111 protein-coding genes (2 of these 111 cut by a window edge) are annotated in these 113,631 nt (G+C 73.3%); 63 read left to right on the top strand and 48 right to left on the bottom strand.

The genetic code is table 11. The features are described from left to right. Positions 1-37, top strand: the 3' end of a protein-coding gene (locus tag PVK74_RS13230; RefSeq protein WP_420800525.1) for an RDD family protein. 365 nt of this gene lie to the left of the window's left edge; only the last 37 of its 402 coding nucleotides appear in the window; the start codon falls outside the window, past its left edge; it ends in the stop codon at positions 35-37. A gap of 60 nt (positions 38-97) precedes the next feature. Here PVK74_RS13230 and PVK74_RS13225 read toward each other — a convergent pair whose 3' ends face one another. Next, positions 98-787 (bottom strand): DUF4191 domain-containing protein, encoded by a 690-nt coding sequence (locus tag PVK74_RS13225; protein WP_043329318.1) that lies wholly within the window; start codon positions 785-787, stop codon positions 98-100. 215 nt (positions 788-1,002) lie between these two features. Between PVK74_RS13225 and PVK74_RS13220 the strand changes: the two genes are divergently transcribed. Both PVK74_RS13220 and PVK74_RS13215 read left to right on the top strand, forming a co-directional pair. Further along, on the top strand, positions 1,003-1,173 hold the full coding sequence (locus PVK74_RS13220) for a hypothetical protein (RefSeq protein WP_166456627.1): 171 nt from the start codon (positions 1,003-1,005) through the stop codon (positions 1,171-1,173). A gap of 113 nt (positions 1,174-1,286) precedes the next feature. Next, on the top strand, positions 1,287-4,208 hold the full coding sequence (locus PVK74_RS13215) for an ATP-binding protein (RefSeq protein WP_231915625.1): 2,922 nt from the start codon (positions 1,287-1,289) through the stop codon (positions 4,206-4,208). On the opposite strand, the gene PVK74_RS13210 is transcribed toward PVK74_RS13215, so the two are convergent. Then, on the bottom strand, positions 4,190-5,830 hold the full coding sequence (locus PVK74_RS13210) for a DUF423 domain-containing protein (protein WP_274479131.1): 1,641 nt from the start codon (positions 5,828-5,830) through the stop codon (positions 4,190-4,192). The genes PVK74_RS13215 and PVK74_RS13210 overlap by 19 nt on opposite strands. A gap of 60 nt (positions 5,831-5,890) precedes the next feature. Beyond that, positions 5,891-6,937, bottom strand: coding sequence for a lipoyl synthase (lipA, locus tag PVK74_RS13205; RefSeq protein ID WP_166456624.1), 1,047 nt, complete (start codon positions 6,935-6,937; stop codon positions 5,891-5,893). Between the two features lie 357 nt (positions 6,938-7,294). Between lipA and aspS the strand changes: the two genes are divergently transcribed. After that, a complete protein-coding gene (gene aspS / locus PVK74_RS13200; protein WP_274479130.1) occupies positions 7,295-8,581 on the top strand; it encodes an aspartate--tRNA(Asn) ligase in 1,287 nt (428 codons plus the stop codon). A gap of 537 nt (positions 8,582-9,118) precedes the next feature. On the opposite strand, the gene PVK74_RS13195 is transcribed toward aspS, so the two are convergent. The 3 genes from PVK74_RS13195 to PVK74_RS13185 all read right to left on the bottom strand — a co-directional run bounded on the left by PVK74_RS13195 (position 9,119) and on the right by PVK74_RS13185 (position 12,037). Further along, complete coding sequence (locus PVK74_RS13195; protein ID WP_113972562.1) at positions 9,119-9,511, bottom strand: VOC family protein; 393 nt, start codon at positions 9,509-9,511, stop codon at positions 9,119-9,121. A gap of 5 nt (positions 9,512-9,516) precedes the next feature. Further along, a complete protein-coding gene (lipB, locus tag PVK74_RS13190; protein ID WP_043329324.1) occupies positions 9,517-10,158 on the bottom strand; it encodes a lipoyl(octanoyl) transferase LipB in 642 nt (213 codons plus the stop codon). A 70-nt stretch (positions 10,159-10,228) separates the two neighbouring features. Further along, complete coding sequence (locus PVK74_RS13185) at positions 10,229-12,037, bottom strand: DUF6311 domain-containing protein (protein ID WP_274479129.1); 1,809 nt, start codon at positions 12,035-12,037, stop codon at positions 10,229-10,231. A gap of 174 nt (positions 12,038-12,211) precedes the next feature. Here PVK74_RS13185 and PVK74_RS13180 point away from each other — a divergent pair, with 174 nt between their 5' ends. Continuing rightward, positions 12,212-13,447, top strand: coding sequence for an extracellular catalytic domain type 1 short-chain-length polyhydroxyalkanoate depolymerase (locus tag PVK74_RS13180; protein WP_043329327.1), 1,236 nt, complete (start codon positions 12,212-12,214; stop codon positions 13,445-13,447). Positions 13,448-13,475: 28 nt separating this feature from the next. Here the strand turns inward: PVK74_RS13180 and PVK74_RS13175 are convergent, their stop codons facing one another. Continuing rightward, positions 13,476-14,375, bottom strand: a complete 900-nt coding sequence (locus PVK74_RS13175; protein WP_274479128.1) for a TIGR01777 family oxidoreductase — start codon at positions 14,373-14,375, stop codon at positions 13,476-13,478. Between the two features lie 124 nt (positions 14,376-14,499). On the opposite strand from PVK74_RS13175, the gene PVK74_RS13170 reads away from it, so the two are divergent. Together PVK74_RS13170 and PVK74_RS13165 are read left to right on the top strand one after the other, a co-directional pair. Further along, the gene (locus tag PVK74_RS13170; RefSeq protein WP_043331068.1) at positions 14,500-14,970 is read left to right on the top strand and encodes a helix-turn-helix domain-containing protein; all 471 of its coding nucleotides are present in this window, start codon (positions 14,500-14,502) and stop codon (positions 14,968-14,970) included. A gap of 11 nt (positions 14,971-14,981) precedes the next feature. Beyond that, positions 14,982-15,530 carry a PIN domain-containing protein gene (locus PVK74_RS13165; RefSeq protein WP_043329330.1) on the top strand — a complete coding sequence of 183 codons (549 nt, stop codon included), beginning with the start codon at positions 14,982-14,984 and terminating at the stop codon, positions 15,528-15,530. Positions 15,531-15,558: 28 nt separating this feature from the next. On the opposite strand, the gene PVK74_RS13160 is transcribed toward PVK74_RS13165, so the two are convergent. The 4 genes from PVK74_RS13160 to PVK74_RS13145 all read right to left on the bottom strand — a co-directional run bounded on the left by PVK74_RS13160 (position 15,559) and on the right by PVK74_RS13145 (position 19,618). Then, positions 15,559-16,569, bottom strand: a complete 1,011-nt coding sequence (locus tag PVK74_RS13160) for an aldo/keto reductase (RefSeq protein WP_274479127.1) — start codon at positions 16,567-16,569, stop codon at positions 15,559-15,561. Positions 16,570-16,721: 152 nt separating this feature from the next. Beyond that, the gene (locus PVK74_RS13155; protein ID WP_274479126.1) at positions 16,722-17,600 is read right to left on the bottom strand and encodes an oxidoreductase; all 879 of its coding nucleotides are present in this window, start codon (positions 17,598-17,600) and stop codon (positions 16,722-16,724) included. A 72-nt stretch (positions 17,601-17,672) separates the two neighbouring features. Further along, the gene (locus PVK74_RS13150; protein ID WP_043329334.1) at positions 17,673-19,007 is read right to left on the bottom strand and encodes a low temperature requirement protein A; all 1,335 of its coding nucleotides are present in this window, start codon (positions 19,005-19,007) and stop codon (positions 17,673-17,675) included. Between the two features lie 44 nt (positions 19,008-19,051). Next, complete coding sequence (locus PVK74_RS13145) at positions 19,052-19,618, bottom strand: TetR/AcrR family transcriptional regulator (RefSeq protein WP_064448297.1); 567 nt, start codon at positions 19,616-19,618, stop codon at positions 19,052-19,054. A 148-nt stretch (positions 19,619-19,766) separates the two neighbouring features. Here PVK74_RS13145 and PVK74_RS13140 point away from each other — a divergent pair, with 148 nt between their 5' ends. Then, complete coding sequence (locus PVK74_RS13140; protein WP_043329336.1) at positions 19,767-20,711, top strand: SDR family NAD(P)-dependent oxidoreductase; 945 nt, start codon at positions 19,767-19,769, stop codon at positions 20,709-20,711. Positions 20,712-20,772: 61 nt separating this feature from the next. Here PVK74_RS13140 and sucB read toward each other — a convergent pair whose 3' ends face one another. After that, complete coding sequence (gene sucB, locus PVK74_RS13135) at positions 20,773-22,623, bottom strand: 2-oxoglutarate dehydrogenase, E2 component, dihydrolipoamide succinyltransferase (RefSeq protein WP_069088985.1); 1,851 nt, start codon at positions 22,621-22,623, stop codon at positions 20,773-20,775. A gap of 65 nt (positions 22,624-22,688) precedes the next feature. Continuing rightward, a complete protein-coding gene (lpdA, locus tag PVK74_RS13130) occupies positions 22,689-24,080 on the bottom strand; it encodes a dihydrolipoyl dehydrogenase (protein WP_043329337.1) in 1,392 nt (463 codons plus the stop codon). 178 nt (positions 24,081-24,258) lie between these two features. Between lpdA and PVK74_RS13125 the strand changes: the two genes are divergently transcribed. Next, on the top strand, positions 24,259-24,588 hold the full coding sequence (locus tag PVK74_RS13125) for a hypothetical protein (RefSeq protein ID WP_113972556.1): 330 nt from the start codon (positions 24,259-24,261) through the stop codon (positions 24,586-24,588). 75 nt (positions 24,589-24,663) lie between these two features. Here the strand turns inward: PVK74_RS13125 and PVK74_RS13120 are convergent, their stop codons facing one another. Continuing rightward, a complete protein-coding gene (locus PVK74_RS13120; protein WP_064448300.1) occupies positions 24,664-26,232 on the bottom strand; it encodes a leucyl aminopeptidase in 1,569 nt (522 codons plus the stop codon). 166 nt (positions 26,233-26,398) lie between these two features. Here PVK74_RS13120 and gcvT point away from each other — a divergent pair, with 166 nt between their 5' ends. Next, a complete protein-coding gene (gcvT, locus tag PVK74_RS13115; RefSeq protein WP_043329340.1) occupies positions 26,399-27,523 on the top strand; it encodes a glycine cleavage system aminomethyltransferase GcvT in 1,125 nt (374 codons plus the stop codon). A gap of 42 nt (positions 27,524-27,565) precedes the next feature. Here the strand turns inward: gcvT and PVK74_RS13110 are convergent, their stop codons facing one another. The 4 genes from PVK74_RS13110 to PVK74_RS13095 all read right to left on the bottom strand — a co-directional run bounded on the left by PVK74_RS13110 (position 27,566) and on the right by PVK74_RS13095 (position 31,925). After that, positions 27,566-28,855: a DUF2314 domain-containing protein gene (locus PVK74_RS13110; RefSeq protein WP_064448302.1), complete on the bottom strand. Its 1,290-nt coding sequence runs from the start codon at positions 28,853-28,855 to the stop codon at positions 27,566-27,568. 63 nt (positions 28,856-28,918) lie between these two features. Continuing rightward, entirely contained in the window at positions 28,919-29,692 is a 774-nt protein-coding gene (cobS, locus tag PVK74_RS13105; RefSeq protein WP_187693324.1) for an adenosylcobinamide-GDP ribazoletransferase, read from the bottom strand. Then, positions 29,682-31,667, bottom strand: a complete 1,986-nt coding sequence (locus PVK74_RS13100) for a bifunctional adenosylcobinamide kinase/adenosylcobinamide-phosphate guanylyltransferase (protein ID WP_274479125.1) — start codon at positions 31,665-31,667, stop codon at positions 29,682-29,684. The genes cobS and PVK74_RS13100 overlap by 11 nt, the downstream gene beginning before the upstream one ends. Positions 31,668-31,715: 48 nt before the next feature. Further along, positions 31,716-31,925: a hypothetical protein gene (locus tag PVK74_RS13095; RefSeq protein WP_018785377.1), complete on the bottom strand. Its 210-nt coding sequence runs from the start codon at positions 31,923-31,925 to the stop codon at positions 31,716-31,718. A 175-nt stretch (positions 31,926-32,100) separates the two neighbouring features. Between PVK74_RS13095 and PVK74_RS13090 the strand changes: the two genes are divergently transcribed. Then, positions 32,101-32,301 carry a hypothetical protein gene (locus PVK74_RS13090; protein WP_043329344.1) on the top strand — a complete coding sequence of 67 codons (201 nt, stop codon included), beginning with the start codon at positions 32,101-32,103 and terminating at the stop codon, positions 32,299-32,301. Then, positions 32,298-33,092, top strand: a complete 795-nt coding sequence (locus PVK74_RS13085) for a site-2 protease family protein (protein WP_043329346.1) — start codon at positions 32,298-32,300, stop codon at positions 33,090-33,092. The genes PVK74_RS13090 and PVK74_RS13085 overlap by 4 nt, the downstream gene beginning before the upstream one ends. A gap of 51 nt (positions 33,093-33,143) precedes the next feature. On the opposite strand, the gene PVK74_RS13080 is transcribed toward PVK74_RS13085, so the two are convergent. Together PVK74_RS13080 and PVK74_RS13075 are read right to left on the bottom strand one after the other, a co-directional pair. Further along, positions 33,144-34,142, bottom strand: a complete 999-nt coding sequence (locus tag PVK74_RS13080; protein WP_030500117.1) for an aldo/keto reductase family protein — start codon at positions 34,140-34,142, stop codon at positions 33,144-33,146. Positions 34,143-34,203: 61 nt separating this feature from the next. Further along, positions 34,204-39,150 (bottom strand): WG repeat-containing protein, encoded by a 4,947-nt coding sequence (locus PVK74_RS13075; RefSeq protein ID WP_274479124.1) that lies wholly within the window; start codon positions 39,148-39,150, stop codon positions 34,204-34,206. A 162-nt stretch (positions 39,151-39,312) separates the two neighbouring features. Here PVK74_RS13075 and PVK74_RS13070 point away from each other — a divergent pair, with 162 nt between their 5' ends. From PVK74_RS13070 to PVK74_RS13060, 3 genes are read left to right on the top strand one after another with little or no spacing between them, the layout of a single operon-like run. Next, positions 39,313-40,164 carry an ABC transporter permease gene (locus tag PVK74_RS13070; protein ID WP_064448306.1) on the top strand — a complete coding sequence of 284 codons (852 nt, stop codon included), beginning with the start codon at positions 39,313-39,315 and terminating at the stop codon, positions 40,162-40,164. Positions 40,165-40,183: 19 nt separating this feature from the next. Further along, entirely contained in the window at positions 40,184-40,984 is an 801-nt protein-coding gene (locus tag PVK74_RS13065; protein ID WP_113972724.1) for an ABC transporter permease, read from the top strand. After that, on the top strand, positions 40,981-41,958 hold the full coding sequence (locus PVK74_RS13060) for an ABC transporter ATP-binding protein (RefSeq protein ID WP_274479123.1): 978 nt from the start codon (positions 40,981-40,983) through the stop codon (positions 41,956-41,958). Before PVK74_RS13065 ends, PVK74_RS13060 begins: the two co-directional genes overlap by 4 nt. Here the strand turns inward: PVK74_RS13060 and PVK74_RS13055 are convergent. Then, complete coding sequence (locus tag PVK74_RS13055) at positions 41,942-42,502, bottom strand: helix-turn-helix domain-containing protein (RefSeq protein WP_043329354.1); 561 nt, start codon at positions 42,500-42,502, stop codon at positions 41,942-41,944. The two genes, PVK74_RS13060 and PVK74_RS13055, sit on opposite strands and share 17 nt — an antisense overlap. A gap of 67 nt (positions 42,503-42,569) precedes the next feature. Between PVK74_RS13055 and PVK74_RS13050 the strand changes: the two genes are divergently transcribed. After that, the gene (locus PVK74_RS13050) at positions 42,570-43,316 is read left to right on the top strand and encodes an AzlC family ABC transporter permease (protein WP_069088990.1); all 747 of its coding nucleotides are present in this window, start codon (positions 42,570-42,572) and stop codon (positions 43,314-43,316) included. After that, on the top strand, positions 43,310-43,618 hold the full coding sequence (locus PVK74_RS13045; protein ID WP_069088991.1) for an AzlD domain-containing protein: 309 nt from the start codon (positions 43,310-43,312) through the stop codon (positions 43,616-43,618). Before PVK74_RS13050 ends, PVK74_RS13045 begins: the two co-directional genes overlap by 7 nt. Positions 43,619-43,688: 70 nt before the next feature. On the opposite strand, the gene PVK74_RS13040 is transcribed toward PVK74_RS13045, so the two are convergent. The 3 genes from PVK74_RS13040 to nadA form a co-directional block, all read right to left on the bottom strand. Then, positions 43,689-44,297, bottom strand: a complete 609-nt coding sequence (locus PVK74_RS13040) for a DUF3043 domain-containing protein (RefSeq protein WP_043329355.1) — start codon at positions 44,295-44,297, stop codon at positions 43,689-43,691. An 80-nt stretch (positions 44,298-44,377) separates the two neighbouring features. Continuing rightward, positions 44,378-45,733 (bottom strand): UDP-N-acetylglucosamine 1-carboxyvinyltransferase, encoded by a 1,356-nt coding sequence (gene murA, locus PVK74_RS13035; protein WP_030500128.1) that lies wholly within the window; start codon positions 45,731-45,733, stop codon positions 44,378-44,380. Positions 45,734-45,947: 214 nt separating this feature from the next. Then, complete coding sequence (gene nadA, locus PVK74_RS13030) at positions 45,948-47,123, bottom strand: quinolinate synthase NadA (protein ID WP_043331070.1); 1,176 nt, start codon at positions 47,121-47,123, stop codon at positions 45,948-45,950. A gap of 43 nt (positions 47,124-47,166) precedes the next feature. Here nadA and PVK74_RS13025 point away from each other — a divergent pair, with 43 nt between their 5' ends. From PVK74_RS13025 to PVK74_RS13010, 4 genes are all read left to right on the top strand, one after another. Next, positions 47,167-48,327, top strand: a complete 1,161-nt coding sequence (locus tag PVK74_RS13025) for a glycerate kinase family protein (protein WP_274479122.1) — start codon at positions 47,167-47,169, stop codon at positions 48,325-48,327. 137 nt (positions 48,328-48,464) lie between these two features. Next, complete coding sequence (gene erpA, locus PVK74_RS13020) at positions 48,465-48,833, top strand: iron-sulfur cluster insertion protein ErpA (RefSeq protein ID WP_043329360.1); 369 nt, start codon at positions 48,465-48,467, stop codon at positions 48,831-48,833. Between the two features lie 178 nt (positions 48,834-49,011). Next, positions 49,012-49,986 carry a carbohydrate kinase family protein gene (locus PVK74_RS13015; protein WP_064448311.1) on the top strand — a complete coding sequence of 325 codons (975 nt, stop codon included), beginning with the start codon at positions 49,012-49,014 and terminating at the stop codon, positions 49,984-49,986. Further along, complete coding sequence (locus tag PVK74_RS13010) at positions 49,983-50,534, top strand: P-loop nucleotide/nucleoside kinase family protein (RefSeq protein ID WP_043329365.1); 552 nt, start codon at positions 49,983-49,985, stop codon at positions 50,532-50,534. The genes PVK74_RS13015 and PVK74_RS13010 overlap by 4 nt, the downstream gene beginning before the upstream one ends. A 59-nt stretch (positions 50,535-50,593) precedes the next feature. Here PVK74_RS13010 and PVK74_RS13005 read toward each other — a convergent pair whose 3' ends face one another. Together PVK74_RS13005 and PVK74_RS13000 are read right to left on the bottom strand one after the other, a co-directional pair. Further along, positions 50,594-50,812 (bottom strand): sulfurtransferase TusA family protein, encoded by a 219-nt coding sequence (locus PVK74_RS13005; RefSeq protein ID WP_043329366.1) that lies wholly within the window; start codon positions 50,810-50,812, stop codon positions 50,594-50,596. Continuing rightward, entirely contained in the window at positions 50,809-51,960 is a 1,152-nt protein-coding gene (locus PVK74_RS13000; RefSeq protein ID WP_069088994.1) for a cysteine desulfurase family protein, read from the bottom strand. The genes PVK74_RS13005 and PVK74_RS13000 overlap by 4 nt, the downstream gene beginning before the upstream one ends. Before the next feature lie 171 nt (positions 51,961-52,131). On the opposite strand from PVK74_RS13000, the gene ctaC reads away from it, so the two are divergent. Both ctaC and PVK74_RS12990 read left to right on the top strand, forming a co-directional pair. Then, a complete protein-coding gene (gene ctaC, locus PVK74_RS12995) occupies positions 52,132-53,100 on the top strand; it encodes an aa3-type cytochrome oxidase subunit II (protein WP_043329368.1) in 969 nt (322 codons plus the stop codon). A gap of 10 nt (positions 53,101-53,110) precedes the next feature. Beyond that, positions 53,111-53,539: a cytochrome c oxidase subunit 4 gene (locus tag PVK74_RS12990; protein WP_064445180.1), complete on the top strand. Its 429-nt coding sequence runs from the start codon at positions 53,111-53,113 to the stop codon at positions 53,537-53,539. Positions 53,540-54,078: 539 nt separating this feature from the next. On the opposite strand, the gene PVK74_RS12985 is transcribed toward PVK74_RS12990, so the two are convergent. From PVK74_RS12985 to PVK74_RS12970, 4 genes are all read right to left on the bottom strand, one after another. Then, on the bottom strand, positions 54,079-54,285 hold the full coding sequence (locus PVK74_RS12985) for a hypothetical protein (protein WP_104112415.1): 207 nt from the start codon (positions 54,283-54,285) through the stop codon (positions 54,079-54,081). Between the two features lie 135 nt (positions 54,286-54,420). After that, on the bottom strand, positions 54,421-55,467 hold the full coding sequence (gene trpD, locus PVK74_RS12980; RefSeq protein WP_104112414.1) for an anthranilate phosphoribosyltransferase: 1,047 nt from the start codon (positions 55,465-55,467) through the stop codon (positions 54,421-54,423). 80 nt (positions 55,468-55,547) lie between these two features. After that, positions 55,548-55,946, bottom strand: coding sequence for a response regulator (locus PVK74_RS12975; RefSeq protein ID WP_030500140.1), 399 nt, complete (start codon positions 55,944-55,946; stop codon positions 55,548-55,550). A 102-nt stretch (positions 55,947-56,048) separates the two neighbouring features. After that, entirely contained in the window at positions 56,049-57,002 is a 954-nt protein-coding gene (locus PVK74_RS12970) for a cytochrome c oxidase assembly protein (protein ID WP_043329374.1), read from the bottom strand. Between the two features lie 108 nt (positions 57,003-57,110). Here PVK74_RS12970 and ctaE point away from each other — a divergent pair, with 108 nt between their 5' ends. From ctaE to PVK74_RS12945, 5 genes are all read left to right on the top strand, one after another. Beyond that, positions 57,111-57,710 (top strand): aa3-type cytochrome oxidase subunit III, encoded by a 600-nt coding sequence (gene ctaE / locus PVK74_RS12965; protein ID WP_043329376.1) that lies wholly within the window; start codon positions 57,111-57,113, stop codon positions 57,708-57,710. A 72-nt stretch (positions 57,711-57,782) separates the two neighbouring features. Next, positions 57,783-58,616, top strand: coding sequence for a cytochrome bc1 complex diheme cytochrome c subunit (gene qcrC / locus PVK74_RS12960; protein WP_030500143.1), 834 nt, complete (start codon positions 57,783-57,785; stop codon positions 58,614-58,616). Positions 58,617-58,683: 67 nt separating this feature from the next. Next, positions 58,684-59,772, top strand: coding sequence for a cytochrome bc1 complex Rieske iron-sulfur subunit (qcrA, locus tag PVK74_RS12955; protein WP_030500144.1), 1,089 nt, complete (start codon positions 58,684-58,686; stop codon positions 59,770-59,772). After that, positions 59,769-61,400, top strand: coding sequence for a cytochrome bc1 complex cytochrome b subunit (gene qcrB / locus PVK74_RS12950; RefSeq protein WP_030500145.1), 1,632 nt, complete (start codon positions 59,769-59,771; stop codon positions 61,398-61,400). Before qcrA ends, qcrB begins: the two co-directional genes overlap by 4 nt. A gap of 210 nt (positions 61,401-61,610) precedes the next feature. Next, entirely contained in the window at positions 61,611-62,279 is a 669-nt protein-coding gene (locus PVK74_RS12945; protein ID WP_030500146.1) for a DUF4142 domain-containing protein, read from the top strand. A 60-nt stretch (positions 62,280-62,339) separates the two neighbouring features. Here the strand turns inward: PVK74_RS12945 and PVK74_RS12940 are convergent, their stop codons facing one another. The 5 genes from PVK74_RS12940 to PVK74_RS12920 all read right to left on the bottom strand — a co-directional run bounded on the left by PVK74_RS12940 (position 62,340) and on the right by PVK74_RS12920 (position 67,793). Beyond that, positions 62,340-62,627 (bottom strand): Lrp/AsnC family transcriptional regulator, encoded by a 288-nt coding sequence (locus PVK74_RS12940; RefSeq protein WP_043329379.1) that lies wholly within the window; start codon positions 62,625-62,627, stop codon positions 62,340-62,342. Between the two features lie 52 nt (positions 62,628-62,679). Continuing rightward, entirely contained in the window at positions 62,680-63,555 is an 876-nt protein-coding gene (locus PVK74_RS12935; RefSeq protein ID WP_274479121.1) for a nucleotidyltransferase family protein, read from the bottom strand. Further along, complete coding sequence (locus PVK74_RS12930) at positions 63,552-64,079, bottom strand: NUDIX hydrolase (RefSeq protein WP_064445183.1); 528 nt, start codon at positions 64,077-64,079, stop codon at positions 63,552-63,554. The genes PVK74_RS12935 and PVK74_RS12930 overlap by 4 nt, the downstream gene beginning before the upstream one ends. Positions 64,080-64,118: 39 nt before the next feature. Further along, positions 64,119-65,906: a RelA/SpoT family protein gene (locus tag PVK74_RS12925; RefSeq protein ID WP_030500149.1), complete on the bottom strand. Its 1,788-nt coding sequence runs from the start codon at positions 65,904-65,906 to the stop codon at positions 64,119-64,121. A 129-nt stretch (positions 65,907-66,035) separates the two neighbouring features. Next, positions 66,036-67,793, bottom strand: a complete 1,758-nt coding sequence (locus PVK74_RS12920; protein WP_274479120.1) for a DEDD exonuclease domain-containing protein — start codon at positions 67,791-67,793, stop codon at positions 66,036-66,038. Positions 67,794-67,920: 127 nt separating this feature from the next. Between PVK74_RS12920 and PVK74_RS12915 the strand changes: the two genes are divergently transcribed. From PVK74_RS12915 to PVK74_RS12900, 4 genes are all read left to right on the top strand, one after another. Beyond that, the gene (locus PVK74_RS12915) at positions 67,921-69,321 is read left to right on the top strand and encodes an NYN domain-containing protein (protein WP_113972547.1); all 1,401 of its coding nucleotides are present in this window, start codon (positions 67,921-67,923) and stop codon (positions 69,319-69,321) included. A gap of 208 nt (positions 69,322-69,529) precedes the next feature. Beyond that, positions 69,530-69,757, top strand: coding sequence for a hypothetical protein (locus PVK74_RS12910; protein WP_043329386.1), 228 nt, complete (start codon positions 69,530-69,532; stop codon positions 69,755-69,757). Between the two features lie 477 nt (positions 69,758-70,234). Further along, positions 70,235-71,494 carry a M48 family metallopeptidase gene (locus PVK74_RS12905; RefSeq protein ID WP_069088999.1) on the top strand — a complete coding sequence of 420 codons (1,260 nt, stop codon included), beginning with the start codon at positions 70,235-70,237 and terminating at the stop codon, positions 71,492-71,494. Next, positions 71,491-72,615 carry a glycosyltransferase family 4 protein gene (locus PVK74_RS12900; protein ID WP_274479119.1) on the top strand — a complete coding sequence of 375 codons (1,125 nt, stop codon included), beginning with the start codon at positions 71,491-71,493 and terminating at the stop codon, positions 72,613-72,615. The genes PVK74_RS12905 and PVK74_RS12900 overlap by 4 nt, the downstream gene beginning before the upstream one ends. Positions 72,616-72,663: 48 nt before the next feature. Here PVK74_RS12900 and PVK74_RS12895 read toward each other — a convergent pair whose 3' ends face one another. From PVK74_RS12895 to PVK74_RS12875, 5 genes are all read right to left on the bottom strand, one after another. Next, the gene (locus PVK74_RS12895; RefSeq protein ID WP_205797365.1) at positions 72,664-74,331 is read right to left on the bottom strand and encodes a putative bifunctional diguanylate cyclase/phosphodiesterase; all 1,668 of its coding nucleotides are present in this window, start codon (positions 74,329-74,331) and stop codon (positions 72,664-72,666) included. A gap of 76 nt (positions 74,332-74,407) precedes the next feature. Next, positions 74,408-75,220 carry an SAM-dependent methyltransferase gene (locus tag PVK74_RS12890; protein WP_043329389.1) on the bottom strand — a complete coding sequence of 271 codons (813 nt, stop codon included), beginning with the start codon at positions 75,218-75,220 and terminating at the stop codon, positions 74,408-74,410. 196 nt (positions 75,221-75,416) lie between these two features. Next, on the bottom strand, positions 75,417-76,085 hold the full coding sequence (locus PVK74_RS12885) for a response regulator transcription factor (protein WP_013287678.1): 669 nt from the start codon (positions 76,083-76,085) through the stop codon (positions 75,417-75,419). 7 nt (positions 76,086-76,092) lie between these two features. Next, on the bottom strand, positions 76,093-77,787 hold the full coding sequence (locus PVK74_RS12880; protein ID WP_043329391.1) for a sensor histidine kinase: 1,695 nt from the start codon (positions 77,785-77,787) through the stop codon (positions 76,093-76,095). Between the two features lie 14 nt (positions 77,788-77,801). Next, the gene (locus PVK74_RS12875; RefSeq protein WP_064446408.1) at positions 77,802-79,601 is read right to left on the bottom strand and encodes an AMP-dependent synthetase/ligase; all 1,800 of its coding nucleotides are present in this window, start codon (positions 79,599-79,601) and stop codon (positions 77,802-77,804) included. 166 nt (positions 79,602-79,767) lie between these two features. On the opposite strand from PVK74_RS12875, the gene PVK74_RS12870 reads away from it, so the two are divergent. From PVK74_RS12870 to PVK74_RS12845, 6 genes are all read left to right on the top strand, one after another. After that, the gene (locus PVK74_RS12870; protein WP_043329393.1) at positions 79,768-80,223 is read left to right on the top strand and encodes an SRPBCC family protein; all 456 of its coding nucleotides are present in this window, start codon (positions 79,768-79,770) and stop codon (positions 80,221-80,223) included. A gap of 47 nt (positions 80,224-80,270) precedes the next feature. Continuing rightward, positions 80,271-80,906, top strand: coding sequence for a hypothetical protein (locus PVK74_RS12865; protein WP_274479118.1), 636 nt, complete (start codon positions 80,271-80,273; stop codon positions 80,904-80,906). Between the two features lie 73 nt (positions 80,907-80,979). Continuing rightward, positions 80,980-81,927, top strand: a complete 948-nt coding sequence (locus PVK74_RS12860) for an ROK family glucokinase (protein WP_030500161.1) — start codon at positions 80,980-80,982, stop codon at positions 81,925-81,927. A gap of 1 nt (position 81,928) precedes the next feature. Next, entirely contained in the window at positions 81,929-82,627 is a 699-nt protein-coding gene (locus PVK74_RS12855; RefSeq protein ID WP_166456603.1) for an endonuclease/exonuclease/phosphatase family protein, read from the top strand. Between the two features lie 339 nt (positions 82,628-82,966). After that, positions 82,967-84,373, top strand: coding sequence for a flavin-containing monooxygenase (locus tag PVK74_RS12850; protein ID WP_043329402.1), 1,407 nt, complete (start codon positions 82,967-82,969; stop codon positions 84,371-84,373). Further along, entirely contained in the window at positions 84,370-85,194 is an 825-nt protein-coding gene (locus PVK74_RS12845; protein ID WP_069089002.1) for an alpha/beta hydrolase, read from the top strand. Before PVK74_RS12850 ends, PVK74_RS12845 begins: the two co-directional genes overlap by 4 nt. Before the next feature lie 16 nt (positions 85,195-85,210). On the opposite strand, the gene PVK74_RS12840 is transcribed toward PVK74_RS12845, so the two are convergent. Beyond that, positions 85,211-86,629, bottom strand: coding sequence for an alpha,alpha-trehalose-phosphate synthase (UDP-forming) (locus PVK74_RS12840; RefSeq protein WP_043329406.1), 1,419 nt, complete (start codon positions 86,627-86,629; stop codon positions 85,211-85,213). A gap of 172 nt (positions 86,630-86,801) precedes the next feature. Further along, positions 86,802-87,641: a DUF308 domain-containing protein gene (locus PVK74_RS12835; protein WP_043329408.1), complete on the bottom strand. Its 840-nt coding sequence runs from the start codon at positions 87,639-87,641 to the stop codon at positions 86,802-86,804. 186 nt (positions 87,642-87,827) lie between these two features. Here PVK74_RS12835 and PVK74_RS12830 point away from each other — a divergent pair, with 186 nt between their 5' ends. Next, complete coding sequence (locus PVK74_RS12830) at positions 87,828-88,523, top strand: lysophospholipid acyltransferase family protein (protein ID WP_043329411.1); 696 nt, start codon at positions 87,828-87,830, stop codon at positions 88,521-88,523. A 3-nt stretch (positions 88,524-88,526) separates the two neighbouring features. Here PVK74_RS12830 and PVK74_RS12825 read toward each other — a convergent pair whose 3' ends face one another. Continuing rightward, complete coding sequence (locus tag PVK74_RS12825) at positions 88,527-92,075, bottom strand: ATP-binding protein (protein ID WP_274479117.1); 3,549 nt, start codon at positions 92,073-92,075, stop codon at positions 88,527-88,529. A gap of 59 nt (positions 92,076-92,134) precedes the next feature. On the opposite strand from PVK74_RS12825, the gene PVK74_RS12820 reads away from it, so the two are divergent. Then, complete coding sequence (locus PVK74_RS12820; protein ID WP_043329413.1) at positions 92,135-92,377, top strand: hypothetical protein; 243 nt, start codon at positions 92,135-92,137, stop codon at positions 92,375-92,377. A gap of 62 nt (positions 92,378-92,439) precedes the next feature. Here PVK74_RS12820 and PVK74_RS12815 read toward each other — a convergent pair whose 3' ends face one another. Continuing rightward, positions 92,440-93,132 (bottom strand): Crp/Fnr family transcriptional regulator, encoded by a 693-nt coding sequence (locus tag PVK74_RS12815; RefSeq protein WP_013287664.1) that lies wholly within the window; start codon positions 93,130-93,132, stop codon positions 92,440-92,442. Between the two features lie 248 nt (positions 93,133-93,380). Here PVK74_RS12815 and PVK74_RS12810 point away from each other — a divergent pair, with 248 nt between their 5' ends. From PVK74_RS12810 to proC, 4 genes are all read left to right on the top strand, one after another. After that, positions 93,381-93,884 (top strand): polyadenylate-specific 3'-exoribonuclease AS, encoded by a 504-nt coding sequence (locus tag PVK74_RS12810; protein ID WP_043329415.1) that lies wholly within the window; start codon positions 93,381-93,383, stop codon positions 93,882-93,884. 58 nt (positions 93,885-93,942) lie between these two features. Next, positions 93,943-94,446 (top strand): pyridoxamine 5'-phosphate oxidase family protein, encoded by a 504-nt coding sequence (locus tag PVK74_RS12805; protein WP_043329417.1) that lies wholly within the window; start codon positions 93,943-93,945, stop codon positions 94,444-94,446. 179 nt (positions 94,447-94,625) lie between these two features. Continuing rightward, positions 94,626-95,654 carry a 6-phosphofructokinase gene (locus PVK74_RS12800; RefSeq protein WP_043331080.1) on the top strand — a complete coding sequence of 343 codons (1,029 nt, stop codon included), beginning with the start codon at positions 94,626-94,628 and terminating at the stop codon, positions 95,652-95,654. 78 nt (positions 95,655-95,732) lie between these two features. Continuing rightward, complete coding sequence (proC, locus tag PVK74_RS12795) at positions 95,733-96,551, top strand: pyrroline-5-carboxylate reductase (RefSeq protein ID WP_043331082.1); 819 nt, start codon at positions 95,733-95,735, stop codon at positions 96,549-96,551. A 3-nt stretch (positions 96,552-96,554) separates the two neighbouring features. Here the strand turns inward: proC and PVK74_RS12790 are convergent, their stop codons facing one another. Continuing rightward, on the bottom strand, positions 96,555-97,277 hold the full coding sequence (locus tag PVK74_RS12790; protein ID WP_274479116.1) for a YoaK family protein: 723 nt from the start codon (positions 97,275-97,277) through the stop codon (positions 96,555-96,557). Positions 97,278-97,292: 15 nt separating this feature from the next. Here PVK74_RS12790 and PVK74_RS12785 point away from each other — a divergent pair, with 15 nt between their 5' ends. The 10 genes from PVK74_RS12785 to PVK74_RS12740 all read left to right on the top strand — a co-directional run bounded on the left by PVK74_RS12785 (position 97,293) and on the right by PVK74_RS12740 (position 105,818). Beyond that, positions 97,293-97,535: a hypothetical protein gene (locus tag PVK74_RS12785; protein ID WP_274479115.1), complete on the top strand. Its 243-nt coding sequence runs from the start codon at positions 97,293-97,295 to the stop codon at positions 97,533-97,535. 93 nt (positions 97,536-97,628) lie between these two features. Beyond that, complete coding sequence (locus PVK74_RS12780) at positions 97,629-97,931, top strand: urease subunit gamma (RefSeq protein WP_013287657.1); 303 nt, start codon at positions 97,629-97,631, stop codon at positions 97,929-97,931. 43 nt (positions 97,932-97,974) lie between these two features. After that, positions 97,975-98,454 (top strand): urease subunit beta, encoded by a 480-nt coding sequence (locus PVK74_RS12775; protein WP_043329420.1) that lies wholly within the window; start codon positions 97,975-97,977, stop codon positions 98,452-98,454. Positions 98,455-98,494: 40 nt separating this feature from the next. After that, complete coding sequence (locus PVK74_RS12770) at positions 98,495-100,213, top strand: urease subunit alpha (RefSeq protein WP_043329421.1); 1,719 nt, start codon at positions 98,495-98,497, stop codon at positions 100,211-100,213. Between the two features lie 59 nt (positions 100,214-100,272). Further along, complete coding sequence (locus PVK74_RS12765) at positions 100,273-100,836, top strand: urease accessory protein UreE (RefSeq protein ID WP_013475749.1); 564 nt, start codon at positions 100,273-100,275, stop codon at positions 100,834-100,836. A gap of 17 nt (positions 100,837-100,853) precedes the next feature. Further along, complete coding sequence (locus PVK74_RS12760) at positions 100,854-101,531, top strand: urease accessory protein UreF (protein ID WP_274479114.1); 678 nt, start codon at positions 100,854-100,856, stop codon at positions 101,529-101,531. Between the two features lie 30 nt (positions 101,532-101,561). Further along, positions 101,562-102,191 (top strand): urease accessory protein UreG, encoded by a 630-nt coding sequence (gene ureG, locus PVK74_RS12755; RefSeq protein ID WP_013287653.1) that lies wholly within the window; start codon positions 101,562-101,564, stop codon positions 102,189-102,191. Then, the gene (locus PVK74_RS12750) at positions 102,188-103,111 is read left to right on the top strand and encodes an urease accessory protein UreD (protein ID WP_274479113.1); all 924 of its coding nucleotides are present in this window, start codon (positions 102,188-102,190) and stop codon (positions 103,109-103,111) included. The genes ureG and PVK74_RS12750 overlap by 4 nt, the downstream gene beginning before the upstream one ends. Positions 103,112-103,129: 18 nt before the next feature. Then, a complete protein-coding gene (gene yut / locus PVK74_RS12745; protein ID WP_274479112.1) occupies positions 103,130-104,200 on the top strand; it encodes an urea transporter in 1,071 nt (356 codons plus the stop codon). Then, a complete protein-coding gene (locus PVK74_RS12740; protein ID WP_274479111.1) occupies positions 104,178-105,818 on the top strand; it encodes an ammonium transporter in 1,641 nt (546 codons plus the stop codon). Before yut ends, PVK74_RS12740 begins: the two co-directional genes overlap by 23 nt. Positions 105,819-106,250: 432 nt before the next feature. On the opposite strand, the gene PVK74_RS12735 is transcribed toward PVK74_RS12740, so the two are convergent. Next, entirely contained in the window at positions 106,251-107,042 is a 792-nt protein-coding gene (locus tag PVK74_RS12735; protein WP_274479110.1) for an inositol monophosphatase family protein, read from the bottom strand. Further along, the gene (locus PVK74_RS12730) at positions 107,039-107,872 is read right to left on the bottom strand and encodes a DUF5919 domain-containing protein (RefSeq protein ID WP_274479109.1); all 834 of its coding nucleotides are present in this window, start codon (positions 107,870-107,872) and stop codon (positions 107,039-107,041) included. The genes PVK74_RS12735 and PVK74_RS12730 overlap by 4 nt, the downstream gene beginning before the upstream one ends. A gap of 228 nt (positions 107,873-108,100) precedes the next feature. Between PVK74_RS12730 and PVK74_RS12725 the strand changes: the two genes are divergently transcribed. The 8 genes from PVK74_RS12725 (at position 108,101) to PVK74_RS12690 (ending at position 111,761) form a co-directional block, all read left to right on the top strand. Then, positions 108,101-108,355, top strand: a complete 255-nt coding sequence (locus tag PVK74_RS12725; RefSeq protein WP_043331086.1) for a hypothetical protein — start codon at positions 108,101-108,103, stop codon at positions 108,353-108,355. Next, positions 108,346-108,708, top strand: coding sequence for a globin family protein (locus PVK74_RS12720; RefSeq protein ID WP_244206187.1), 363 nt, complete (start codon positions 108,346-108,348; stop codon positions 108,706-108,708). The genes PVK74_RS12725 and PVK74_RS12720 overlap by 10 nt, the downstream gene beginning before the upstream one ends. Then, positions 108,705-109,778: an FAD-binding oxidoreductase gene (locus PVK74_RS12715; RefSeq protein ID WP_274479108.1), complete on the top strand. Its 1,074-nt coding sequence runs from the start codon at positions 108,705-108,707 to the stop codon at positions 109,776-109,778. Before PVK74_RS12720 ends, PVK74_RS12715 begins: the two co-directional genes overlap by 4 nt. Continuing rightward, a complete protein-coding gene (locus PVK74_RS12710; protein WP_043329425.1) occupies positions 109,778-110,104 on the top strand; it encodes a DivIVA domain-containing protein in 327 nt (108 codons plus the stop codon). Before PVK74_RS12715 ends, PVK74_RS12710 begins: the two co-directional genes overlap by 1 nt. Before the next feature lie 35 nt (positions 110,105-110,139). Then, positions 110,140-110,490: a DUF2203 domain-containing protein gene (locus PVK74_RS12705; RefSeq protein WP_041784221.1), complete on the top strand. Its 351-nt coding sequence runs from the start codon at positions 110,140-110,142 to the stop codon at positions 110,488-110,490. An 8-nt stretch (positions 110,491-110,498) separates the two neighbouring features. Further along, the gene (locus PVK74_RS12700; protein ID WP_198033323.1) at positions 110,499-110,660 is read left to right on the top strand and encodes a hypothetical protein; all 162 of its coding nucleotides are present in this window, start codon (positions 110,499-110,501) and stop codon (positions 110,658-110,660) included. After that, the gene (locus PVK74_RS12695) at positions 110,657-110,851 is read left to right on the top strand and encodes a GNAT family N-acetyltransferase (protein ID WP_043329426.1); all 195 of its coding nucleotides are present in this window, start codon (positions 110,657-110,659) and stop codon (positions 110,849-110,851) included. The genes PVK74_RS12700 and PVK74_RS12695 overlap by 4 nt, the downstream gene beginning before the upstream one ends. Before the next feature lie 106 nt (positions 110,852-110,957). Then, on the top strand, positions 110,958-111,761 hold the full coding sequence (locus tag PVK74_RS12690; protein ID WP_043329427.1) for an SGNH/GDSL hydrolase family protein: 804 nt from the start codon (positions 110,958-110,960) through the stop codon (positions 111,759-111,761). Positions 111,762-111,833: 72 nt separating this feature from the next. Here PVK74_RS12690 and PVK74_RS12685 read toward each other — a convergent pair whose 3' ends face one another. Next, positions 111,834-112,322, bottom strand: a complete 489-nt coding sequence (locus tag PVK74_RS12685; protein ID WP_274479107.1) for a glutathione peroxidase — start codon at positions 112,320-112,322, stop codon at positions 111,834-111,836. Between the two features lie 143 nt (positions 112,323-112,465). On the opposite strand from PVK74_RS12685, the gene PVK74_RS12680 reads away from it, so the two are divergent. Further along, on the top strand, positions 112,466-113,631 hold the 5' portion of the coding sequence (locus tag PVK74_RS12680) for a glycosyl hydrolase family 18 protein (RefSeq protein WP_187693125.1). Its footprint extends 469 nt past the window's final position; only the first 1,166 of its 1,635 coding nucleotides appear in the window; its start codon is at positions 112,466-112,468; the stop codon falls past the right edge of the window.

Here is a 113,631-nt window from a genome sequence, read left to right as displayed (position 1 = left end):
CGCCGGCGCCGTCGTCACCGACGCCCCGCGCCGCTGACCCGCACGAGAAAGGAGCCGGCCCCGCACGGGACCGGCTCCTTCTCGCGTACGCCGAAGGTCAGCGACCCCGGGTCTGCCGGAACGCGCCACGCGGCGGCCGCATGTTCTTCGGGACCGCGCCCTTGGGCATCTGCGGCCGCGCGGTCAGCGCCTTGAGCCGCTTGTCGAGGGCGTTGACGTCCTTCGGGGACAGGGCGCGGGGCAGCCGCATCAGCGTCATCCGCAGCTTGCGGACCGGCAGCTCACCCTCGCCCTGCCCGATCACGTAGTCGTGCAGCGGCGCCGTGCCGATCACCTTCGCCAGCCGGCGCTTCTCCTGGCCGAGCAGGCCACGCACACGCTGCGGGTTCCCCTCGGCCAGCAGGATCACGCCCTGGCGGCCCACCACCAGGTGCACCATGTCCATCTGCGTGGTGGAGCTGACCGCCGGGGTGACCCGCCAGTCGCCGCGCATGCTCTCCATGATCTGCGCCGCCGCGCCCGGCTGCCCCTCCGCGGCGTTCATCATCGCCTTGTTGGAGCGCAGGTTGAGCACGATCAGCACGGCCAGCAGGGCGAGCAGGATGCCGATCGGCAACCAGATCCAGCCCCAGGCGATCACCGCGACCACGGTGAGCGCGAGCGGGATCAGCACCGCCGCCGCCGTCAGCGGCGCGAACCACTTGTCCTGCTTGGCGGTGAACCGGAACACCATCCCGATCTGCTTCAGCCGCTGGCCGAACGAGACCTTCTCCTGGGGCTTTGCCATGCCGCAGAGTCTAGTGGTCGGCGCACGTCACGTTGATCCGTGGCCGCCTCTTCCGGAGCGGGCTGAGTACCTTACGGCCGCGCGGCCCCTCGTCGGCCCTCAGGTAAGGAGGCGGCGGGGGCAAAGATCAGGCGGCGTACCCATGTGCCGGGGGCACCTTCGCGCGAAAAGTGGATCTCGACAGCGACGACAGACCCACGACAGGGAGATCCGACATGTTCGGCAACGACGCGGAGTTCATCCTCAGCATCCACCGCAGCCACGCCTCCGAACTGCAGGCCGACGCGGCGCAGGACCGGCTGGCCCGGTCGCTGCCCCGACGGCACCCGCGCGGCTGGCTGAGCCGCCGACAGCACCACGCCCGCATCACCGACGCCCGCCGGTGACCGCGCCGGCGGTCGTCGCCGGTCCGGCCGTCACGGGGGCGGCCGGGCCGGCGGCCACCGACCGCCCGATCGGCCAGGCGAGGCCGTCGGGGGGCCGTGGCATGCTCGACGGCGTGACAGTACGCGCCGCCAGCACCGTCCTCGTCGGCCGCCGGCCCGAGCTGACAGTGCTCGGCGACGCGCTGGCCCGGGCACGCTCCGGCGACCCGACGACCGTGCTCGTCGGCGGCGAGGCCGGGGTCGGCAAGACCCGGCTGCTGGAGGAGTTCGGCACGCACGTCCACACGGCCGGGGCGCGGCTGCTGGTCGGCCAGTGCCTGGAACTGGGCGAGGCCGGCCTGCCGTTCGCCCCGTTCGCGGCCGCGCTGCGCGACGTGCTGCGCCACGACGGGCCGGCCGCGTTCGCCGGCTACGAGGCGGAGTTCGCGCGGCTGCTGCCCGAGCTGGCCCGGATGCCCGCAGGCGTCGCCGCGCCCGCCGGGCCGGCCCTCGCTGACACCCCGCGCGGCTACCTGTTCGACCTGGTCGCCGACCTGTTCCGGCGCATCGCCGAGGAACGCCCGCTGGTGCTGGTGATCGAGGACCTGCACTGGGCCGACCGCTCCACCCGCGACCTGATCGGCTTCCTGGTGCGGGCCGCCCGCGCCACCCGCCTGCTGGTGGTCTGCACGTACCGCACCGACGAGCTGCACCGCGGGCACCCGCTGCGGCCGTTCCTCGCCGAGCTGGACCGGGTCCGCGGCGTGGACCGGATCGAGCTGGGCCGCCTCGACCGCGACGGCACCGCCGCCGTGCTCGCCGACCTGCTCGGTGTCGAGCAGTTCGCCCGGACCGTGGACGACGTGCACGAACGCACCCAGGGCAACCCGTTCTTCATCGAGGAGCTGGCCGCCGCCGGTGGCCCGGTCGGCTGCGCCACCATCCCGGAGACGCTGCGCGACCTGCTGCTGGCCCGCGTCGACCGGCTGCCCGAGCCGGCCCAGCGGGTGCTGCGGATCGCCGCCGCCGGCGGCACCCGCTTCGCCCACCAGCTGCTCGCCGAGGTGGCCGGCCTGCCCGAGGCCGAACTGGAGGACGCGCTGCGCGCCGCCGTCGCCGGTCAGCTCGTGGTGGCCGACCCGGACGGCGACTACGAGTTCCGGCACGCGCTGGTCCGCGAGGCGGTGCACGACGACCTGCTGCCCGGCGAGCACGCCCGGCTGCACGCCCGGTACGCCGCCGCGATCGAGGCCCAACCCCACCTGGTCGCCGCCGGTCGCGCCCCGGCCGAGATCGCCCACCACTGGTACGCGGCGCACGACCACCCGCGCGCGCTCACCGCCGCCCGGGTCGCCGCCGAGGCAGCCGCCGAACGGTACGCGTACGCCGAGCAGAGCCGGCTGCTGGAGCGCGTCCTCGAACTGTGGGAGCAGGTGCCCGACGCCGCCGACCGGCTCGGCATGGACCACCTGCGGGTACTGGAGGACACGCTCACCGCCGCGGTCACCGCCGGTGACCTCAGCCGCGCGCTCACGCTCACCCGGGCCGCGCTGGCCGAGGTCGACTCCGACGCCGAACCGCTGCGTGCCGCCCGCCTGCTCGACCACCGGGGCCGGCTGTTCGCGCTGCTCGGCAAGAGCGACGGCGCGGCTGAGCTGCGCGAGGCGTACCGGCTGGCGGCCGGCGCCCCCGACGGCCCGGAACGGTTCGCCGTGCTGGCCGACATCGCGTCGCACCTGATGAAGGTCGACCCGCGCGAGGCCGCCACGGTGGCCGCCGAAGCCGCGGCCGGCGCGTCCGAGGTCGGCACCGACCTGGTGCTGCTGCCCACCCGGATCGCCCTGCTGCACCGCCTCGACGGCACGCCGGAGCGCGGGCTGGCCGAGCTGCGCCGGGTCGAGGCGCGGGCCCGTGCCGCCGGTGACTCGTGGGCCCTGGTCAGCGCGCTGGTCTTCCTCTCCGACGTGCTCTACGAGCTGGGCCGCTACGACGAGTCCGAGCAGGCGGCCGCGGCCGGGGTGACCGAGGCGCGCCGGGTCGGCATCAGCCGCTCGATCGGGGCGTACCTGCTGTCGAACCGGGCCGAGGCGCTGATCGCGCTGGGCCGCTGGGACGAGGCGGACGCCACCTGCGCCGAGGCGGCCCGCATCGACCCGCCGGGCGTCTCCGGTCTGCACTGGCTGCAACTGCGCGCCGGGCTGCACCTGGCCCGCGCCCACCCCGCCGCCGACGAGGTCGTCGGGCGGGCGCTGGCGTTCCTCAGCCGCCCCTACCTGTGGCCCAACCACCGGCTGCCGCTGCACGAGCTGCGCGTGGAGGCCGCGCTCGCCGCTGACGACAAGCTGGAAGCGGTACGCGCGGCGCGCGCCGCCCTGGCCGACCCGCACCTGGCCGACCTGCCGCGCGAGGGCTGGCCGGTGCTCGGCGCGGTGGCGCGTACCGCCGCGCTGACCGGTGACGCGACGCTCGCCGCCGACGTGTCCACCAGGGCCGCCGCGCTGCCCGCCCGGCATCCGGCCGAACAGGCGTACGCGGCGCACGTCACCGCAGTCCTGGCCGGGCTCGCGCCCACCGGTCCCGCCGGGGCGCTCGCGCAGTGGCGGGCGGCGGTGGCGGCGTGGCGGACGGCCGGGCAGCCGTACCCGCTGGGCCGGGCGCTGCTCGGGCTGGCCGAGGCGGCCGCCGCGGCGGGCGAGCGGGACGACGTGGCCGCCGCGGTACGGGAGACGGTCGAGGTGGCCGCCCGGCTGGGCGCCACCCCGCTGGGCGAGCAGGCGGCGACGCTGGCCCGCCGGGTCGGGCTGCGCGGCACCGGGCGACCCGGGCCGGACCTGCTGACCAGCCGGGAACGGGAGGTGCTGCGGCTGGTGGCCGAGGGGCACAGCAACAGCCGCATCGCCGAGCGGCTGTTCATCTCGCCGAAGACGGCGAGCGTGCACGTGTCCCGGATCATCGCCAAGCTGGACGTGACCAACCGGGTGGAGGCCGCCGCGCTGGCCCACCGCCTCGGTCTGCTCGACCCGCCACCGGGCCTGCGTCAGCGGCGTGGCAGGTAGATCCGCCAGCCGGCGACCGTGACGACGTCGAGCGCGCCCGGTTCGGGGCCGAGGCGCGCGTCCAGCCGGGCGGCCAGCGGCGAGCCGGCGAGCGCCACCCAGGCGGCGTCCGGGTCGGCGGCCACCTCCCGCCGGTACGCGGGCAGCCGGTCGAATCCGGGGCGCAGGTCGTCCTCGACCACGGCGCAGAGCACGTTCTCGCCGGTGGCGTAGGTGAGCCGGTTGCACGTCCAGTAGCCGCCGCGTACGTGCCGGACGCCGAGCGCGCCGAGCGTGTCCACGAGCGAGCGGTGCCGGTCGGCCTCGGCGTGCACGGCCGGGGCCGCCCGGATCACCTCCACTGTGGCCGCCGCGCCGGTTCCGAGCACACCTGCGAGCACCGCCACCGCCCCGACACCCGCCACGCGGGCCCTAGCCCCGGCCGCCCGCCCGCCGGTCGCCTTGATCGACTCCACCTCGGCGAGTGGGCGGACGGCCTGCCACAGTGGCCAGAGCAGGGCGGGCACCGCGACCGCCAGGCACGACAGGTACCGGCTGCTCTCGATCGGTGTCCGCCCGGCCGCGTTGCTGAGCGCGTACGCGGCGAGGACCCCGGCCGCGCCGCCGAGCAGCGCCAGCCGCACCCCGGCCGACACCCGCTCCACCGAGCGTGGACCGCCCCAGGTTCGTCGCAGGGTGTGCCACGCGGTGAACGCGGCCAGCAGCAACAGCACCGGGAACGCGAGCGCCCACCAGAGCTGCCAGGTGGCGCACCGGCCGGGCGAGCAGAAGCCCATCGCCAGCGGCGGCCCGAGCACCAGCCCGCCGTACAGCCGGTCGGCCCAGTCCGCCGACGCGCCCGTACCACCGGCCGCCAGCACCGCGCTCACCGGGTTGCGGCCGTGCCGGAGGCTGTCCACGAGCATCGGCGCCGTACCCAGCAGCAGCGCCCCGGCCAGCACCACGCCGGCCCGGCCGGCCAGTTCCCGCCACCGCCACGCCACCAGCAGCGCGCCGAGCGTCAGCACGTACGGCAGGATCAGCGGGTCCACCCAGAGCAGCACTCCGGCGATCAGCCCCCAGGCCGCCCAGCGGGGCAGCCGCGCGCCCGCCCCGGTCACGCAGAGCCCGACGGTGAGCAGCGCCAGCGCCGCGCCGGCCGGGTTCAGCTCCGGATAGCCGCCACCGGCGATGAGCTGGTTCTTCACCACGCGGTCCGCGCCGAGCGCCAGCACGGCGACGACCAGCAGGGCGTACCAGCGGTCACCGCCGAGCCGCCGGGTCAGCCGCCAGGACAGCAGCAGGAACAACGCGTACAGCGCCAGCGTGGGCAGCCGCAGCACGAGCACCGACGGTCCGGCCAGCGCGATCAGCGGCGCGGCCAGGTACGCCTCCAGCGTGCCCATGTACGCCTGGCCGTAGAACCACACCGGGAAGCCGTCGCCCCGGGCGATGTGCAGGGCGGCCAGCCCCATCGTCGCCTCGTCGCTGTTGGTGGGCGGCACGTCGGCGAACAGCAGCGCCAGCCGGTAGCCCACAGCGGCGAACCCGACGAGCACGGCGAGCAGCGTCGGCAACGGCAGCCGCCGGGGCGTACGGGAGCGCACGGTCTCGCGTGGCTCCTCGCGTACCCCGGCGGTCATGCCTGTGATCATGGCATCCGGCGGGCGGCCGGCGGCGGGTGACGCGGTCGACGGCCGGCCTCAGCCGGCGGCGACGACCTCCCGGCGGGCGTCGAGCGCCTGCTGGTAGAGGCGGCCCGCGCGGTACGACGAACGGACCAGCGGGCCGCTCATCACGCCCGCGAAGCCGATCTCCTCGGCCTCCTCGCGCAGCTCGACGAACTCCTCCGGCTTGACCCAGCGGGTGACCGGGTGGTGCCGGGGGGAGGGGCGCAGGTACTGCGTGATGGTGATCAGCTCGCAGCCCGCCTCGTGCAGGTCGCGCAGCGCCTGGGACACCTCGGCGCGCTCCTCGCCCATGCCCAGGATGAGGTTGCTCTTGGTGACCAGGCCGTCGGCGCGGGCCTGGCGGATCACGTCGAGCGAACGCTCGTAGCGGAACGCCGGGCGGATCCGCTTGAAGATGCGCGGCACCGTCTCCACGTTGTGCGCCAGCACCTCGGGCCGCGAGCCGAACACCTCGGCGAGCTGCTCGGGTACGGCGTTGAAGTCGGGGATCAGCAGCTCGACACCGCAGCCGGACTGCAGCGCGTGGATCTGCCGGACCGTCTCGGCGTAGAGCCAGGCGCCACCGTCGGGCAGGTCGTCGCGGGCGACACCGGTGATGGTCGCGTAACGCAGGCCCATCGCGGCGACCGACTCGGCGACGCGCCGCGGCTCGTCGGCGTCGAACTCGGCCGGCTTTCCGGTGTCGATCTGACAGAAGTCGCAGCGCCGGGTGCACTGGTCACCACCGATGAGGAAGGTGGCCTCCCGGTCCTCCCAGCACTCGTAGATGTTGGGGCAGCCGGCCTCCTGGCACACGGTGTGCAGCCCCTCGCGCGAGACGAGCCCGCGCAACTGGGTGTACTCCGGGCCCATCTTGGCCTTGACCTTGATCCACGGCGGCTTGCGCTCGATCGGCGTCTCGGCGTTGCGTGCCTCGATCCGCAGCATGCGCCGCCCCTCCGGGGCGACCGTCGCGGGGCGCGCGGGCTGCTCAGTCGTCGGCGCGGATTGCTCGATCGTCACAAAACCGAGCGTACGCCGGTCGGCGCCGGTCGATGAACGGCGGGCGACGGCCGTCACCCCGGAATCGCTGTGACACCGGACACGAAGGGCCAAAAATCCCGGTCACACCGCGAGGCGCCCGGTGCTAGCGTGCCGGGCAGAGCTGTGACGGAGCCGAGTAACGGACCGATCCGCCAGTCGAGAGAGCCGCCGGTTGCTGCGAGGCGGTCTGGCGCCGGGCCGTGAAGACCCTCCCGAGCTGCGGGAAGAACAGCGCCTGTGCGCCCAGTAGAGCCCGCCCGGCCGGCCCCGGTGAAAAGGCGACGAACGAGGCTCCCGCCCCGGCGGGGGCGAAGGTGTGGTGGCACCGCGAGGTTCCCGCTCGCCCACACCTCCCTGGGGATCGCGTTGCGATTGGTCAAGGAGGTAGTCGTCGTGCAACGCATCCTGTCCTCTCAACTCCCCGCCCATGTGGGCGCCACCGTGCGGCTCGCCGGCTGGGTCCACCGCCGCCGGCTGCTCAAGTCGGTGGCCTTCCTGGTCCTCCGCGACGGCGGCGGGCTCGCCCAGGTGGTGGTCACCGCGCCCGCCGTGCGCGCGCAGGTCGAGGCGCTCACCGAGGAGACGGTCGTCGAGGTGGTCGGCACGGTGGTCGCGAACCCCGCCGCGCCCGCCCGGGTCGAGGTCGTCGAGCCGACGGTACGTCCGCTCGGGCCGCCCGCCGTCCCGCCCCCGTTCGACCTGTACCGGCCGGTGCTGACGGCCGGCCTGTCCACCCAGCTCGACCACGCGCCGGTCGCGCTGCGGCACCCGAGCCGATCCGCCGCGCTGCGGATCTCGGCGGCGGCCGTGTCCGGCTTCCGGGCCACGCTCGACGGGCAGGGCTTCGTCGAGGTGCACACGCCGAAGGTGGTCGCCTCGTCCACCGAGAGCGGGGCGAACGTGTTCGCGCTGGACTGGTTCGGCCGTCCCGCCTACCTGGCCCAGTCGCCGCAGTTCTACAAGCAGCTCATGGTGGGCGTCTTCGAGCGGGTGTACGAGGTCGGGCCGGTGTTCCGCGCCGAGCCGCACGACACCGCACGGCACCTGGCCCAGTACACGTCGCTCGACGTCGAGCTGGGGTTCGTGGCCGACCACCGGGACGTGATGGCGGTGCTGCGGGACACCCTGGCCGGGATGGTGGCGACAGTCGCCGACCGGGCGGACGGCGCGCTGGCCACGCTCGGCGTGACGGCGCCGGAGGTACCGGCCGAGATCCCGGCGGTGCACTTCACCGAGGCGTTGACGATCGCCGGCGCGCCACCTTCCGAACCCGATCTGGCCCCGGCGCACGAGCGGGCGCTGGGGGAGTGGGCGCTCCGCGAGCACGGCAGCGACTTCCTCTTCGTCACCGGCTATCCGATGGCGAAGCGCCCCTTCTACACCCACCCGGACCCGGCGCGGCCCGCGTACTCGAACGGTTTCGACCTGCTGTTCCGCGGCGTGGAGCTGGTCACCGGCGGGCAGCGGCTGCACCGGCACGCCGACTACCTGGCCGCGCTGGCGGCGCGCGGCGAGCCGGTCGAGCCGTACGCCGGGTACGTGGACGCGTTCCGGCACGGCATGCCGCCGCACGGCGGGTTCGCGATCGGGCTGGAGCGGTTCGTCGCGCGGCTGACGGGCGCGGCGAACGTCCGGGAGGTGGTCGCCTTCCCGCGCGACCTGCACCGCCTCGCGCCCTGACGGCTGCGCCCTCGCGCGGCTTGCTCCGTGCCGGTCCGCGGCGGCGGGCTCGCTCCTAGCCGGTCCCGGTCCCGGTTCCGACCCCGATGGCGGGCGCGGGCTCGGCATCGGGCCGGCGGTCTCGCCGCCGACCTCCGGAATCGGTTCGGATCTGCCACTGAGCGTGACGAGGGGTCGCTCGGCCCAGTGGTCACTCTCGGTGAGGGTTGTTTCGGGGCGGTCGAGAGGCCCTCGGCGTCGACGGATTGCGCTGAGCTGGGGTTATGGCGGACTGCCGTCCGGAGGGAGGGAAGGGTGTCTGCGCCCTTTGCTCTGCAGCCACGAGCGCAACGGTCGACCGGGCGTGATCGTTGCGGATCTGGCTGCAGAGCAAAGTCGGCGAGAGGTCACATGCCGCGGACGCGGCGTTGTCACTCACCGTGACCGATGGCGGGGTGGGGGCTGGGCGAGCGGCGGTTCTGGGCGGACGGCGATCCGGACCGGTCGGCCACCGCGCCGCCGAGCGGTCGGGCCGGGCCGATCGGCCGGACCGGGCGGTCAGGCCGGGCCGAGCAGGTCCCAGGGGTTGCCGGCGATGTCGCGGAAGACCGCGACCCGGCCGTACGGCTCGGTGCGGGGCGGCCGGACGAACTCGACCCCCGCGTCGGCCATCCGGCGGTACACCGCCTCGAAGTCGTCGACCTGGAGGAAGAAACCCACCCGGCCGTGGGTCTGGTCGCCCACCGCACCGGCCTGGTGCTCACCGTCGGCGCGGGCCAGCAGCAGGCCGGTCCCACCGCCCGGCGGGCGTACGACCACCCAGCGCTTGGGCCGGCCGTCGTTCGTCAGCGAGGGCTTGTCCTCGGCCAGCTCGAACCCGAGCACCTCGGTGAAGAACGCGATCGCGGGGTCGTACTCGGCGACGACGAGCGTGACCAGGTCGAGCCGCACGGGGCTCAGACCTGCGTCAGCGTCGGCAGGTGTCGCTCGACCACCGGCAGCACGTCGGCGACGGTGATCGGCCGGCCCAGCTCGGCGGTCAGCGAGGTGACCCCGGCGTCGCGGATGCCGCAGGGCACGATCCGGTCGAAGAAGCCCAGGTCGCAGTCGCAGTTGACGGAGAAGCCGTGCAGCGTGACGCCGCGGGCCACCCGGATGCCGATGGCGGCCACCTTGCGGGCCGGGCCCCTGTCGTCCTCCGGCACCCACACGCCGGAGCGCCCCTCGACCCGGCCGGCGGCCAGCCCGAACTCGGCGCACACGTCGATCAGCAGCTGCTCGGTGCGGCGGACGTACGCGACCACGTCGACCGGGTCGGGCAGCCGGACGATCGGGTAGCCGACGAGCTGCCCCGGACCGTGCCAGGTGATCTTCCCGCCGCGGTCCACGTCCACCACCGGGGTGCCGTCCATCGGGCGGTCCCACGGCTCGGTGCGCTTGCCGGCGGTGTAGACGCTGGGGTGCTCCAGCAGCAGCACCGTGTCGCCCTGCTCGCCGGCCACCACCGCCTCGTGCAGCCGGCGCTGCTCGTCCCAGGCGGCCTGGTAGTCGAGCAGGCCGGCGCGGACGGCGGTCAGCCCGGAAGTCGTCACGCTCACCCGTCCAGCCTAGTCCCGCCCCCCGGGAACCGGACCCGTGAGCCTCGTCGCCATCGGGCCGAGGTGGCGGTCAGTCCGGCACCCGCCACAGCCAGACGTCCTCCACCCGCTCCGGCTCGCCGAGCAGCGCGGTGGCGGTACGCCGCAGCGCGTCCTCGTCGACGTCGTACTTCGCGCCGTGCACCCGGTCCGGCAGCACCACCGCCCGCACGCCCCAGTGGCGCAGGTCCGCCCGGGACTCGCGGATGCTGCCGTCGGTGATGATCGGCACCAGCCCGGTCCGGCCGGCCTGGTCCATCAGCGAGTCGAAGGTGCGCGGCACCGGCCCGATCCGGCCCCGGCCCTCCGGACCGCCCGGGCCGAGGAAGAACCCGGCCGGGATGCGGAACTCACCCTGCCGGTGGGCCAGCGCGTACGCCTGCCAGCGCTGCCCGTCCGGGTACACGTCGACGGTCAGCGGCAGCGGGGTCAGCACCCCGTCGGGCGGGACGTAGCGCTGCCAGGCGCCACTGGTGATGAACGCCGGGATCGGCTCGCGGACGCTGGTCAACAGCGGCGTCGGCACCAGCGGCAGCAGCGCGGCGACGAACCCGAGCGCCCAGGCCACGCCGATGGCGCGGCGCGGCGGCCGGGCGCGCAGCGAGTCGATCGCGTACGCCAGCAGCAGGCCGATCACCGGCGCGACGACAAGGGCCAGCCGCGACGGCAGCGCCGCGTTGATCACCGGCAGGTTGTCCAGCACCCCGAACGGCAGCGTCTGGTCGAAACGGCGGCCGTTCCACTTCACCGTCGGCCCCCACGACAGCACCGCGAAGACCACCGCGGTCACCCCGAGCGCCGCGAGGGTGGCCCGGAACGCCCGGTCCGCGCGCCACCACAGCAGCGCGAAGCAGGCCAGGCCGAGCACGAGCAGCGGTACGCCGAAGAACGAGTTCTCCTCCGTCGGGTTGGGCGCCAGCGAGGTGCCCCACCCGGCCCAGCCGGCCAGCGACCGGCGCGGGTACGACCCGTACGCGGCGATGTCCTCGGAGTGGATCAGCGGATCGAAGCCGGTGCCGTGGAACCGCTGCGGCCCGAGGAAGTGCAGCCAGAGCGGGTACGCCAGCAGCGCTCCGGCGACGAGCGCGGTGACTCCGAGTCCGGCCGCCATCCGGGGCAGCGCGGCGCGTGCCTCCGGCCACCGGGCCGGGTGCAGCGCCCAGACGGCGAGGAACACGCCGAGCGCCAGCGCGGTGAAGAACAGCCCTTCGGCGGCGATCGAGAACGCGGCCGCCACCAGCAGCCCGAGCACGATCCCGCCGGTGACCGCGCGGCCGGGGCGGCGCAGCCGGAACACGCCCCAGATCAGCAGCGGCACCAGCCAGCCGGCGGTCCAGTTCAGGTGCGCGTTGGCGTGCGACACCATCGCCGGGCAGAAGGCGATGAACAGCGCCCCCACACCGGCGGCCAGCCGGCTGCGCACCAGGTACCGGCTCAGCAGCCAGTACCAGGCCACCGCGGTGGCGGCGAGGTTGAGCGTGAGGATCACCAGGAACGTCGCGGGCGGCCCGATCAGGTACGTCAGCGGCGCGAAGACCGCCGCGTACACGGTGATCGAGGTGTTCACCGCGAGGTTCACCCCGTCCGGGACGTTGATCAGCGTGGTGTAGAGCGGGTTCTCCCCGTGGGTGAGCGCGTGCCCGCCGAACGCCAGCAGCCACTCGAACAGCGCCTGGTCGCTGGAGTTGACGGTGATGGCACGGCTGTTCGGATCACGCCACATGCCGCTGGTGACCCAGAAGGCCAGGGCCAGCGCGGCGAGCGTCACCAGCAGGTCGGCCCGCCGGTCACGGACGCGGGTCGTCGACGGCCCGGTGGCCAGGAACGGGGAGGACGGCACGCAGCGGACGTTACCAACCGGACCTGGGCAGACCGCCCGGACACGAAACTCACCCGCACACTTCGGCGGTCGTGAATGTGTGAGCGGCGGCCATTCCGGTGTGACGAAACACAGCCGTAACGTCGCGGCAACCCGGAGGTGACTCAGTTCACATTCCACGATCGGGAGGTTCCCGTGCCCCGCTCCTCATCCCTCATCGCCCGCGTCGCCGGGGCGGCGGCCGGGGTCGTGCTGGCCGCGGCCACCGCGCTGGTCGCCGCCCTTCCCGCCCAGGCCGCCTCGCTCACCCAGGTCACCGGCTTCGGCTCCAACCCCGGAAACCTGACCATGTACGCGTACCGCCCGGACGGCCTGCCGGCCGGCGCGCCCGCCGTGGTGCTGCTGCACGGGTGCGTGCAGAACGCCTCGACCTACGTCGCCAACTCCGGCTGGCAGAAGTACGCCGACCAGTGGAAGTTCACGCTCATCGCGCCGCAGCAGCCCAGCGGCAACAACGCCAACTCCTGCTTCAACTGGTTCGAGACCGGTGACACCGCGCGCGGCCAGGGCGAGGCGCTGTCGATCAAGCAGATGGTCGACTACGCCAGGACCACCTACGGCACCGACGGCGCCCGCGTGTACGTCAGTGGCCTCTCCGCCGGCGGCGCGATGAGCGCGGCCATGCTCGCCGCCTACCCCGACGTCTTCGCCGGCGGCTCGATCATCGCCGGCATCCCGTACCGCTGCGCCACCAGCACCGTCACCGCGTTCAGCTGCATGAACCCGGGTGTGGACAAGACCCCGGCCCAGTGGGGCGACCTGGTCCGCGGCGCGTACGCCGGCTACACCGGCAAGCGGCCCCGGGTGGCGATCTGGCACGGCACCAGCGACACCACTGTGGCGACCGCGAACGCCGCCGAGTCCCGGGACCAGTGGACGAACGTGCTGGGCCTGTCGACCACCCCGACCAGCACGTCCACGCTGCCGTCCGGCACGAGCCTGGAGGTCTACGGCAACGACCAGGTCCGCCTCTACCGGGTCTCCGGCATGGGCCACGGCACCCCCGTCGACCCGGGTACCGGCGCGGACCAGTGCGGCACCGCCGGGGCGTACTTCCTGGACACCATCTGTTCGACGTACCGGGACGCGCTCTTCTTCGGGCTCGGCGGTGGCGGCGCCTCGCCGAGCCCGACCCCGACGGCGACCGCGTCACCCACGCCCACCGCGTCACCCTCGCCCACGCCATCGCCGACCGGCGCGCCGGTCTGCGTCACCGCCAGCAACTACGCGCACGTGGTGGCCGGGCGGGCCTACCAGTCCGGCGGGTACGCCTACGCGCTGGGCAGCGGGCAGCGGATGGGCCTCTACAACACCTTCTACACGAGCACGCTCAAGCAGACCGGGCCCGCGTACTGGGTGATCGGCTGCTGAACGGCCACGCCGCGCCGCCCTCGCGGGCTCACTCCGTGAGGGCGGCGCGCAGCGCGCCCGGCAGGTCCGGATGCGTCCAGGGAAAGCCGGACTTGTCGAGTACGCCCGGCAGCACCCGGGTGCTGGTGAGCGCCTCCTGCGAGAAGCCGCCCAGCACCACCTTCAGCGCCACCGCCGGGATTGGCATGATCGCGGGGCGGTGCAGCTGACGGGCGAGTTCCCGGGTGAACTCGGCGTTGGTGACCGGCGCCGGGCCGACCACGTTGACCGGGCCCGCCACGTCGTCGCGGTCGAGCAGGAACTTCGCCGCGTTCAGCCAGTCCCGCATCGAGATCCACGGCAGCCACTGCCGCCCGTTGCCCAGCTTGCCGCCGACGCCGAGCCGGAACGGCAGCAGCTGCGGCTTGAGCAGGCCGCCGTCGCGGTGCAGCGGCAGTCCGGTACGCAGGCGCACCACCCGTACGCCCGCGTCCTCGGCCGGCCGGGTCGCGGCCTCCCACACCCGGCAGACGTCGGCGAGGAACCCCTCACCGGCCGGCGCCTCCTCGGTGACCGCGCGGTCACCGGTGTTGCCGTACCAGCCGACCGCCGAGGAGTTCAGCAGCACCACGGGCCGGTCCGCGGCGGGCAGACCGGCGATCGTGATGGCGAGCGTGGTGGTGCTGTCCACGCGGCTGGTCCGGATCAGCTTCCGGTACTCGTCGTTCCAGCGCTTGTCGCCCACCCCGGCCCCGGCCAGGTTCACCACCGCGTCCGCCTCGGCGACGCACTGCGGGTCCAGTTGCGCGGCGGACGGGTTCCACTGGCGCTCGGCGGGTGTGCGTGGTGGGCGGCGGACCAGGCGGGTGACCTGGTGGCCGTCCGCGGTGAGGCAGTCGACCAGTCGGGTGCCGAGGAAACCGGACGCGCCGGCCATGAGGATCCGCATGCTCACATCTTCGAGTACGCGGCGCTATTCGGATGCGTGGAGCGAAATCACTCACTCGTCACGCCCACCCGTCACGCGCGCTGAACGCGTTGCGTTTTTTTCGAATAGCGATACCCTTGTGGTCATGAGCAGCGCGCTGCGTGAACGTACCGTCCTTCCTCCGGACGACCCGGCTGAGCTGGCCCGGTTCGTGCACGAACTGCGGAGCGCCAGCGGTCGTGCGCGGGCCAGGCTGGTCGGGCCGGACGGGTCCGAGATCGAGATCCCCGACGAGTTGTACGGAGTGCTGCGGGACGTGGTGACGGCACTGTCCGAAGGGCTTGCGATCTCCATCGCACCGCACAACACGATGCTGACGACCCAGGAGGCGGCAGACCTGCTCAACATCTCCCGGCCCACGCTGGTCCGGTTGCTGTCCGAGGGCGAGATGCCGCACACGATGCGCGGCCGTCACCGGCGAGTCATGCTCCGGGACGTTCTCGACTACCAGGAGCGGACCCGGCAGGCACGCCGCCGGACGCTCGACCGGATGACCGCCGAAGCCGAGGAAGACGGCCTGTACGACGCGACGGCCACACCGCGCAGGACGAGATGAGCGTGACCTGAGTGGCGTTCCCGGCTTTTCTCGACACCTGCGTCCTCTACCCGGCGCATCTCTGCGACACCCTGCTGCGGCTGGCCGAGGTCGCCGCCTACCGGCCCCTCTGGTCCAGGGACGTCCTTGACGAGCTGCGACGCAACCTGATCGCACGAGGCATCGCGGAGGAGCGGGTCGACCGCCGGATCGGCCAGATGTCCGAGGCGTTCCCGGACGCCATGGTCAGCGGGTACGAGTCGCTCATCGACGGCATGTCCAACGATCCCAAGGACCGGCACGTGCTGGCTGCCGCCGTCCGGGCGAACGCGGAAGTGCTGGTCACGTTCAACGTCGGTGATTTTCCCGAGGCGTCGCTCAAGTCCTTCGACATCGTGGCGATGCACCCGGACGACTTCCTGCTCGACCAGCTGGACCTCTACCCGGGGCAGACACTGGACGTCCTGCACCGCCAGGCGGCCGCCTACCGCAGGGAGCCGACGACCGTACCGGGTCTGCTCGTACTGCTGGGACGCACCGGCCTGCCCCGGTTCGCCGCGGAGGTCCGCCGGCACCTCTGAGGCGGCCCCCTGCGGCGGGACAGAGCGGTCAGGCGTCGGCCGGGGCGGTGCGCAGGTCGGCGAGCAGGCGCTCCACCTCGGCGAACGCGGCCTGCGGCAGCGGCCCGTACGCCAGCGCTCCCAGGTTCTCCTCGGCCTGCGCCACGGTCCGGCAGCCGGGAATCGGCAGCGTGTGCGGGCTGCGGGCGAGCAGCCAGCCCAGCGCGCCCTGGGCGAGCGTGCGGCCGTCGGCGGTCAGCGCCGCACGGACCCGGGCCACCCGCTGCGCCCACTCGGCGCGCGGTACGCCGCCGGCGAACCAGTCCAGCCACTCCGGTGCCACACCGCGTACGTCGTGGCCGCCCCGGGCGGTCGGCGCGTCCTGGTACTTCGCGGTGAGCAGGCCCATCGCCAGCGGCCCTCGATTGAGGCTCGCCAGGTCGAACTCCGCGCACACCGCGAGCATGGCCGCGTTGTCCCGCAGCACCGACTGGTCGTGCTGGATCGCCGCGCAGTGCGGTCCGGCCTCGGCGAAGGCGCGTGCCGAGGCGGGGTCGTCGGTGCTCCAGCCGTACGCCCGGATCTTCCCCTCCGCGACCAGGTCCTCCAGCGTGCCGACGAGGTCCAGCGCCCGTGGCACCGGCAGACCGCCCAGGTGGAGCTGGTAGAGGTCGACGTGGTCGGTGCCGAGCCGGCGCAGCGAACCCTCCAGGCTGCGCCGCGCGTACTCGGGACTGGCGTCCTCGCCGAGCGCCTGGCGGGTCTCCTCGTCGGTGGGGTAGCCGAACTTGGTCGCGATGACCGCGCGGTCCCGGCGGCCCGCCAGCGCGCGCCCGAGTACCCGCTCGCTGTGCCCGGCGCCGTAGTTGCTGGAGGTGTCGAACAGCGTCGCGCCCAGGTCGAGAGCCCGGTGGACGGTACGCACCGACTCGTCGTCGTCCACCTCGCCCCAGCCGAGCGGTTGGGTGCCGTCCCAGAGCGGGCCGCCGATCGCCCAGCAACCCATGCCGATCGCGCTGACCTCGATGCCGCTGCGGCCCAGCCGTCGTGTCGTCGTCATGCGCCCAGTGTTCACTTTCGAGTGTGCTCGAAGTCCAGCGCTTTTCCGGCCAGCCGGGGCAGGAGCGCGTCGACGGCTCCTGCCGCCCAGACCGTAAGGAAGGGCCCCTTCTTAACGCCTGGCGAGGTGAAAGGGCCCCTTCTTAACACGTGTCACACGGCGTCGAGGCGGGCCAGGTCGGCGGGGGAGAGGCGCAGCGCGGCGGCGGCGACGTTCTGCTCCAGGTGCGCCGGGTCGCCGGTCCCGGGGATGGCCAGCACGTTCGGGCCGCGGGCCAGCGTCCACGCCAGCCGGACCTGGGCCGCCGTCACGCCGTGCTCCCGGGCCACCGCGAGCACGTCCGGGTGCTCCTCGCCGGTCGCGCCGGCCTCCCGACCGCTGGTGACGAGGGAGAAGAACGGCACGAACGCGGTGCCGTGCGCGGCGCAGTCGCGGATCAGCTCGTCGTGCTGACGGCGGTAGCCCAGGCCGTACGAGTTCTGCACACACACCACCGGTGCGATGGCGCGCGCCTCGGTGACCTGGTGGGGGCGTACGGCGGAGACGCCGAGGTGCCGGATCAGCCCGGCGTCGCGCAGCTCGGCGAGCGCGCCGAAGTGCTCGGACAGCGGCTCCGGGCCGTGCACCCGCAGGTTCACCACGTCCAGGTGGTCGCGGCCGAGCTGGCGCAGGTTCTCCTCCACCTGCCCGCGCAGCTGGTCCGGGCGGGCCGCCGGCAGCCACTGCCCGGACGGGTCCTTGCCCGGCCCGACCTTGGTGACGATGACCAGACCCTCCGGGTACGGCCACAGCGCCCGGTTGATCAGCTCGTTCGCCGAGCGCAGCGGCGAGAAGTAGAACGCGGCCGTGTCGATGTGGTTGACGCCAAGCTCGACGGCGCGGCGCAGCACGGCGACGGCCCGGTCGCGGTCGCTCGGGCTGCCGTCGGCGTTCGCGGTCAGCCGCATCGCGCCCAGGCCCATCCGGTTGACGGTCAGGTCGCCGAGCTGCCAGGTGCCGGCCGCGCCGGCGTGGACGGTGTCGATGGTCATGTGGCCCCGTATCCCTCAGGTGTGGCCCCGCGGCGGGGCCGACAGGTTTCACGGAGGCGGCGGGCCGCTGGTTCACTCGCCTTCGTCGCGGTCGTCGGGCCGTTCGTGCCAGCGGGCCCGCCAGGCCGCCTCGTGCGCCTCGTGGCTGGCGCGTTCCTCGAAGACCAGCTTCCGCAGGGCCCGCCGGCCCTCGTCGAAGACGATCACTTCGACGGCCACCATACCCACGGTGATGGCGGTGAGCATGCCCAGCGCGGCCAGCCCCGGCACCCGTTCCGCGACCGGGATGCTCAGGCCGAGCAGCAACGCCGTCGCGACCCGCGTCCAGCTCAGCGTGCGCAGGGTACGGAGTTGGAACAGCATGTTGCCGCAGAGATAGCAGATCACGCCGCCGAACAGCAGCGGCACGCTCGGCCCGTGCCCCGGCTCGCTGGGCGGCACGTTCGGGTCGGCGATGCCGTGCACTATCGTCTCGGCGCCGAGCGCGAACAGGATGATGCCCGCGATCATCGGCAGGAACAGGTAGGCGTACGCGTCCCGGGCCATCGCCACCCGGGGGCCGTCCTGCGCGACGTGCAACGCGATCCGGGCGGCCGGCCCGATCATGTCGTAGTGCGCCCACCAGAGCGCGGCGGTGAAGAAGATGCCGAGCACGGCCGCGGTCACGGCCGGCCAGGTGGGCGGCTGGCCGAGCAGGTTGCTGCCGACGCCGACCGAGATCACGGACTCGCCCAGCGCGATGATCAGGATCAGGTCGTACCGCTCGGTCCAGTGTTCGGCCGATGCGACGCCCCAGCCCCAGGTCCCGGCGAGGATGCCGGTGCCGTACTGGAGCAGGACGACCACCGCCCACAGCACGTCGCGGAGCACCGCCGCGGAGAACAGGTCGTCGATCCTCGGCGGCAGCAGCGCGGCGACCAGCAGCAGCGCGGTGCTGCCGATCAACTCCGGGGCGAACCGGAGGAGTTGCCGGCGCTCGTTCGGGCTGTCCCGGACCGCGTGCCGGTACAGCAGCAGGTGGATCAACCGCAGGACGGTGTAGCTGAGCGCCGCGACCATCGGCCCGGCCGCGTTGCCGGTCGGGTCCCGGAACGCCTGCGGCAGCGACAGCGCGAACGTGAACAGCGCGGCCATGCCGACTGTCATGAGCACCGGGACGAAGCCCTCGCCGAGGCGTACCCGGGTGGCGACCACGCTGTGCACCACCCACGACCACCAGAGCACGGCGAGGACCAGCAGCGCGTGCAGCAGCGCCCCGCCGGTCACCTGCAGGGCGGTGGCCCGGGTGATGATGAAGAACGAGAAGACGAAGACCAGGTCGAAGAAGATCTCGAACCGGTCGACGCGGGCGCCCGGGGCCACCGGCACCGCCGGCCCCAGGCGTCCCCGCCACCGGTTCGAGCCCACCGGCCGAGTCTGTCAGCGCAGGTCGGGCCGGGTGGCCGATTCGGTCAGCCCGTCCGGTGGCGCAGGCCGTCCATCAGCAGGTCGAGCAGGCGTCCGGCCTGGGCGCGCTGGTCCGGCTCGCCGGCCACCAGGGACACCCCGCTGAGGCTGGCGAGCACGTCGGCGGCGGCCACGTCGGCGCGTACGGCACCGGCCGCCGCGCCGGCGGCGAGGAGTTCGCCGAGCGCGGCCAGCAGCAGGTCGCGGCTCTGCGCGTACGGGTTGGCGCCGGAGGCGATGACCAGCCGCAGGGCGTCGGCCATGCCCCGCTTGGTGGCGAGGTAGTCGACGAACCGGTCCATCCACGTGCGCAGCGCCACGTCGGCGGGCCGGGTGGCGAGCAGCGTCGACGCGGCGTCGCAGAGCTTCTCCAGCTCGTTGCGGTACGCCGCCTCGATGAGCGCTTCCCGGCTGGGGAAGTGGCGGTAGAGCGTGCCGATCCCGACCCCGGCCTCCTTGGCGACGCGGTCGAGCGTTACCTCCGCGCCCGCCTGGGAAAACGCCTGCACCGCGGCGTCCAGCAGGCGCTGCCGGTTGCGCAGCGCGTCGGCGCGCAGCGGTCGGTCGGGCACGGTTCCTCCTCGGCTCGACCGGGTCGCGGGCCCGGGTCGGTGGTAACCGGAGTCTCCTCCGGTTATGCTGAGCAAGTAACGGAGGATCCTCCGCTTCTCATCGTAGCGGGCGGACATCGGTCCGCGTCGCCGTCGACAAGGATGGACCATGACAACCCCGACACCAGTCACGACCCCGTTCGACTCCGAGACCACCGCCCTGGAAGTGGTCCGCGACCTGGACCTGACCGGCCGGCGGGCCGTCGTCACCGGCGGCGCCTCCGGGATCGGCGTGGAGACCGCCCGCGCGCTCGCCTCCGCCGGAGCGGACGTCACCCTCGCCGTCCGCAACACCGAGGCCGGTCAGCGCGCCGCCGCCGAGCTCACCGGCGCCACCGGCAACGACCGGATCCTGGTCGCCCCGCTCGACCTGGACGATCTCGCGTCGGTGGCCGCGTTCGTCCGGAACTGGGACGGGCCGCTGCACATGCTCGTCAACAACGCCGGGATCATGGCCTCCCCGGAGATGCGTACCGAGCAGGGCTGGGAGATGCAGTTCGCCACGAACCACCTCGGGCACTTCGCGCTCGCCACCGGACTGCGCCCGGCGCTCGCCGCGGCCGGTGGCGCGCGGATCGTCTCGGTCAGCTCGGCCGCCCACCTGCGGTCGCCGGTGGAGTTCTCCGACATCCACTTCCGGCAGCGGCCGTACGACCCGTGGCTGGCGTACGGGCAGTCCAAGACCGCGAACGTGCTGTTCGCGGTGGAGGCGACCCGCCGCTGGGCCGACGACGGCATCTGGACCAACGCGCTGATGCCCGGCGCGATCCGGACCAACCTCCAGCGCTACATCACCGAGGAGGAGTTGGCCCGGATGCGCGCGCAGAGCGGTGGCGGTGCGGCCTCGTTCAAGACCCCGGAGCAGGGCGCGGCGACCTCGGTGCTGGTCGCCACCTCACCGCTGCTCGACGGCGTCGGCGGCCGGTACTTCGAGGACTGCCAGGAGGCCGGGCCGAACCAGCCGGGCACGCGGACCGGCTGGGCGCCGTACGCCCGGGACCCGGAGGCCGCCGAGCAGCTCTGGACGGTATCCGAGGAGCACCTGAAGGGCTGAGGCCGCTGACGACGAAGGGGGCGCACGGCATGTCGCCGCGCGCCCCCTCGCCGTCTCGGATCTACAGACCCAGCTCGGCCTCGAAGTTGCCGGCCTCCAGCCGCTCCTTCACCGCGGTGAGGAAACGGGCCGCGTCGGCGCCGTCGATCAGCCGGTGGTCGTACGACATGGCCAGGTAGACCATCGACCGGATCGCCACGACCTCGCCCAGCTCCGGGTCGTTCACCACGACCGGGCGCTTCACCACAGCGCCCGTGCCGAGCATCGCCGACTGCGGCGACGGCACGATCGGGGTGTCGAACAGGGCGCCCCGGCTGCCGGTGTTGGTGAGCGTGAACGTCGCCCCGGCCATCTCGTCCGGGGTGATCTTGTTGGCCCGGGTGCGCTCGGCCAGGTCGGCGATCCGCTTGGCGATGCCGCCCATGTTCAGGTCACCGGCGTTGTGGATGACCGGCACGAGCAGGCCGCGCTCGGTGTCCACGGCGATGCCCAGGTGCTCCGCGGCCGGGTAGGTGATCGTCCCGCCCTCCAGGTCCATGCTGGCCTGGACGATCGGGTACGTCTGGAGCGCCTCGACGGCGGCGAGCGCGAAGAACGGCAGGAACGACAGCTTCACGCCGTGCTTGGCCTGGAACGACTCCTTCGCCCGCGCCCGCAGCTTCGCGACCCGGGTGACGTCCACCTCGACCACGGTGGTCAGCTGGGCCGTCTCGTGCAGCGACTGCTGCATCCGCTTGGCGATGGTGGCCCGGATACGCGGCAGCTTCTCCGTCGTACCCCGCTTGGCGCTCGGCTGCGGCTTGGCGGCCGGCTGGGCCGGCGCCTCCGCCTTCGCGGCCGGAGCGGCGGCGGTCGGCGCGGGCTTGGCGGCCTTCGCCTTCTCCGCCGCCTCCAGCACGTCCTGCTTGCGGATGCGGCCACCCACGCCGGTGCCCTTGACCGAGCCCAGGTCCACGCCGTGCTCGGCGGCGAGCTTGCGCACCAGCGGCGTCACGTACCCGGCGGAGTCCTCGCCGTGCTCGGCCGGAACGCTCCGGCGCTGCGTGGCGGCCGGCGCGGCCGGCTGGGCCGCCGCCTCGGCCTTGGCCGGCTGCGCGGCCTGCTCCGCCTCGGCGGCCGGCTCGTTGTAGGCCGCGCCCGGCGTCGGCTCCTCGACCTTCGGCTCCGGCTTGGGCTCCGGCTTGGGCTCCGGCTTCGCCTCGGCCTTGGGCTCCGGCTTGGGCTCGGGCTTCGGCTCCGCCTTCGCGGGCGCGGCACCGGCCACCCCGACGATCGCCAGCACGGCGCCGACGTCGGCGGTCTCGTCCTCGGCGACCTTGATCTCCTGCAGCGTGCCGGCGACCGGCGACGGGATCTCGGTGTCGACCTTGTCGGTGGAGACCTCCAGCAGCGGCTCGTCCACCTCGACGGTCTCACCGACCTGCTTGAGCCAGCGGGTGACGGTGCCCTCGGTGACGCTCTCGCCCAGGGCCGGCATGGTCACCGGCGTGCCCTCGCCCGACGACGCCGCCGGCTGGGCCGGCTCCTCGACGGCCGGCTGCTCGGCCTCGGCGCCCGGCTCGGCGGCGGCCTCCTCGGCCTGCTGCTCCGGCTCGGGGCCGGTGCCCTCGGCGGCGGCGGTCGGCTCGGTGGCCGGCTCGGCCTCCTGCTTCGGGGCCGCGCCCGCGTCCTCGCCCTCACCGGCGATGACCGCCAGCTCGCTGCCGACCTCGGCGGTCTCGTCCTCGCCGACCACGATCCGGCTCAGCACGCCCGCCGCGGGGGACGGGATCTCGGTGTCGACCTTGTCGGTCGACACCTCGAGCAGGGGCTCGTCGACCTCGACGGTGTCACCCTCCTGCTTGAGCCAGCGCGTGACGGTGCCCTCGGTGACGCTCTCGCCGAGCCGGGGCATGGTGACCGATACCGGCATGTTCTCCAGACTCCTTCATTCCCTGGTGGGATTCTCGCCCGTCGCCGGACGCCGCGGTTGTCGTGTCAGGCGTGCGCGTGCAGCGGCTTGCCGGCCAGGGCCAGGTGCGCCTCGCCCAGAGCCTCGTTCTGCGTCGGGTGGGCGTGCACGAGCTGCGCCACCTCGGCCGGGTACGCCTCCCAGTTGTAGATGAGCTGCGCCTCGCCGATCAGCTCACCGACCCGGGCGCCGACCATGTGCACGCCGACCACCGGGCCGTCGTCCACCCGGACCAGCTTCACGTGGCCCGCGGTCTTGAGGATCTGGCTCTTGCCGTTGCCGCCCAGGTTGTAGTTGTACGTCTTGATCTTGTCGGCGCCGTACTGCTCCTTGGCCTTCGCCTCGGTCAGGCCGACCGACGCCAGCTCCGGGTCGCAGTACGTCACGCGCGGGATGCCGGCCTCGTCGATCACGGCCGGGCTCTTCCCGGCGATCTCCTCGGCGACGAAGATGCCCTGCTGGAAGCCGCGGTGGGCGAGCTGCAGGCCGGGCACGATGTCGCCGACCGCGTAGACGTTCGGCACGCTGGTGCGCAGCCGCTCGTCGGTCAGCACGTAACCGCGGTCCATCTTGACGCCCTGCTCCTCGTAGCCGAGGCCGGCGGTGTTCGGGCCGCGGCCCACGGCGACCAGCAGCAGCTCGGCCTCGACCGTGTCGCCGCCCTGAATCGTCAGCTTCACGCCCTTGTCGGTCTTCTCGACCTTCTCGAACGGCTTGCCGACCTTGAAGTTGATCTTACGCTTGCGGAACGCCCGCTCCAGCGCCTTCGACGACTCCTCGTCCTCGGCGGCGACCAGGCGGGGCAGCGCCTCGACGATGGTCACGTCCACGCCGAAGGACTTCCAGACGCTGGCGAACTCGACGCCGATCACGCCGCCGCCGAGCACGATCGCCGAGGACGGCACGCGGTCCAGGGTCAGGGCGTGGTCGCTGGTGATGATCCGCTCGCCGTCGACGTCCAGGCCGGGCAGGCTCTTCGCGTACGAGCCGGAGGCCAGCACGACGTTACGGCCGGTGTAGCGCTTGCCGTCCACCTCGACGACGTTCTTGCCGACCAGCTTGCCGGCGCCCGCCACGAAGGTGATCTTCTTGCTGCTGCCCACCAGGCCCTGCAGGCCCTTGTACAGGCGGGAGATCACGCCGTCCTTGTACGAGTTGACCGCCTTCATGTCGATGCCCACCAGCTCGGCCTTCACGCCGAACTGCTCGGACTCGCGGGTCTGGTCGGCGATCTCGGCGGCGTGCAGCAGCGCCTTGGTCGGGATGCACCCGTTGTGCAGGCACGTCCCGCCGAGCTTGCTCTTCTCGATGAGGGCGACGGAGAGGTCCAGCTGGGCGGCACGCAGCGCCGCCGCGTAGCCGCCGCTACCACCTCCGAGGATGACGATGTCGAAGGTCGTGTCGTTCGGCTCGCTCACATCCAACTCCCAGGTCGCGTCACTGCATCGGGGGTTACGGCGGAGTAACAGGCACACCCCACCTCGGTCATCTTGTCACCACCACGGACCGGGCGCGTACCGAGGTGCCCAACGACACGTCGGTGACACGTACCCTTGACACCGTCCTCGACGACGGCTTGGGGGAGGAGTGGATTCGGTGGGGTTGTTCCGACGACGAAAGCGGGCCGCCCCGGCGAGCCGCGACCGTGCCGCCGACCGCGCCGATCTGGACCACTTGGAGAACTTCGTCCGGACCCGTAAGGGCGTCGAGGCGTACATCGAGCCCCGTACGACGGTCACCGAGACCACGATCATGCTGATCGCCGACGACGGCGAGTGGACCCGGCGGCGCGTCGGCGGGCCGGACGAGGCCCGCCGCTGGGCGCACCGGATCGCCATCCCGATCTACGACGTGCGGCTGATGGGCTATCCGCAGCGCATGCGCGACTACAACGAACGCCGCAAGCGCCGCCCGGAGCCGTTCTGAGCGGGCGCGGGCGCGGGTGTTAAAAAGGGCCCCTTCTACAACGCGAGGCGTTAAGAAGGGGCCCTTCCTTACACGTCAGCCGTTGGTGGCGACGTCCTCGACCAGGTGCACGAGCGTACGCACCGGCACGCCGGTGCCGCCCTTGGTCCAGTAGCCGGTCGCCTCGCCCGAGTGGTAACCCGGACCGGCGATGTCGATGTGCGCCCACGCCACGTCGTCGGTGACGAACTCGCGCAGGAACACGCCGCCCTGCAGCATGTGCCCGGCCCGGTCCATCCCGGCGTTGACCTGCGAGATGTCCGCGACGTCCGACTCCATGCCCTTGCGCACGTCGTCCGGCAGCGGCATCGGCCAGGCCGGCTCACCGGTCGCGTCACCGGCCACCCGCACCCGCTCGCACAGCTCCGGGGTGCCCATCACACCGGCGATCCGCTTGCCCAGCGCGATCACCTGCCCGCCGGTCAGCGTGGAGGTCTCGAACAGGTAGTCCGCGCCGTCCGCGCAGGCCCGCGCCATCGCGTCGGCCAGCACCATCCGGCCCTCGGCGTCGGTGTTGAGCACCTCCACCTTCTTGCCGTTGAACATGCTGATCACGTCGCCCGGCCGGTAGCTGGCGCCCGACGGCATGTTCTCCGCCATCGGCAGGTAGCCGGTGACGGTGACCGACGGCTTGAGCGCCGCGATCGCCAGCATGGCCGCGCCGACCGCCGCCGCGCCGGCCATGTCCGACTTCATCTCCCACATGCCCTGCGCCGGCTTGATCGAGATGCCGCCGGTGTCGAACGTGATGCCCTTGCCGACCAGCGCGACCCGCTTGCCGTTGCCGCCGCCCTCCGGCGTCCAGGTGAGCTTCACCAGCCGCGGCGGGGCCTCGGAGCCCTGGCCGACGGCGAGGATGCCGCCGTAGCCACCGGCCTTGAGCGCCGCCTCGTCCAGCACCTCGACCTCCAGCCCCGCCTCGCGGGCGGCGGCGGAGACGGCGTCGGCGAACGCCGGGGGACGCAGCTCGTTCGGCGCGGTGTTCACCCAGTCCCGGCTGGTCCGCACCGCGCCGGCTACCGCCTGCGCCCGCGCGACCTCGGCCTGGGCGGTCGCGTCGGCCGCGTCCGGCACCGCCACCAGCACCTCGGCCACCGGCTCACGGCGGGCCGGCTGCGGCTTGGTCTTGTAGCCGGCGAACCGGTAGCCGCCCAGCAGCGCGCCCTCGGCGACCGCGCGCAGCGCGGCCGGGGCGTCGGCGTCGTCGGGCAGCGGCAGGGCCAGGGCGACGCGCGCCGCGCCGGCCAGCGCCCGTACGGCGGCGCCGGCGGCCCGGCGCAGCGACTCCGGGGCCGGAGCGGCGCCCGAGGGCTCCGGGCCGAGGCCGACGGCCACGACCAGCGGGGCGGTCACGGTGCCCAGCGTGGCCAACTTGATCACCTCGCCCGGGCCACCTGTCGCGCCGAGCAGGGCCAGCGTCTCGGTCAGCTTTCCGTCGAACGCGGCGGCGATGCTCTCCCCGCCGGTGGCCAGCAGCAGGGCGTGGGCGGGTGCGCCGCTGCCCGGCTCGGTGGTCTGGCTGTGCACGCCGATCACGATCGCGTCGACGGCGAGTTCGGCGGGGTCGGTGTCGACCAGGCTGAGGGTGGTGCGGGGCGATGTCACGAAAGCTACTCCGGGCGGGCCGGGCCGGCCGCGTCGTCGCGTACCGGCGGTGAAGGTGTCTCCGGCGGCAACCTACCCGCCGGAAGGCGTGGGTGTCCCGCCGATGCGCGCCGACGGGATCCCGCCGATGCTAACCACAGTCGTCGCGGCCGGTAAGTTGCCACCCATGACCGAGGTGACCTCCGACGCCGCCGAGACCCGGCTGCGCCGCTCCCCGCTGCACGAGCGGCACACCGCGCTCGGCGCGAAGTTCGCCCCCTTCGGGGGCTGGCAGATGCCGCTGGAGTACGCCGGTGGCGGCGTGCTCAAGGAGCACACCGCCGTCCGTGAGGGCGTCGGCGTGTTCGACGTCTCGCACCTGGGCAAGATCCGGGTCACCGGGCCGGGCGCGGCGGACTTCGTCAACGCCTGCCTCACCAACGACCTCGGCCGGATCGCCCCCGGTCAGGCGCAGTACACGCTCTGCTGCGACGACGCCACCGGCGGCGTGGTGGACGACATCATCGCCTACCTGCACGCCGACGACCACGTCTTCCTGATCCCCAACGCCGCGAACACCGCCGAGGTGGCCCGCCGGCTGCGCGCCGCCGCGCCCGCCGGGGTCACCGTCACCGACGAGCACGAGGCGTACGCGGTGCTCGCCGTCCAGGGCCCGCGCTCGGCGGACCTGCTGGGCGCGCTCGGCCTGCCCACCGGGCACGACTACATGAGTTTCTCCACCGCCACGCTCGACGGGGTGGAGCTGACCGTGTGCCGCACCGGCTACACCGGCGAGCTGGGCTACGAGCTGGTCGTGGCGTCCGAGCACGCGGTCGCCGTCTGGGACGCGCTCTTCGCCGCAGCCGGCGACGTCCGCGCCTGCGGCCTGGCCGCCCGGGACACGCTGCGCACCGAGATGGGCTACCCGCTGCACGGGCAGGACCTGTCCCCGGAGATCACCCCGGTGCAGGGCCGCTCCGGCTGGGCGGTGGGCTGGGACAAGCCAGCGTTCTGGGGCCGCGACGCGCTGCGCGCCGAGAAGGCCGCCGGACCCGCCCGTACGCTGCGCGGCCTGACCGCTGTCGACCGGGCCATCCCGCGCCCCGGCATGGCCGTGTACGCGGGCGACCGGCAGGTCGGCACCGTCACCAGCGGCACGTTCAGCCCGACGCTCAAGCACGGCGTCGCGCTGGCGCTCGTCGACACCGACCCGAAGCTGGCCGACGGCGAGGAGCTGGAGGTGGACATCCGGGGCCGCCGTGCCCGGATGCGCCTGACCCGGCCGCCGTTCGTCAAGCCCTCGGTGCGCTGAGGCCGGAGGCGGATCGGCCCTCGGCGCGCTGAGCCGCGCGGGTCAGTCCTCGCCGCGCTCCCCGGCGTCGAGGACTGCCTGCGTCCAGCCGCCCTCCAGCACGCCGGTGCCGTCCAGCACCGCCCAGTCGACCACGTCCGACGCCTCCACCACCACGGGGGAGCCGATCCGTACGTTCGGGTCGGTGTTGGCGTCGCTGGCGCTCGCGCCGACGATCCGTTCCGGGCTCTCCCACGAGGTCACCCCGGCCCAGACGTACTCGGGGCCGTCGTCGCCGGGCAGCCCGTACTTGACCACGAGCTGGCTCTCCTCGGGCAGCCGCCCGGCCAGGAACCGGGCCCGGATGTCGCCGAGCGCCTCCCGGGCGGTCTCCACCGCGCGGCTCATCGCGTCCCCCGTGCGGGTGTAGCGCACGTCCGGCTGGATGCCGTTGAACAGCGTCGCGCAGGCGGCGGCGAAGTAGCGGCCGGGCGGACCCGGATGCCCGGGCGGCGGGTTGAGGCTCAGGAACGAGTCGGCGTCCGGGTCGGTGGCCGGGTCCAGCTCCAGCCGCAGCAGCACCGGCGCGGTCGCGCCGTGCTGCTCCGGATTGCCGTACGCCACGGCGATGTCGTGCCCGGTCACCGTGGCCAGCACGGGAAGCTGCACGAACGCCGGCACCTCCTCACCGGCGAGCCCGTCGGTCCAGTCCCGCAGCAGCCGCCGGGCCGCGCCGGTCATCACCGCGCCCCACGCCCGGGTCAGGTGGTCCGGCACGCCCTGGGCCTGCAACTCCAGCAGCCCGAACCGGCGCAGCCCCTTCGTGGTGAACCACAGCCCGTCGGAGTCCGAGGAGTAGGGCACCAGCACCCAGTCGACGAGCCGGATCCGGCCCTGCTCGTCGGGCAGCGAGCGCAGCGCCGCCGCCGGGTCGAGGAACTGGAGCCCGAAGACGTCCACCACGTCCCCGCCGACCGTCTCGGCGACCGCCGCGGCCACCGCGCGGGCGGCCCACTCGTGCGCCGGCGGCCAGCCCGGCCGGTACTCGGCCTGCACCACCACCAGGTGGGTGGCGGCGGCCAGCCGGGCCAGTTGCTCCTCGGTGGCGCCGAACGCGGTGAGCAGGTCCGGCGGCAGCTCCGGGAACTCGTCGACGGTACGGGTGTCGACGGTCATCAGCGGGCTGTCGAGCATCTGCTTGGCCAGCCCGTGCACCGGCTCGGCGAGCCGCCCGGCCAGCCCTTCCACCGCGGTCTTCGGGCTCACCTTGGGCAGCCCGGTGATCGGCACCAGATAGGTCGCGTCGAGCGACTCGGGCACCGGTACCGGCAGGAAGTCGTCCGTGATGAGCATGCCGTCCCCCTCGACCGCGCCGGTGCACTCGCCCCGAACGCTACCCGCCCGGACCGGTGACGCTCAGCCGGTCAGCACCAGTCCCAGGTAGGACAGCGTGGTGACGATCTCCACGAGCGCCCCGAGCACGTCGCCGGTGATGCCGCCGAAGCGGCGTACCAGGTGCCGGAGCAGCCCGGCCGCGACGGCGAGCGCGCCGAGCACGGCGATCGGCCCCTGCCACGGACGGTCCGGCACCGCGGGCACGGCCGCCAGCGCGACGGCGACCGCGCCGAGCGCCAGCGCGCCCCACCCGACGGTGCCGGCCACGAGCGCGCCCAGGCCCTCCGGCCGCGCGGCCGGCACGCCGCGCCGGCAGGCCAGGCCGACAGCGAGCCGCCCGGCCGCGGTCGCGGCGACCACGGCGGCGAACGCGGCGAGCGCGTCCCGGCCGGCCAGCTCCGCGAGCACCGCGCTCTGGAGCAGGAGTACGACCACCAGCGCGACCACCCCGAACGGGCCGACGTCCGGCTGCTTCATGATCTTCAGCGCGGCCGGACCACGCCGGTACGAGCCGAGCGCGTCCACGGTGTCGGCCAGCCCGTCCAGGTGCAGCCCCCGGGTGAGCAGCGCGCCCAGCCCCACCGTGACCACGGCGGCGACGAGCGGTGGCGCGAGCGCGCCGGTGAGCAGCAGCGCCCCGCCGAGTACGGCGCCGAGCAGCGCGCCGACCAGCGGGGCGAGCGCCATCGCGGTGCCGGCGGCGGCCCGGTCGACCCGGCCGGCGCGTACCGGTGCGGTGGTGAACGTGGTGAGCGCCAGCCGGATGCCGTCGGCGAGCCGCGCCTCAGTCGGCACGTCGGCCGGGGAAGACCGGCTCGTCGGACCCGATCGTGGTCGGTCCCGGCCCGGCCGGCTCCGGCTCGGCGAAGTCCGGTTCGTCGCCGGTCCGGCCGTCGCCGGTGTCGCCGTCGTCGTCGGGGCCGCCCAGCGACGGATGCGCCGGCAGCGTGGCGGCGAGCGTCAGCGCGGAGCGCAGCAGCGGCAGCGCGGCCAGCGCGGTCGCCCCCTCGCCCAGGTCGAGCCGCAGGTCCACCAGCGGCGTCAGGCCGAGCACGTCGGCGGCCAGCCGCACACCCGGACGGCCGCCGTGGTCGGGCAGCAGGCACCAGTGCCGGGCCTGCCCGGCCAGGTCGCGGCTGACCATCGCGGCGGCGGTGCCGACCGGGCCGTCCAGCAGCACCGGCACCTTACGGGCGGTGGCGCCCAGCAGGACGCCGGTGGCCAGCGCGATGTCGCCGCCACCCAGCTCGGCCAGGATGTCCTTGGCCTCGCGGGACGAGCGGCGGGTGCGGTGCAGCGCGTCGCGTACCGCCGCGCAGCGGACCATCCAGGCGGTGTCGTCGATCTCGCCCTGCTCGCTGATCACCCGGCCGAGCACGGTGGGCGGCTCCGCGCCCGCGGTGGCCGCGAGCACCGCCGCGGCGGCGGCCTCGGCGCCCGCACCGCACGCGGCGAGCACCAGCAACTGCACTCCCGCGTCGGCGGCCTGCTCGGCGAGCCGCCAGCCGTAACGCAGCGCCGCCTCCACCTCGTCGCCGGGCAGGGCCGGGCGGTCCTCGATCGGCGCCGACGTGGGCGCCTCGACGATCTGCAGGTCGGCGCGGTTCTCGGCGGCCAGCCGGGCCAGCGCGCCCCGGCCGGCGCGGGCCTGCCGGGCCCGGCGGGCCGACTCACCGGCCGGCGCGCCGGCCGACACGCCGCCTTCGTGGTCGCCCTGGATCAGCAGTACGCGCACCGAGTCCCACGGCCGCGGCATCGAGGTGCCCTGGGTGGCGGCCGCGAAGCCGACCACCTGCTCCAGCACGCCCAGACCGGCGCCGGGAAGGTCGAGCGTGGCGAGCCGGTCGACCGCCTGCGGACCGGTGTAGTCGTCAGGCATCGGCAGTTCCATGCCCGGCTGGATCACCAGGCCGGTGGCGATCATCGGCAGCGCCATGGTGGGGGCGGCCCAGTCGCCCGTGCCGGGCTCGTCGGACGCGGCCGGGGCGGGCAGCGGGGCGGCGGCCGGGGTGAGCACCTCGGGCAGCGTCACGTCCCCGGCGCCGAGGTCGGCCGGTACGGCCTGAGCCGGTGCGGTCCGGCTCGCGGCGGCTCCGGTCGGCGCGGCCTGGTCCGGCGCGGGCCGGGGTGCCGTGGCCCAGGATGTCGCGACCTGGGGCGCCGCGTCGCGGCTCGGCCCGGCCTCGGGCGACGTGCCGGCGGGCGGCACGGCGTGGGCCGGAGCGGCCGGCTTGAGCCAGGTGGTCTGACCGGCGACCACCAGCGCGACCGCGTCGCAGGCGTCGGCGACCGCGCGGTTGGCGGCGCCGAGCGCGTCAGTGAACGCCCGGCCGAGCGGCGTGGTGGGCACCAGGGACAGGCCCACCTCGGGGCTGACCAGCACCAGCCGGGCGGTGCTGGAGCGCACCGCCGCGGCCAGCTCGGCGATCGTGGCGGTGTCGTCGGCCGGCTGGTGGGCCGGGTCGAGCAGCACCGTCACCCAGCCGCCCAGGTCGTCCACGAGCAGCGTCTCGTTCGGCCCGGCGGCGGCGATCACCTCGACCAGTCGGCCCGGGTTCGCGGCCGTCTCCTCGGTGGTCCAGCTCCCCGGCCGGCGGGCGCGGTGCGTCGCGAGGCGGGCCGCCCACTCGGTGTCCTCGGGATCCCCGGCCGGGGCGGTCGCCACGTACCGGACCGTGGGCGCGTCGGCGACCAGCGACTCGGCGATCTCGGACTTGCCGGAGCGGATACCGCCGAGCACCAGGAGGGTGTGCCACCCGTCAACGGACATGCCCCGTACCTTAGATGCCGCCGCCCCGGCGGGGCAGTGAGAGGTGGCTCATCGCGGTCGGCGCTCGGGGGCCTCGAAGCGATAGTCGTTGGGATTCACGTCAACCGGCTTCGGATCCTCCTGCCAGGCTCCCTCGCCGGGGCGGGCGAGAAGCGCGTCGAGCAGCTCCTCCCGGTCCATCTCGTGGGCCGCCTCGATGCCGCCGCGTACCGCCATCGCCCGTATCTCCTCGGTGTCCATCTCCCGCAACGGCCGCATGGTGTCCTCCCTCGCTGACGACGTCCGGCGTGGATACCCCGCTGGTGACGGCCGAACCTTGCGGGCACCCGCGCGTCGGCCCGCGCCGGTCGAGGGGTGAAGCGTCGTGGGCGGGCGACTAGGCTTGCGGAGGTTTGGCGTCCTGCGGGACGACGGCGGCGAGGGGAGACGCGGCATGGCGTGGAGCTGGCGGTACGAGGGCACGAACGGCGACGCGGTCGACGGGCCGGACGAGTCGTTCACGAGCCAGGCGGACGCCGAGTCGTGGATCGGCCAGACCTGGCGGGAGCTCGCGGCATCCGGCGTCACCACCGTCGTGCTGGTCGAGGACGACCGGGTGGACTACCGGATGAGCCTGCAACCCCCGGCCGAATGACCGGCTACGACCGTCCCGGCGAGCCGCTGGTCCTCGGCGTGCCCCGGGCGGCGTTCCGGCCGAGCCCGATCTTCCTGGCCCTGGTCGCGCTCTTCGTGGCCAGCGGGGTGATGGCCTGGAACCGGTACGGCAACGTCCGGTTCGACGTGTTCCTCTTCGTGGTCTCCGGCTGGCTGGTCTCACTGTGCCTGCACGAGTACGCCCACGCCGTGGTCGCGTACCGGGCCGGTGACCGGGACATCGCCCACCGGGGCTACCTGACGCTCAACCCGCTGAAGTACACCAGCCCGCTGCTGTCGATCGTGCTGCCGGTGGTCGTGGTGCTGCTCGGCGGCATCGGCCTGCCCGGCGGCGCGGTCTGGGTGGACCGGCACGCCATCCCCGGCCGGCTGCGGCACACGCTGGTCAGCCTCGCCGGGCCGGCCACAAACGTGCTGTTCACGCTGGTGCTGGTGGCCGCGGTGGCGTGGGGCCCCGAGCTGGGCGGCCCGCTGGAGTTCTGGGCCGGTGTCGGGCTGCTCGCGTTCCTCCAGCTCACCGCCAGCGTGCTCAACCTGCTGCCGGTGCCGGGCCTGGACGGCGGCAACATGCTCCAGCCCTGGCTCAGCCCCGCCTACCGGCGGATGTACGACCTGTTCGCCCCGTACGGCTTCATCCTGCTGTTCGCGCTGCTGTGGAGCCCGCAGATCAACCGGGCGTTCTTCGGCGCGGTGTTCGCCGTCGGCGACGCGCTCGGGCTGCCGCGGGAGCTGTACCAGATCGGCTACGCCCTGATCCGCTTCTGGCAGTAGCCGACCGGCCGTTCCCGGGCCGGAGCGAGCCGGCCCGGGAACGGCGCGACGTCACGGACGCTGCGCCGGGCTCTCGGTCTTCGCCGGGTCCCGCTCGGTGACCGGCTCGACGATCTCGTCGATCGCCTTCAGCAGGTCGGCGTCGAGCTTCACGCCCGCCGCCTTCACGTTGTCGTGCACCTGCTCGGGCCGGGACGCGCCGACGATCGCCGAGGCGACGTTCGGGTTCTGCAGCACCCACGCGACGGCGAGCTGCGCCATCGTCAGTCCGGCCTGCTCGGCCAGCGGCTTGAGCCGCTGCACCCGGGTGAGCACGTCGTCGTTGAGGAACCGCGCGATGAAGTTCGCGCCGGACTTCTCGTCGGTGGCGCGGGAGCCGGCGGGCGGCGGCTGGCCCGGCAGGTACTTGCCGGACAGCACGCCCTGCGCCATCGGCGACCAGACGATCTGACCGATGCCCAGCTCCTCGCTGGCCGGGATCACCTCGGTCTCGATGACCCGCCACAGCATCGAGTACTGCGGCTGGTTGGAGATCAGCGGGATGCGCAGCTCACGGGCGAGCGCGTGCGCCTCGCGCAGCTGCGACGCCTTCCACTCGGAGACGCCGATGTAGTGCGCCTTGCCGGAACGTACGACGTCGGCGAAGGCCTCCATCGTCTCCTCCAGCGGCGTGCTGTAGTCGTACCGGTGGGCCTGGTAGAGGTCGACGTGGTCGGTCTGCAGGCGGCGCAGCGAACCGTCGATCGACTCCATGATGTGCTTACGGGACAGGCCCCTGTCGTTGCGGCCCGGCCCGGTCGGCCAGTAGACCTTGGTGAAGATCTCCAGCCCTTCGCGGCGCTCACCCTTGAGCGCGCGGCCGAGCACCGACTCGGCCCGGGTGCCGGCGTACACGTCGGCGGTGTCGAACGTGGTGATGCCGCTGTCGAGAGCGGCGCGGACGCACGCGAGCGCGGCGTCCTCCTCGACCTGTGAGCCGTGGGTGATCCAGTTGCCGTACGAGATCTCGCTGACCATCAGGCCGGAGCGGCCCAGGTGACGGAATTCCATGCTCCCGACCCTAGTCCTGCCCGGTGGCGACCGCCGTCCGGCGCTCCCCGCCGGGCGCGGGTCAGAGCACCGGGCTGGCGTCGGCGAGCAGACGGTCGATCTCCGCTACCACCGCCGCGCGGCCGGGATGCACCGGGTCGATGAGCGGGTCGCCGCGCCGGTCCAGCGCGCCCCACCGGCCCGACTCCGTGGCGACCATGAACGCCACCGGATGCACCACCACAGTCGGGTACGCCGGCGTGACCACCACCCGCCCGGCGCGGTCCACCACGCCCCGGCGGCCGGCCAGCTCGACCACGGCCAGGCCGTCGGCGGTGAACCCGTCCACCTTCCGTCCGTCGGCCAGCGGCGTGCCGAGACCGTGGTACCGGGTCGGCACCACCACCTCGCCGGTGAGGTCCACCGCGCCCCAGCCGCCGTTCTGCCGTACCGCCGCCAGTCCGTTGCGGAACGACCTGACCTCCTCGTACCCGGGCGGGATCCGCACGATGTTCATCCGGTCCACGGCCATCCAGCGGCCCTTGCCGTCCATCGACACCCAGGACAGCCCCTCGGAGAAGGCGCCCACCGCCCGGTAGCCGTTGTTCGCCTCGATCAGCGCCGCGCCGGACGTGTCGATCAGCGCCCAGCGGGACGCCTCCGGACGGCGTACCCAGGCCAGCCCTTCGTGGAACGGCTGCACCTCGGCGTACCGGTGCGCGATCACCATCTCGCCGTCGGCGTTCGCGTACCCCCAGAGCTGCTGCTCCTCGTCGAACGTCGCCACCGGGAGACGCGGCGCGCCGAGCACCTCCTCGGGCCGGCGCGGGGCCGGACCGAAACCGTCGGCGGCGGCCCGCTCCGCGACCGCGTCCAGCGCCACCTCGACGCGCGCGTTCATCGCCGCGTCCTCGCCGTGGCGCAGGTCCAGCGCCCGCTCGAAGTGCAGGCACGCCTCGGTCAGCCGTCCCTGGTCGTAGCAGCTCCGCCCGGCGTGCTCGTGCAGCAACGCGCGCAGCGGGTCCGGCAGCTCCGGCGAGTTCGTCTCGGCGAAGAGCCGGTCGGCCTCCGCGTGGTCACCCCGCCACCGCAGCGCCTCCGCGAGACGGGCCCGGGCCAACGCGGTACGCCGCAGCTCACCCGTCGTCTCCGCGTACGTGACTGCCAGCCGCGCGTCCCCGAGCGCGTCGTCCAGGTCGCCGAGGATCCGCGACGCCACCGCGCGCAGGCTCAGCAGCCGGGCCCGGCCACGGTTGTCCAGTGTGGTGTCGAGCTTGCCGGTCAGGCCGTCCCGGATCAGCCGCAACTGCGCCGGATCGGGCGCCTCCTCGCGCAGCGTACGCGGATCCAGCCGCCAGCCGACCGCGGCGAGGGCCTGCTCCGGGTCCGCCGGGGGCGGCGGCGGTCCGGCCGGTTCGGCGTCCGCTTCGGTGTCCGGTTCTTCGGTACGGGGAGTCGGCGCGTCGTCGGTCTGAGCGGTCGGCTCGTCGGCGGGCTCGGGTGGTGCGGGCTCGCGGTCGTGCTCCGGGTCGACGGTTGTGGTGTCGGTGTGGGGTGCGGGCTGGCCGTCGGCCGCGGGCTCGGCGGGGGCGCGGTCCGGGTCACCGGTCGGTGCGGTCTCGCCGTCGGAGTCCTCGCCGGGCGCGGTGGCCGGGGTGTCGGCGGCCTGCGGCTGCGGGATCGTGATGCCGGTGGGCTCGATGCCGGCGGGTGCCGATTGCGGGGTCGCGATGCTCGTGAGGTCGGCTTCGGCTCGGCTGCCCGGAGACTCCAGTGGCGAGGCGGTGATGTCGGCGCGGTCGGCGTCGCCCCGGATGCTGCCGGTCGGCTCCGGTGTGGTGGCCGGTTCCTCGACGTGACCGGCCCCGCCCGGCTCGCCGGCTGTCTGGCTCCCGCCGCCAGCCTCTGAATCCGTGGCGTCCTGCCCGGCATCCACAGTGACCGGCGGCTCGGCGTCGGTGACCGGCCGGCCGCTTCCGGTGTCGGCGGACGTGCCGGTGGCGGGCATGCGGTTGCCCGCGTTCTCCCCGCCGGAAGCGGTCCCGTCCGGTGTGTCCAGGTGTCCGGCCGCCGGGTCCGCGGTGCTCGTGGATTCGTCGGTGTCGGTGTTTGCGTTGGTGCTGATGTCGGTGGCGGCAGGGGCGCTCGGTGTGGCGTCGCTGGTTGCGGCGTCGGATGGCGTGGTGACGCCGGTAGCGGGCGGCGTCGAGCCGGTACCGGACCCGGCCTCGGCCACCTCGGGGGTACGAATCGTCGCCGGCTCGGCTAGGTCTGCCGGAGATCTTGGTACGAAATGGCCCCCAGGGGGGCCGAAATCTTCCAAGATCTCCGGCGGTTCCGGTGTCTGGGCGGGGGCGGCGGGCTGGCTGGGACGGAACCATGCCTCGGCGCCGGAGTCCGTGGCCGGGGAGGGCGGAGCGGCTGTCGCCCCCGGGCGGGGGTGCTCGGCTCGCTCCGATGGCTCGCCGGTCCGGTCGACAGCCGGGCCGGGTTCCGTCCGTCCTGTGCCGGGCGCGGGACGGGCACTGACGTCGGCGTAGGGCCGGTCGGCGTCAGGGGCCGAGGTGGACGGAGCCTGCACCTCGGACTCGCGCCGACGACCGGCATCCACATCCGACGGCTTGGCCTCGGCGTCCGGTCCGGCCTCGGGCTCGCCGATGGCGCCGCTCTCCACGACTGGCCGGGGCGCGATCGGGGCCGGGTGCTCCACCGAGTCGGCGGGCCTGACGTCGGGTAGCTGCTCGGCCGGTGTGGGTACGGGCGGCCTGCCCGCGGTCTGCTGTGCGGGCACGGAACCGGAGTAGGCAGGCGGTGCCGGGCGAGCCCTCGCGGGTTGCGCCGTGTTCACCGGGTCGGAAGAAGGCGGGCCGTGACGCTCGGCGGTCCCGTCCTGCGACGGCGTGGGCCGGGCCGCGCCCTCGCTCCGGTCCGTCGGTGCCGCGCCACCCGGACGCTGCGCTCCAGAAGTGGGCGCTCCGGACGTGGGCGCACGGGAGACGTGCGCGTCGGAAGGAGGCGGAACGGGGGTGACCGCGCCGGAAGCGGGGCTGCCCGCGCCAGGCAAGTCGGCCTGCGGCGCGGCGGGGGCGGACGCTCCGGAAACGGGAGCGTCCGCGACGGGCACGCCGGCCTGCGGCGCAGGAGATGCCGGACGCGGGGTGTCGCCGGTCCGAGGCGCGGCCGAGCCCTCCCCGGAACGCCCGGGCGTGGCCGGCGGCGGCACCGGATCGGGCCGTACCGGGGCGACCCGGGGACGGTCATCGGGACGGGTGTGTGCGGCCGGCTCGACAGGTGCCGTCTCCCGGCCGTCGGCGACCCGGGGCGGCGGGTGACCGGCCGGCCGTACCGGCCACTGCACCGGCGGCGCCGACCTGCGCTCGTCCGGCGGTGCCGACCTGCGCTCGTCCGGCCGCACCGGCCACTGCGGGGCACGGGTCTCGGGGCGGGCGGCGGCATCCGGCTGTGGCCGACTGGGCTCGGGACGGGGCATCACGGTGGGCGGCCGGGTGGCGTCGGACGGCGGCATCGGGTACCGCTGCGGCGCCGGCCGCTCCACGGGTGGGCGCTGCTGTTCGTCCGGCCGGCGCGTGTCCGTCTCGGGACGGGGCCGCGGCTCGATGATGGGCCACTCGCCCTGGTGCGGGCGGGACCGGTCGACCGGCGGGCGCTGACCCTGCCACCGCTGGTCGGCGCCGGGACGCGGTGCGCCGTACCGGTCGGGCTCGGTCTGCGGAGGCCCGTTCTCGGGCGCCCGGCGCTGGGTCTCCGGGTACGCGGCGGCCTCCCGGCCCGGCGCACGTCCGTCTGCCAAGGGCCGGCCGTCCACCGGCTCACGCCGCTCCGCCGGGGGACGCCGGCTCGGGTCACGCCAGCCGTCACCGTCGGTGCCGCGCCAACCGTCCCGGCCCGGCTGGCCCCACCCGGCCGCGCCCCGCTCCAGCGGCGGCACGGCGTCGTCGCGCCGATCGGCCGGGCGCCCGGCGCCGTGGTCACGCCGCCCGTCGGACGGCGGCTCCCGGCGCTCGTCCGGGAAGCGGTCGCGGCGTCCGTCGGGCATGGACTCGCGGCGCCCGGCGGGGGAATGGTCCCGCCGCGCGTCGGACGCCGAGCCCCACCGCTGTTCCGACACGGCAGGCGGGCCCTCGACCGGGGCGCGGCGTCCGTCGGCCTGGTGCGGGCGGTCGGCCCGGCGCTCGCCATGGTGCGGGAACTCGTTCGGCTCCGGCATCCAGCCGGGCTGGGACGGCCGGCGCGGTGCGGCCTCGGGGCGTACCCAGCGTTGGTCGAGCCGCTGCTCGGGCGGCGTGGGCGGGCCGGTGCGGCGCCGATCCTCCGGCCAGGGCCGCCGCCCGTCCGCGGGGTGCCCGCGGCGGTCGTCCGGAGGGCTGCCGGCGGGGCGCTGGCCGCCGTGATCCGCGGGCCCGGCCGGGTACGCCCCGCGGGACGTGGCCGGACCGGCCGGGCCGCCACCGCGTGGACCGCCGGACCCCGGCTGCTCGGCCCCGCGCGGACCGGCGGGACCGGTCGGGTACGTGCCGCGTGGGCCGGCTGGACTGGTCGGGTACGTGCCGCGTGGGCCGGCTGGACTGGTCGGGTATGTGCCGCGTGGGCCGGCCGGACTGACGGGGTACGCGTCGCGCGGACCCGCGGGACCCACCGGGCCGGCGGGGTGCGGGCCGTGCGGACCTGCCGGGCTGACCGGGTGGAATCCGGCGGGACTGACCGGGTTCGCGCCGGCCGGGCTGACCGGATACGGATCGGTGTCGGGCGCGGGACTGACGGGGTGGAACCCGGCCGGGCTGACCGGGTGCGCGCCTGCTGGGCTGACCGGGTACGGGTCGGCGTCGGGCGCGGGGCTGACCGGGCGTACCTCGGCGCGGCCGACCACGGTACGGCGGCGCGGCGTCAGGTTCTCGATGCCGATGTCACCCGGGTAGCGCTGCCCCGGGAACTGCGGCTGCCACTCGTGGGTGGGCTCGGCGGCCCAGGCCGGTTCGGCCGGCTCGCGCCAGCTCCCCCAGCCACTCATCGGCAACCCCTCCGGCCGCTCGCGCGGGACGGCCCCGGGGCCGGCTCGCGTCGCTCGCTCACGGCGGTGTCACCTCATTGGAAATTCGCGCGCTGGGGCGCCGGACGTGCCGGTACAGTCGCCCGGTCCAGCACGTCGTGGCTGCGGAAGGAGGGTAACGGCGTGGGCTCGGTCACCGCCACTGTGGCACCACCCACCGGCGCACACGTTACCCCATGGTTTCGGACATTCGGCGCGATCGCGGCGGCCGGGTTCCGGCGGCACGCGACCTACCGTCAGGCCGCCGTGGCGGGGCTGTTCACCAACACCGTATTCGGCTTCCTGCGCTGCTACATCTTCCTCGCCGCGACCGGCGCGGCCGGCACCGTGGCCGGCTACGACAGGGCGCAGCTCGCCACGTTCGTCTGGGCCGGCCAGGGGCTGCTGGCGGTGATCGCCATCTGGGGCTGGACCGACCTGGCGGACCGGATCCGTACCGGTGAGGTGGCCGCCGACCTGCTGCGACCGGTGCACCCGGTGACCAGCTACCTCGCCACCGACCTGGGCCGGGCCGGGTTCGCGGCGCTGGCCCGGCTGGTGCCGCCGCTGGTGATCGGCCCGTTCTTCTTCGCGGTGTACGTGCCCCGGCACTGGGCAACGGTGCCGCTGTTCCTGCTCTCCGTGCTGCTCGCGGTGGTGGTCTGCTTCGGCTGCCGCTACCTGGTGAACGCCACCGCGTACTGGCTGCAGGACGTCCGAGGGCCGATGATCCTGTGGACGCTCGGCTCGGGCGTGCTGGCCGGGCTCTACTTCCCGCTCGGGTTCCTGCCCGGCCCGCTGGAGACGGTCCTGCGGTACGCGACCCCGTTCCCCAGCATCCTCCAGGTGCCGCTGGACGTGCTGGTGGAGCGGGAGCCGATGTCCACCGGTCTCGCCCTGGTCGGGGTGCAGGCCGCCTGGGTGGTGGCGCTGCTGGCGCTATGCCGGCTGGTGCAGCGCCGCGCCGAGCGCCGCCTGGTGGTCCAGGGTGGCTGAGCGCGACAGCGCGCCCGGGGTGGCTGAACTGCGGGCGTACCGGGCGCTGCTCGGCGCGCAGGCGCGTTCGCAGGCGGCGTACCGCACCTCGTTCGTGGTGGACCTGGTCGGCAACGTGGGCGCCACCGTGTTCGACGTGGTCACCGTCCTGGTGATCTTCGGTGTGACGCGGGAGCTGGGCGGCTTCACGCTGCGCGAGACGCTCGTCGTGGTCGGGCTGTCGGCGTGCGGCTTCGCCACCGCCGACCTGCTGGTCGGCAACATCGAACGGCTTCCCCGGTACGTGCGCACCGGCCTGTTCGACGCGGTGCTGGTCCGTCCGCTCGGCGCGCTGCCGCAGCTGCTGCTGATGGACCTGCCGCTGCGTAAGCTGTCCCGGGCCGTGTTCGGGCTCGCCGTGCTGCTGTTCGCGCTGGTCTCGGCGGGGATCGACTGGACACCGGGCCGGGTGGCGCTGGCGGTCGTCGCGCCGCTGGCCGCCGTGGTCTTCTTCGCCTCGGTCTTCGTGCTGACCGCGACGGTGTCGTTCTACTGGGTCGACTCGGGCGAGCTGGCCAACTCGGTCACCTACGGCGGGCGTGACTTCACCTCGTACCCGGTCACCGTCTACGGCGGCTGGTTCCGCGCGTTGTTCGCGTACGGGATGGGGTTCGCCTTTGTCAGTTACCACCCGGCGCTGGCGTTGCTGGGCCGCGCCGACCCGCTCGGCCTGCCGTCCTGGGCGGGCTGGGCCGCGCCGGGCGTCGCGGTGGTCGCGGCGGCGCTGGCCGCCCTGGCCTGGCGCGTCGGGGTCCGTCACTACCGGAGTACGGGGTCATGAGCGTCATCGAGATGGACGGGCTGCGCAAGGAGTTCACGGTCCGGGTCCGGGCCGGGCGGTTGCGGCGCGAGAAGCGGACGGTGACCGCCGTCGACGGGGTCGACCTGCGGGTGGAGCGCGGCGAGATGCTCGGCTACATCGGCCCGAACGGCGCCGGGAAGTCGACCACGCTGAAGATGCTCACCGGCGTGCTGACGCCGTCGGCGGGGCGGGCCCGGGTGTGCGGGCTGCGCCCGGTGGCCGACCGGACCCGGCTGGCGCTGCGCATCGGCGTGGTGTTCGGGCAGCGCTCGCAGCTGTGGTGGGACCTGCCGCTGCGGGACTCGTTCGACCTGCTGCGGCACGTCTACCGGGTGCCGGCCGGCGAGCACGCGGCCCGGCTGGCCCGCTGCCGGGAGCTGCTCGACCTGGACGGGTTCCTGGACACGCCGGTCCGGCAGCTCTCGCTGGGTCAGCGGATGCGCGGTGAGCTGACCGCGGCGCTGCTGCACGGCCCGGAGGTGCTGTTCCTGGACGAGCCGACGATCGGCCTGGACGTGGTCAGCAAGCAGGCGGTGCGTGGTTTCCTGGCCGAGCTGGGCCGGGCCGGGGACACCACGCTGGTGCTCACCACGCACGACCTGGCCGACATCGAGCGGCTGTGCCGGCGGCTCGTGGTGATCGACCACGGGCGGGTGGTGCACGACGGGTCGATCGCCGAGCTGCACCGCCGGTACGGCTCGCGCCGGATGGTGGTCGCCGAGCTGGACGCGGCGCTGCCCGAGCCGCCGGTGCTGCCCGGCGCGCCGGTGCAGCGGGTGGAGGCGGACGGGCGGCGGCTGGTCTTCGCGCTGGAACGGGCGAGCGTCGCCGAGGTGGTGGCCGGGCTGGCCGGCCTGGCCACGCTGCGGGACATCTCGATCGTGGAGCCGGACATCGAGGAGGTCGTGGCGCGGCTCTACCGGGCGCCGGCCGCGGTCACGGGTGCTCCATGACGAGTACGGCGAACGTGCCGGGGGCCAGCGCCTCGTACCGGTGCGGGGTGTCGCCGGGGAAGGTGACGTAGTCGCCGGGTCCCAGCTCGACCGGGTCGGTCTCCGGGCCGACGCGCATCCGTCCGGCGGCGACCACGACGTGCTCGACGCTGCGCGGGGTGTGCGCCTCGGCGATCCGTACCGCGCCGGGTTCCAGTTCCATCACGTAGACGTCCCGCCGGGCGTGCGGCGCTCCGGCGGCGAGCAGGGTGGCGGAGAAGTCGGCGTGCTCGGAGCGGATCCGGGGGCCCTCGCCGGCCCGGACCACCCGCACGGCGGCGGCGGGTGGTTCGACCAGGCGGCTGAACGGTACGTCCAGCGCCACGCCGAGCGCCCAGAGCGTCTCCACGCTGGGGTTGCCGGAACCGGACTCCAGCTGGGACAGGGTGGACTTGGCGATGCCGGCGCGGCGGGCCAGCTCGGTGAGCGACAGGCCGGCCCGTTCGCGTTCGCGGCGTAGCGCGGCGGCGATGGTCGCGAGTGGGGGAGCGGGGTCGATCGCCATGTGTTCGCTCCAACGGTCGGTTTGTTCGGTTTGACGAACAAGCGTTCTCGCGTTCAGGATAATGGACATGCGTACGGCATACCGAACGGGCGACGCCCGGGTGCTCCGCGACGTCGCCGCCATCGGCGCGGCGATGCTGGCCGTGGGCGCGTCGTTCGGCGCCGTGGCGGTAGCCGCCGGCCTGCCCGCCTGGGCCACGCTCGCCATGTCCGCGGTCGTCTACGCCGGTGGCGCCCAGTTCATGGCGGTGGGGCTCGTCGTGGCCGGCAGTCCGCTCGCGGCGGTCCTCGCCGGCCTGCTTCTCAACGCCCGCCACCTGCCGTTCGGCCTGGCCCTCGGCGGCGCGCTCGGCTCCCGGCGCTGGCAGCGGCTGCTGGGCAGCCACCTGATGACCGACGAGGCGACCGCGTTCGCGCTGGCCCGCCCGGCCGGTCCGGGGCGGCGCCGGGCGTTCTGGCTCGCCGGGGTGCTGCTCTTCCTGGCCTGGAACACCGGCACCGCGCTCGGCGTGCTCGCCGGCGGCGCGGCCGGCGACCCGGCCGCGCTGGGACTCGACGCCGCGTTCCCGGCCGGGCTGGCCGCGCTGCTGCTGCCCAGCCTGCGCGACCGGGAGACCCGCCGGGTGGCGCTGACCGGCGCCGGCCTGGCCGTGCTGGCCACGCCGCTGCTGCCGGCCGGGTTGCCGGTGCTGCTCGCGCTCGCCGCGCTGGCCCTGCCGCTGCTGGCCCGCCGCCGCCCGCCCGCCGCGCCACCCCGGACCGCTGACGAGGCGGCTGATGATCGGAGCGTGCGGGCCGGGGAGGTCTCGTGCTGATCGCCGTGATCCTCGCGCTGGCCGCCGGCACCTACGGCTTCCGCGTCGCCGGGGTGCTCCTGCGGGACCGGCTGGACCTGCCCGAATGGGCCCGCCACCTGCTGCCGGTCGGCGCCGCCACGCTGCTGGCCGCGCTCGCCGCCACCGCGGCGCTGACCGAGGCCGGTGGCTTCGCCGGGTACGCCCGCCCCGCCGGGGTGCTGATCGGCCTGGTGCTGGCCTGGCGCCGGGCGCCGTTCGTGCTGGTCGTGGTCGCGGCGGCGGCCACCACAGCGGTGCTGCGCCTGCTCGGCGTGGACTGACGCCGGCCCTCGCACGAGAACGGCCCCGCACCGCCGGAGCGGGAAGGGGCCGATTTCGGAGCGGGGCCGGTCAGACCTTGTCGCCGATGTTCACCCGGGGCGCGGGAGCGCGCATCCGGCGGAACGTGATCGACCGCATGATCGCGTAGAAGTAGAGCGAGCCGAGCTTCTCGGTGCTCTTCGGGAAGCGCTCGCGGACCAGCCGCTTGATCTTCCGGGAGATCAGCACCGAGTCGATCAGCACGCCGAGCGCCAGCGCGCCCCACAGCAGGTTGGACAGCAGCCGCACGATCGGCGGCATGGCCTGGTTGGAACCGACCAGCACGATCAGCGCGCCGCCGAAGAACCAGGTGCCGACCGTACGCCGGGAGTCGACCACGTTGCGGGCCAGCAGCCGCTCGGGCCCCCGGTCACGCGGGCCGCCCTCGCGCCGGAACTCGGCGGCGGCCTCGGCGCGGGCGGCGCGGCGCTGCGCGCGGGCCTCCTCCTTGGTCAGCGGCTTGGCCGGCGCGGTCGGCCGGCGGCCGGCGACCGGGCGCTTCGGCGTGACCTGCCCGAGTTCCTTCTTGCTGGGCGTGTAGCCCCGGGGACGGGCGGCGGCGGACTCCTCGTCGGTCGTCACAGTGGTGACGGACTCCTCGACGAGGTCGGCGGACTTGCGGCGAAACAGCGACGGCACGCGGCAAGGGTAGCCAACCGGCCGCGCCCGGTGCACATCACGGGTGCACCGGGCGCGGCCGGTCGAGTGAACGGGACGCCTCAGGGACGCTCGACGTGCGCGCCGAGGTCGGCCAGCTTGGCCTCGAAGTCCTCGTAGCCGCGGTTGATCAGGTCCACGCCGTACACCCGGGAGGTGCCCTCGGCGGCGAGCGCCGCGATGAGGTGGCTGAACCCGGCCCGCAGGTCCGGGATGACCAGGTCGGCGGCGTGCAGCTTGCTCGGCCCGGCGATCACCGCGGAGTGCTTGAAGTTGCGCCGGCCGAAGCGGCACGGGGTGCCGCCGAGGCAGTCCCGGTAGACCTGGATGTTGGCGCCCATCGTGTTCAGCGCCTCGGTGTAGCCGAGCCGCTGCTCGTAGACCGTCTCGTGGACGATCGACAGGCCGCGGGCCTGGGTGAGCGCGACCACCAGCGGCTGCTGCCAGTCGGTCATGAAACCCGGGTGTACGTCGGTCTCCAGCGCCACCGCGTTCAGCTCGCCGCCCGGGTGCCAGAAGCGGATGCCGCCCTCCTGGCCGGGGCTGCCGCCGCGCGGCGGGCGCAGGTCGGTGACCTCGTACTCGCCGCCGACCGAGCGGAAGATGTTCAGGAAGGTCATCATGTCGGCCTGCTGGGCGCCCAGCACCTCGACGTGACCGCGGGTCGCCAGCGCCGCCGCCGCCCAGCTGGCCGCCTCGATCCGGTCCGGGATCGGCCGGTGGGTGTAGCCGTGCAGCTTCTTGACGCCCTGGATCTCGATCACCCGGTCGGTGTGCACCTTGATGATCGCGCCCATCTTCTGCAGCACGCAGATGAGGTCGATGATCTCCGGCTCGACCGCCGCGTTGCGCAGCTCGGTGACGCCCTCGGCCATCACCGCGGTGAGCAGCACCTGCTCGGTGGCGCCCACGCTCGGGTACGGCAGCGCGAACTTCGTGCCGTGCAGCCCGTTGGGCGCGGACAGGTGCAGGCCCTCCGGCGTCTTGTCGACGGTGGCGCCGAACTCGCGCAGCGCCTGGAGGTGGAAGTCGATCGGGCGCGGGCCGATGTGGCAGCCGCCCAGGTCGGGGATGAAGGCGTGGCCGAGCCGGTGCAGCAGCGGGCCGCAGAACAGGATCGGGATCCGGCTGGAACCGGCGTGCACGTTGATCTGGTCGGTGCTGGCGCTCTCGACGTTCGAGGGGTCGAAGACCAGCTCGCCCTCCTCGTCGCCGTCGCTGACCTTGACGCCGTGCAGGCCGAGCAGACCGCGGACCACCTCGACGTCACGGATACGCGGCACGTCGAACAGCCGGCTGGGTGTGTCGCCGAGCAGGGCGGCGACCATCGCCTTGGACACCAGGTTCTTCGCGCCGCGGACGCGGATCCGCCCTTCCAGCGGAGTGCCTCCGTGTACGACCAGGACGTCGTCGGTCAACGCAACCTCCAGCGCGTTGGGTGCTGCCGTGTCTAGTGATGGGTGCACGAAGTTCATCGCTACCCGGAACGCGGTCATGGGAAAACGGGCCGCGTGTGTCGTCGCCCCGGCAGCATAGCCCTCCGTGACGAAAATGGAATCGGTCACATCACCAGCGAGGGCACGAACCGGGGTGTCCGGTGCGTTTACGTGCCAGTGGGGTGACCGAGGGTGATCACGCTCCCGGAAGCGCGAGCATCTGGTCCAGCGCCGACCGGGCGTGTCGGGCGGTCTCCGGATCGACGGTGATCTGGTTCACCACGCGGCCGGCGACCAGCTCCTCCAGCGCCCACACCAGGTGCGGCAGGTCGATCCGGTTCATCGTCGAGCAGTAGCAGACCGCCCGGTCGAGGAACATGATCTGCTTGTCCGGGTGGGCCAGCGCGAGCCGGCGTACCAGGTTCAGCTCGGTGCCCACCGCCCACGCCGAGCCGGCCGGGGCCGCCTCGATCGTCCTGATGATGAACTCGGTCGAGCCGACCAGGTCGGCGGCGTTCACCACCTCGTGCCGGCACTCCGGGTGCACCAGCACGTTCACGCCCGGCACCCGCTCGCGTACGTCGTTGACGCTGTCGAGCGTGAACCGGCCGTGCACCGAGCAGTGGCCGCGCCACAGGATCATCTTCGCGTCCCGCAGCTGCTCGGCGGTCAGCCCGCCGCCCGGCTTGTGCGGGTCGTAGAGCACGCAGTCGTCGAGCGAGAAGCCCATCTCCAGCACCGCGGTGTTGCGGCCCAGGTGCTGGTCGGGCAGGAACAGCACCTTGCGGCCCTGCTCGAACGCCCAGTCCAGGGCCCGCTTGGCGTTCGACGAGGTGCAGACCACACCGCCGTTGCGGCCGACGAAGCCCTTGATGTCGGCCGAGGAGTTCATGTACGTCACCGGGACGGTGTCCGCCGCGATGCCCAGGTCGGTGAGCGTGTCCCAGGCGGCCTCGACCTGCGACAGCACCGCCATGTCGGCCATCGAGCAGCCGGCCGCCAGGTCGGGCAGGATCACCTTCTGCGCGTCCGAGGTCAGGATGTCCGCGCTCTCGGCCATGAAGTGCACGCCGCAGAAGACGATGTACTCCGCATCAGGGCGCGCCGCCGCCTCCCGGGCCAGCTTGAACGAGTCGCCCGTCACGTCGGCGAACTGGATCACCTCGTCGCGCTGGTAGTGGTGGCCCAGCACGAACACCTTCGTGCCGAGCGCGGCCTTCGCGGCGGCGGCGCGGGCCACCAGGTCGGGGTCGCTCGGCGCGGGGAGATCACCCGGACACTCCACGCCACGTTCGGTGGCGGGGTCGCTGCCGCGGCCGAGGAGCAGCAGCGCCGTGGCGGTGTTGGACGGCTCAACCCAGGTCGAAGTCACGCCCCCATGGTCCCACAGCGCGACCACCGCGCAGCCGTCCCCGATGTGGCCTGCCACACTGCTGCGCATGCGCGTGCTGCTCTGCCCGGACAAGTTCGCCGGCACGTTGTCCGCCCCCGAGGTGGCCGCCGCGGTGGCCGACGGCTGGCGGGACGTCGCCCCCGGCGACGAACTGCTGGTCCGGCCGCTGGCCGACGGCGGACCGGGGTTTGTCGAGGTGCTCGCCGACGCGCTCGGCGGGCGCCGGCTGCCGGTGCCCACGGTCGACCCGCTGGGCCGTCCGGCCACCGGTGAGATCCTGCTCACCGACGACGGCACGGCGTACCTGGAGAGCGCCCAGGCGTGCGGCCTGCACCTGCTCTCCGACGCCGAACGCGACCCGAAGGCCACCACCTCGTACGGGCTGGGGCTGCTGGTCACCGCCGCGGTCGAGGCGGGCGCGCGCACCGTGGTGGTGGGGCTGGGCGGCTCGGCCACCAACGACGGCGGCGCCGGGATGCTCGTACCGCTGGGTGTCACGCCGCTCGACGACGCCGGCCGGGCGCTGCCGTACGGCGGCGCGGCGCTCACCGCGGTGGCCGCGCTCGACGGCGAGCCGCGGCTGCGCGGCGCGACGCTCGTCGCCGCCACCGACGTGGACAACCCGCTGCTCGGGCTGCACGGCGCGAGCAGCGTCTTCGGCCCGCAGAAGGGCGCCGACCGGGCCGACGTGCTGCTGCTCGACGCCGCGCTGACCCGCTGGGCGGACGTGCTGACGCAGCGCCTGCCGGGCTGCCCGCCCGGGCTGGGCGCGCTGCCCGGCGGCGGCGCCGCGGGCGGCCTCGGCGCGGCCGTGCTGGCGCTGGGCGGCCGGTGCGAATCGGGCATCGGGGTGGTCACCCGCGCGGTGAAGCTGGACGCCGCGCTCGACGCCGCCGACCTGGTGATCACCGGCGAGGGCTCGTTCGACCACCAGTCGCTGCGCGGCAAGGTGGTCGCCGGCGTGGCCGGCGCCGCCCGGGACCGGGGCGTGCCCTGCGTGGTGCTGGCGGGACGGGTGAGCACCGGGCGGCGGGAGGCCGCGGCGGCCGGCGTGACCGACGCGTACAGCCTGGTCGACCACTTCGGCGGCGAGGAGCGCGGGGGAGTGGACGCGGCGATGACCCGCCCGGCCGAGGGGCTGCGCGCGCTCGGCGCGCGGCTGGCCGGGCAGTGGAGCCGCTGACCGGTTCCGCTGGTCACGCCGCCGGGTGGTGACGCCGACGGCGGCGTACGATCGAAACGGACCACACCGGGAATCACTGGCGGACGTGCGGCGTTGGCCAGGACGTCCGGACCTATACCGCGCAGGGAGACTTCCACGTGACCACGCCAGCGCAGACCGAGTCGACCGAGGCCAAGGCCCCCAGCACCGTCGTCCTCACCGACGTCGCGGCGCAGAAGGTCAAGGCCCTGATCGAGCAGGAGGGCCGCGACGACCTGCGGCTCCGGGTCGCCGTGCAGCCGGGTGGCTGCTCCGGCCTGCGGTACCAGCTGTTCTTCGACGAGCGCTCGCTCGACGGTGACATCGTCACCGACTTCGACGGCGTCGAGGTCGTCGTCGACCGGATGAGCGCCCCCTACCTGACCGGCGCGACCATCGACTTCGCCGACCGGATCGACGCCCAGGGCTTCACCATCGACAACCCCAACGCGGGCAACTCCTGCGCCTGCGGCGACTCCTTCAGCTGAGTCGACGCACCGACCGCAAGCGGCGGGCCGTCCCGGTGGGGCGGCCCGCCGCTTCGTCGTACCCCCTGGGGGTGACGTCCGGATGTGCGCTGATCGACCGGTTGGTGACCGACCGCCGTCCGTCCGGTCCGGGGGCCGGTAGGCTGACCGCGCCGTGCTCCCGACCCCGAGGGTTGACATGAAGATCGCCGTGACCGGCTCGATCGCGACCGACCACCTGATGAGCTTCCCCGGCCGCTTCGCCGACCAGCTCATCGCCGACCAGCTCGACAAGGTCTCGCTCTCCTTCCTCGTCGACGAGCTGGTCCTGCGGCGCGGCGGCACCGCCGCCAACATCGCGTTCGGCATGGCCCAGCTCGGGCTGCGCCCGGTGCTGCTCGGCGCGGTCGGCGCCGACTTCGCCGACTACCGCTCCTGGCTGGAGCGCCACGGCGTCGACTGCGACTCGGTGCACGTCAGCGAGGTGGCGCACACCGCCCGCTTCGTCTGCACCACCGACACCGACATGTGCCAGATCGCCTCCTTCTACGCCGGGGCGATGAGCGAGGCCCGCAACATCGAGCTGCACCCGGTCGCGCAGCGCCTCGGCGGCCTCGACCTGGTGCTGGTCAGCGCCAACGACCCGGCCGCGATGATCCGCCACTCCGGCGAGTGCCGGGACCGGGGCTACGCCTTCGTCGCCGACCCGTCCCAGCAGCTCGCCCGGATGGACGGCGCGGACGTGCTCGGCCTGGTCGAGGGCGCCGACTACCTGATGACCAACGAGTACGAGAAGTCGCTGCTGCAGAGCAAGGCCGGACTGACCGACGAGCAGCTGCTCGACCGGGTCAAGGTGCGGGTCACCACGCTGGGCAAGCAGGGCGTGGAGATCGCCGGCCGGGAGGTCGGCACGATCCGGGTGCCGATCGCGCGGGAGATCCAGGCGGTCGACCCGACCGGCGTCGGCGACGGCTTCCGGGCCGGCTTCTTCGCCGCGCTCGACTGGGGCGTCGGCCTGGAGCGGGCGGCCCAGGTCGGCTGCCTGCTGGCCACGCTGGTGCTGGAGAACTTCGGCGGCCAGGAGTACGAGGTCCGCCGCGACCTGTTCGTGAAGCGACTCGCCGAGTCGTACGGTGACGCGGCCGCCGAGGACGTCCGGCCGCACCTGCTGTGACCGGCGCGGCCGTCCCGTCGGGCGGGGTGGACCCGGAGGCGGTCCGCCCCGGCTCCGGCGGCCCGGTTCTGGTCGCCTTCGCCGGGCTGCCCGGCGTGGGCAAGACCACCCTCGCCGCCCGGGTCGGCGTCGCGCTGCGCGCCCCGGTCCTGCCGGTCGACCCGGTCGAGCGGGCCCTGCACCGCTACGGCCTCACCGGCGACGTGCCGGGCATGGCCGCGTACGGCGCGGTCGCCGGGCTGGCCGAGGTGCAGCTCGGCCTGGGTCTCAGCGTGGTGGTCGACGCGGTGAACCCGGTCGCCAGCGCCCGGGGCCTCTGGCACGACGTGGCCGAACGGGCCGGCGTGCCGCTGCGGGTGATCGAGGTGCACTGCGGCGACGAGGAGGAGCACCGGCGCCGGGTCGAGGCCCGCCCGCCCGAGGACGGCACCTGGGAGCTGACGCTGCGCCGCCGCGCCGAGTACGAGCCGCTGATCGGCCCCCGCCTGGTGGTCGACACCGCCGTGGCGGCCGACCCGCTGCCCGGCATCCTCGCGTACCTGAGCTGAGCGTCGGGCGTTAAGAAGGGTCCCTTCCTCTACCCGAGGCGTTAACAAGGGGCCCTTCCTTACACCCGGACGTCGTAGGCGGGCCCGTCGTGCGCGGCGAGGAACTCGTGGCCGCGCATCCGGCACCACGCCGGGATGTCCACCGCCGCCGCCGGGTCGTCGGCCAGCACCCGCACCACCGCGCCGGCCGGCAGCCCGGGCACCAGCCGGGCGAGATTGATCACCGGCAGGGGGCAGCGCTGCCCCCGGCAGTCCAGCACCTGATCCGGCTCGCTCACAGGTCGGTCACCCCCGCCTGCGCCCGCAGGTCCGCCACGATCCCCGGCAGCTCGGCCAGGAACCGCTCCACGTCCGCCTCGGTGGTCTCCCGGTGCAGCGACACCCGCACGTTGCCGTGCGACAGCACCCCCATCGCCTCCAGCACGTGCGACGGGCGCACCGTTGACGACGTGCACGACGAGCCGGAGGACACCGCGAACCCGCGCCGGTCCAGCGCGTGCAGCAGCGCCTCGCCGTCCACGTACAGGCAGGAGAACGTCACCAGGTGCGGCAGCCGGTCGACCGGGTCGCCGACCACCTCCACGTCCGGCACCTCGGCCGCCACCCGCGCCCGGATCCGGTCCACCAGCGGTCCCAGCCGCGCCGCCTCGGCCGCCGCGTCGGCCGCCGCCGCGCGCAGGCTCGCCGCCGCCGCGACCACCGCCGGCAGGTTCACCACCCCCGGGGTACGCCCCGACTCCCGCTCGTCGGCCGGGTACGGCGACTCCCACCGGGCGCCCTTGCGCACCACGAGCAGCCCGACGCCGGGCGGCCCGCCCCACTTGTGCGCGCTGGCGCTCAGCACCGACCAGCCCGCCGGCAGTGGCGCCCGGCCGGCGAGCTGCGCCGCGTCCACGTACAGCGGCACGCCCGCCTCGGCGCACAGCTCCGCCGCGGCGGGCACCGGCTGCACCGTGCCCACCTCGTGACTGGCAGCGATCAACGCCGCGAGGGCCACGCCGGGCGCGGCCACCGCCGACGCCCAGGCGTCCAGGTCCACCCGGCCCAGCCGGTTCACCGGTACGGACACCGCCGCGCCGCCGGCGGCCGTGTGCCGCTGCGCGGCGTGCAGCACCGCCGAGTGCTCGACCGCCGAGTGCACAAGCGTCGCCCCGGCCCGCCGCCGCCCGGCCAGGCCACCGAGTACGGCGGCGTGCGCTGCCGCCGTACCGCTGGGGGTGAAGGACAGCTCGTCGGCGCGGACGCCGAGCGTCTGCGCGGCGGCCTCGCGCGCGGCGTCGAGGAGCTGGCGGGCCCGGCGGGCCGCCGAGTAGAGCCGGGCCGGGTCGGCCCAGCCGTCGTCCAGGGCGGCCAGCATCGCCTGCCGCGCGACCGGATGCAGCGGGGCCGCGGTGGCGGCGTCCAGGTAGACCGGGGAGGCGCTCATGACGTTCCACGCTATCGCCCGGTTACGCCCAAGATCCCCCCGATGGGGGTGGACAGCGACCCCAAGACGGCCTGGCCGGTCATGGTCGAGTAATCTGCGACCGTCGGTGACGCCTTTGCCGTCGGTGTCAAGGAGAACAACCGCCGCGGCGCGCTAGGGAGGCAGGACCAGGTGGTCGCAAGGAGTTCGGAGGTACGGCGCTCGGCCGTACGCAGCGCTTCCCCGGGGGCCGGTGGACGCCGGCGGCGTGGTGCTGGTCGAATCGCCGGGCTCGGTCTCGGCGCGGCGGCGCTGCTGGTCTCGCTCACCGGCTGTGACGTCGGCAAGGCGTTCGGCGGGTTCGGCTGGCCGCAGGGCGGCATCACGCCCGAGTCGCAGCGCATGTACGACCTGTGGATCGCGTCCTGCATCGCGGCGCTGGCCGTCGGTGTGTTCGTCTGGGGCCTGATCTTCTGGTGCGTGGTCCGCTACCGCAAGCGCGGCAACGAGCTGCCGGTGCAGACCCGCTACAACCTGCCGATGGAGTTCCTCTACACCATCGCGCCGATCCTCGTGGTCTCCGTGCTCTTCTACTACACCGCGGTCGTGCAGACCGACGTGATCAAGGAGTCGAAGAACCCGGACGTCACCGTCGAGGTCGTGGCGTTCAAGTGGAACTGGCAGTTCAACTACCGCGACGGCCAGGGCCGCGACGCCAACACCGTCGCCTCGGTGCTGGGCACCAGCGAGGTCATCCCGGTCCTGGTGCTGCCCAGCGGCCGCTCGATCCGGTTCGAGGAGACCAGCCGCGACGTCATCCACTCGTTCTGGGTGCCGGAGCTGCTGTTCAAGCGCGACGTCATGCCGGGCAACGTGCGCAACACGTTCGAGGTCTCCCGCATCGACCAGGAGGGCGCGTTCGTCGGCCGCTGCGCCGAGCTGTGCGGCAGCTACCACGCCTTCATGAACTTCGAACTGCGGGTCGTCTCGCCGGAGAAGTACGACCAGTTCCTCGCGGCCAAGAAGGCCGGCAAGTCGACCCAGGAGGCGCTCGGCGCGATCGGTGAGCCCGAGTACGCCACCGAGACGAAGCCGTTCGACACCCGGCGCGACGTGAACAACTTCAACCCGTCCGACGCCCAGGCCGGCGCGGGAAGCTGAGAGGTCCGGCATGAAGACCGAGTGGAAGATCTTCCTCACCATCGCCACGTTCCTCCTCGGCGCGACCATCCTCTACGGCGCCTGGACGTACGCGGACAGCGACGGCCGCATCGAGTGGATCGGCACCGTGGCGCTGCTGCTCTCCTTCCTGCTCTGCGCCATGTGCGGCGGCTTCTTCTGGTTCGTCTCCCGCCGGATCGACCTGCGCCCCGAGGACCGGCCGGACGGCGAGATCGCCGACGGCGCCGGTGAGGTCGGCTTCTTCAGCCCGGGCAGCTACTGGCCGTTCGCGTTGGCGCTGGCCGCCGCGATCGCCGGCCTGGGCCTGGTGTTCTGGCAGTTCTGGCTGCTGGGACTGGGCCTGGTGACGGTCGTCTTCGCCACCTGCGGGCTGCTCTTCGAGTACTACTCCGGCACCCGCCGCACCGCCGAGCACTGACCCAACGCGCCACGGCAGGCCCGCACCCCCTCCGGGGGAGCGGGCCTGCCGCGTTCCGCGCCCCCCTCCGCCGTCCCCGTTGATCATGAAGTTGACGGCACCGGCGGTCCTTTTTGTCCCCGCCAACCTCATGATCACCGCCCGTGCGGCGGCGCTCTGGCGCTCTGCCTCCGGTGCGCACCACCGGCTCACGCCGGACTGTTCCATCAGCCGAGAGCGCCGTTCCGGTTGGCAGGACCACGAGAGATCTTGGAAGGAAACGGTCTCCATGACAGCCGCTTCCTTCCAAGATCTCGCCGCGCGGCTCGGCCAGGTGGGGCGAACCGCAGTCCGCTCCCCATGACGCGGTGCCGCCACCGGGTCATCGTTGACACTCACGCCCGAGCCCACCGCGCTCCCGGCGCCGCCCCGCCCCGTTGATCAAGGAGTTTGTGTCCGCCTGGACAACCGTGGGGACACAAACTCCTTCATCACGCGAGGCAGGCGGTTGGGCTGTCGGGCGTGGCGGGGAGGGAAAGGGCGCCGAAAGGGAGTGGAGGTCAGGCGGCCTGGGGGTGAGAAGGGCGGCGGGTGCGGCGGCCGGACAGGCGGGCCGGGCGGAAGGTGAACGTGGCGATCACCACTGCCGCGCCGCAGCGGGTGCAGATCAGCTCCGGGCAGTCGGCGCCGTGCCCGTCGCCGCAGGGCGGCGCCTCGAACAGCACGACGTCCTCGCAGGTGTCGCAGTGCAGCTCGCGGTCAGACACGGGTGGCTCCTCTCGCTCCGGGCCCGGGGCGAGGCGGTGTGGCGCCGGCCGGTGGACCGAAGACCGAAAACGGATAGACCGAAAACGGAAAATAACTCCCGTGTAGTTTGGCACGCGGGTACGACACCCTCGCCGTCAGGCGGCGCGTGCCACCTCCAGCCAGCGCTCCAGCGCGGCCGCCGCGGCGCCCGAGTCGACGGCCTCGGCGGCCCGGTCCAGGTTGGCCCGCAGCGCCTCGTGCAGATCGCCGTCGAGCGGGCCCTGGGTGGACAGCGCCACAGCGGCGTTGACCAGCACCGCGTCCCGTACCGGGCCGGTCTCGCCGGCGAGCAGGCGGCGTACCACGTCGGCGTTGTAGGCCGCGTCTCCGCCGCGCAGGTCGGCCAGGGTGGCCCGGGGTACCCCGAGCTCCGCCGCGTCCAGCAGCGCCTCCGTGACGGTGCCCTGCTGCGCCACCCAGACCCGGGTGGGCGCGCCGGTGCTGAACTCGTCCAGGCCGTCCTCGCCGCGTACCACGATCGCGGAGTCGCCGCGGGCCGCGAAAACGGCCGCCATCACCGGGGCCATCCGCTTGTCGAAGCAGCCCACCGCGCCCGCGCGGGGCCGCGCCGGGTTGGTCAGCGGGCCGAGGAAGTTGAACGCGGTGGGTACGCCGATCTCGCGCCGGACCGGGCCGGTGTGCCGCATCCCAGGGTGGAAGCGGGCGGCGAAGCAGAAGCCGATGCCGGCCTCGGTGACGCAGCGGGCCACCTGCTCGGGCTCCAGGTCCAGCGGTACGCCGAGCTCCTCCAGCACGTCCGCGGTGCCGCACGAGGAGGAGGCGGCCCGGTTGCCGTGCTTGACCACGCGGACGCCGGCCCCGGCGACCACGAGCGCCGCCATGGTGGAGATGTTCACCGTGTGCGCGAGGTCACCGCCGGTGCCGACCACGTCCAGCGCGGTGTCGCGTACCTCGTCGGGCAGGAGCACCGGCACCGCGCGGGTCAGCATGGTCTCGACCAGGCCGCCCAGCTCGGCGGGGGTCTCGCCCTTGGTGCGCAGCGCCACGGCGAACCCGGCGATCTGCGCCGGTGTCGCCGAGCCGGCCATGATCTCGCCCATCGCCCACGCCGTGTCGGCGGTGGAGAGCTCCTCGCCGCGCAGCAGCGCGTTGAGCAGAAGCGGCCAGGTCCGTTCGCCCATGACGGGCCTCCCGAGCGGCGTGAGGAAAGCGGTTGGGGCTTGCCACGGCCGCGTCGCCGTGGCGCGCGAGGGTCGGGGGATCAGGCCGCGGCGTGGGTGCGGCGCAGCAGCTCCGCGACGGTGCTGCCGGCGACCACCGGGTCCAGCGGGTGGGTCAGCGTCGCGTCGACCTCGGCGTACGCGGCCAGCCAGCGGTCGGCGGCGCGGGCCAGCACCACGCAGGTCGGCGGCGCGTCGTCCCGGTCGTCCTTGATCTGGCGGGCGATGCCGATGCCGCCGCCCGGGCTCGCCTCGCCGTCGAGCAGCAGCAGGTCGATCTCGTAGTCGTCGACCAGCCGGACGCAGGCGGCGTACTCGTCGGCCTCGACGAACTCGATCTCGATGCCGGGCGCCGGGCGGGTGCCCACGGCCAGCCGCATCCGGTCGCGGACCTTCGGGTCGTCGCTGTAGAGCAGGACGGTGCAAAGACGATCGCTCATCGTGACGTGGCTCCCACCTCGTAGCTGCCCGCTGATCGTAGCGGGCGTCACGTTCGGCCTGTCCTCCGCCCGGGCGGGGGAGGGCGTACCCCGTCAGGGGCCTCAGGCGCTCGCTTCCGCGGCGCGCTCGCGGGCCTCCTGGCGGTCCAGTTCGCGGTCGAGCCGGCGGGCCTCGCGCTCGGACTGTTTGACCCACTGGACGACCAGGACGGCGAGCATGGTGACGCTGACGAACTCGCCGCCGGCCCAGAGGACGCCTCCGGCCACCACCTGGTCGTTCCAGGGGTCGGACCAGGACAGGTTGAGCGACGGGTACCAGTCGCCGCCGAACAGCGTGGTGCTCTGCATGATGGTGAGCCCGAGCACGGTGTGGAACGGCACCGAGAGCAGCATGAGCAGCGCGCGCGCCGGGTACGGCCAGCGTCCGGGCAGCGGGTCGAGGCCGAGCAGCGGCCAGAAGAAGACGCAGCCGGTGGCGATGAAGTGCGCGTGGACGAGTTCGTGCGCCCACTCGTGGCGCAGGGTGAACTCGTAGAGGTCGGTGAAGTAGAGCGCGAACGGGTTCACCACGAAGATGGTGAACGCCACGAGCGGGAAGCTGTAGATCCGCGCGATCCGGCTGTGCACGATCGCGAGCAGGCGCTTGCGCGGGCGTACCGGCAGCGTGCGCAGCGCCAGCGTGACCGGCGCGCCGAGCGCCAGGAAGATCGGCGCGATCATCGACAGCACCATGTGCTGGACCATGTGCACCGAGAGCAGGGCGGTGTCGTACGCGCCGAGCCCGGTGAGCGTGACCAGCGCGATGCCGCCGAGGCCGGGGCCGAGGAACGACACGGTACGGATGACCGGCCAGCGGTCGCCGCGCAGCCGCAGCCGGTGCACCCCGTAGAGGTACAGGCCGGCGGCGAGCACGATGCCCAGCGTGAGCCAGCTGTCCAGCCGGGTCTCGGTGAACACCCGGGCCACGGTGAACGGCGGCGGGGCGCTCTCGCCTCCCGCCGCCAGCGTCGCCGGAACGGCCGAGGTGACGGCGAGGATCTGATCGACGTGCAGCACGCTTTTCAGGGTAGGTCAGGCGAAGCGGACCACCACGATCGGGCCACGGAAGGGCCGGGTTTGGCACCCCGCTGATCGTCGGTCCCGGTCAGGGGCAATAATGACCGCGTGACTGCGGCCCCAGCCATTGACAAGAGCCGGATCCACTCCCTGACGCGACCCAACATGGTCAGCGTCGGGACGATCGTGTGGCTCTCCAGCGAACTCATGTTCTTCGCGGCGCTGTTCGCGATGTACTTCTCCATCCGCGCGGCTGCGCCGGAGCAGTGGGAGAAGCACACCGAGGTGCTGAACATCCCGTACGCGACCACGTTCACGGTGATCCTGGTGCTCTCCTCGATCACCTGTCAGATCGGCGTGTTCGCGGCCGAGCGCGGCGACGTCCACGCCCTGCGCCGGTGGTTCACGATCACGTTCATCATGGGTCTGATCTTCGTACTCGGTCAGCTGAACGAGTACCGGACCCTGGTGCACGAGGGCGTGAAGATCAACGAAGACGGCTACGGGTCGATGTTCTACCTCACCACCGGATTCCACGGTCTGCACGTGACCGGCGGTCTGGTCGCCTTCATCATCTTCATGATCCGCACCACCATGGGTCGGTTCACCCCAGCCCAGGCGACCTCGGCGATCGTCGTGTCCTACTACTGGCACTTCGTGGACGTCGTGTGGATCGCGCTCTACGCCATGATCTACTGGCTCCAGTGATCTTGGCGCGTCACGAACCGCGCCGCTGCTCCGTCCCCTGAGACAAGGTCCAACCGGTTAAGGACACAGGTCATGACTTCTGACAACGACCGCCGACGCGGTCTGCTCGCGCGGCTGCGCGGGCGGCCCGTAGCGCGCAGCAGGGGCCGCCGCCGGCTGGGCGCCGCGGTCCGGCTGTTCGCCGCGCTGATGCTGGCCGGCGGTGCCTACACCGTCTTCGCCCCCGGCGTGCAGGCGCAGGACAACCCGCCGTTGACCGCCGCAGGCAACGAGGGTAAGGCGCTGTTCGACGTGAGCTGTGTGACCTGTCACGGTCGCAATGCCCAGGGCGTCGAGGGCCGTGGTCCGAGCCTGATCGGCGTCGGGTCCGCCTCGGTGGAGTTCCAGGTGAGCAGCGGTCGCATGCCGATGGCCCGGCAGGAGGCCCAGGCCATGCGCAAGCCGCCGCAGTTCACCGACGAGCAGGTGCGCCAGCTCGGGCAGTACATCCAGGAGCTCGGTGGCGGTCCGGAGGTGCCCAACGGCGACCTGCGTGAGGGCGCCAACCTGGCCACCGGTGGCGAGCTGTTCCGGATCAACTGCTCGCAGTGCCACGCCTTCGGCGGTGGCGGCGGTGCGCTGTCCTCCGGCAAGTACGCGCCGAGCCTCGCGCCGGCCAGCGACCGGCAGATCTACGCCGCGATGCTGAGCGGTCCGCAGAACATGCCGGTGTTCGGTGACAACCAGATCACGCCGCAGGAGAAGGCGGACATCATCGCCTACATCCAGGACACGCTGAAGAACGACGGCGACCCGGGCGGGTTCAACCTGGGCCGGTACGGCCCGTCGACCGAGGGCATCGCGATCTTCCTGGTCGGCATCGTCGCGCTGGTCTTCGCGAGCCTGTGGATTGCGGGCAAGTCGTGACCGGACGGATCAATGGTTCCAGTGCTGTGGCGCCGACCCCCGGCGTCACCCGTAGCGAGGTGACGGCATGAGCACCCACACCGAGCACCAGGCCCAGCGGGGCCCGGAGCCGCTCGACGTGAACGACCCCCGGCTCTCCCGGTTCGAGGTCGTTCAGGAGGGCGCCCGGCGGGACGACATCGAGATCGTCCACTACGAGCCGCAGGTGGTCCCGGGCAGCAAGGCCGAGCGCCGGCTGACCCGTACCGTCGCCCTGATGTTCCTGCTGACCGGCGTCTTCGCGACCGCCTTCCTGGTGGTCTACATCTGGTGGCCGTGGCAGTGGGAGCCGGGTCGCGGCGGCGACAAGCTCTACACGCCGCTGCTCGGCGTGACGCTGGGCCTGGCGCTGCTGGGCATCGGTTTCGGCATCCTGACCTGGGGCAAGAAGCTGCTGCCCAAGGAGGTGTCGATCCAGGACCGGCACGACCAGGTCGACGACCCGGAGGGTCGCAAGATCACCGGTGAGACGATGCTCTACCTCGCCGACGAGATGGGCGTACGCCGCCGGCCGCTGCTGGGCATCTCGCTGCTCGCCGGCCTGGCGCCGGTGGGCGCGGTGGCCGCCGCGCCGCTGATCGGTGGCCTGATCGAGCAGCCGCACAAGAACAACCAGATGTTCACCACCGGCTTCCAGCCGGGCGAGGGCGGCAAGAAGATCCGGCTGATCCGTGAGGACGGCCGTCCGATCCGCCCGGCCGACGTCAGCGTCGGCGGCCAGCTCACCGTGTTCCCGGGCATCGACGGCGGCGTCAGCAACAAGCACGCCGACTCGCCCACCCTGCTCATCCACCTGCGGGAGGACGACGCGCAGAAGTCGCGCGCCGCGAACGAGCGCAAGGGCCACGGCGACTACATGTGGGGCAACTACGTCGCGTACTCCAAGATCTGTACGCACGCCGGCTGCCCGGCCAGCCTCTACGAGCAGCAGACCAACCGCCTGCTCTGCCCCTGCCACCAGTCCCAGTTCCTCATCACCGACAACGCCAAGCCGATCTTCGGCCCGGCGAACCGGCCGCTGCCGCAGCTGCCGATCGAGGTGGACGAGGAGGGCTTCTTCGTGGCGAAGTCCGACTACACCGAGACCATCGGTCCCGACTTCTGGGAGCGGCCATGAAGCGCCGAAAGTTTGATGCCGCCGCGCTGCCGGCCAAGAGCGCGCGGGCGGTGGACGACCGCTTCCAGGTGGCCACGCCCCTGCGCAAGCTGCTGAACAAGGTCTTCCCCGACCACTGGTCGTTCCTGCTGGGCGAGATCGCGCTGTTCTCGTTCATCGTCCTGCTGCTGACCGGCGTCTTCCTGACGTTCTTCTTCGAGCCGACGATGACCGAGGTCATCTACAACGGCAGCTACGCGCCGCTGCGGGGCACCCCGATGTCGGCCGCGTACGCCTCCAGCCTGGACATCTCGTTCGATGTCCGGGGTGGCCTGATCATGCGGCAGATGCACCACTGGGCGGCCCTGCTGTTCATGGCCGCGATCGTGGTGCACATGCTGCGGGTGTTCTTCACCGGCGCGTTCCGCAAGCCGCGTGAGACCAACTGGATCATCGGTTCGCTGCTGTTCTGGGTCGGCTTCCTGGCCGGCTTCACCGGCTACTCGCTGCCGGACGACGGCCTGTCCGGCACCGGTCTGCGCATCGCCTCCGCGATCATCCTGTCGATCCCGGTGATCGGGTCCTGGGTCAGCTCGTCGATCTTCGGCGGGGAGTTCCCCGGCACCATCATCATCAGCCGCTTCTTCATCGCCCACGTGCTGCTCGTCCCGGGTCTGCTGGTGGCGCTGATCAGCGTGCACCTCGGCCTGGTGTTCAAGCAGAAGCACACCCAGTGGCCCGGCCCCGGCCGGACCAACTCCAACGTGGTCGGCGAGCGGATGTTCCCGCGCTACGCGCTCAAGCAGGGCGGCTTCTTCATGGTCGTCTTCGGCGTGATCGCGCTGATGGGCGGCCTGTTCCAGATCAACCCGATCTGGCTGTTCGGCCCGTACGAGGCGTGGGTGGTCTCGGCCGCCAGCCAGCCCGACTGGTACGTCATGTTCCTCGACGGCTCGACCCGGCTCATGCCGGGCTGGGAGATCCACATCCCGATCGGCAACGGGTACGTCATCCCACCGCTGTTCTGGCCGACGGTGGTCCTACCCGGAATCCTGGTGGGCCTGTCGACGATGTACCCGTTCCTGGAGGCGCGCCGCCTCAAGGACTACAAGCACCACAACCTGCTCCAGCGGCCCCGGGACGTTCCGGCCCGGACCGCCGTGGGCGCCATGGCGCTGGCCTTCTACATCGTGCTGACGCTCTCCGGCGCCAACGACGTCATCGCCGACAAGTTCCACATCAGCCTGAACGCGATGACCTGGGCGGGCCGGATCGGCCTGCTGATCCTGCCGCCGATCGCGTACTACATCACGTACCGGATCTGCCTGGGTCTGCAGCAGCACGACCGGGAGGTGCTGGCCCACGGCGTGGAGACCGGCATCATCAAGCGGCTGCCCGACGGCCGGTTCGTCGAGGTCCACCAGCCGCTCACCTCGGCCGAGGGGCACGACGGTCACCCGCCGGCACTGGACTACGTCGGCTGGGTGGTGCCGAAGAAGATGAACCGGCTCGGCGCCCTCGGCCCGGCGATCCGGGGCTTCTTCTACCCGATCGAGAAGCCGGCCGAGGCGCCGGTCTCGCCGGGGCACCCGCCGGTCGAGGACCGGCCGGAGCGGGAGGAGATCGGCAGCGGCGAGAGCCGTCGCTGACCTTCCCGGTACGACTGACAGTGGCGCCCGCCGGATCATCCGGCGGGCGCCACTGCCGCTTTACGTACCTGTCGTCCGGTTGTGCCCGCCCGGCGCCCGACGTGCGGTGCACCGGTCCCCGCCGCCCCCCGACACGGACGGGTGGAATCGCAGGAATAACCCCGGTCAGCCGGGTATCCGTGCGGTCCGACGTCTCATGGGGGAGGAAAGATGCTGGGAATCAAACGCCTGGGCCTGATGGCCGCGCTGGTGGTCGTGGGGCTGGCGCCCGCCGCCGCGGCACAGGCCGCGGCGCAGCCGTCGACGCAGGACACGCAGTACCTGCAGGCGGTGCACCAGGTCAACCTGTTCGAGATCACCGCCGGTAACCTGGCCCAGCAGAAGGGTCAGAACCAGCAGGTCAAGGACCTGGGCAAGATGTTCGTCACGGACCACACCCAGCTGGACCAGACGGTGCAGTCGACCGCCCAGCAGCTCAACGTGCAGCTGCCGGCCGACCCGACCGCCGACCAGCAGAAGGTCCTCGACAAGCTGAACAACCTCAACGGGGCCGAGTTCGACAAGGCCTGGGTGACCGCGCAGCTCGCCGGCCACGTCCAGGCCATCCAGGCCACCCAGACCGAGATCTCGCAGGGCTCGGAGCAGTCGGTGGTGCAGATCGCGCAGGACGCGCTGCCGGTCCTGCAGGCGCACTACGACGCGCTGGTGGCCCTGGCCCAGACGCTGGGTGTCCCGGTTCCGCAGACCAGTGCCAGCGGCACGCCCAGCCCGGGCGGCACCACCTCGCCGGGTGGCACCGAGTCGCCGGCTCCGGGCGGCACCGAGACCGAGGAGCCCGCTCCGGGCACCACGGAGACCCCGGTGCCCAGCCAGAGCTGACGTACCGCACGGTCGACGGTGGCCGGTCCGCCCACGGGGCGGGCCGGCCACCGGCTCGTGTCAGTCGGCGCTCGCGAGCCCGATCGCGAACGCCTCCTCCAGGTCGTGCTGGGAGTACGCGCGGAACGCGATGTGCGACTCGGTGTTCAGCACGCCTGGCACCTTCGAGATGCTGCCGGCGATGACCTGCGCGATCTGCTCGAACTCCCGGACGCGGACCATGGCGATCAGGTCGACGTGCCCGGCCACCGAGTAGACCTCGCTGACGCCGGGCAGGTTGGCCAGGGTCTCGGCCACCTCGGGGATGGAGTCGGTGGCGCAGTCGATCAGCACGATCGCGGTGATCACGGGACGGTTCTCCGTTCGTCGGCGACGAGGCCCATGCTAGATCCCGCGGCCCTCACCGCGCCGCCGGGACGGTCAGGTCGTCCCCGGCCCGGATCACCCGGTGGAGGCTCTCCCCGGCCGCGACGGTCGCGCCCGGCCACACCACGGACCGGTCCACGTCGCCGTCCACCCGCGCGCCCGCGCCCACCACCGAGCCGGTGAGCCGGCCGGTCACCGTCGCCGCCGGGTCCACCAGCCCGTCCGGTCCGGCGGCGTGCAGGTTGGCGTCCAGGTAGTCGGCCGGGGTGCCGGTGTCGTAGAACGTGCCCCGGTAGGGCACCACGGTGAGCGCGCCGGCCGCCTCCGCGGGCCGCCACACCGCCCGGACCAGGTCGCCGAACGTGGCCGGCAGGTCGCGGACCAGCCGCCAGGGCAGCAGCGAGAAACCCACGAACTCGTGGCCCTCGAACGTCCCGGGGGCGTCCGGGTCGTCGGCGGGCCGGCCGAGCAGGCGTACGCCGTGCCCGTCCCAGCCGTCCAGCAGCGCGGCGATGTCCGGCCCGGGCGGGGCCGCCGGATCGGCCAGGTACGCGTCGGCGTTGCCCACCAGCACGCCCCGGCCGGCGATCCAGTCTCGCAGCCGGCCGACGCCTCCGGCGGTGCCCAGCGGGGCGTCCGGCTCGACCGACAGGTGGGCCCGGTCGCCGACCCGCGCGACCACCTGGTCACCCAGGTAGCAGGCGTTCACCGCGACCCGTTCCGGACCGGCCAGGCCGAGCCCGGCCAGCCGGGCCAGCGCCCGGTCCAGCAGCGGGACGTTGCCGACCGGGCAGAGCGCCTTCGGCACCCGCTCGGTGAGCGGGCGCAGCCGGGTGCCCTCACCGGCGGCCAGCACCACCGCGCACACCTCGCCCCCCGGCGCCGGAGCGCCCGCGTACGGGGTGCTCACGCGGCCGGTGGGCGCTCGCCGGCGCGCGGGCCGATGCCGTAGAAGCCCAGCAGGTTCGCGGTGGCGCGGCTGAGCCGGGGCAGGTCGTCCAGCGGATGGAAGGCGGCCTCGAAGACCTCGGCCCCGTCCACCTTCAGCTCGGTGGTCGACGCCGGCACCTCCGCCTCGAAGACCACGTCCACCCAGCCCTTGGCGTGCACCACCGCGTTCGGCACCGCCGGGCGCAGCGCGTCGGGGGACAGGCGGACACCTGATTCCTCGTACAGCTCCCGGGCGGCGCCGACCACCGGGGCCTCGCCGCGTTGCAGCAGCCCGGCGGGCAGCGTCCAGCTGTAGCCGGGCGGCTGGCGCAGCAGCAGGATCCGGCCCGCGCCGGTGGCCTCCGCGTCCTTGACCAGCGTGACCGCGCCGACGACGTACTTCGGCACGGCCAGCCGCACCAGCCGCCGCCGCAGCGGGACCGGAAGCCGGTAGAAGATCTGGTAGCCGAGGGCCCGTCCGGTGGCACGCGCGCGGGGGATCATGCCGTCCAGGCTAGTGGTCCCGGCGCGGACCGGCTTCGTCTACTGCCTGTGGTCGACCAGATCGATCAACTGCTGGACCACGGTGTCCGGCTCGACGGTGCGGTCGAAGACCGCCACCAGCATCGTCTCCAGGTCGGGGTAGCCCAGTTCCTCGGACAGCCGCAGCAGCGGCAGGTCGCTGGCCAGACCCCGGTTGTGCTTGCGCAGCGCCAGCCCGATGGAGGCCCGGCCGAGGCGTACCTTGTCGGCGATCGAGATGCCCGGCTCGGTGTGCTCGGCGAACCAGCGGTTGATCTGCATCTGGGCGTGCGGCGACTTGACGAAGCCCAGCCACTCCCGGCGCGGGCCGCGCGGGGCCACGTCGGCCTCGAAGCCGCTCTCCGCGTCGCGCTCGGTGTAGATCTCCACCACGTCGCCCTCCTCCAGTTCGGAGGAGAGCGGGGCGAGCCGGCCGTTGATCCGGGCCGCCAGGCAGTGGTCGCCGCGCTCGGTGCCCAGCTCGTACGCGAGGTCGACCGGCGTGGCCCCGGCCGGCAGCACCACCTGCCGCCCGTCGGCGACGACCTGGATCTGCGCCTCCGACAGGTCGCAGCGCAGCGACTCCATGAACTGGGTCGGGTCGACGGTCTCCTGCTCCCAGTCGAGCACCCGGCGCAGCCAGGCCAGCTCGTCCGCCCGGTCGACGGCCCGGCCCGCGGCGCGGGGGAAGCGGTAGTGGGCGGCTACGCCGTACTCCGCGGAGCGATGCATCTCGGTGGTGCGGATCAGCACCTCGACGGTGCGGTCCTGCGGGCCGCAGACGCTCGTGTGCAGGGAGCGGTAGAGGTTGTTCTTCGGGGAGGCGATGAAGTCCTTGAAGCGGCCCGGCACCGGCCGCCAGAGCCCGTGCACGGCGCCCAGCGCGGCGTAACAGTCGGTCGCCGGACCGTCCACCACGATCGCGATACGCGGCAGGTCGTACGGGGCCGTGTGACCGCCGGCGACGGTGTCCTTCCAGATCGAGTAGAGGTGGCGGGGGCGGGGGGAGACGTCGGCGTCGACCCGGTTGCGGCGCAGCGCCACCCGGGTGCGGGCCACCACGTCGGCGAGGTAGGCGTCCCAGCCGGGCCGGTCGTGCACGAAGCGGGCGAGCCGGGCGTGCTCCTCCGGCCGCAGGTGCAGCAGGACCACGTCGTCCAGCTCGCGTTTGAGCGTCTGGATGCCGAGCCGGTCGCAGAGCGGGACCAGCACCTCCTGGGTCTTGCGGGCGATCCGCTCCCGGGACGCGGCCGAGCGGACGCCGAGCGTACGCATGTTGTGCAGCCGGTCGGCCAGCTTGATCACCAGCACCCGGACGTCCTTGCCGGCCGCCACGATCATCTTGCGGACGGTCTCCGCCTCGGCGGCCTTGCCGTAGAACGCCTTGTCGAACTTCGTCACGCCGTCGACCAGGTGGGCGACCTCGCGGCCGAAGTCCTCCTGGAGCGCCTGGAGCGTGTAGCGGGTGTCCTCCACCGTGTCGTGCAGCAGCGCGGCGACCAGCGTGATGGTGTCCATGCCGAGGTCGGCGCAGATCTGCGCCACCGCCAGCGGATGGGTGATGTACGGCTCGCCGCTCTTGCGGAACTGGCCGCGGTGCATGTTCTCGGCGATCGTGTAGGCGCGGCGCAACACCGAGGCGTCGGCGCTCGCGTGGATGCCGCGATGGGCCCGGACCAGCGCGGTGACCGGGTCGCCGTCGGAGGTCGGCCAGGTGAGCAGGGAACGCAGGCGGCGGGTGAGTGGCAGTTCGCCCTGGGCTGGAAGCGCGCCACCCAGGGCGGCGCCGTGTCCGGCGTCGACGTCCACCTGGGACACCTCCTCACCCCGGCCCTCGGCCGCCGGGAACCGGCGACCGGGAGCAGAGCCCGCGAATCGGGCAGGTCTGCACTCCTTTAACAGACTAAGGGAGTCGAGGTAGTCCGATCGGTCAGTTGGTCATGAGCGTTCGGTCGAGACTTTGTGGGTTCCGCCGCTCTCCGCCTTCGTCAGGAGGTCGCGGAAACGCCCCGCGCCGGCCACCGGCGAGGCCCATCCGGCGCTCGCCTCGACCAGGCGGGTCTCCGGTCGCTCCAACCAGGACAGGATCCGTTCGGTCTCCTCGGCGGTCGCGGCCGGCACCGGCCCGTGCCCGGGCAGCACCGTCTCGGCGGTGGCCCGGATCGCGTCGATCGTCGGTCGCGGATGGACACCCGGCGGGGACACCCCGGCCCCCGCCAGCCGCCCGTGCCGCACCAGCGCCAGCTCCCAGCCGCCCCGGGCCGCCGGCCGGGCGGCGGCCAGCTCGGCGATGCCGGTCAGCGCGGCCAGCCGCTGCATCCGGACCGCCGCGCGCAGCACCGCGACCAGCCGCCCGCGCACCACAGCCGCCTCCTCGTAGCGCTGGGCGGCCGACAGCACTTCGATGCGGGCGAGCAGCGCGTCCACCACCACACCGGGATCGTCGCTGGTGGCGGTGCGGAACGGCGTCGCCGCCCGGTCGTCGTACTCCTCGGGGGTGATCCGGTGCTCGCAGGGCGCCGGGCAGCGACCCAGCTCGGCCAGCGCGCAGGCCGGCGTGGTGGTGCGCCGGGACAGCCGGTGCGTGCACTGCCGCAGCGGCACCGCGTCGTGGAAGCCGGCGGCGGCCAGCTCCGCCGCCTGCCGGGACCGGAACGGCCCCAGGTAGGCCGTGTCGGTCGGCGCGATGTCGCGCACGATCGACAACCGGGGGTACGCCTCGTCGGTGAGCTTCAGCCACACCTGGCGCTCCGGATACTTCGACCTGCGGTTGTACGGCGGCGCGTGCGCCGCGATCAGCCGCAGCTCGCGGACCTCCGCCTCCAGCGAGTGGGCGCACTCGACCGCCTCCACCCGCTCGGCGGCGGCGAGCATCTCGGAGATCCGGGCCCGCTTCTCCGCGGCGGTGAAGTAGCTGCGCACCCGGGTGGCGATGTCGCCGGACGTGCCGACGTAGAGCGGCCGGTCGTCGGCGGCCCGGAAGATGTAGACGCCCGGCACCTTCGGCAGCCCGTCGGCGAGGTGCCGCTTGCGGCGCTGGGTGGGTGTGACCGCGCGGGCGAACTCGATCGCCTCGCCGACCGTGTCGACGCGGTGCCCGCCGAGCCGGCCGATCAGCCCGTGCAGCACGTCGACGGTGGCCTTGGCGTCGTCCAGCGCCCGGTGGGTGGGCTGGGTCGCGGTGCGGAAGTAGGCGGCGAGCGTGCCCAGCTTGCGGTTGGGCACCTCGTCGCGGGTCAGCACCCGCCGGGCCAGCGCGGCCGTGTCCAGCACCCGCGGGTTGGGCCAGCGGTAGCCGTGCTTCGCGCAGGCCGCCTTGAGGAACCCCACGTCGTACGGCGCGTTGTGGGCGACCAGCACGGCGTCGCCGACGAACTCCAGGAAGCTCGGCAGCACCTGCTCGATCGGCGGGGCGGGCAGCAGCATGGCCTGCGTGATGCCGGTGAGCACGGTGATGAACGGCGGGATCGGCACGCCCGGGTTGACCAGCGTGGCGAGCACGCCCAGCTCCTCGCCGCCGCGCACCTTCACCGCGCCGATCTCGGTGATCCCGCCGCCGTCGGGCGCGCCGCCCGTGGTCTCCAGGTCGACCACCACGAAGGTGGTCGCGTAGAGCGGCAGCGCCGGGTCCACGCCGCTGCCCGCCGCAGTGTCCAGGCCGGCCAGCGACTCCTGGACGTACTCCGCTCGTGTCACCCGCGGGACGCTAGCGGCACGGTCCGACACTTGCGTCACTGCGGCCCCAGGAGATACCACGGGGGTACGATGAGAGATCGGCTCACTCACCGGGCGGTGGGCCCGTTCGGGGTGGGAGACTTGCCTCATGCCCCTCACCGAGCCGCACGACGACCACTCCTCCGCGGAGGAGCCGGTCCTCGGCGTGCCCGGCGCCGGTGAGGACGCGCCGACCCCGGTCGAGCCCGAGCCCACCCTGCCCGAACCGGTCCGGCAGCGGATCGTGACGCTCACCGCGGCCGTGCTGCCCGGCCTGCCCGCCGACGAGGTGCCGGTGCCGCTGCGGCGGGTCGCCAAGTTCGCCCCGAACCGCCGCGCCCGGCTCGGCGCGCCCGCGATCGCCGCCCAGCTCACCGCCGACCCGCTGTTCCGGCAGCGGGTCACCGCCCGGGTGCTCGCCGACGCCGGCGACCTCGGCGCGGCGGTGGTGGAGGGCACCGCCCCGGCCGCGGCCGACCCGGTCGAGGTGGCCGCGCTGGCCTACCTGGCCCGGCCCCGGGGCTGGCGGGAACTGATCGAGGCCAGCGGCGAGGCGGTACGCGCCGAGGCCGACAGCGCTGTGGTGGCCGAACTGGTCCGCGAGGCCGAGCAGCGGGCCGCCCGCGCCGAGCACGACCGGGCGGTGGCCCGGGTGGAGGCGGAGAAGCTGCGCGACGAGCTGGCCCGGGTCCGCGAGGAACTCGGTCAGCTCCGCGAGGAGGCGCGCCAGCTCGCCCGTACCCTGCGGGAGACCCAGGCCCGCGAGCGCAAGGCCACCGAACTGCTCGCCACCGAGCGGGGCCGGGCGGCCCGCGCGGCGGCCGACGCGGACGCCGAGCTGCGCCGCGCCCGGGCCCGGCTGGCCGAGGCGGAGGCCGCCGCCGGCGTGGCCCGGGCCAGCGCCAAGGAGGCCCGGTCGGTCGACGACGCCCGGCTGTGGCTGCTGCTGGAGACGATCGGCCAGGCCGCGGTCGGGCTGCGCCGCGAGCTGGCGCTCGACCCGGTGGACAAGCTTCCGGCCGACTTCGTCGCCGACGCGTTCGCCGAGCAGCCGGGCGCCGCGCAGGCCGGCCCGTCGACGCGGGCCCGCGACACCGACGACCCGGCCCGCCTCGACCAGTTGCTCGCGCTGCCCCGGGCACACCTGGTGGTGGACGGTTACAACGTGACGAAGCGGGGCTTCGGCGAGATGTCGCTGGAGCAGCAGCGCAAACGGCTGATCACCGGGCTGGGCGGGATCGCCGCGCAGACCGGGGACGAGGTCACAGTCGTCTTCGACGGCGCCGAGCGGATCCACGGCCTGCCCCCGGCGCCGCGTGGCGTGCGGGTGCTGTTCTCCCGTAAGGGCGAGACCGCGGACGAGCTGATCCGCCGGCTGGTCCGCGCCGAGCCGGCCGGGCGGCCGGTGGTCGTGGTCTCCTCCGACCGCGAGGTCGCCGACGGGGTACGCCGGCACGGCGCGTACCCGCTGGGCGCCGACTCGCTGCTGCGGCGCCTGGCCCGGTCCTGAGCCTTCTCTCTCCCCCTTGATCGACTCCAGATCGGGGGAGTGGTGGGGTCGGGCGCGTGCTGATCGCGCCACTTCGGCGTACTGGTTCTGGTTCGCGGCGGGTGCTGCCTCGTTGTCCGGTTCTGTCGTACCCCGGCGTTAGCGTTCTGGTGACCGACGGTGGTGGTCCCTTCCCCGAGCGCCACCGGCGACCCGTCAGGAGGCGTTGATGCTCATCGACTGCGACACCTGCGGCAACCGTGGCGCCGGCTGCTCCGGCTGCCTGGTGACCGCACTGCTCGACTCCGACCCGGCCGACCTCGGCCCGGCCGAGCACCGGGCGATCGAGGTGTTCGCGCGGGCCGGGTTCGAGGTCGAGGTGCTACCACCCCCCGCGCCCGCGGAGGCGCTGGCGCCGATGCCCCGCCGCCCCGGCCGTCGCCGCCGGGTCGCCTGACGCTGCCCGCCGCTCGCCGCCCGCCGCCCGCCGCCCGCCGCCCGCCGGCTTCCGCCTGCCGCTGAAGGAACGCTGCCCCGGGGTGCTCAGGCCGGCCGCGGGATCACCCCGTCCACCGCATGTCGATCGGGCCCGGGCCGCCGTCTGCCGCGTCGGCCCACCCTGGCATGCGCTGCTCCTCGATCCCCCGAGTCTGGATCCAGCCACATCTGACCCTCCTTCTCGTCCCCGCCCCGGCAAGGGCCGTCGATCTTGGAGTTGTGGTGCCCAGGATGTCCGAGTAGCCACGTTTGTTAGCCGCCACAACTCCAAGATCGGCGCGCGGGGCGGGCTGGGGCCGCGCGGGGGCGGGGCGGGGCCGCGGGGCGGGGCCGCGGGGCGGGCACGGTCTCGCTTGCGTGGCCGGGCAATAGGATGAGCGGTCACGGCGGGAGGGGGCGGGATGACGCGGACCGGGCACGACGGCGGGGTGGAGCGGTGACCCCGCGCGCGTGGGCCCTGCTGACCCTGGCCGGCCTGGCGGTGGCGCTGCTCGTGGCGGTGGCGCTTCTGGTGCCGTGGAGCCGGCCGCCCGCGCCCCGAGCCGACCAGCTCGCGGCGCTGCGTGACCTTCCGGCCGAACAGGTGACCCGGGGCCGCGCGTTCCACGGCGCGCTGCGCCCGGCGGCCTGGTCGGCGCTGGCGGTCGGGCTGGTGGTGGCGTTGCTGCTCGGCCTGACCCCGCTGGGCGGACGCCTGGTCGAACTGGCCGGCCGGCCCTTCGGCGGGCACTGGATCGCGCAGGCGGTGCTCGGCGGGCTGGCCGTCATGTTCCTCGCCGACCTGCTCACCCTGCCGTTCGCGGCCTGGCGGCGCACCGTGCTGGTCCGCTACGGGCTGAGCACCCAGAGCTGGGGCGGCTGGGCGGTCGACCTGCTCAAGTCGTACGCGGTCAGCGCCGTGATCGGCGCGCTGGTGCTGCTCGGCTTCTACACCGTGGTCCGGCTGGCCCCGCGCTGGTGGTGGGCGTTCGGCGCGGCCGGCGCGGCGGCGCTGGTGGTGGTGCTGTCGTTCGTGCTGCCGGTGCTCGTCGAGCCGGTGTTCAACAGGTTCACGCCGATGGAGCCGGGCCCGCTGCGCAGCGAGCTGACCGCGATGGCGGCCCGGGACGGCGTACCGGTGCGCGACGTGCTCGTCGCCGACGCGTCGCGGCGCACCCGGGCGGTGAACGCGTACGTCTCCGGGCTCGGCCCGACGCGGCGGGTGGTGGTCTACGACACGCTGCTGCGCGAGGCGGAGCCGGCCGAGGTGACGAGCGTGGTCGCCCACGAGCTGGGCCACGCCAAGGACCGGGACGTGTGGACCGGCACGCTGCTCGGCGCGCTCGGCGCCGCCGCCGCGGTGGTGGCGCTCTACCTGATCGGCTCCTGGACGCCGCTGCTGCGGCTCGCCGGCGTCGACTCGATCGCCCAGCCGCGGGCGTTCCCGCTGCTGATCGCGCTGGTCACGGTCGCCGGCCTGCTCACCACGCCGGTGCAGGCGCTGGTCTCCCGCCGGATCGAGGCCCGCGCCGACGCCCACGCGCTGGCGCTCACCGGCGACCCGGCGACGTTCGAGGCGATGCAGCGCCGGCTGGCCGGGGTGAACCTGGCCGACCCCGACCCGCCGCGCTGGGAGCACCTCTGGTCGGCGACCCACCCGTCCACCGTGGAGCGGATGGCCGCCGCCCGCGCCTATGCCAGGGAGTCCGGCCGATGAGCCGCACCTTGCTGATCACCAACGACTTCCCGCCGCGCCCCGGTGGCATCCAGTCCTTCGTGCACAACCTCGCGGTGCGACAGCAGCCCGGCTCGGTGGTGGTCTACGCGTCGAGCTGGCGCGGGGCGGAGAAGTTCGACGCCGACCAGCCGTTCGAGGTGGTGCGGGAACGTACCCGGGTGCTGCTGCCCACGCCGCTGATCGCGCGGCGGGCGGCGCGGCTGGCCCGCGCGTACGACTGCGACACGGTCTGGTTCGGCGCGGCGGCCCCGCTGGGGCTGCTCGCGGCGGGCCTGCGGCGGCGGTCCGGGATCCGCCGGGCCGTGGCGCTGACCCACGGACACGAGGTCGGATGGGCAGCGCTGCCCGGCGCCCGCTCGGCCCTGCGCCGGATCGGCCGGGGCGTGGACGTGACCACCTACCTCGGCGAGTACACCCGGACGCGGCTGGCGCGCGTGCTGGACGGGCTGACCGAGCTGCGGCGGCTCGCGCCCGGCGTGGACGTGGACACCTACCACCCGGACGTCGACGGCACGAAGGTCCGCGAACGGCTCGGGCTGGCCGACCGGCCGGTGGTGGTGTGCGTGTCGCGGCTGGTGCCCCGCAAGGGCCAGGACATGCTGATCCGCGCGCTGCCGGAGATCCGCCGCCGGGTGCCCGGCGCCGCGCTGCTGGTGGTCGGCGGCGGGCCGTACCGCTCGACGCTGGAGAAGCTGGCCCGGCAGAGCGGACTGGAACAGGACGTGGTGTTCACCGGTTCGGTGCCGTCGGCCGACCTGCCCGCCCACTACGCGGCCGGTGACGTGTACGCGATGCCCTGCCGCACCCGTAACCGGGGCTTGGACGTGGAGGGCCTCGGGATCGTCTACCTGGAGGCGGGCGCCACCGGGCTGCCGGTGGTGGCCGGCGACTCCGGGGGCGCGCCGGACGCGGTCCGCGACGGCGAGACCGGGTACGTGGTCGGCGGCCGGGACGTGGCCCAGCTCGCCGACCGGGTGGCCACGCTGCTCGCCGACCGGGACCTGGCCCGGCAGTTCGGCGCCGCCGGCCGGGCGTGGGTGGAACGGGAGTGGCGCTGGGAGACGCAGGCGCAGCGGATGGCCGCGGTGCTGGCCGGCTGACCGCCGCCCCCGACCCGCAAGCGGCTCCGGCACGACGGCCGAGCCGCCTCAGGAGACGGCTTCGACGTGCACGGGCACCCGGCCCAGGTGCGGCGCCGCCGGGCCGGGGCGGCCGAAGTGCCAGCCCTGCCCGGCGTCGCAGCCGATCGCGCGCAGCCGGTCCGCCTGGTCGGCCGTCTCCACGCCCTCGGCGGTGACGGTCAGGTCCAGCGCGTGCGCCAGCGACACGAGCGAGGCGAGGATCCGCTCGTCGGTGCCGCTGTCCGGCGCGCGCAGGCCGGTGACGAACTCACCGGCCACCTTCAGCTCGTCGACCGGCAGGTCCCGCAGGTACGCGAGGTTGCAGTAGCCGGTGCCGAAGTCGTCGATGGCGACCCGGACCCCCAGGTCACCGAGCACCCGCAGCGCCCGCACCGGCTCGACCACGGTGCTCATCATGGTGCTCTCGGTGATCTCCAGTTGCAGCCGGCGCGGCGGCAGGCCGGTGCGGCCGAGCACGCCGCGTACCTCGGGCACCAGGTCGGCCCGGTGCAACTGGCGTACGGCGAGGTTGACGCTGACGAACGGCGCGTCGCCGTCGACCGCCGACCAGGTGCCCGCCTCGCGGCACGCCTCGGCCAGCACCCAGCTGCCGAGCGGGACGATCAGCCCGGTCTCCTCGGCCAGCGGGATGAAGCTGTCCGGCCGCAGCACGCCCAGTTCGGGGTGGCGCCAGCGGACCAGCGCCTCCATGCCGAGGACCCGCCCGTCGCGCAGGGACGTCAGCGGCTGGTAGTCGAGGTAGAACTCGCCCCGGTCCAGGGCGGCGGGGATGGCCGCGGACAGCGCGTACCGGGCCAGGTCGCGGCGGTTGCGGTCGGCGTCGAACAGCGACCAGCGGGCCCCGCCCGCGGCCTTGGCCCAGTGCAGCGTGCTGTCGGCCGCGCGCATCAGCTCCATCGGGGAGGTGCCCGCGACCGGGCGCTCCACGATGCCGATGCTCGCCGAGACGGTCAGCTCGTGGCCGTCGACCAGCGCCGGCTCGCGTACCGCGGCCAGCGCCGCCTCGGCGACCTGCACCGCGTCGTCGGTGCCGGTCGTGCGCTCGATCAGGATCACGAACTCGTCGCCGCCGAGCCGGGCCACCAGATGCTCGCCGAGCGCCTCGTGCAGCCGCTGCGCCACCGCGACCAGCAACGAGTCGCCGACCTGGTGGCCGAGGGAGTCGTTGACGACCTTGAACCGGTCCAGGTCCAGGAAGCAGACGCCGACCCGGTCGGCGCCCCGGTTGATCGCGGCGGCCAGCCGCTCGGTGAACAGCGTGCGGTTGGGCAGGCCGGTGAGCGGGTCGTGGGTGGCCTGGTGCCGGAACCGGGCCTCGCTGTCGCGCAGCGCCCGTTCCGCCTGCGCACGGGCCATCATGGCGGCCCGGCGGATGGACTCCTGCTCGTCGAGCGTGCGGTCGCGCAGCGCGCGGGCGTACCCGGTGGCGACGGTGGCGAGCAGCCGGGCCATCCGGTCCTCGACGTCGTCCACGACCAGGTCGAGGTCGCGGACCAGGCGCAGCTGGATCACCTCGACGGTGCGGCCCAGCCCTTCGGCGGAGGCGATGTGCGCCTGCACCAGCTCCGCGCCGACCTGCTGGCCGATCCGCAGGTCGAACGGCTCGGCACGCAGCGCCTGGGCCAGCCGTTCGGTGAGCCGTTGCAGCATCTCCTCCAGCTGCGACTGGGTCATCGGCAGGTAGCTGGTGCCGGACACCGCCTTGGCCCAGGCCCGGGCGAACACGCCGGGCCTGCTGCGGGCCGCGTCGTCACCCACCGAGCCGCCCGACCCCGCCCATGAACACGGCCCGCTCGGCGTTCTCGGCCTGGTCGGGGGAGTCCGGCCGCCACTGCGGCACCCACACCACACCCGGGTCGACCAGTTCGAAGCCGTCGAACAGCGCGGTCAGCTCGGCCCGGCTGCGGATCCAGAGCTGGCTGTCGGTGCGCCGGTAGACCCGCTCCGCCTCGGCCCGCTCGCCGGTGCCGTCGCGGCCCTCCTCGCTGGCCTGGGAGAGCACCAGGTGGCTGCCGGGCGCCAGTGCTCCGCGCAGCGTCCGTAGGATCTCCTCGGGGCGGTCGCTGTCCGGGATGAAGTGCAGCACCGCCACGATCATCACCGCGACCGGACGGCTGAAGTCCAGCAGCCGGGTGACCTCCGGATGGGTCAGGATCGCCTCCGGGCGGCGCAGGTCCTCCTGGAGCACGGTGGCGTGCTCGTTGCCGGCCAGGATCTCCTGGCTGTGCGCCACCGCCACCGGGTCCACGTCGACGTAGACGACGCGCGACTGCCCGTCGATCCGCTGGGCGATCTCGTGCACGTTGCCGACGGTGGGGATGCCGGAGCCGATGTCGAGGAACTGGCGGACGCCGGCCTGGGCGAGGTACTGCACGGCCCGGCGCAGGAACGCGCGGTTGGCCTGGGCCATCAGTGGCGCCTCCGGCACCGCCTCCACCATCGCGCGGGCGGCCGCCCGGTCGGCGGCGAAGTTGTGCGAGCCGCCGAGGTAGTAGTCGTACATGCGGGCGACGCTGGGGCGTTCGATGTCGATCGTCTCGGGTGCCCAGTCCGGCCGCTGCATGTCCTGCCCCTCGGGTGTCGACGGCGCGCGGTGGTCACCGCCGCGCGGATCACCCGGGTATTCTGCCCCTCCGCCGTCGTGGTGCAAAGACCGTCGTCGCTATGCGTCCGGCCGTTCACCGTACGCGGTCAGCCGCACCCACGACGCCGGAGAGGCCCGCGTCCGCGGTGGACGGGGCCTCTTCCGGCGGTGTGCCTCAGAACTTGGGCGCGTCCGGTGCCTCGAGCAGGCCCAGCCGCAGCGCGGTCATCAGCGCCTGGGCCCGGTTGGCGGCGCCCAGCTTCTCGTAGAGCTTGGAGATGTGGGTCTTGGCGGTCGACTCGCTGACGAACAGCTGCTTGGCGATGCCCGCCACGCTCATGCCGTCGGCGAGCAGCCGCAGCACCTGGCCCTCACGGGGGGACAGCTGCGGGCCGGACGGGGCCAGCCGGCGCTTCATCGCCTCGGCCAGGTCGGCGGCGGTGAACGCGCTGGGGGAGGAGGCGGCGTGCCGGGCGGCGGCGACCACCTCGTCGGCCGGCGCGGTCTTCGGCACGAACGCGCTCGCGCCGGCTTCCAGGGCGCCGAAGAGCTGGTCGTCGCCGGCGTACATGGTCAGCACGACGATGCCCATCGACGCGCTGGACTTGCGCAGGGCGCGGGTGGCCTCCAGGCCGCTGCCGTCGGGCAGGCGAAGGTCCATGATCACCACGTCGGGCTGGAGCGCGCCGGCCTGGCGCACGCCCTCCGCGGCGGTGGCGGCCTCGCCCACGACCTCGAACTGACGGTCACGCTCGAACGCGTGACGAAGACCCTTACGGATGAGGTCGTGGTCGTCGACTAGGAGAACCTTGGTACGGGTGGCCGGTGTCGGACTGCTGGTCATCCTCGGGTTACTCCCCTTCTGCTGCTGCGGCGCTGCCGCGCACCTTATCGCGCCGGGGCGACGAGCCGAGCACCACGGCCACTGTCGTCCCACTGGGTCGACGTGGCCTGATCTCCAACCGGCCTCGGATACGTTCCGCCCTCTCGGCCATGATCGCAAGGCCATAGTGCCCGTCCGGGCGCTGGTCACCGATGCCGTGACCGTCATCCGACACTTCGATTCGGGTGTACGGGGGATCCACCTCGCACGTGACCCACAGATTCGACGCGCCGGCGTGCTTACGGGCGTTCGTCACCGCCTCCTGCGCGATGCGCAGCAACTCGGCCTCGGTCGCGGCCGGCAGCCGGGCGGTGGACTCGTCGAGTGACAGGTGCACCCGCAGGCCGCCGGAGGCGCCGACGGTGCGGGCGTACTCGGCGATGGCGGCGGCCAGGCCACCGTGCCGGTCCACCTCGCTGCGCAGCTCGAACAGGCTCAGCCGCAGCTCGGTGATCACCCGGGTCACCTCCTGGCGCAGCGTGCGCAGCGAGTCGGCGGTCTCGTCGGCGTCCTCGTGCACGGTGGCCAGGGCGTTGTCGATGCCGTACCCGACCATGACCAGTTCCTGGGCGACCCCGTCGTGGATCTCCCGGGCCAGCCGCTGCCGCTCCTCGTTGGTCGCCAGCGAGCGCACCTCGTCGAAGAGCAGCGCCGCCTCCAGCCGCAGCGCCGCCGGGCCGGTCAGCGCCGTCACCCGGGACACCACCGGCGGCGGGTACGCGGCGGCGGTGTCCGCCTCGATCACCACCAGGCCGACCGTGCGTACGCCGGCCACCAGCGGCACGATCAGCGCGGAGACCTCGCCGGAGTGCCGGGACCGGGCCTGCGACCGGGACGAGACGGTCGGCTGCTGGCTGGCCCAGGCGTCGGCGATGGCCGAGTCGGCGTCGAGCGTGGTCTCCCAGTCGACCCGGTCCGCGCCGATCTGGGCCAGCACCACCAGCCGGCCGCCGCCGCTGGCGGAGAGCACCGCGCCCCGGTCGGTCTTCGCCACCACCCGCAGCTCCTCCAGCAGGTGCTCGGAGATGCCGCCCGGGTCGAGCGTGGCGCCGGGCAGCTGGCGGGCGACGGTACGCAGCTGGGTGAGCAGCCGGGTCGCCTCGGCGTACGGCTGGGGTTTGCCCTCGCCGCGGACCCGCATCACGCGCTGGAGCGTGCCGGCGGTGTAGAGGCCGAGACCGGCCAGGATCAGCCACTGGGCGCAGACCGCCAGGTAGCCGACCTGACCGAGCTGCGCGCCGCCGTCGACCCGGGTGAACGCGGCGCTCGCCACGAGCGTCGCCGCCGCCACCGCGAGCAGCGCGGCGCCCTCGCGGAACCGGCGGCTCAGCGCGGTCACGGTGACCGGCACCGCGAGGTACGGCAGCACCGCCGAGGCGCCAACGCCCCCGGTGACACCGGTGAGGTGGGTGTCGGCGGCGACCTGGCTGGCGGCCAGCCCGAGCACCACCACCTCGGCGAACCTGCTGATCGGGGTGAGCAGCCGGTGCTGTGGGGCGAGCACGGCGGGCAGCCCCGCGACGCCCAGCAGGGCGATCCACCAGAGCTGGGCGGCGTCGCGGGTGGCGAACAGGGTCAGGGCGGCGACCAGCGCGAGGAGGACCGCGCGGGCCGCGACCGCGAGGGGCTGCGTCTGCGGCTGGCCGGATGTGGAGGCGGGCACGTGACGGATCGTAGTCAGCGTTGGTAGATCTCCGCGATCTCCGAGGCGTACGTCTTGTGCACGACCTGCCGCTTGACCTTCAGCGACGGGGTCAGCTCACCGGTGGTCTCGGTGAAGTCCTGCGGCAGGATCCGGAACACCTTGATCGCCTCGGCCTTGGAGACCGCCTGGTTGGCCTGGTCGATCGCGCCCTGCACCTCGGCGCGCAGCGTCGCGTCCTCGCGCAGCTCGGCGATGCTCGTGGTCTCCGGGCGGCCCTGCGCGGCGAGCCACTTCGGCAGCGCCTCCTCGTCGATGGTGACGAGCGCGGCGATGAACGGCTGCCGGTCGCCGACCACCACGCACTGGCTGATCAGCGGGTGCGCCCGGACCTGGTCCTCCAGCACCGCCGGGGCGACGTTCTTGCCGCCGGCGGTCACGATGATCTCCTTCTTGCGGCCGGTGATGCTCAGGTAGCCGTCCTCGTCGAGGTGCCCGAGGTCGCCGGTGCGGAACCAGCCGTCGGCGCTGATCGCCTCGGCGGTGGCCGCCTCGTTGTGCCAGTAGCCCTGGAAGACGATGTCGCCGGCGATGAGGACCTCGCCGTCGTCCTCGATCCGGATGGTGACGCCGGGCAGCGGGCGGCCGACGGTGCCGATCCGGGTGCCGGTGGGCAGGTTCGCGGCGGCGGCCGGGGAGGTCTCGGTCAGGCCGTACCCCTCGCAGATGGTCACCCCGATGCCGCGGAAGAAGTGCCCGAGGCGCGCGCCCAGCGGCGCGCCGCCGGAGATGGCGTCGCGGCACCGGCCGCCCATCGCCGCCCGCAGCTTGCGGTAGACCAGCTTGTCGAAGAGGGCGTGCTGCGCGCGCAGGCCCAGGCCGGGACCGCCGGGCAGCTCCTGCGCCTCGCTCCAGGCGATGGCGACCTTCTCCGCCCGGTCGAAGATCTTGCCCTTCCCCTCGGACTCGGCCTTCTGCCGCGCGCCGTTGTAGACCTTCTCGAAGACCCGGGGTACGGAGAGCACGAACGTCGGCTTGACGTCCTGCAGCTCGGCGACCAGGTTCTTGGTGTCCGCGCAGTGCGCCATGGTGGCCCGGGCGTGCACCACGCCGACCTGGATGAGCCGGGCGAAGGCGTGCGCGAGCGGCAGGAACAGCAGCGTCGAGGCGCCCGGGCGGAACAGGTTCGGCAGCACCGGCACCGCGTTGGCGATGTCGGTGTAGATGTTGCGGTGGGTCAGCACGCAGCCCTTCGGCCGGCCGGTGGTGCCGCTGGTGTAGATGATCGTGGCGACGTCGCCGGCCTTGAGCATGGAACGGCGCGTCTCGACCTCGGCCGGGTCCACCGCCTCGCCGGCGGTGACCAGGTCGTCCACCGCGCCCAGCTCGATCTGCCAGACCTCGCGCAGCTCGGGCAGCCGGTCCCGGACGCCGGCGACCAGGGTGGCGTGCGCGGTGCTCTCCACCACCACGGCGACGGCGCCGGAGTCGCCGAGGATCCAGGCGGCCTGCTCGGCGCTGGAGGTCTCGTAGATCGGCACGGTGACCGCGCCGGCGGCCCAGATCGCGTAGTCGAACAGGGTCCACTCGTAGCGGGTGCGGCTCATCAGGCCGACCCGGTCGCCGGGGGAGACGCCCGCCGCGATCAGGCCCCGGGCCACCGCGACCACCTCGTCGCGGAACTGCCGGCAGGTCACCTCCTCGCGCGCCGTCCCCGCGCCGGGACGGACGAACTGCACGGTGTCCGGGGCGACCTCGGCGTTTTCCCAGACCGGGTCGGTCAGGTTGGCCGCGTCGCCGACGGTGACGATCGGCGGGACGGAGAACTCGCGCACCTGCACTCCCTCGTGCTCTACCGGCGGGGGCCGGCCTGGTCGGCTCTGTCGAAACCTACCCGCACACCCCGGGGGGTCGGCCAGGGAGGTTGGCCGACCGGCTGGTGGGAGGCCCGTCGGCGGGTGGAGCGGCGCCGGGCGGGACGCGGCCGGGTAGCCTCCCCCCATGGCGGACTCCTCCACCCAGTCGATCATCATCGGCGCGTCACCGGATCGGGTGGCGGCCGTCATCTGCGACTTCCCCAGTTACCCCGAGTGGACCGAGGCGGTACGCGAGGCCGAGGTGATCGAGGAGTACGAGGACGGCTATGCCAGCCAGGTCCGGTTCACCCTCGACGCGGGCGTGCTGGCCGACGAGTACGTGCTGGCCTACGAGTACGCCGAGGACATCTCCCGGATCGAGTGGCGCCTGGTCGCCCCGTCGAAGATGCAGCGGTCCCAGCGCGGGTCGTACGACCTGGTGGGCAACCCGGACGGGACGACCACGGTGACCTACACCCTGGAGGTGGAGCTGTCCGTGGCGATGCTCGGCATGTTCCGCCGCAAGGCCGAGAAAATGATCATGGATACGGCGTTGAAGCAGCTCAAGCGCCGGGTAGAAGCACCCGGTGCGGCGCACTGACCCGACCGTCCCGACCGTCCCGGTAGTCACGCTGGAGGAGCCGAACCATGGGCACCACTGATCCGGGTTCGGCCCGGGAAGAGGCCGAGCGCCTCGTCGCCACCCTGCTCGCCGGCGCGAAGATGGCCGCCGCGGCGCCCGGCTCCGGCGCCTGGGGTCCGCTCGGTGGGATCCTCTCCGGTGTCCTCGGTCACACCCCGCCCGGCGCCGGGCCCGCTCCGGAGGCGCCCGCGCCCGCCGGTTTCGCCACCGGCTCGCCGGAATGCTGTGTCTGCCCCGTCTGTCGCGGTATCGCCGCGTTGCGCGACCCGAGTCCGGAATTCGCCGAGCGGCTCGCCACCGGCGCCGGGGACCTGGCGGCCGGCGTGGCGAGCCTGCTGCGCGCGTTCACCCCCGCCGAGCCGGAGCGAACCGCCGACGACGGCACCGCCGCGGCGGACGGATCCGGGGACCACGTGTGGCGCGAGGCGACCCGTACCGGGCATGATTCTCAGCCGGCACCCGAGCAGGACGTGTGGTCCGCCGCCACCCGGGGGGAGGGCGCGGCCGATTCGGGTGCCGCCGCCGACGCCGCCGGGCCGCCGGAGCCGGCGACGAGCCGGCCACCGGCCGGCCGTCCCGTGGTGCCCGCCTCGCGGGCGTCCGGAGAGGTGGGCGCGGACGCACCAGGCGACGGGGCCTGACCACCGGACATCCCGGGACCGTACGGCTGGTTCGGCCGGTCCCCGGGCAGCACAGCAGAGGGGAGTGGCAGCGGTGACGCTGACCATCGGAGTCGACGTCGGTGGCACGAAGGTGGCCGGCGGTGTCGTGGACGACGCCGGCACGGTACTCGTGCAGACGCGACGGGACACCCCCGCCGACGACGTGGCCAAGACCCGCGACGTCATCATCGAGGTGGTCACCGAACTGGCCGCCGGGCACGCCGTCGAGGCGGTCGGCATCGGCGCCGCCGGCTGGATCGACGCCTCCCGCTCCACCGTGCTGTTCGCCCCGAACCTGGCCTGGCGGGACGAGCCGCTGCGCACGTACGTCGGGGACGCCACCGGCCTGCCGGTGATCGTGGAGAACGACGGGAACGTGGCCGCGTGGGCGGAGTTCCGCTACGGCGCGGCCCGCGACGCCGACGACTCGATGGTCATGTTCACCATCGGCACCGGCGTCGGCGGCGGCATCGTGCTCGGCGGCGGCCTGGTCCGCGGCGCCAACGGCATCGCCGCCGAGCTGGGGCACATGCTCACCGTGCCGGACGGCCACCAGTGCGGCTGCGGCCGGCTGGGCTGCATCGAGCAGTACGCCAGCGGCAGCGCCCTGGTCCGCTTCGCCCGCGCCGCCGCCCGGCAGGAGCCGCACCGGGCCACCGCGCTGCTGGAGCTGGCCGACGGCGAGGCCGAGTCGATCACCGGCCCGATGGTGACCGCCGCGGCCAAGGGCGGCGACCCGGTCTCCACCGAGGCGTTCGCCCAGGTCGGCCGCTGGCTCGGCACCAGCCTCGCGGACATGGCGCAGATCCTCGACCCGCAGGTGCTGGTGGTGGGCGGCGGCGTGATCGACGCCGGTGACCTGCTGCTCGGCCCGACCCGCCGGTCGTTCGCCGAGGCGCTGGCCCAGCGCAGCCGCCTGCCCGTCGCCGAGGTACGCCCGGCCGAGCTGGGCAACACCGCAGGTGTGATCGGCGCCGCCGACCTGGCCCGGCGGATCTGACATGACGGACTCGGGTGTGCCGCTGCGGGTGCTGTCGTACAACGTCCACGGCCAGCGGGACGACACTGCCGCGCTGGCCGAGGTGGTCCGGGGCGCGGAGCCGGACGTGGTGATCGTCCAGGAGGGACCGCGCCGGTTCCGGTGGCGGCAGAAGTGCGCCGCGCTCGCCGAGTCGTTCGGCATGGTGGTGGCGGCCGGTGGCCTGCCGTCGCTGGGCAACGTGCTGCTGACCAGCCTGCGGGTGCGGGTCACCGACACCAGCTGCCAGCGCTATCCGCTGACGCCGGGGCGGCACATGCGCGGCGCCGCGTACGCGCGCTGCCGGGTCGGCGGCGTCGACGTGCTGCTGGCCGGCTCGCACCTGTCCACCGACCCGGCCGAGCGGCCCGCGCAGGCGGCCGCGTTCAAGCGGGAGCTGGCCGCGTCGACGCTGCCCGTGGTGGCCGGCGCGGACCTCAACGAGGGCCCGGACGGGCCGGCCTGGCGGACGGTCGCCGAGGGGCTCACCGACGCGGCGCTGGCCGCCGACCGGGCCGACCGGCACACGTTCTCCTGCGCCGACCCGCGCCGCCGCATCGACGCGCTGTTCGTCGACCCCCGGATCACAGTGGTCGACTACGACGTGGTGGACACGCCGCTGACCCGCCGCGCCAGCGACCACTTCCCGGTCCTGGTGGACCTGCTGCTGCCCACCGCCTGACGGCCGCGGACCGCCGGCCGTGACGCACGGTCACGGACCCGGCGGCCGGCAGGACAACCGCTTCGCCGCCTTTGCTCTGCCGTCACATGCGCATCAGTTACCCGTCGTGATCGGCGGCCGCCTCCCGGCCGGCCGGCCGAGAGGCGTCAGGCCAGTTCCCGCCGGTGCCGCGTCCGTGGCGGCAGAGCAAAGGGCGCACGAGGTACGCCTCCGGCGCGGCCGGTCCATTCACGCTCGGTGACCGGGCCCGTGGTGACGCTGTGTCAAGCGAGTCGAGCGGGTGGGCGGCGGCGAAATCGGTGGCTGGACAACCGCTGGCATTCTCGGCAGGATTTCGCGGTGTCCTCCTCCACCGACCCCGGCCACCCCGATCCGGACTCCACGGTCGCATCGAGCCGTGCCGAACGCCCGGTCTCCGACCGGGGTGACACGGTCTGCGTCATCGGCGCCGGCGCCAGCGGCCTGACCGCCGTCAAGAACCTCCGCGAGGCCGGCTTCGGCGTGGACTGCTACGAGCGGGAGACAGGCGTCGGCGGCGCCTGGAACTGGCGGCACGACCGCAGCCCGGTGTACGCCAGCACGCACCTGATCTCGTCCCGGCCGTTCACCCAGTTCCCCGACTTCCCGATGCCGGACGACTGGCCGGACTACCCGCACCACAGCCAGCTGCTGTCCTACTTCGAGCGGTACGCCGACCACTTCGACCTGCGCCAGCACGTCTGGTTCGGCACCGAGGTGGTCCGGGTCGAGCCGGTCGAGGGGGACCGGTGGGACGTGACCACGCGCAGCACCGGCGGCTACGGCCCCGAACGCACCTCCCGGTACGCCGCCGTGGTGCTCGCCAACGGGCACAACTGGTCGCCGAAGCTGCCCCGCTACGAAGGGCTGGAGCAGTTCCGGGGCGAGGTCATGCACGCCTCGTCCTACAAGGACCCGGCGCAGCTGCGCGGCAAGCGGGTGCTGGTGGTGGGCGCCGGCAACACCGGCTGCGACATCGCGGTCGAGGCGGCCCAGCAGGCGTCGCACTGCTGGCACTCCACCCGGCGCGGCTACTGGTACGCCCCGAAGTACGTCCTCGGCCGCCCCGCCGACCAGGTCAACGACACGCTGCTGGCGCTGCGGGTGCCACTGCGGGTACGGCAGTGGCTCTACCACTGGACGCTGCGGCTGACCGTCGGCGACCTGACCCGGTTCGGCATGCCCGAGCCCGACCACCGCGTCTACGAGACGCACCCGATCGCCAACAGCCAGCTCGTCTACTACGTCGGGCACGGCGAGGTCACGCCGGTGCCGGACGTGGCCCGGTTCGACGACCGCGCGGTCGAGCTGACCGACGGCCGGCGCATCGACCCGGAGCTGGTCGTCTTCGCCACCGGCTACCTGCCGCGCTTCGAGTTCCTCAAGGGACAGGTGCTCGGCGACGAGGACGGGTCCGGGCGGCCCCGGCTGTGGCTCAACGCGTTCACCGCCGGGTATCCCACGCTCGCCGTGGTCGGCCTGGTGCAGCCGGACTCCGGCATCTTCCCCATCTCGCACTGGCAGAGCGTGCTGTTCGCCCGGCTGCTCACGCTGCGCGCCACCCGGCCGGAGCGGGCCGCCGCGTTCGAACGCAAGGTCCGCGCGGGCCTCGGCGAGCGGTACTCGGCCAAGGTCAAGGACAGCACCCGGCACTGGTTCGAGGTCGGGCACGCCGACTACCTGCGTGCGCTCCAGCGGGCGCTGCACGAGCTGGAGGGTGTCAAATGACGGTTGAGCGTGTGCGGGTGGTCCGGTCCTGGGAGTGGGCCCGGCCGGAGCGGCCCGCCCGCCGGGAGGTTCTCGCCGCCGTACCCGAGCGGGAGGAGGCGAAGCCGCCGCTGCTGTTCGTGCCCGGCTTCGGCCACGGCGCGTGGGCGTTCGCCGAGCACTGGCTGGGGCACGCCGCCGGTCGCGGCTTCCCGGCGTACGCGCTGAGCCTGCGCGGGCACGGCGGCAGCGAGCCGGCGCCGGAGGCGACGCTGCGCTCGTACACCCATGACGTGACGCAGGTGGCGGCGAGCCTGCCGCGGCAGGCGGTGCTGGTGGGGCACGGCGCCGGCGCCCGGGTCGTGGCGCACGCGCTGGCCCGCTACCCGGCGCGGGCCGCGGTGCTGGTGGCGCCGGTGCTCGGCGGCTGGGCGACGTTCGGCACGGCGTTGCGGCGCAATCCGGCCGGGACCCTGCCGGCGGTCTTCGGCGCCGGGCTGCGGCTGCACCGGCGGCAGCTGTTCAGCCGGGAGCTGCCCGACGCCGACGCCCGGCGGCACCTGGCCCGGCTGGGCCGGGCCGGGCGGCGGGCGCAGTGGCAGCTGCTGACCGGCCGGGGGCCGGAGCCGGCGGTGGGCCGGCCACCGGTGCTGGTGCTGGGCAGCCCGGACGACCGGGTCGTGCCGGCGTCCGCGCTGATCCGGGCCGCCCAGCGGTACGCCTCCGCGCCGCTGCTCTTCCCCGGCATGGGGCACGACCTGATGCTCGACGCCCGCTGGCGGGAGCCGATCGACGCGATCCTGGACTGGCTGGACAAGGACCCGGCGTCCGCGGCGGGGTGAGCGCCGGGGCGCCGGCTCAGCGGGTTGCGGCGCGGCGGCCGGCGAGCGACCCGCTCTCCTCCAGCGCGCTCAGGTAGGACGCCGCCCAGGCGTGGATGTCGTTGCGCGCCAGATGGTCGCGCATCGCGCGCATCCGCGCCGACACGTCCTCCGGGCCGGCCCGCAGCGCGGCCAGCAGCCCCTGCTTGAGGCCGTCGAGGTCGTGCGGGTTGACCAGGTACGCCTGCTCCAGCTCGGAGGCGGCGCCGGCGAACTCGCTGAGCAGCAGCGCGCCGGTGCCGTCGACCCGGGCCGCCACGTACTCCTTCGCGACCAGGTTCATCCCGTCGCGCAGCGGCGTCACCGCCATCACGTCCGCGACGCGGTAGAGCGCGACCAGCTCGGCCCGGTCGAACGGCTGGGAGAGGTAGTGGATCGCCGGCTCGCCGACCCGGCCGAACTCGCCGTTGATCCGCCCGACCTGGTGCTCGACCCGGTCCCGCAGGATCTGGTACTGCGCCACCCGGTCGCGGCTGGGCACCGCCACCTGCACCAGCACGGTGTCGCGGACCTTGATGTCGCCGCTGGCGAGCAGCTCGCGGTACGCCTTGAGCCGCTGCTCGATGCCCTTCGTGTAGTCCATCCGGTCGACGCTGAGGATCACCTGCTCCGGCTGGCCCAGGTCCTGCCGCAGCCGGCGGGCCCGCTCGGCGACCTCCGGGCGGGCCGCGAGCGCGGACATCTCGGCGGTGTCGATGGCGACCGGGAAGGCGCCGATGCGCACCACCCGGCCGTCGACGCCGATCCGCCGGTCGGTGGCGGGCAGGCCGAGCACCTTGGTGGCGAGCTGGGCGAAGTTGTGCGCGGCCTGGGCCCGCTGGAAGCCGATCAGGTCGGCGCCGAGCATGCCGCGCAGCAGCTCGGCGCGGCGCGGCAACTGCATGAACAGCTCCGGCGGCGGGAACGGCACGTGCAGGAAGAAGCCGATCCGCAGGTCCGGTCGCAGGTCGCGGAGCAGGCCGGGCACCAGCTGGAGGTGGTAGTCCTGCACCCAGACCAGGCCGCCGGGCTCGGCCGTCTCGGCCGCGGCCTCGGCGAAGCGCTGGTTGACCCGCTGGTACGCCTCCCACCACCGGCGGTGGTACTCCGGCTGTTCGACGGCGTCGTGGTAGAGCGGCCAGAGGGTGGCGTTGGCGAAGCCCTCGTAGTGGTCGCGGAAGTCCTCGGCGCTCAACGGGACGGTGTGCATCCGGACGCCGTCCACGTCCGGCAGCGCGGGGGCGGGACCGGTGCCGCCGGCCCAGCCGACCCAGGTGGCGGGCGTCTGCCGCAGCAGCGGGTGCAGGGCGCTCACCAGGCCGCCGGGGCTGCGGCGCCACTCGAAGGCGCCGTCGGGCGCCACACTGTCGTCGATGGGGAGGCGGTTGGCCACCACCACCAGGGGGCTCTGTCGCATCGGGCATTCCGCTCAGCAGGGGACCGGCGACCCGGAAGAGACGCAAGCCGGACAGCCGGTGCGGGACGTGACGTTCAGCCTATTCCTACTGACTGTAAGTTACACGCTTGTTACGTCCCGGCCCAGGGGCGAGCGGCGTCCCGCCATCCGGGCAGAGCCGGGCGGCGCGACCTCAGACGACCGCGCCGTCGTCCGGGTCGTGGTCGTCCCGGTCGCCGGGGCGCAGCCGCCAGATCAGCATCACGAAACCGGCCAGGATGCCGGAGAAGCCGAGCAGCGTCACCACCGACGGGTCGACCAGCGACACCACGGTGGGGGACAGGAACAGCAGGAAGCCGAGCACGATGCAGGCCACGCCGAGCACCGCGTACTTGGAGAAGCGGGGCAGCGGCGGCGGCGGGGGCGGGGTGTAGTGCTCCTCGTCCGACGCCTCGTCGGGCAGGTTGGCGCCGAACGTGTCCAGGCCGTCCAGCAGCGAGGGCTCGTCGTGCCGGTCCCGGCTCAGCGAGACGCCGGAGATGTCGGCCGCGTACGGCAGCCGGCGCACGTCGGTGGCGGTCGGCCCGGCCGGCTCCTCGGGGCGGCTGCCGGCGGCGGCGCCCGGCGGGGGTGGGTCGTCCACGTCCTCTGCCGCGGGCCAGGGGTGGCTGCCGGCGCTCGGCGCGGTGTGGAACCCGGCGACGATCTTCGCCCACTCGGCCTCGATGTCCGGCTCGTCGGCGCGCGGCTGCTCGCCGCCGCCCTCGTCGGCGAGCTGGGTGAGGTAGTCCCGGGCGGTGGTCAGGTGCGACCTGTCGACGTAGAGCCGGTCGACCGGGCGGGCCGGGACGGTGGTGGTGCGGGTCACCGGGTTCAGGTCGGCCGAGGGCTGGAGGTAGGCCGCGATGCCACCGGCGGCGAGCACGTCGAGCAGGTGCTCGCCGACGCGTGGATCGACGTCGCCCGCGACCGCGTACTCGGCCGCGTCGAGCCCGTTGTCCCGCCGTCCCCGACGGGGCCCGCCCCCTGACACCGGACACCCCCTTCGCCGATCCCTGCCCGTGCCCTGAATCGTGACACGTCGGCACCCGGTTCCGGGAGTGCGTTGTGGCGTGCCGCTCGTCGTTCGTACCCTCTTCCCGGACTCCTCCGGGCGCCGACGGCGCCTCCGGGGCCACGCGGCGACCCGCCCGCCGCCACCGACACGGGAAGGACGCCGGTGCTGTACTGGCTGCTGAAGTACATCATCCTCGGCCCGCTGCTGAGGCTGATCTTCCGCCCGCAGGTCGAGGGACTGGAGCACGTGCCGGACACCGGGCCGGTGATCCTCGCCAGCAACCACCTCTCCTTCTCGGATTCGATCTTCACTCCGTTGATCGTCAAGCGAAAAGTCACATTCATCGCCAAAGCCGAATACTTCACGGGTAGGGGCCTCAAGGGCTGGCTCACCAAGATGTTCTTCGTCGGCTCCGGCACCATCCCGGTCGACCGCTCCGGCGGCCGGGCCGCCCGTGCCGCCCTCGACACCCAGCTGTCGGTGCTGCGGGCCGGCGGCATCGCCGGCATCTACCCGGAGGGCACCCGGTCGCCGGACGGCCGGCTCTACCGGGGCAAGACCGGGGTGGCGCGGCTGGCGCTGGAGAGCGGCGCCCCGGTGGTCCCGATGGCCATGCTCAACTCCGACGCCATCCAGCCGACCGGGCAGATCATCCCCAACCTGGGCCGGGTGCGGATCCGGTTCGGGCCGCCGCTGGACTTCTCCCGCTACGCCGGGATGGCCGGTGACCGGTTCGTCGAACGGGCCGTCACCGACGAGATCATGTACGAGCTGATGGAGCTGTCCGGCCGCGAGTACGTCGACACGTACGCGCAGAAGGCCAAGGGCGCCGGGGCGCGCCAGCCGGTACCGGCCTGACCCTCAGCCCGCCCCGGCGATCCGCAGCAGCCCACCGGCGGCGTGCCGGCCGGCGAACGCGCGTACCCGGGCCAGCGTCGCCGCCGCGGCCGGCGGGTCCGCCTCGGTCAACGGCCCGACCGCCAGCGCGGACGCGATCATCTGGTCGGTCACGTCGGTCATCTCCGCGTACCCCTCGGCGGCGGTGGTGAGCAGCCGGCCCGCCCGCGCGGCGTCCCCGGCCCGCCGGGCCAGCGCCGCCTCGGCCGACCCCCCGGCCGCCCGCGCCCAGCGGGTCACCCGTGGCGCGTGGGCCAGCAGGTCGCGCACCAGCTCCGCGGCGTCGCCGCCGAGCAGCGCGGCGACGTGACCGACCGCCGGCACCCACTCGGCGAACGGGATCATCTTGGTCTGCCGCCAGTCCTCGTCCAGCTCGGTGAGCAGCGCCATCGCCTCGTCCCGGCGGCCCTGCACGGCGCGGCAGAGCGCGGCGTGCGCCAGCGTGGAGCGCAGCACGCGCTGGAAGCCGCTGCGCCGGGCCGCGACGAGCGCCTGGTCCACCAGGTCCTCGCCGGCGCCCGGGCCGGCCGGGTCGTCGCCGAGCGCCCGGATCCAGCCGGACACGGCCACGATGTGCAGGTCCCACTCGTCGGTCGGGCGTCGCGTCGACCCCTCGGCCATCCGCAGCGCCGCCGTCCAGTCCCCGCTGTAGTACGAGTGGGCCCACTGGTCGCTGAAGCTCACCGTCAGCGCGTGCTCGCCGGCCAGGTCCAGGGACCGCTGCTCGTCGACCAGCCGGGCCGAGCCGGTCAGGTCGCCCTCCTCCTGCAGCACCCAGGCCAGGTTGTGCACCGCGCGGCGGCGGCTGGTCAGCCGCTCCACCCGGCACTCCTCGGTCACCTCGGCCAGTTCCGCGTACGCCTCCTCGGCGCCGGCCTGGTAGCGGACCACGGCGAGCGTGATGCGCGCGTTCGCCCGCGCCTCACGCAGCCCCAGCCGCTCGGCCAGCTCGGCGGCGGTGCGCGCGGCCACGCACGCCGGCTCGGTCTCCGCGTCGAGCATGTGCGCCCGGGCCAGCTCCAGCAGCACGCCCACCTTGTCCTCGCTGTCCGGCAGCGTGGCGTGCAGCCCGATCGCCTGATCCAGGCAGCGCATCAGCTCCGAGCGGTCGGCCCGGGCGAAGGCCGCCGTGGCCAGCAGCCGCCACGCCTTCGCCGCGCCGGGCCGGTCACCGGCGTCGGCCAGCCGGCCGGCCAGCGTGGTGAGCAGCGCGGTCCCGCCGCCGTCGAGGAACCCGTCGCGGTCCCGGTAGAACGCCAGCTCGGCCTGGAACAGCTCCAGCGCCGGGTCCGGTCCGCACTCCACGCTCAGCGCGCGCTCCACGAGCGTGGCAGCGGTCTCCAGCGCGTGCAGCTCGTACGCCCGGCGGGCGGCCCGGTGCAGCGCGGACCGGGTCGCGGCGGCGTGCGGGGCCTGGTCCAGCCCGACGGTACGGGCGATCTCGTGCGCCGCCCACCTGTGGTTGGCCAGCACCTCGGCCCGGTCGTGCTGCCGGCCGTCGGCGAGCTGCTCCAGCCAGTCGGCGGTGCGCTGGTGCCGGGCGACCCGCTCGGCCCGGGGCAGCCGCTGGTAGCAGACGTCCCGGACCAGCACGTGCCGGAACCGGTACTCGGCCTGGCCGGGCATGGTCGAGACGGGCAGCTCGTAGACCAGGTCCCGGCGCTGGAGGTGGTGCAGCGCGCGCTCGACCCACTCCGTCGGGCGGCCGAGCGCCAGCGCCACCGGCGCCGCCCAGAACTGCACGCCCACCACCGAGGCGGCCTGGAGCACCGCGCGGTCGGCCGGGTCGAGCAGGTCCAGCCGGTTGGCGATGACCGCCTGCACGGTACGCGGCATCCCGGCGACCCCGGCCGGGTCGACGAGCGCGAGCCCGGCGGTCCGCTCGGCGAGCCCGCCGTCGAGCAGCATCCGCGCGTACTCCTGTGCGTAGAGCGGGTTGCCGTCGGCGAACTCGATCAGCGGCGCCCGCGCGTCCTGCGGCAGCGTGGCCTGGCCGAGCAGCAGCGAGTAGAGCGTGTCGATGTCCCCGTCGTGCATCGGCGGCACCGAGATGGACATCGCCCCGCTGATCGTGCCGGTCCAGGCCGGGTGCCGCTCGCGCAGCTCCGGCCGGGCGGTCGCGACGACGAGCAGCGGCACGTTGCGCGCCGCCGCGCCGAGCTGCTCGACGAAGGACAGCATCGCCTCGTCGGCCCAGTGCATGTCCTCGAAGACGAGCACCGTGGGGCCGGTCGCGGCCAGGGCGAGCAGGAAGCGCCGCCACGCCGCCTCGGTCTCGGCCGAGGTGAGCCGTTCGCCGGAGACGCCGACGAGCGGGCCCAGCGCCTCGGCCAGCCGTACCGCGTGCGGCTCGGCGAGGCGGCCCAGCCGCTCGCGCAGCCGGTCCCGGACGGTGGCCGGGTCGTCGGCGCCGGTCAGCCCGGCCCAGCTGCGGACGATGTCGGCGAGCGCGGCGTAGGTGACGTTCTCGCCGAACGGCGGGCACTGGCCGGTCAGCCAGGTGACCCGGGCGCCGGGCAGGCTGGCGGCGTGCCGGGCCAGCTCGCGCAGCAGCCGGCTCTTGCCCACCCCGGCCGGGCCGAAGACGGTGAGCAACTGCGAGGTGCGCTCGGTCAGCGTGCGGTGCAACGCGCTGACCAGCAGGCCCCGCTCGTGGTCCCGGTCGACCATCGGGGTCAGCTCGGCGGTCTGCCCGTCGCGCCGGGGCCGTGCCCGCACGGCCAGCCAGATCCGGCTCACCGTGGACCGGCCGCGCAACGTCACCGGCGGCTGGTCCGCGTACTCCATCTCGCGCCGGGTGGCCGCCCACGTGCTCTCGTCGACCACCACGCCGCCGACCGGGGCGAGCGCCTGCAACCGGCTGGCGGTGTTCACCACGTCGCCGGTGACGAACGCCTGGCCGCCGTCGCGCGCCGCGGCCAGGTCGACGAGGGCCTCGCCGGTGGCGATGCCGACCCGGAAACCCAGCGGCGGGTGCGGCCCGGCCGGCTGGCGGGCCAGGCTGCGCTGCAGCTCCAGCCCGGCGCGTACGCAGCGCAGCGCGTCGTTGTCGGTGGCCACCGGCGCGCCGAACAGCGCCATGACGGCGTCGCCGATGTACTTCTCCACCACGCCGCCGTACTGGTGCACCAGCCGGCGCACCGTGGCGAAGTAGACCTGTTGCAGGCTGCGTGCCTGCTCCGGATCGGCCCGCTCGGCGTACGTGGTGAAGTCGACGATGTCGATGAAGAGCACGCTGACCTGCCGGCGGTCCTCCTGTACCGCCACCGCGTGGTCGCGCAGCGGCTGACCGCAGTTGGTGCAGAAGTTCGCGCCGGTGTCGTTGGCGTGCCCGCAGCCCGGGCAGGACGCCGCCAGCGGACGGCCGCACCCGCCGCAGAAACGGTCGTCCGGCCCGGCGGTCCGGGCGCAGTGTCCACAGGTGAGGTCGATGTCCGGCTCCGTACGCGTGAGGTCCCCAGTGTCCCGCGCGGCCGCCGCAGTCGGGTACCCGACGGGTCGGCGGGACGTCACGGCTGTTCGGCCGGGTCTAGTCTCCCCTAGCAGGAAGTCCCGTCGACAGGGAGATTGCCGTGCACGTCCGGCTGTCCGCCTCATGGACCGATCCACGGGGGACGGTGTGGGCCGTCGGCGACACGGTCGACGTGGACGCCGTAACCCTCGCCGAACTGGAGGAAAAAGGAATGGTGGAGCAGCCCGCGGGTAGCGGATCGACCGAGACCACGACCACCACGACGACCCCGCCGAAGAAGACCGACCCCTCGAAGATCGGCCCGGGCCCGAGCGCGCCCCCGGCCGACAGCGACAAGGACTGACGGTCCGACCACGACGACGCGGGGGCCGGCGGGACGACCGCCGGCCCCCGCGTCGTCGTCGCTCAGCGGTCGTTCATGCCGGCCCGGCGGCGCAGCGCGGCCACGTCGGTGACCACGATGCGGCGCCCTTCGGTACGCAGCCAGCCCCGGCTGGCGAACGAGCCGATGGCCTGGTTGACGCTCTGCCGCGAGCCGCCGGCCATCTCGGCGAGCTGGCTCTGGTTCAGCTCGATGGTGATCATCGGGGCCTGGCTCTCGCCGGCCAGCCGGACCAGCGTCTTGGCCACCCGGCCGGGCAGGTCGAGGAAGACGTGGTCGGCGTTCTGCTCGGTGAGCCGGCGGATCAGCTGGCCGAGCGAGCGCATCACCGCGTCCAGGATGCGCGGGTTGGAGTGCACCAGCTCCATGAAGGCGGGCCGGGACAGCGCCAGCGCGGCGCAGTCCTCGATCGCCTCGGCCGAGGCGGACCGGGTGGAGGCGTCCAACAGGGACACCTCGCCGAGCACGTCCGGGGGTCGGATCACCGACAGCACCGCGCGCTCGCCGGTCGGCGCGGTACGGAACACCGCGACCGCGCCGCGGCGCAGGACGATCAGCGACTCGCCGGGGTCGTTCTCGACGAAGAGCAGCTGCCCCTTGCGGTAGGTGCGCGGTACGGCCGCGGCGATGACCCGCTGCCGCACCTCCGGCTCGAGCCCGGCGAACATCTCCACGCCCGTGAGCGCGTCACCCGGCTCCGGCAGGCGAGACTCCACGGCTCAACCCCTCCCCGGTCAGAAGTCACGACTCGCACACCGGGTGAAGCTGTCAGTCCCGGTACGAAGGCAGCTCAACCGGTTCGGCGCCCGACGGCGGTACACATCAGATCATGACGGTCCCGTCGCGTGCTGTACACCCCCGGAGACACTTCCGTGACCATGGCCCGGCCGTGTCCGGCACGCCGCCGACCTCGGCGGACGCCCCGGCGGGCGGTCCCCGGCGGTGATGGGCGAGGATGAGGGCGATGGTCTACCGCTATTTCTACGACTGCGAATTCATCGAGGACGGCCGGATCGTCGACCTGGTGTCGATCGGCGTCGTCGACGAGTACGGCCGCGAGTTCTACGCGGTCTCCACCGAGTTCGACGACTCCCGGGCGGTGCCCTGGGTGCGGCGCAACGTGCTGGACAAGCTCCCCTCGCCGGCCGACCGGGCCTGGCGCTCGCGCGCGCGCATCCGTGACGACCTGCACGACTTCCTGCTGGAGCCGGTGCGGGACCGGCCGGGCGAGCAGCTGGAGCTGTGGGCCTGGTACGCCGCGTACGACCACGTCGTGCTGGCCCAGCTCTGGGGCGCGATGCCGGCGCTGCCCCGGGAGATCCCCCGGTTCACCAAGGAGCTGCGCCAGCTCTGGGACGACCGGGGGCGTCCCAGGCTGCCGGACGCCGAGGCGGACCGGCACGACGCACTCGTCGACGCCCGGCACAACCTGGCACGGTGGCGGGCGATGACGGCGCGGGAGGTTTGACCGGTTCCGCCCAGGGCACGGGAGCGGCATCTACGCCGATCCGAGACAGGAGTGCCCCATGAGCCATGAGCCGACAAGCGCCGCGGACGCCCGCCGCCGGGTCACCGAGCTGATCCGGGACGCCCGGATCTGCCTGCTCACCACCACCGGCGTGGACGGTCGTCTGGTCAGCCGCCCGATGGGGCTGCAGGAGGCGGAGTTCGACGGGGACCTGTGGTTCTTCGCGTACGCCGACTCGGCGAAGGTGCGGCAGATCCGGGTCAACCCCCAGGTGAACGTCGGTTTCTCCGACCAGCGGCACCACGCCTGGGTGTCGGTGGCCGGCACCGCCACCGAGGAGTGGGACCCCGAGCGGGCGAAGGAGCTGTGGAACCCGCTGCTCAAGGTGTGGTTCCCGGACGGTCTGGACACGCCGGGGATCACGTTGATCAAGGTGCACGCCGGCTCGGCGGAGTACTGGGACTCGCCCGGCAGCACAGTGGTGAACCTGCTCGGGTTCGCCAGGGCGGCGGTGACCGGCAAGCCGCCGAAGGCGGGGGAGAACCACGAGGTCAGCTACTGACGGGTAGGGCCGTCCGTCGTCCGGAACGGCCCGGGGTGCGGTGTCGGCGTACACCTGTGGCGACTACAGTGCGCACTGACGGCCCGCCCCGGGCCGGCAACGGCGCCGATGGTCTGATCTGACACATATCCTGGGGCTTATCCGGGCTTCACCTGATGCTCCAGGAGGATGAGCAGATCATGCGTATCGGCGTGCTCACCGGCGGCGGCGACTGCCCAGGTCTCAACGCGGTGATTCGGGCGGTGGTCCGCAAGGGCGTCGCCACCTACGGTCACGAGTTCGTGGGCTTCCGGGACGGCTGGAAGGGCCCGCTCGAGGGCCTGACCAAGCCGCTGGGCATCCCCGAGGTGCGCGGCATCCTGCCCCGCGGCGGCACCATCCTCGGCTCGTCCCGCACCAACCCGTTCAAGATCGAGAACGGCGTGGAGCGGATCAAGGAGAACCTGGCCGCCCAGGGCGTGGACGCGCTGATCGCGATCGGCGGCGAGGACACGCTCGGCGTCGCCACCAAGCTGCACGAGCTGGGCGTCCACGTCATCGGCGTGCCGAAGACGATCGACAACGACCTGGGCGCCACCGATTACACGTTCGGCTTCGACACCGCGGTGAACATCGCGATGGAGGCGATCGACCGGCTGCACACCACCGCGGAGAGCCACCACCGCACGCTCGTGGTCGAGGTCATGGGCCGGCACGCCGGCTGGATCGCGCTGCACGCCGGCCTCGCCGGTGGCGCCAACGTGATCCTGCTGCCGGAGCGGCAGTTCGACGTCGAGCAGGTCGCCGGCTACGTCGAGAAGCGCTTCCAGCACCAGTACGCCCCGATCGTCGTGGTCGCCGAGGGCGCCCAGCCGCTGGACGGCCAGATGGTGCTGCACAACCAGGAGCTGGACGCGTTCGGCCACGTCCGCCTGGGCGGCATCGGCCAGTGGCTCGCCGAGCAGCTGGAGGCCAAGACCGGCAAGGAGGCCCGCACCGTGGTGCTCGGCCACATCCAGCGCGGTGGCACGCCGACCGCGTTCGACCGGGTGCTCGCCACCCGGCTCGGCCTCCACGCGATCGACGCCGCGAACGAGGGCGACTGGGGCAAGATGGTCGCGATGCAGAGCACTGACATCGTCCGGGTCCCGCTGGCCGACGCCACCCGCGAGCTGAAGACCGTGCCGCTGGAGCGGTACGCCGAGGCCGAGGTCTTCTTCGGCAGCTGATCGACGGCGCACGGCGTGGCGGGCCGGTGATCCGGCCCGCCACGCCACGCCCACGTGACCCGGGAAGGGGTACGGCTGATGGCACGCGAGGTGCACACGGTCGCGGTGATCGGCGCCGGCAAGATCGGTGAGCTGATGCTGTCCGGGCTGCTGCGCTCCGGCTGGCCGGTGGAGCGGCTGCTCGCCACCGCGCGCCGCCCGGCCCGGGCGAAGGAGCTGGCCGACCGCTACGGCGTACGGGTGGTGGACAACCTCACCGCGGTGACCGAGGCCGAGGTGCTCGCGGTGTCGGTCAAGCCGCAGGACGCCGCCGCGCTGCTGGACGAGATCGGCCCGAAGGTGCCGGCGGACAAGCTGGTCATCTCGCTCTGCGCCGGCCTGCCGACGGCGTTCTTCAACCGCCGGCTGCCAGAGGGCACCCCTGTGGTCCGGGTGATGACCAACACCCCGGCGCTCGTCGACCAGGCGATGAGCGCCATCTCGGCGGGCGCGTACGCCACCGGCGAGCACCTGGCCCTGGCGGAGGAGATGTTCTCCCCGCTCGGCTCGACCGTCCGGGTGCCCGAGTCGCAGCAGGACGCGGTCACCGCGCTCTCCGGCTCCGGCCCCGCCTACTTCTACCTGCTGGTCGAGGCCATGATCGACGCGGGGATCCTGCTCGGCCTGCCGCGCCAGGTGGCGCACGAGCTGATCGTGCAGACCGCGATCGGTTCGGCGGTGATGCTGCGCGACTCCGGCGAGCACCCGGTGAAGCTGCGCGAGGCGGTCACCTCGCCGGCCGGCACCACCATCTCCGCGGTCCGCGAGCTGGAGAACCACGGCGTACGCGCGGCCATGCTGGCGGCGCTGGAGGCGGCCCGGGACCGGGCCCGGGAACTCGCCGCCCAGGCGGACTGACGCTCAGCCGCGACGCGACGCCGGCCGCGGATGCCGCCGGAGCAGCAGGATCAGCACGGCCAGGGCGAGCGTCCCCCACAGTGGCACCCAGCGGGGCCGGTGCTGGGCGAGCGTGCCGACCGCGCCACCGACGCTGTAACTGACCAGGGCGAGCAGCCCGAGCAGGGTGCCCCGCCGGGCCCGGGCCCGGCCGGCGGCGGGGCCGAGCAGCCAGCGGGCGGCCCGCTCACCGGTCTTGGTCGTGGTGCCCGACTGGTAGGTGATCGGCGTGGCGATCCCCGCGGTACGGCTCGCCAGCGTGGTCAGGCTGCCCATGGCGGCCGCGCCGGCGGCGGCGAGCAGAACCCGGGACGCCGTGCCGTCCCGGCCGTACGCGAGCGCCAGGTTGAGCGCCGCCCAGACGATCATGGCGGCCTCGGTGACCGCGATGTCCACCAGCGGCGCCGACGTCGGCCCGGTGCGGCCGCGGAGCAGGCTGACCAGCCCGGCGGCGGTGGCGAACGCGACGATCGACGCCGCCGAGACGGGCCACGTGGAGTGCCCGCCGGTGGGCCCCATGCCGAGGAAGATGGCGTTTCCGGACTGGTTGGCGACGAACGCGCCGTATCGCAGGAACGCGAAGGAGTCCAGCGCGCCGGCGGTGACGACGGCGAGCACCAGCGCCGCGAGCGGGCGCCGGAACTCGCGGTAGGAGTCCGCGGGGTCGTACGGCGCCGACCGGTTCACCCGTCCCCCGTCCGTGTGCAGGAGCAGCCCCGGCAGTTTCGCTGTCGGGCCGCCGCGGCGAACCTACTATATGTCGCATATGTAGGGTTTAGGGCGCTTCGCAACGCGGCGACCGGACGCGCGGCCGGCCGCCGGGGCGCCGGGTACCTGATCACGCAGTTCTTCCTGAGCCTGCTCGACGCGCTCGGTCGCTCGGGCGTGTTCGCGCTGATCGCCGCCGACTACGACCGGCGGCGGCGGGCGCACGCCGGTTCCTGAAATCTCCCTGAACGGCTGCGGCTGCACCAAACCGCTCTTACCATGACGTAATAGCTGAAACCGTACAAAGCGTGCGGACGAAGGGATCGCGAAGTGCATCTCACGCCGAAGGAATTCGACAAGCTGACGATCCACTCGTTGGCGATGGTCGCCAACGCCCGGAAGGCGCGCGGGGTCAAGCTCAACCACCCCGAGGCCGTGGCGGTGATCTGCGCCGCGGCGCTCGAGGGCGCGCGCGAGGGCAAGACCGTCGAGGAGGTCATGAACGACGCCAGCCACGTGCTCACGGCCGACGACGTGATCCCCGGCGTGGCGGACATGATCCCGATGCTCCAGGTCGAAGCGGTGTTCACCGACGGGTCACGGCTGATCACCGTCCACTCACCCATCCAGTAGAGCAGCGACCGGAGGCCACGGTTTCCGGCAGAGCGGGGGCGACATGGCGAAGCAACACCCGGGACCGAACTCCAAGCACCTTCGGCCCATCGGCGGCTACAAGCTCAGCGACCAACCTCTGGAACTCAACGCCGGGCGGCCGGTGACCGAGGTGGTCGTGCACAACACCGGTGACCGGCCCATCCAGGTCGGCTCCCACTTCCACTTCTTCGAAGCCAACCGGTTCCTGGAGTTCGACCGCCCGGCGGCGTTCGGCAAGCGGCTGAACATTCCGGCCACGACCTCGATCCGGTTCGAGCCCGGCGACCGCAAGACAGTGCAACTGATCCCGTACGGCGGTTCCCAGCGGGTGTACGGCTTCAACGGACTGGTCCAGGGCTGGACCGGCGACGGGCCGATCCCCGGATACCGGCCGGACCGGGCCGAGGCGCTCCACCAGGCCCAGACGCGCGGCTTCAAGACCACGTCGCAGGACCAGGACCAGGGCAAGGGTCAGGACCAAGGCAAGGGCAAGGGCAAGTAGCCCGCCACTCTCAGACGCGCCAGAGCTGGAGCGATAACGCATGAGTCAGATCTCACGGCAGGAATACGCCGGAATGTACGGCCCGACCACGGGCGACCAGATCCGGCTGGGTGACACCGACCTCTACATCGAGATCGAGAAGGACCTGCGGGTCCTCGGTGACGAGGTGATGTACGGCGGTGGCAAGACCCTGCGCGACGGCATGGGCAGTGCCAGCCAGGCCACCAGCGCCGAGGGCGTGGTGGATCTGGTGATCACCAACGTGACAATCGTCGACGCGCTGCTCGGCGTGGTCAAGGCGGACGTGGGGATCAAGGACGGCAGGATCGCCGGGATCGGCAAGGCCGGCAACCCCAACATCATGGACGGGGTGACCCCGGGCCTGGTGACCGGACCGGGCACCGACGCGATCTCCGGTGAGCACCTGATCCTGACCGCCGGCGGCATCGACGCGCACGTCCACCTGGTCACTCCGCAGCAGGTGTACGCCGCGCTCAGCAACGGCGTCACCACCCTCTGGGGCGGCGGCACCGGGCCCAGCGACAGCACCAACGGCGTCACCATCACGCCCGGCCCGTGGAACATCCACAACATGATGCGGGCCTTCGAGAACCTGCCGATCAACATCGGCCTGCTGGGCAAGGGCAACAGCAGCGGCCGGGCGCCACTGGTCGAGCAGATCATGGCCGGGGTGCCCAGCTTCAAGATCCACGAGGACTGGGGCGCGCCGCCCGCGGTGATCCGGTCCTGCCTGGCCGTCGCCGACGAGTACGACGTCCAGATCAGCATCCACACCGACACGCTCAACGAGAGCGGCTACATCGAGGACAGCATCGCCGCCTTCGAGGGCCGGACCATCCACACGTTCCACACCGAGGGCGCGGGCGGCGGGCACGCGCCGGACATCATCAAGGTCGCCGGCCAGATGAACGTCCTGCCCGCGTCGACCACGCCCACAGTGCCGTACGGCATCAACAGCCAGTCCGAGCTGTACGACATGATCATGGTCTGCCACAACTTCAACCCGAAGGTGCCCTCGGACGTCGCCTTCGTGGAGAGCCGGATCCGCACCGAGACCATCGCCGCCGAGGACGTGCTCCTCGACGAGGGCGTCATCTCGATGATGCAGAGCGACTCGCAGGCCATGGGCCGGGTGGGGGAGACCTGGCTGCGCACCGTCCAGCTCGCCGGGCAGATGAAGAACGCCCGCGGCAAGCTGGCCGAGGACTCCGACGCCAACGACAACTTCCGCGTCCTGCGCTACGTCGCCAAGATGACCATCAACCCGGCGATCACCCAGGGCGTCTCGCACGTCATCGGCTCGGTCAGCCCGGGCAAGCTCGCCGACCTGGTGCTCTGGGAGCCCGCGTTCTTCGGCACGAAGCCGAAGATGGTGCTCAAGGGCGGCATGATCGCCTGGTCGATCATGGGCGACCCGAACGCCTCGCTGCCCACCCCGCAGCCGGTCTACTACCGGCCCATGTTCGGCGCCACCGGCTCCCAGCTCGCCAAGAACTGCGTGACGTTCGTGTCCCGGGCCGCGCACGAGTCCGGTGTGGCCGAACAGCTCGGCCTGCAACGGCAGGTCATGCCGGTCTACGGCTGCCGCAACCTGACCAAGCGCGACATGGTGCGCAACGACCGTACGCCGAAGCTCGAGGTCGACCCGGAGACCTTCGCCGTGAAGATGGACGGCGTGCACGCGACCGTGCCGGCGGCCAAGAACCTCCCCCTCAGCCAGCTCTACTTCTTCAGCTGACCCGGCGCGGCACCCGCCCCCGGCCGGGCCGGCGGCGGGGTCGCGTGAAAGGAGAACACATGCTCGTCGAAACGGTACTCGGCAACGTGAACGAGCCGGCCTGGACCGAGCGGCTCCGGGAGGCCAAGGTCGACGACCTGGTCCTCGACCAGTGGGACGCCCAGAAGAGCCGGCTGCGCCGGACCACGAGCCTCGGCACCGAGCTGGCGCTGTCCCTGGCCCGCGGCGTACGGCTGCGCGACGGCGACGTGCTCGCCTGGGACGACGCCACGGCGACCGCTGTGGTGGCCCGGATCGCGCTCGGCGAGGTGATGGTCGTGCACCTCGACACGCTGCACGGCGAGTCGCTGGACATGGTGATCCGTTCCGCCGTCGAACTCGGCCACGCGATCGGCAACCAGCACTGGCCGGCGGTGGTGAAGGGCACCAAGATGTACGTCCCGCTGACTGTGGACCGCAAGGTCATGGACTCGGTGATGCGGACACACGCGTTCACCGGCCTCACCCACGAGTTCATCCCCGGCACCGAGATCATCGCGTACCTGGCCCCGCACGAGTCGCGGCGGCTGTTCGGCGGGGCCGACTCGACCCCGCACACGCACCTGCCCGCCGACCTGAACTGAGGGCCGGGGTGTCCACGGTGACCGAGGCCCTGAAGCTGCTCCAGTTCGGCGACTCGGTCTTCCCGGTCGGCGCGTTCTCCTTCTCCAACGGGCTGGAGACGGCGGTCGAGCAGGGCGCGGTGCACGACCGGACCACGTTGCAGGAGTTCGTGCGGACGGTCACCCGTGCAGCCGCCACCGGTGACGGGGTGGCGCTGCTCGTGGCGCACCGCGCCGCGCGTGCCGGTGATCTCGATCGGATCCGGGCGGCCGACGAGGCCGTACACCTGCGCAAGATCAACGAGGAGACGCGGACGATGACCGTCCGCATGGGGCGCAAGCTGGCCGAGGCCGCCGAACGGGTGGTGGGGGAGTCCCTGCTGCGCAAGCGCGTCGCGGAGAGCGGCGGCGGCGTCCCGGTCACCTACCCGGTCGCGCTCGGCGTGCTCTTCGCCGAACTCGGCGTGGGCGAGGCGGACGCGTTCGCCGCCCACCAGTACGGCGCGGCCTCCATGGTGCTCGGCGCGGCGGTCCGGCTGATGCGGGTGGACCACCTCGACACCCAGTCGATCCTCTTCGCGGTGAACGAGCGGGTCGGCGAGGACTACGAGGAGGTGCGCACCGCCGGGCTGGACGACATGCAGAGCTTCGTGCCGCACCTCGACGTGCTGGCCGGCGCGCACCAGCACGCACACGTACGCATGTTCATGAGCTGAGCGCTCACCCACTGAAGGGCTTCTTCGAAAATGAAATCAGCGAGTCGGATCGGCGTCGGCGGCCCGGTGGGCAGCGGCAAGACGGCCATCATCGAGGCCGTCGTGCCCCGCCTGGTCGAGCAGGGCCTGCGCATCCTGGTCATCACCAACGACGTGGTCACCACCGAGGACGCCAAGCACGTCCGCCGCGCCCTGACCGGCGTGCTGGTGGAGGAGCGCATCGTCGGCGTGGAGACCGGCGCCTGCCCGCACACCGCCGTCCGCGAGGACCCCAGCATGAACCTCGCGGCGGTGGAGGACATGGAGGCGCGGTTCCCGGACAGCGACGTCGTGCTCATCGAGAGCGGCGGGGACAACCTCACGCTCACGTTCAGCCCCGCGCTCGTCGACTACTTCATCTACGTGATCGACGTGGCGGCCGGCGACAAGATCCCGCGCAAGAACGGTCCGGGCATCTCCAAGTCCGACATCCTCGTGATCAACAAGACCGACCTGGCCCCGTACGTCGACGCCGACCTGGACGTGATGGCCCGCGACGCCGAGCTGATGCGCGGCGGCAAGCCGTTCGTGTTCACCAACTGCAAGACCGGCGAGGGCATCGACGACCTGGTGGACCTGGTCCGCCGCAACGCGCTGTTCGACGCCGAAGTGCTGGCATGATCACTCTGGACTCCGTCCGGGAACTCGCGCCGTACCAGGACCAGCCGGCGCAGCTGCCGGCCGCCGCGAACGGCAAGGTGGGCATCCTCCGGCTGGGGTTCGAGTGGCGCGAGGACCAGGACCGGACCATCCTGCGCGACGTCTTCCGGCAGTCGCCGCTGCTGGTGCAGCGCGCGCTGTACTGGGACGAGGAGATGCCGGGCCTGCCCTGCGTCATGATCCTTACCACCTCGGGCGGCGTGCTCCAGGGCGACCGGTTGCGCATCGACGTCGACCTGGGGCCGGGCGCGCAGGCGCACCTGGTCACCCAGGCCGCCACCAAGATCCAGGAGATGGACGCCAACTACGGCACCCAGACCCAGAGCTTCACCCTGGCGCAGGACGCCTACCTGGAGTTCCTGCCCGAGCCGGTGATCCCGTTCCGGCGCAGCCGGTTCGTCTCCGACACCGTGGTCCGGCTGCCGGAGACCGCGACAATGCTGTACGCCGAGGTGCTCCAGCCCGGCCGCAAGTACTACCGCGACGGCGAGATCTTCGCGTACGACCTGTTCTCCACCACGCTGCGGGCGCACCGGCCCGACGGACGCCCGTTGTTCGTGGAGAAGTTCGTCATCACTCCCGGCCGGTTCCCGGTGACGCGGATCGGCATGATGGACCGCTTCCACGTCTTCGGCAACGTCGTGCTGCTCACCGACCCGGACCGGGCGGCCCGGGTCTTCGAGCGGACCGCGACGCCGGTGTGGGACGAGCGGACGCCGCTGGCCACCGCCGTCAGCCGGCTGCCGAACGACGCCGGCCTGGTGTTCAAGGTGCTCGGGCAGGAGACCGAACCGGTCCGCGCCGCGGTACGCGCGTTCTGCACTGCCGCCCGCGAAGAGGTGACCGGCTGCACCTTCCCGCCGGTCTTCAGCTGGCGTTGAGGCGAGGAGAACAGCGGCATGGCCGACATCGGACGTGGCTGGCACCGGCTGGCCGACCGGAACCCGGCGGTCGGATTCGTCGACGCGAGCCTGCGCGGCGCCGCGCAGGTGGTGCTCCAGAACAATCCGCTCAGCGGCCTGCTCATCCTGATCGCGCTGGCCTGGGGCGCGTTCGAGAACGGAACGCCCCGGGTGTTCGGCGGCGGCGTGCTCGGCCTGGTCGTGGGCACCGCGACCGCGCTGGCGCTGCGGGTCGACATGTCCAGCTGGCGCAAGGGCCTGTTCGGCTTCAGCCCGCTGCTGACCGGCCTCGCGGTGCCCACGTTCCTCGACCAGCGCCCGCTGATGTGGCTCTACCTCGTGCTCGGCGCGATCGGCACGGTGGTGGTCACGCTCGCCCTCAACGCCGTGTTCAAACGCTGGAACCTGACCGCCTACACGTTCCCGTTCGTGCTCACGACCTGGTTCCTGCTGATGGCGGCGTACCAGTTCGACAGGTTCACGGTGCTCACCAAGCTGACCCCGAAGTTCCCCGGTGAGGGATCCCTGACCGGCGGCACGTTCGACTGGGGCCTCATCCCGGTCTTCTTCAAGGGCGTGTCCCAGGTCTACCTGATCGAGAGCTGGGTCACCGGCCTGCTCATCCTCGTCGCCCTGCTGATCAACTCCCGGTGGTCGGCGCTGTTCGCGGTGATCGGCGCCGTCGGCGCGACACTGCTGGCGCTCTGGTTCGGCGCCGACGGCGCGTCCCTGGACAAGGGGCTGTTCGCCTTCAACGCGGTGCTGACCGCGATCGTGGTGGGCGCTGTGGCGCACCGTCCCGGCGCACTGGTCACCGTCTACACGCTGTTCGGAATCGCGCTGACGCTGCTCGTGCAGATGGCGCTGACCACCATGCTCACCCCGCTCGGCATCCCGGTGCTCACCGGGCCGTTCAACATCGCCACCTGGCTGTTGCTGCTGCCGGACCGGCACTTCGCGCCGGTGCCCAACCACGAACGGGTCAGGGACACCGTGATGCACACCGTCCGCGACTCCGTCCACCTGCGAGAGAAGGAGGGAAACCGTGTCCGCTCCGAACGCGGGTGACACCGCCTGGGTGCTCGTCTGCGCCGGCCTGGTCCTGTTCATGACACCGGGGCTCGCCGCGTTCTACGGCGGCATGGTCCGCACCCGCAACGTCCTGGCGATGCTGCAACAGAACATGATCGCGCTGGGCGTGGTCAGCCTGACCTGGGTGCTCGTCGGCTACACCATCGCCTTCGGCGACGACGCCGGCAGCGGACTGTTCGGCAACCTGGAACTGTTCGGGCTCGCCGACCTCAAGGTGCCGCCCGCGCCCAACCTGCACGTGGTCGACGGCCGGATCACCATCCCGACGCTGGCGTTCGTACTGTTCCAGATGATGTTCGCGGTGATCACGCCGGCGCTCGTCACCGGCGCCACCGCGGGCCGGCTGCGTTTCGGCGGCTGGGTGCTGTTCCTCGCGGTCTGGTCGGTGGTGGTCTACGCGCCGATCGCGCACTGGCTCTGGCATCCCGGCGGATGGCTGGCGAAGTTCGGCACCCAGGACTGGGCCGGCGGGCTCGTCGTGCACGCCAGCGCCGGCGCCGCCGTCCTCGCCGTCCTGCTCGTCGTCGGCCGGCGCCGGGACTGGCCGCACACCGCCGCGCCACCCAACTCGATCCCGCTGACCATCGTCGGCGCCGGCATCCTCTGGTTCGGCTGGTTCGGCTTCAACGGCGGCGACGGCCTGCAGGCCAACGGCCTGGCCGCGCAGGCCGTCCTCAACACGCACCTGGCCGCCGCCGCGGCGATGCTCGTCTGGCTGGCGCTGGAGCGCGTCACCGACGGACACAGCACCGTCGTGGGCGCGGTCTCCGGCGCGGTCGCGGGCCTGGCCACTGTCACCCCGACCGCCGGGTACGTCAACGCGGCCTCGGCCGTCGCGATCGGCGCGCTGGCCGGCCTGGTCTGCCACTTCGCGCTGAAACTGAAGTACCTGCTGCGCCTCGACGACGCGCTCGACGTGCTCGCCGTGCACTTCGTCGGCGGCATGCTCGGCACGCTCCTGCTCGGCCTGTTCGGCAACCGCGGCGTCAACCCGCTCGGCGCGGACGGGCTGTTCCTCGGCGGCGGGGGCGGCCTGCTGTGGCGCCAGCTCGTCGGTGTGGTGAGCGTGGTCGCGTTCTCCTTCGTCCTGACCTGGCTGATCGCCGCCGGGGTGCAGGCACTCATCGGCCTGCGTGTGCCGCCGGCCGATCAGGAACGCCTGGACCAGGCGCAACAGGGCGCCGACGCGTACCACCTGGGCGGGGTCACCAGCCTGACCGCGCCGGGCGCGCCCCGCCGCCGTGCCGCGGCGGCGCCGGCCGGCGAACCAGCAGTGCCACCAGGCCAGCGGGTACGGGTGGTCACCGCGCTGCTGGAACCGGACCCGGCGGCGAACAGCGCCGACCTGCGCGACGCGCTGCTGCGCGCGGGTGCGATCTCGGTCATCGTCAGCGACGCCGCCGTGGCGACGACGACACCGCAAGCGAGCCTGCTGCCGCGTGGTTACTGGCAGGAGCAGCCGTTGTCGGCCCGGTTGCGCGTCACGGTGCTGGTGGGCGCGGACGGGGTGGGGGCGGTGCTGGATGAACTGGACCGGATGGGGGCCAGGCGGAGCGACACGTTCGTGCAGGAGGCGGAACGCGTCCAGTCCTGACGGTCCGTCGACCGATGCCGGCGGACAGCTCACCGGAGAAAGTCACGACAGGCCCTCGTGACCTGTGTGGGATCGTTCTGGTGCCACTCAATCAACAGCGGCTGATGCCCTGAGGACCGGAATGGAGCCGATCTTCTGGGAGCTGAGGCTTTCCCAGCCTCACCGGAAGTTGAGCCTTGTCCGGGTTGGACTTGATGACGCGAGCGCTGCGCCAAGCGTCATGCGCCGTAAGCCGTTCTGCGGCCCGCTTGGCTCCAACGAAGTCGGGGATGCGCCCGTACGCGCCAGGGGGTAGCGCCTGAGCAGCCTGTTCCAACCGTGACCAAATGGTCTCACGCACCTCGCATTTCGCCTCATCGATGTTCATGTGGCCCCCTCACGACGACGTCAGAGCGAGCGCCCAGGGCGACCTCTGCCACAGTCGTCATCGGCTCACGCTGTCTCGTTCTCCCGCAGGTGCGGCAACATCTGACCTACCAGCCCAGGGGTGATCGCGAGGGTAGTCGTCGACTCGGCGCTGTACTCGGCCCCTCTGCTGTCGACGACGACGGCTCCCGCCTCACGGGCGATGGCCACCCCGGCTGTCATGTCCCAGGTGTGGTTGGAGAGGGTGATGGCGGCGTCGATCTTCCCCTCCGCCAACCAGACGAGATCCACTGCGGCTGATCCACTCATCCGCACGCGCTGCACCGTCGCGGCGAGCCGCGCCATAAGTGCCAGCCGGATCCGATTCTTGTTCGCGGCATCCGCTCCGACGGCGAAATCGCCGATCCCTACGACGGCTTCGTCCAGGCTGGTGGTGTCGCTCACCTTGACCGGATCGCCGTTCGCGAATGCCCCACAACCTTCGGCGGCCCAGTATCGAGCACCGAGGAAGGGTAGGTCCACGACGCCGAGGGCTGGACGTGTTCCGTGGAGTAAGCCGAGGGAGATGCCGCACAAGGGGATACCGCGCACGAAATTGATCGTTCCGTCGACCGGATCAAGCGTCCACTGCAAATCCCCGGTGCCGCTGACTCCCTCCTCCTCCCCGAGGAAGGCGATGCCGGGTGTCGCATCGCGCAGGAACGATCGAAGGTCTCGCTCAATCGCGTAGTCGACATCCGAGACGAGATCGCGGTCGCCTTTACTGGTAGAGGTGACCGGTGCCTGGCGGCGCATGAAGGTGGCTGCCCGACCAACAGCATCGAGGGCGACCGGCAGCAGCTCACGGTACGAGGTCACAATTGCCGGCTCCGCTCCCACTGAGAGTCGAAAATCTGCTCATACACCGGGTACAACCCCGTCGTGGGTTCTCGGCGTCGCATCACGAAGGTCGGAGAGTCGACCCCTCGGCTCGCGGGCAGGTATGCCTGGGCAAGGCAGAGGTCGTCGATGAGGAGCACGTTGAACCGAAGCGTCTCGTCGTAGAGGGCGAGCTGCACGTTGCCGTACAGGTCGCCCGACAGGCGGTCACGCACCCGCAACATCGTCTCGATGTTGAGCTTCGTCAGTGCCGCGAGCTGGCCGGCCGGGAAGCTCTCCTCACGTTCCCTGGCTTGGATCGCCGAGCCGTCAGGATCCAGGAACAGGCATCGGACCTGTGCGCCGCCTTCGATGAGCTGACGCCAGCGGTGATCGGGGTAGTGCTGGCACAGCAGGTTCAGGGAGAGTCCCATCGCTCGAACCTTTCGGGCGCCGTCCAGGATGCGATCCGCAGGCAGGTGCGCAGAGAGCTCCGCCCGATTGCGGAAAACCGCCGTGACGTCCGCTACTGAGGTGCCACCGTTCCCTTCCGCCTGGATATCGGCAGCACCTTGCCGCAGCTCGGCGGCATCTGCCAATCCCAAGCCTGACCGGAATCGCCGATGAACCTCGTTCCCCGCCCGCGCGAGCGCGGTGTCGAGCGCGGCCTGGATCTCCGGTCGAGGTTGCACCGCCTCCCGGCCGGCCTCCCACTTCGAGACGGTGCGCTCGCTGACGCCGAGGTGTTCGGCGAAGTCGCGGATGCTCATTCGCAGCGCGTGCCGCAGCATCCGGGTCTCCCGGCCGGTCCACTTCTGCATGGTCGTCATCGGCTCGCCTCCGAGTGCGTCGAGACCGGCCGCCAGCAGCTTAGCGGCTCGACTTCAGAGCTGGTACAGCGCAAGTGCAGAGCGTAGTCGTACCCGATGAGCCGCAAGCTGGCGAGGGTGGACGCATGGCCCGGGGCGGGTGCTGGGCTCCGGTGGGGCGTCACCCGAGCGCGTCCGCCGTCCCCGCCCGCCCCGGTGCCGCTCCGACTCTCGACGGAAGGGCTCTTCATGGCGGCGGTGCTGGACGACTTCCCGGTGTTCACCCCGGTCAGCGACGAGGACGTGGCGTTGGCCGTACGCGCGGTGGCGGTGCATGTGCCGGAGCGGTGGCCGGCGGGTCCACTGTGCCGCAGTGAGCGGGTCCCGCATCCGTGCCGGCTGGCCCGCTGGGGCCGCAGCACATTGCAGGCGGCCGGGCTCACCGAGGAGCGCGTGGACGAGTTGGTCGCCGCCGGCGACCCGGGCGCCTGGCCGTGGGCGTGACCGGGCTCGGGGCGTACCCGACGGAGAGCTGGCCCGGGTCGGCGGCGGTGCGTGAGGCGGTGGCCCGGTGGCTGCGGCTGGTGGCGGCGGACGCGGAGCTGGCGCCGTACCTCGTCGGGGTTGATCGGGCCCGGCTCGCCGGACACCTGGCGCTCACCCTCACGGTGGCGCTCGGCGGACCGGCGGGCGACATCGCCCGGCCAACGGCCGAGGCATGGCGCGGCCTGGGCCTGACCGAGGCGCAGCACCGCCGCGTGGTCGACTACCTGGCCGGGGTGCTCTGGGCGCTCGACGTGCCGGCAGGCTCGGTGACAGCGGCCCGGCGGGCCTTCTCGGACGAGGCCGGCTGGTGACCGCCGCCCTCGCCGCGTCGTGGTCCGTCACCATGCGGTACGCCCGCGAGGCGGCCGACCACTTCTGGTGCGCGGTCGAGGAGCGCTGCCCCGGGACGCTGCCGGAGCGGGAGGCGGCGGTGTTCCTCGCCGCATTCGGACGGCTGGTCAGCGGTGGCGACGACCCGGCCGGGCGGGCGGCGTTGTTGACCGTGCTCGGCCGGGCCTGTCGCCGCTACCGGCTGCTGCCGCACCAGCTCACCGTCGAGGCCGCGCTCGTCGCGACGGTGTCCCGGCAGGCGAGGTTGACACCGGAACTGGTGGCGGCCTGGGCTGGGGCAGCCCGGCGGGCCACGGCGGCGGTGAGCCGTGCGGTCGAGCAGGTCGGCGACGGCCCGCCCTGGTGGCCGGCGCAGGTCGTCGACCACGACCGGGCGGCCGACGGCATCGCCGTGGTGACCGTGCGCCCCTGGCGCCGCCTGGCGTTCCGGCCCGGCCAGGCGCTGCCCGTCTGCGCCGAGCGCCGGCCCGGCCGGTGGCGCTGGTACTCGCCGGCCAACGCTCCGCGCGCCGACGGCACCATCGAACTCCACGTCCGTGCCGTCGCCGCCGTCTCCCGCACGCTCGTGCACCGGGTACGCCCCGGTGACCGGATCTGGCTCGGCCCGCCCCGGTCGACCGGCCTGACCCTCGACCCGGCGTCGAAGGCGGGCCTGCTGCTCGTCGCCGGGGGGACCGGGCTGGCGCCGCTGCGCGCCCTGGTCGAGCAGGTCGCCGCCGCGCCGGCCGGTCGCCGGGTCACAATGGTGGTCGGCGCCCGTACCCTCGCCGACCTCTACGACCCGATCAGCCTCGACAAGCTTCAGAGCAGCAACGACTGGCTGACCGTCGTGCCCGCGTTCTCGCACGATCCGGTGGCGGAGGCGGGAGAGCAGGGTGATGCGCTCACCGTCGCGCTCGACCACTGGCGACCCGGCCAGGAGGTCTACCTGTGCGGGCCACCGTTGATGGTGGCCGGGTCGCGGCTGCGCTTGCTCGCCGGTGGGGTGCCGGCCGAGCGGATCCACCTGCCCGACGGGTTCGGCGTCTGATGGGCGTCTATCACAGCCGCAACGCGCTGGCCGGCCCGCTCACCGCGGACCGGCTCAGCGCCGTCGAGCTGCCCCGCACGTCACTGGGGCGGCGCGGTTACCGGACCGACGACGTCGACGCGCTGTTGCACCGGCTCGTCTACGAACTGGGGGAGCGGAGCCGGCTGCTCGATGACGCCCGGGACGAGAACGACCGCATCAAGCGGGCCCTGCGCGCCTGGCAGGCCGAGGTGCGGGAGGCTGCCGGTGTCGTCTGGTCTCCCGCGGCCATTCCAGGCGCACCGTCCCGTCCCGGCCCCGACGGTCGACGTGCGGGTGAGCGGTGACCCGGACGACACCGGTCGTGCCGCATACTGGCCCGGTGTTCACTCTCGCCCAGGCGCGACACCTGGTGGCCACGCTGCGGCCGCGCGTCGACGAGCTGATCCGGCTGCGGGCCGACCTGGCCGAGCTGCGTGTCGATCTGGCCGACCACGGCGTCAGCGCGCTCGGCGGGCTCGCCGAGGTGAAGGCCCTGGAGGCGCGGCTGCACGTGGTGGTGGACGAGTTCCACCAGCACGAAATCGCGGTCAAGGGGATCGCCCCGGTGCTGCTCGACTTCCCCGGTGAGCGCGACGGCCGGGCGGTGCTGTGGTGCTGGCTGGAGGGGGACACCGACATCAGGTGGTACCACCGGGTCGAGTGCGGATTCGCCGGCCGCCGTCCGGTCTGAGCCGGCCTGTGGGTGACGCGCGCCAGGCGGTGCCGTCCGACGCCGACGAGCTGGTGCGGCTGCGCGGGCTGATGCTCGCCGGAATGAGCGGCGCGCCGACGCCGCCGGGCCGCTGGCAGGACGTGGCCCGGGACAATCTGCGCGCCTGGCTGGCCGAGCCGGACCCGTGACTGGCCGCAGCGCACTGCTGGCCTGGTTCCGGGACCGGGGCGTGCGCCGGGTCGACCTGCGGGCCTCGGCGGCCGGTCGGCCGCTCTACCGTGCCCTGGGTTTCCGGGAGACCGCCGACCCGGCGATGCGCCTGACGTTCCCGGCGGAACAATCCTTCATCCCGCTCCGCGAGACCGGCAACGATTTGTAGGCGTAAGTCGCTATGCGCGCTGAACCGCAAATCGGTGATCTTCCATGCGCTGTGATCTTATTGATATCTATCTCTCACCACCACTTCACGCCTCCAGGAGTGCGACGTGCGGAGATCCCGTCTTGCCACCCTCGCCCTGACCCTGGCCGCCTCGGTCGGGGTCACTCTGTCTCTGGCCGCCCCCGCCCAGGCGGCCCCGTCCGACCGCTACGTCGCGCTCGGCGACTCGTACGCCTCCGGCGTCGGCGCCGACAGCTACACGTCCGAGAGCGGTAACTGCCTACGCAGCACGAACGCCTACCCGGCGCTCTACAACGCCAACATCAAGCCGGCGTCGTACCGATCGGTGGCCTGCTCCGGCGCCACCACGGCCGACGTCATCAACAGCCAGCTCTCCGCGCTCTCCTCGACCACCACGCTGGTCAGCGTCACCGTGGGCGGCAACGACGTGGGCTTCGCCAACATCATGAGCACCTGTGTGCTCCAGGGGGAGACCCAGTGCGTGGCGGCCGTGCAGTCCGCCATGAACGTGGCCCGCACCTCGATGCCGGGCCGCCTCGCCAACGTCTACAACGGCATCAAGAGCCGCTCGCCCTCGGCCCGCGTCGTGGTGGTCGGCTACCCGGTCTTCTACCAGCTCGGCACGACCTGTGTCGGGCTCAGCGCCACGTCCCGGGCGAAGATCAACGAGGGCATCAACCTGCTCGACGACATCACCCGCACGGCCGCCGTCTCAGCCGGCTTCAAATTCGCCGACGTCCGCTCCATCTTCGTCGGCCACCAGCTGTGCAGCGGCGGGACCAAGTGGCTGCACGCGCTCAACGTGCTGAGCCTGAGCAAGTCGTACCACCCGACGGCGGCCGGGCAGTCTGGCGGCTACTACCCGGTCTTCCGGTCCGCCGCCGGCTGACCCGGTCCGCGGCAGCGGCACGCCTCCCCGCGGGGGCGTGCCGCTTCGCCGTGTCCGGCGGCGGTGTGCCCGTCAGGCCGGCAGGACCTTCTCGATCGCCGCGCGCAGCTCGGGGTCCTCGGGGGTGACCTGCGGGGCGAACCGGGCGGCCACTGTCCCGTCCGGGGCGACGAGGAACTTCTCGAAGTTCCAGCGCACGTCGCCGGTGTGCCCCTCGGCGTCCGGCGTGGACACCAGTTCGGCGTAGAGCGGGTGCCGGTCCGGGCCGTTGACGTCGACCTTCTCCGTCAGCGGGAACGTCACGCCGTAGTTGACCTGGCAGAACTCCTCGATCTCGGCGGCGCTGCCCGGCTCCTGGCCGGCGAACTGGTTGCACGGCACCCCGAGCACCGTGAGCCCGCGCCCGGCGTACGTGTCGGCGAGTTCCTGAAGGCCCGCGTACTGCGGGGTGAGGCCGCAGCGGGAGGCCACGTTGACCACGAGCAGGGCGCGGCCGCGGTAGCGGCCGAGGTCGGCCGGTCCGCCGGTGAGGGCGTCGATCTGGACGTCGAAAACGGTCATGTGACGAGGCTACGGGCCGTCACGCGGACCGTACCGCGCCACCCGTGAAATCGACGCATCTACATCTTGACGAAGTGGTGACGGCGTGAGTAGCGTCTCAGCAATCAATTTGGAAACTTTCCTAACTATTGGAGGGACGCCGTATGAAGAGATCGCTCCGCCGGGCCCTGTGGGCCACCGGCGCCGTGGTCGCGCTCGCGGTCGCCGCGGTGCCCATGACCACCGCGTCGGCCGCCGGCAGCGTCACCGCCACCTTCGCCAAGGTGCAGGACTGGGGGACCGGCCACGAAGGGCGGGTGACCGTCACCAACGGCACCAGCTCCACCGTCAACGGCTGGCGCATCGAGTTCACGCTGCCCTCCGGCACCTCGATCAGCAGCTCCTGGGACGCCGACATCACCCGCAGCGGTGACCGCTACGTGGCTGTCAACAAGAGCTGGGCCTCGACGCTCGCCCCGGGCGCCAGCTTCAGCTGGGGCTACAACGGCACCGGCGGCTACAAGGCGCCGGTGAGCTGCACGATCAACGGCGGCACTTGCACCGGCGGCGGCACGCCGACGACCACCGCGCCGACCACGGCGCCGCCGACCACCGCGCCGCCCACCACGGCGCCGCCGACGACCGCCCCGCCGACCACGCAGCCGCCCACCACGCCGCCGCCCGGCGGCAAGAAGGTCGTCGGCTACTTCGCCGAGTGGGGCGTCTACGCCCGCAACTACCACGTCAAGAACATCCACACCAGCGGCTCGGCCGCGAAGCTCACCCACATCCTGTACGCCTTCGGCAACACCACCGGCGGCCGGTGCAGCATCGGGGACAGCTACGCCGACTACGAGAAGGCGTACACCGCCGCGGACAGCGTCGACGGCGTGGCCGACACCTGGGACCAGCCGCTGCGCGGCAGCTTCAACCAGCTGCGCAAGCTGAAGAAGATGTACCCGAACCTGAAGGTCCTCTGGTCCTTCGGTGGCTGGACCTGGTCCGGCGGCTTCACCCAGGCCGCGCAGAACCCGGCCGCGTTCGCCGACTCCTGCTACTCCCTGGTCAAGGACCCGCGCTGGGCGGACGTCTTCGACGGCATCGACGTCGACTGGGAGTACCCGAACGCCTGCGGCCTCCAGTGCGACAGCAGCGGCCCGAACGCCTTCAAGAACGTGGTCTCGGCGCTGCGGAGCAAGTTCGGCTCCAGCTTCCTGGTCACCGCGGCGATCACCGCCGACGGCAGCAACGGCGGCAAGATCGACGCGACCGACTACGCGGGCGCCGCGACGAACCTCAACTGGCTGATGCCGATGACGTACGACTACTT

Source organism: Micromonospora chalcea, from assembly GCF_028768405.1.
GTDB lineage: Bacteria > Actinomycetota > Actinomycetes > Mycobacteriales > Micromonosporaceae > Micromonospora > Micromonospora chalcea.
Note: the sequence above shows the minus strand (reverse complement) of the source record. Positions and strands in the feature narration are given on the sequence as shown.

Excerpts from the sequence above, each read along its gene's own strand:
- proC (WP_043331082.1), top strand. The coding sequence starts at position 95,733 with ATGGCACGCGAGGTGCACACGGTCGCGGTGATCGGCGCCGGCAAGATC.
- PVK74_RS13000 (WP_069088994.1), bottom strand. The coding sequence starts at position 51,960 with ATGAGCGCCTCCCCGGTCTACCTGGACGCCGCCACCGCGGCCCCGCTG.
- PVK74_RS12805 (WP_043329417.1), top strand. The coding sequence starts at position 93,943 with ATGAGCCATGAGCCGACAAGCGCCGCGGACGCCCGCCGCCGGGTCACC.
- PVK74_RS12865 (WP_274479118.1), top strand. The coding sequence starts at position 80,271 with ATGGGCACCACTGATCCGGGTTCGGCCCGGGAAGAGGCCGAGCGCCTC.
- PVK74_RS12945 (WP_030500146.1), top strand. The coding sequence starts at position 61,611 with ATGCTGGGAATCAAACGCCTGGGCCTGATGGCCGCGCTGGTGGTCGTG.
- PVK74_RS12900 (WP_274479119.1), top strand. The coding sequence starts at position 71,491 with ATGAGCCGCACCTTGCTGATCACCAACGACTTCCCGCCGCGCCCCGGT.
- PVK74_RS13085 (WP_043329346.1), top strand. The coding sequence starts at position 32,298 with ATGACCGGCTACGACCGTCCCGGCGAGCCGCTGGTCCTCGGCGTGCCC.
- PVK74_RS12930 (WP_064445183.1), bottom strand. The coding sequence starts at position 64,079 with ATGATCCCCCGCGCGCGTGCCACCGGACGGGCCCTCGGCTACCAGATC.
- PVK74_RS12910 (WP_043329386.1), top strand. The coding sequence starts at position 69,530 with ATGCTCATCGACTGCGACACCTGCGGCAACCGTGGCGCCGGCTGCTCC.
- PVK74_RS12915 (WP_113972547.1), top strand. The coding sequence starts at position 67,921 with ATGCCCCTCACCGAGCCGCACGACGACCACTCCTCCGCGGAGGAGCCG.
- PVK74_RS13155 (WP_274479126.1), bottom strand. The coding sequence starts at position 17,600 with ATGACCATCGACACCGTCCACGCCGGCGCGGCCGGCACCTGGCAGCTC.
- PVK74_RS12725 (WP_043331086.1), top strand. The coding sequence starts at position 108,101 with ATGGCGGCGGTGCTGGACGACTTCCCGGTGTTCACCCCGGTCAGCGAC.
- PVK74_RS12895 (WP_205797365.1), bottom strand. The coding sequence starts at position 74,331 with ATGACCCAGTCGCAGCTGGAGGAGATGCTGCAACGGCTCACCGAACGG.
- PVK74_RS12775 (WP_043329420.1), top strand. The coding sequence starts at position 97,975 with ATGGCGAAGCAACACCCGGGACCGAACTCCAAGCACCTTCGGCCCATC.
- PVK74_RS13060 (WP_274479123.1), top strand. The coding sequence starts at position 40,981 with ATGAGCGTCATCGAGATGGACGGGCTGCGCAAGGAGTTCACGGTCCGG.
- PVK74_RS13175 (WP_274479128.1), bottom strand. The coding sequence starts at position 14,375 with ATGCGGATCCTCATGGCCGGCGCGTCCGGTTTCCTCGGCACCCGACTG.
- PVK74_RS13220 (WP_166456627.1), top strand. The coding sequence starts at position 1,003 with ATGTTCGGCAACGACGCGGAGTTCATCCTCAGCATCCACCGCAGCCAC.
- PVK74_RS12855 (WP_166456603.1), top strand. The coding sequence starts at position 81,929 with ATGACGGACTCGGGTGTGCCGCTGCGGGTGCTGTCGTACAACGTCCAC.
- PVK74_RS12990 (WP_064445180.1), top strand. The coding sequence starts at position 53,111 with ATGAAGACCGAGTGGAAGATCTTCCTCACCATCGCCACGTTCCTCCTC.
- PVK74_RS13080 (WP_030500117.1), bottom strand. The coding sequence starts at position 34,142 with ATGGAATTCCGTCACCTGGGCCGCTCCGGCCTGATGGTCAGCGAGATC.
- PVK74_RS12890 (WP_043329389.1), bottom strand. The coding sequence starts at position 75,220 with ATGCAGCGGCCGGACTGGGCACCCGAGACGATCGACATCGAACGCCCC.
- PVK74_RS12800 (WP_043331080.1), top strand. The coding sequence starts at position 94,626 with ATGCGTATCGGCGTGCTCACCGGCGGCGGCGACTGCCCAGGTCTCAAC.
- PVK74_RS12810 (WP_043329415.1), top strand. The coding sequence starts at position 93,381 with ATGGTCTACCGCTATTTCTACGACTGCGAATTCATCGAGGACGGCCGG.
- PVK74_RS13055 (WP_043329354.1), bottom strand. The coding sequence starts at position 42,502 with ATGGCGATCGACCCCGCTCCCCCACTCGCGACCATCGCCGCCGCGCTA.
- PVK74_RS13140 (WP_043329336.1), top strand. The coding sequence starts at position 19,767 with ATGACAACCCCGACACCAGTCACGACCCCGTTCGACTCCGAGACCACC.
- PVK74_RS13110 (WP_064448302.1), bottom strand. The coding sequence starts at position 28,855 with ATGCTCATCACGGACGACTTCCTGCCGGTACCGGTGCCCGAGTCGCTC.
- PVK74_RS12730 (WP_274479109.1), bottom strand. The coding sequence starts at position 107,872 with ATGACGACCATGCAGAAGTGGACCGGCCGGGAGACCCGGATGCTGCGG.
- PVK74_RS13170 (WP_043331068.1), top strand. The coding sequence starts at position 14,500 with ATGAGCAGCGCGCTGCGTGAACGTACCGTCCTTCCTCCGGACGACCCG.
- qcrB (WP_030500145.1), top strand. The coding sequence starts at position 59,769 with ATGAAGCGCCGAAAGTTTGATGCCGCCGCGCTGCCGGCCAAGAGCGCG.
- PVK74_RS12750 (WP_274479113.1), top strand. The coding sequence starts at position 102,188 with ATGATCACTCTGGACTCCGTCCGGGAACTCGCGCCGTACCAGGACCAG.
- sucB (WP_069088985.1), bottom strand. The coding sequence starts at position 22,623 with ATGCCGGTATCGGTCACCATGCCCCGGCTCGGCGAGAGCGTCACCGAG.
- PVK74_RS13015 (WP_064448311.1), top strand. The coding sequence starts at position 49,012 with ATGAAGATCGCCGTGACCGGCTCGATCGCGACCGACCACCTGATGAGC.
- PVK74_RS13210 (WP_274479131.1), bottom strand. The coding sequence starts at position 5,830 with ATGACCGCCGGGGTACGCGAGGAGCCACGCGAGACCGTGCGCTCCCGT.
- PVK74_RS12685 (WP_274479107.1), bottom strand. The coding sequence starts at position 112,322 with ATGACCGTTTTCGACGTCCAGATCGACGCCCTCACCGGCGGACCGGCC.
- gcvT (WP_043329340.1), top strand. The coding sequence starts at position 26,399 with ATGACCGAGGTGACCTCCGACGCCGCCGAGACCCGGCTGCGCCGCTCC.
- yut (WP_274479112.1), top strand. The coding sequence starts at position 103,130 with ATGGCCGACATCGGACGTGGCTGGCACCGGCTGGCCGACCGGAACCCG.
- ureG (WP_013287653.1), top strand. The coding sequence starts at position 101,562 with ATGAAATCAGCGAGTCGGATCGGCGTCGGCGGCCCGGTGGGCAGCGGC.
- PVK74_RS13050 (WP_069088990.1), top strand. The coding sequence starts at position 42,570 with ATGCGTACGGCATACCGAACGGGCGACGCCCGGGTGCTCCGCGACGTC.
- PVK74_RS12765 (WP_013475749.1), top strand. The coding sequence starts at position 100,273 with ATGCTCGTCGAAACGGTACTCGGCAACGTGAACGAGCCGGCCTGGACC.
- PVK74_RS12870 (WP_043329393.1), top strand. The coding sequence starts at position 79,768 with ATGGCGGACTCCTCCACCCAGTCGATCATCATCGGCGCGTCACCGGAT.
- qcrA (WP_030500144.1), top strand. The coding sequence starts at position 58,684 with ATGAGCACCCACACCGAGCACCAGGCCCAGCGGGGCCCGGAGCCGCTC.
- trpD (WP_104112414.1), bottom strand. The coding sequence starts at position 55,467 with ATGGGCGAACGGACCTGGCCGCTTCTGCTCAACGCGCTGCTGCGCGGC.
- PVK74_RS12975 (WP_030500140.1), bottom strand. The coding sequence starts at position 55,946 with ATGAGCGATCGTCTTTGCACCGTCCTGCTCTACAGCGACGACCCGAAG.
- PVK74_RS13025 (WP_274479122.1), top strand. The coding sequence starts at position 47,167 with ATGTGGCCTGCCACACTGCTGCGCATGCGCGTGCTGCTCTGCCCGGAC.
- PVK74_RS13100 (WP_274479125.1), bottom strand. The coding sequence starts at position 31,667 with ATGTCCGTTGACGGGTGGCACACCCTCCTGGTGCTCGGCGGTATCCGC.
- PVK74_RS12710 (WP_043329425.1), top strand. The coding sequence starts at position 109,778 with ATGGGCGTCTATCACAGCCGCAACGCGCTGGCCGGCCCGCTCACCGCG.
- PVK74_RS12770 (WP_043329421.1), top strand. The coding sequence starts at position 98,495 with ATGAGTCAGATCTCACGGCAGGAATACGCCGGAATGTACGGCCCGACC.
- qcrC (WP_030500143.1), top strand. The coding sequence starts at position 57,783 with ATGACTTCTGACAACGACCGCCGACGCGGTCTGCTCGCGCGGCTGCGC.
- PVK74_RS12845 (WP_069089002.1), top strand. The coding sequence starts at position 84,370 with ATGACGGTTGAGCGTGTGCGGGTGGTCCGGTCCTGGGAGTGGGCCCGG.
- PVK74_RS12840 (WP_043329406.1), bottom strand. The coding sequence starts at position 86,629 with ATGCGACAGAGCCCCCTGGTGGTGGTGGCCAACCGCCTCCCCATCGAC.
- PVK74_RS13225 (WP_043329318.1), bottom strand. The coding sequence starts at position 787 with ATGGCAAAGCCCCAGGAGAAGGTCTCGTTCGGCCAGCGGCTGAAGCAG.
- PVK74_RS13075 (WP_274479124.1), bottom strand. The coding sequence starts at position 39,150 with ATGAGTGGCTGGGGGAGCTGGCGCGAGCCGGCCGAACCGGCCTGGGCC.
- PVK74_RS13090 (WP_043329344.1), top strand. The coding sequence starts at position 32,101 with ATGGCGTGGAGCTGGCGGTACGAGGGCACGAACGGCGACGCGGTCGAC.
- PVK74_RS13160 (WP_274479127.1), bottom strand. The coding sequence starts at position 16,569 with ATGACGACGACACGACGGCTGGGCCGCAGCGGCATCGAGGTCAGCGCG.
- PVK74_RS13095 (WP_018785377.1), bottom strand. The coding sequence starts at position 31,925 with ATGCGGCCGTTGCGGGAGATGGACACCGAGGAGATACGGGCGATGGCG.
- PVK74_RS12885 (WP_013287678.1), bottom strand. The coding sequence starts at position 76,085 with ATGACCAGCAGTCCGACACCGGCCACCCGTACCAAGGTTCTCCTAGTC.